Below are 115343 nucleotides of genomic sequence, written 5' to 3'. Positions count from 1 at the left end.
TATAGCGCCTCCAGTGCTGGGGTAAAAATCCGATTATTGGTACGTGGCATGTGCTCGTTAATCCCCAATATGCCGGGGATCAGCGATAATATTCAGGTCACCAGTATCGTTGACCGTTTCTTGGAACATGACCGGGTCTATGTGTTCGAGAATAAAGGCGACAAACTGGTGTATCTCTCTTCAGCTGACTGGATGACCCGTAATATCGATTACCGTATTGAAGTCGCGGTCTCATTGCTGGATCCGAAATTAAAACAACGGGTGCTAGATATTTTAGAGCTGTTATTCAACGACACGGTAAAAGCCCGTTATATTGATAAAGAACTGAGTAATCGTTATGTACCGCGTGGTAATAGGCGCAAAGTACGTGCACAGATTGCCATCTATGATTATTTAAAAGCGCTGGAACAACCAGACGCATCGAGCTAAAACTATGCCGCTATCCAACAGTTCATCGACCACCAAGCCGCAGGAAATTGCAGCTATCGATTTGGGTTCTAACAGTTTTCATATGGTCATTGCCCGGGTCGTCAACGGCGCGCTACAGGTTTTAGGTCGCCTAAAGCAGCGCGTACATCTGGCTGATGGTTTGGACCACAATAACATGCTTAGCGAAGAAGCCATCGAACGGGGTTTAGCCTGTTTGGCGCTGTTTGCAGAACGCTTGCAGGGTTTCTCACCTGATAATGTGTGTATTGTTGGCACTCATTCGCTGCGCCAAGCTGCTAACGCAGAGGCATTCCTCAAGCGGGCGGCGGCGGTTATTCCGTATCCGATCGAAATCATTTCCGGCCAAGAAGAGGCCCGTCTGATTTTTATGGGCGTCGAACACACTCAGCCGGAAAAAGGCCGCAAGCTGGTCATTGATATTGGTGGGGGTTCAACAGAGTTAGTTATTGGTGAAGATTTTGAGCCTCTGTTGGTAGAGAGCCGCCGTATGGGGTGCGTGAGTTTTGCCCAGCAGTTCTTCCCACACGGTGAGATAAGTAAGGCCAATTTCAAACGTGCTCGTCTTGCGGCAGCACAGAAACTGGAAAACCTGGCATGGCAATACCGCATTCAGGGTTGGCAATATGCGCTGGGGGCATCCGGCACCATTAAGGCCACCTATGAAGTGTTGGTGGAAATGGGCGAAAAAGACGGTTTGATAACACCAGAGCGCCTCGAAATGCTGGTTGAGCAAGTGTTACAATTCAAACACTTCTCAGCCCTGAGCCTGCCGGGATTATCAGAAGATCGCCAGTCGGTATTTGTACCAGGCTTGGCTATCTTGTGTGGGGTATTTGATGCGTTAGCAGTCAAAGAGTTACGCTTATCCGACGGCGCGCTGCGCGAAGGCGTGCTGTATGAGATGGAAGGCCGTTTCCGCCATCAGGATATTCGTCAACGCACGGCAAAAAGCCTGGCGGAACACTATAATATTGACCGCGAACAAGCCCGCCGAGTGCTGGAAACAACCGAACAACTTTATACTCAGTGGTTAGCGCAGAACACCAAGTTGGTGCAGCCGCAGCTTGAAGCATTGTTGAAATGGGCGGCAATGTTGCACGAAGTGGGTCTGAGTATTAATCACAGTGGGATGCACCGCCATTCTGCCTATATCCTGCAAAACACCAACTTACCGGGCTTTAATCAGGAGCAACAACTGCTGCTGGCAACGTTGGTACGAATGCATCGTAAAGGCATCAAGCTGGATGAATTACCGCGTTTAAATTTATTCAAGAAAAAGTATTATTTACCGTTAATTCAGTTATTACGTTTGAGTACGTTACTGAATAATCAGCGTCAGTCGACTACCACGCCAGAGAGTCTGCGTTTGATAACTGACGATAGCCATTGGACATTACGTTTCCCCGTCGGTTATCTGACACAAAATAATCTGGTACAACTGGATTTTGAGCGTGAGCAGGCATACTGGGATGATGTAGTAGGCTGGAAGCTGATCATTGAAGAAGAAGAACCAGAAGCAGCGGATGTGGTTACCGTCAAAGAGTAATCAGAATCAACCCCGATGAGCTGACTCTCGTCAGTGATTCGGGTGACAAATCTGCCGGGAGCAGATTTGAACGCTGCTTGCAGCGGCCTCAACGAGGCGAGGCCCATGGATGGGACGAGTAGTGAGAGCAGCTAACATTAATTGTGACAAACAACGCTGCAACGCCAAGAGCGAAGGGTAGGAAGGTAAATGATGAGAAGACGGCCAACAGCACAGCTAACAAAAATAATCCTACTGGTGAGCTTTCTCATTCTGTTTGGCCGTTTATTGTATGCGGCGGTCGCTTCTATTTCCCATCATCAGGAGCGCAGGCAGTCACAGCAACTTGAACTGACTGTAGAAGGCGAACCACCTGGCCCCCATGAGAGCGATCTCAGCCCCTAGATGTTTTGTCGTTAATGTTTTAGTGCCTATCCCTACGACTTCAGGGGCAAAGGGTCGTTTTCGAATTAAGGACACACTATGCCAGTGCCGATTATTCCTGTGCCAATTTCTGCCGTTATAAAGAATAAAACTAAAAATAATACGAAAAAACTGGCTGAAATACGCAACCGGATACTTTCTCTATTATTGAATAATAAGGCTTTGGTTGATGGCATTCTTGGCCGTCAGGAAGAGAAAGAAAAGCTCAGCGATGAACAACTGTCCGAGCAAACGTTAGAAATCAGAAGTCTACTTGATGATCTGCATGCTGCCGACCTTGCTGACTTACTGGAGGCGTTGCCTCATGACGAACGTTTGGCATTGTGGCGGTTGGTCAAAAATGAGAAACGCGGCCAAACGCTGGTTGAAGTCTCTGAAACAGTGTGGGATTCGCTGATTAAAGAGATGAGTGATAAAGACCTGTTGAGGGCCATGCGCACTTTGCATGTCGATGAACAGGCTTATTTGGCTGAATACCTGCCACGTAATTTGATGGGCCGCCTGCTCACCTCGTTGGACCCGGATCAGCGCGCCCGAGTGCGGGAAGTTATCCAATATGCCCGTGACACTGTCGGTCAGATGATGGATTTCGAGCTGGTGACGGTACGTGCCGATATTACGCTGGCAGCCGTGCAACGCTATTTGCGTTATCGGAAAAATATTCCCGATGCCACGGATAAAATCTTTGTGGTTGACCGCAAAAATACCTTGCTTGGCGAGTTACCATTGACCTCTATCCTGCTCAATGCGCCCGATGCTAAAGTATTTGAGGTGATGGATAGCAACCCGACCACGTTCCAACCCGAACAGAAAGCAGAGGATGCTGCCGGTGCTTTTGAACGTTATGACTTAATCAGTGCCGCGGTAATTGATGCCAAAGGCAAACTGATGGGTCGTTTGACCATCGAAGAGATTGTTGATGTGGTCAACGAAGAGAGCGACACCACCCTAAGACGCATGGGGGGCTTAAGCCCGGAAGAAGATGTGTTCTCCCCGGTAGGCCGCGCGGTTCGCACCCGCTGGTCATGGCTAGCAATCAACCTCTGTACGGCATTTGTTGCCTCACGCGTGATCGGCTTATTTGAGGACACCATCTCACAATTAGTGGCTCTGGCAGCATTAATGCCGATTGTGGCCGGTATTGGCGGCAATACCGGTAATCAAACCATTACCATGATTGTCCGAGCGTTGGCATTACACCATATTCAACAAGGTAACGTGACCTTCCTGATGTTCAGAGAATTGGGCGTAGCGTTGATTAATGGTCTGGTATGGGGCGGGATTATGGGGGTAGTAACCTATCTGCTCTATGGCGATCCGGCAATGGGGGGGGTGATGACATTAGCCATGATCCTTAACTTGCTGATGGCAGCACTCATGGGGGTTATTATCCCGATGACCATGGCTCGGATGGGGCGTGATCCGGCTATCGGATCGAGTGTTATGATCACCGCCATCACAGATACCGGTGGTTTTTTCATCTTTCTGGGACTGGCAACTATATTCTTGGTCTGACTATTATGCTAATAAACAAATCATTAATTAAGCACTGAGAAGAGGAATAACACTCTACAGTGTTTATCTATACTAAACTTTTGAATATGACCGTATTTTAACGGCGGTATATTCTTTATGTGATGGGTTTTTCCTATCATAATCTAAAGCTGTATGAGCAAAATAAGGCGTTATATGGATCTCAGTGCGTCCGAAAGACCGGCACCTGACAATAGAACCATTATCCACATTACTATCATCAGCATAGTCGTATTTTTGCTCGCACTCTTTTGTATCCAGCTTTCTGAACGGTCAGAAAACCTTGCCCCATTATGGTTCCCGACGGCAGTATTAATGGTGGCGCTGTTCCACCATCCTATGCGCTACTGGTTATGGCAATTATTGGCCGCAGGGATATGTATTGTTGCTGCTAATTTTATTTTATATGGCCTCAGTTGGTTCCCGTTACCCCTAACATTTATCAACCTGGCAGAGGCATCCGCCGGGGCCTGGTTACTGCGTAAATTCCTGCAAACCAAAGACCCGCTCAATAACCTGCTCAGTTGGCTTAAATTCTCGGTTTGCACTGTGATTGTGGTCCCTCTGGCCAGTGGGCTGGCAGCGGCTTGGTATTTATCCCCACAAAACGGGGGCTTTACCCAAGTGCTCACGGTGTGGTTTATGTCCGAAGCGGTAGGCATGTTAGCCTTAGGGCCGGTCGGGTTACTTTACCGTCGAGGTTACTTCAATATCGCGACCAAATCCAAAGCGCTGTTTGATATGATTTTTATGATGATAATATCACTATCAGCTTGTTATATCGGACTGATTTATCTGCCTTTCCCCTTCACTTTTGTCATCATGACGTTGATCTGGACCTCAATCCGCTTACCGCGTTTTGAGACATTTACCATCTGCTTTATGGCAACATTGCTGATTGCATTGATGCTTAATTTCAAGCTGTATACCATTAATTCCGATACTAACCTGTCAATTCAAGCGTTCTCCTTTATTCCTTTATTAATGGTGTTAATTCCGCCCCATGCCATGGCAATGGTAATGCACTCTTTTCGCATGGAGAAAGAGCATATTATTGAAAGCGAAAACCGCTTTCGTAACGCGATGGAATATTCAGCCATCGGTATGGCCTTGGTCTCACCGCAAGGCCAATGGATGCAGGTCAATCAGGCCTTATGCAAGTTATTAGGCTATTCCCAAGAGACATTACTGACCCTGACTTTCCAGCAAATTACTCATCCAGACGATCTCTCTGCGGACCTGAAATTACTCGACGACCTGTATCATGGCCGTATCCCCAGCTATTCGATGGAAAAGCGCTATATTCGCAGCGATGGTGAAATCGTGTGGGCACTACTGGTGGTCAGTGTGGTGCGGGATCACCAACAGCAACCGCTCTATTTCATCTCGCAGGCTGAAGATATCAATGAGCTGAAAAAAACCGAGATTATTAACCGCCGCCTAATGGAGCGTATTACGCTGGCTAACGAGGCTGGGGGGATCGGTATCTGGGAATTGGATATCAAAACGCAGGTTATCAGTTGGGATAAGCGGATGTATGAACTCTATCATATTCCTTTTAATACCCAGGTTGATGAGCGTGTTTGGCAGAAATACATTCATCATGAAGATATCAATCGGGTTAATCGCGAATATAGCGCCGCCCTCAAGCAGCGCCAGCCATACCGTCTGGAATTCCGGCTGTTATTACCGGATGGTGAAATTGTCCATCTGCGTAATCAAGCCAATATGATATGTGATAAAAATGGCAATATTCTGCGTCTGATTGGTACCACGCTGGATATGACGGAAATCAGAAATCTGACGGAAGCGCTGCACGAAGAGAAAGAGCGACTGCATATCACGCTGGACTCCATCGGTGAAGCTGTGGTCTGTACCGATCAGGAGATGAAGATTACCTTTATGAACCCGGTGGCCGAGAAAATGACTGGCTGGGCAAATACCATCGCATTGGGCCAACCGGTCAACCATATCATCAAGTTGACTAACGGCGTAGACGGCGCGGAGATTGATAACCCGATAGAGCATTGCCTTAATCATCGCCCCTACTCTTCGTTCAATGAGTCAATGGTATTACACCATCGTGATGGCCAGCATTATGATATTCAGGAGTCGGTCGCGCCGCTGAAAACGTTGGAAGGGGACATTGTCGGGGCGGTACTGGTGTTCCAGGATGTCGGCGAATCGCGCGCAATGATGCGCAAACTCAGCCACAGCGCCTCTCACGATAATCTCACAGGTCTGCCAAACCGCGCCAATTTTGAGAATAAATTGAAAGCGGCAATCCAAATTAGCGTCGAACTTAACCAACAACATGCATTGGCTTTCCTTGATTTAGACTATTTCAAAGCCATTAATGACACTGCCGGGCATCCCGCAGGAGATGCATTATTGAAAGAGTTGAGCCAGTTGATGCGCCAGCACTTACGTAACAGCGATTGTGTTGCACGCCTCGGCGGTGATGAGTTTGGCTTACTGATGCTCAACTGCACCCTACCCCATGCCAAAGCCATTACCCAAAGTCTGGTATCACTGATTAATGGCTATCATTTCTACTGGGAAGATAAGCTCTATCGTATTGGGGCCAGCGCCGGTGTGACGCAAATAAGTAGCAATAACAATCAGCGCAGTGAAATTATGGCACAGGCAGATATCGCCTGTTACACCGCTAAACACAGTGGACGCGGTCAGGTTTATCTCTATCAGCCACGGCAAAAGCAGCTATTAGCACGCCAACACGAGCTGTTGAGCAGGGAAGATGTTGAGAATATTCTCAATGATAACCAACTGGTATTGCAACTCACCCCAACCGCGCCCCCCAGAACGCCATTGTCTGTCTGTTTCTATCAAATCAGTTTCGAGGTTAATCGGCCACATGGCCTTAACGTCAGCCAGGCTGAGTTTCAGGAAGCCGCGCTGCTCTATAGCTTGCTGCCGCAGATTGATAATTGGGTCTGTGAGCAACTGTTAATGACACATGCCCAAGCTATCAAACATAAAGGGCTGGCGCTGGCTATCCCGCTGTCAGAGGCGGCGCTGCTCAAAGAAGAGTTTCGCCAATCATTGCTGACCTTGGTGCGGCAAACCGTACTGCCAACACAAAGTCTCTATTGGATGGTCGATGAATCCACCTTACTGCAATACCCCTTCGCGATTGGCAATTTTCTCGCCAAATTGCAACAACTGGGCTGTAAACTCATCGTTAAAGAGTTTGGTCATAACCTGAATGATTTCGAGTTACTGGCGGATCACACTATCGATTATCTTAAGTTTAACAGCGAGTTAATTTCCCATATCCATATTAACCAGATGGATGAAGTGCTGGTCTCTATCATTAATGGTACCGCTCAGCGAGCCAATATCGCCACTCTGGCTGGGCCAGCAGAACTCCCTCTAACGCTCAATAAACTGATAACCATCGGTGTCGATTTAGCTGACGGTGAAACCATCAGCCCGCCGCAACCGTTGTCTGATTTACTCGACAGTGGCTATTTTGCGATTAAATAACCGGCTCGTCATGTTGCATCCTCAACCATGATTAAAAAATCACTAACATGACGATTGCCCCGCTGCCCACTCTCGGGTAAAGTCGCACCCCTTTATTTGGCCTGGGGGGCAATTATGTTCATTGGTTTTGACTACGGCACAGCAAACTGCTCAGTTGCCGTGATGCGGGATGATGCTCCCAACTTACTGGCACTGGAAAATAATGACGTCTATCTGCCCTCCATGTTGTGTGCGCCAACACGGGAAGCGGTCAGTGAATGCCTGCACCGCCACTGGCAGGTACCCACTGGTAGCGACGAAAATCAGCAGCTATTACGCCGGGCCATGGCATTCAATCGCGAAGAGGATATTCCGGTTGCCGCCGACAGTCTGACATTTGGCCTGTCTGCCCTCGCCCACTATATCGAAGACCCTGAAGACGTATACTTTGTAAAATCACCTAAATCCTTCCTAGGTGCCAATGGGCTGAAACCTCAGCAATTGGCGCTGTTTGAGGATTTGGTCTGCGCCATGATGTTCCATATCAAACGTCAGGCAGAATCCGTACTGGCATCAGAAATTAGTCAGGCCGTAATTGGTCGTCCAGTCAACTTCCAAGGCTCTGGCGGTGAGGATGCTAATCGCCAGGCAGAAGGGATTTTACGGCGCGCCGCCCAACGCGCCGGTTTTCGCGATATTGCTTTCCAGTTTGAACCGGTCGCGGCAGGGCTAGATTTTGAAGCGACGCTGACAGAAGAAAAAACCGTACTAGTGGTGGATATCGGTGGTGGTACCACTGACTGTTCGGTGCTATTGATGGGGCCTAAATGGCAGGGGCTGGCAGACCGTCAACAAAGCCTGCTGGGTCACAGTGGTTGTCGCGTTGGTGGTAACGATCTGGATATTATGCTCGCCTTTAAACAACTGATGCCGCTGTTTGGCATGGGGGGCGAAACCGAAAAAGGGATTGCTCTGCCGTCACTGCCCTATTGGAATGCCGTTGCGACTAACGATGTTCCGGCACAGAGCGATTTCTACAGCACGGTTAACGGCCGCTTCCTGCGTGATTTGATTCGTGACGCGGCCAATCCACAGCAAGTAGAGCGCCTGCTGAAAGTGTATCAACAGCGCCTGAGTTATCGTTTAGTTCGGGCGGCGGAAGAGAGCAAAATCGCGCTATCCGAACAAGTACAAGTAGCGACTGCACTGAATTTTGTCGAGCCAGAGTTAGGCCAGACTATCAACCAGCAACAGCTTGCTGAAGCCATATCTCAGCCACTACAACGGATTCAGGAACAAGTCAGTTTGGCATTATCCACCAGCCAGATCACTCCAGATGTCATTTATCTGACAGGCGGCAGTGCTCGCTCCCCGTTATTGCGAACCGCCCTGCAACAGCAACTACCGGGTATCCCGTTGGTGGGTGGCAATGACTTCGGCTCAGTGACCGCCGGTTTGGCCCGTTGGGCGCAGACCCTGTATCGTTAATGCTATTTTGATTACCCACTGCGCAGTGGGTAATCAAGAAACAGATCACATCACTTAATCGAATATCAACCGCAGCCAAACCCTATCAGTTTTGAATCCTAAAATTATAAAAACCAAAATCCCACATACCCTGACACTACTTCCATATTTCCTCCATTTTTATCCGGTAAATCCCCGCTAAACTAGTAACATATCAATACCCAATTGATTGCATCTATGTGCGCATAACAAAATAAACAAAAAGGACTCCCGCCATCATGAAAGCTCAATCCAAACGCACTTCCAGAGTACTGATGTTACTCGGGGCGGTGGTGGCGATTACTGTTGCTATATTTGCCTGGCGCTATTTTAGCGCGGCCACCAACAACACCGCGCCAGGTGCGCAGCACACCGCTGGCGGGACGACAACAGCCCGCGCCGGTGGCCGACGTAATATGCCCATGTCGCCGGTACAGGCGGCCACCGCCACCGAACAAGCCGTACCCCGTTATCTTACCGGCCTAGGTACCGTGATTGCCGCCAATACCGTCACCGTGACCAGCCGGGTCGATGGCCAATTAATGGCAATCCACTTTACTGAAGGGCAACAGGTCAACGCCGGTGACTTACTGGTGGAGATCGACCCACGCCCTTATCAGGTACAACTGACCCAAGCACAGGGCCAACTGGCAAAAGATCAGGCCACGCTGGACAATGCCCGCCGTGATTTAGCCCGCTACCAAAAATTGGTGAAAACCGGGGTCATTTCACAACAAGAGCTCGATACTCAAGCCTCGTTAGTGCGCCAAAGTGAAGGCAGTGTTAAAGCCGATCAAGGCGCTATTGACAGTGCCAAACTGCAACTGACTTATAGTCGAATTACCGCCCCAATATCTGGCAAAGTGGGCCTAAAACAGGTCGATGTCGGTAATTACATTACCAGCGGTACCACAGCCCCCATAGTGGTGATCACTCAGACACATCCGGTTGATGTGGTCTTTACGCTGCCAGAAAGCGATATCCCCGCTATCATGCAAGCGCAGAAAAATGCGGCCAAAAATAACACTACCGTGCCAGTAGAAGCTTGGGATCGCACCAATAAACAGCGACTGGCGCAGGGCTATTTGCTCAGTATTGATAACCAAATTGATACCACCACCGGCACCATTAAGCTGAAAGCACGCTTTGCCAATAACGATGACATCCTGTTCCCCAACCAGTTTGTCAACGCCCGTATCAAAGTCGATTTATTGCAAAATGCTGTGGTGGTGCCAACCGCCGCCGTACAAATGGGTAACGAAGGGAGCTTTGTCTGGACCCTAAATGATGAAAATAAAGTCAGTAAGCATCTGGTCACTACCGGTATTCAAGACAGCAAACAAGTGGTTATTAGCGCCGGCCTGAATGCGGGTCAACGCGTGGTCACTGACGGTATTGATCGCCTGACCGAAGGCTTACAGGTCGAAGTGGTAACACCACGGGCCGCAGCAGCAAACCAAACGGGTGTCGCAGAGAAAGCAGCCACGGAGGATAAAGCCACACATCGGGGCAGAAGAGCGACGAGTAACACTGTTCCTGCGGAGAAATCCTGATGCAAGTGATGCCTCCAACACCTGGTGGCGGGCCGTCACGGCTGTTTATCCTGCGCCCGGTTGCCACCACATTATTTATGATTGCCATTCTGCTGGCCGGGATTCTCGGTTACCGCGCGCTGCCGGTTTCTGCCCTGCCGGAGGTTGATTACCCGACGATTCAGGTCGTGACACTCTATCCTGGGGCCAGCCCGGATGTGGTGACATCATCCATTACCGCGCCGCTGGAGCGCCAGTTTGGCCAAATGTCCGGCCTCAAGCAGATGGCATCACAAAGTTCGGGTGGTGCGTCAGTGATTACGCTGCAATTCCAGCTTACTTTGCCACTGGATGTAGCAGAGCAAGAGGTGCAGGCTGCCATTAACTCCGCCACCAATCTACTGCCCAATGATCTGCCTTACCCCCCGATTTACAGCAAAGTGAATCCGGCTGATCCGCCGATTATGACCTTAGCCGTGACCTCCACTGCCATCCCGATGACGCAAGTAGAAGATATGGTCGAAACCCGGATTGCGCAGAAAATATCGCAAGTCACCGGGGTCGGTCTGGTCACTATTTCCGGCGGACAGCGCCCCGCCGTGCGGGTGAAACTGAATGCCCCGGCGGTCGCCGCATTGGGGCTGGACAGCGAAACCATTCGTACTGCCATCAGCAATGCTAACGTCAATTCTGCCAAGGGTAGCCTCGATGGCCCCACCCGTTCGGTGACATTGTCGGCTAATGACCAAATGAAATCTGCCGAGGATTACCGTGATCTGATCATTGCATACCAAAATGGAGCGCCGATCCGCTTGCAGGATGTCGCTACCATTGAGCAGGGCGCGGAAAATAACAAACTGGCTGCGTGGGCCAATACCCAGCAGGCGATTGTGTTGAATATCCAGCGCCAGCCGGGGGTCAACGTCATTGCCACCGCGGACAGTATTCGCGAGATGCTGCCGGAGTTGATCAAAAGCTTGCCCAAGTCGGTTGATGTCAAGGTACTAACCGATCGCACTACCACCATCCGCGCCTCCGTCAGTGACGTGCAGTTTGAGTTATTGCTCGCCATTGTGCTGGTGGTGATGGTGATTTATCTGTTTCTGCGCAATGCCGCAGCCACCATTATCCCCAGTGTCGCAGTACCGCTGTCACTGATCGGGACCTTTGCGGCGATGTATTTTCTCGGGTTTTCAATCAATAACCTGACGTTAATGGCGCTGACCATTGCCACGGGCTTTGTGGTCGATGACGCCATCGTAGTGATAGAGAATATCTCCCGTTATATCGAAAAAGGCGAGAGACCGCTGGATGCGGCGCTGAAAGGGGCCGGAGAGATTGGCTTTACCATTATTTCACTCACCTTCTCATTAATTGCAGTGTTGATTCCGTTGCTATTTATGGGCGATATCGTGGGCCGGCTGTTCCGCGAATTTGCCGTAACACTGGCGGTGGCGATCCTGATTTCAGCGGTAGTTTCGCTGACTCTGACCCCAATGATGTGCGCGCGGATGCTCAGTTATGAGTCACTGCGTAAGCAAAACCGCCTGTCACGCGCCAGTGAGAAGTTCTTTAACTGGGTGATCGCCCATTATGCCGTGGCACTAAAAAAAGTGCTTAATCATCAATGGATAACCTTGGGTGTAGCGGTGAGCACACTGGTCCTGACGGTGCTGCTTTACTTGCTGATGCCGAAAGGTTTCTTCCCGTTGCAAGACAATGGTCTGATTCAAGGAACCCTGGAAGCACCGCAATCCGTTTCATTCAGTAATATGGCGGAACGCCAGCAACAAGTGGCCGCCATTATCCTTAAAGATCCAGCGGTAGAAAGCCTGACCTCATTTGTCGGCGTTGACGGTACCAATGCCACGCTGAACAATGGCCGGTTGCAGATTAACCTTAAACCACTCAACAGCCGTGACGATCGCATCCCACAGATCATTACCCGCTTACAGGAAAGCGTTACCGGCGTCCCAGGGATTAAACTTTACTTACAGCCGGTACAAGATCTGACCATTGATACGCAACTGAGCCGGACACAATATCAGTTCACCCTGCAAGCCACGACACTTGAGGAGTTGAGTACTTGGGTACCGAAGCTGGTTAGTCAGTTGCAGCAACAAGCTCCCTTCCAGGATGTCACCAGTGATTGGCAGGACCGAGGATTGGTGGCGTTTGTTAATGTCGATCGCGATAGCGCCAGCCGTTTAGGTATCACGATGGCAGCTATCGACAGCGCACTATATAACGCCTTTGGTCAACGCCTGATTTCCACCATTTATACCCAAGCCAACCAATACCGCGTGGTGCTAGAACATGACGTGCAGGCCACGCCGGGCTTGGCGGCGTTTAACGATATCCGCCTGACCGGCAGCGACGGTAAAGGGGTGCCGCTGAGCAGTATTGCCACCATTGAGGAGCGCTTCGGGCCATTATCGATTAACCATTTGAATCAATTCCCGTCAGCCACTATCTCCTTCAATCTGGCACCGGGATATTCCTTGGGTGAGGGGGTAAACGCGGTGACACAAGCTGAGCAGGCAATTCAGCTACCGGCGGATATCACCACCCGCTTCCAAGGCTCTACGCTGGCATTTCAGGCCGCACTCGGTAGCACGCTGTGGCTGATTATCGCCGCGATTGTGGCGATGTATATCGTGCTCGGCGTGTTATATGAAAGTTTTATTCATCCGGTCACTATCTTGTCAACTCTGCCCACCGCCGGTGTCGGTGCCTTGCTGGCGCTGATGCTGACCGGCAATGAGCTGGATGTGATTGCCATTATCGGCATTATTCTGCTGATCGGAATTGTAAAGAAGAATGCCATCATGATGATCGACTTTGCACTGGCCGCAGAGCGGGATCAGGGGATGACCCCGTATGATGCTATCTATCAGGCGTGCTTGTTACGTTTCCGACCGATTCTGATGACCACATTGGCCGCGCTGTTTGGTGCATTGCCATTAATGCTCAGTACCGGGGCCGGGGCCGAGCTACGCCAACCGCTGGGTGTGTGTATGGTCGGCGGGCTGATTGTCAGTCAGGTACTAACCCTGTTTACCACTCCGGTTATCTATCTGTTGTTCGATAAACTGGCACGCAACTCCCATGGCAAAAATCGCTATCGCCATCAGGATACTGACACACCTGAATTACCCCATGGACAGGAGCAGCCGTGAAATTCTTCGCTCTGTTCATCCATCGCCCGGTGGCTACCACCCTGCTGACACTGGCTATCACCCTCAGCGGAATTATCGGTTTTAGCTTATTGCCGGTATCACCGCTGCCGCAGGTGGATTATCCGGTGATTTCGGTGAGTGCATCGATGCCTGGGGCCGATCCTGAGACCATGGCGTCCTCAATTGCCACACCGCTGGAACGCGCACTGGGCAGAATTGCGGGCGTCAATGAAATGACCTCTACCAGTTCATTGGGCAGCACGCGGATCATTCTGCAATTCTCCCTCAATCGAGATATCAACGGTGCGGCCCGTGATGTGCAGGCAGCGCTTAATGCCGCGCAAAGCTTGCTACCCACCGGCATGCCAAACCGCCCGACCTATCGTAAGATGAACCCGTCGGATGCGCCCATCATGATAATGACGCTGACCTCGGATACCTTTACCCAAGGTCAGTTGTATGATTTTGCCTCTACCAAATTGGCGCAGAAAATTGCTCAAACCGAGGGGGTCAGTGATGTCTCGGTGGGAGGCAGTTCCCTGCCTGCGGTGCGGGTTGAATTGAATCCTGGGGCGCTGTTTAACCAAGGCGTTTCGCTGGATGCGGTGCGACAAGCAATCAGCGCCGCCAACGTTCGCCGCCCACAAGGTGCTATCGATTCCAGCCAACAGCACTGGCAGGTGCAGGCCAATGATGAGATCAAAACCGCAGAGGGTTATCGCCCACTGGTGATTCATTACAACAATGGTTCAGCGGTACGGCTACAGGATGTCGCCACGGTGGTGGACTCAGTGCAAGATGTGCGTAACGCCGGGATGTCCGATGGTAAACCGGCGGTACTGTTAGTAATCAGCCGCGAGCCGGGGGCAAATATTATCGCCACCGTCGACCGGATTCGAGCAGAACTTCCGGCCCTGCGTGCCTCGATCCCCGCCTCAATTCAGTTGACTATTGCACAAGATCGCTCGCCGACCATTCGTGCTTCGTTAGATGAAGTGGAGCGCTCATTGATGATAGCCGTAGCTTTGGTGATTCTGGTGGTATTCCTGTTTCTGCGCTCCGGCCGTGCCACGCTTATTCCCGCGGTTGCCGTGCCGGTTTCGTTGATCGGAACATTTACCGCTATGTATCTGTGCGGTTTTAGCCTGAATAACTTGTCATTGATGGCATTGACCATCGCCACCGGCTTCGTAGTTGATGATGCCATTGTGGTGCTGGAGAATATTTCCCGCCATCTGGAAGCGGGGGTAAAACCAATGGCCGCCGCCCTGCGCGGGGTGCGCGAAGTGGGCTTTACCGTGTTGTCGATGAGTATTTCGCTGGTGGCCGTATTTATTCCACTGCTGCTGATGGAAGGGTTACCGGGCCGTTTATTCCGCGAATTTGCCATAACACTGTCGGTGGCTATCGGCATCTCACTGGTCATTTCCCTCACCTTGACGCCAATGATGTGCGCCCATTTGCTACGATCACACCCGGTTGGTCAGCAACCCCGGATTCGCGGGTTTGGTAAAATGCTGCTGTCTATTCAGCAAGGTTATGGTCGCTCACTCAATTGGGTACTGGGTCATACACGTTGGGTGATGGTGGTGCTGCTTTCCACTATCGCGCTCAATGTTTGGCTCTATATCAGTATCCCGAAAACCTTTTTCCCCGAGCAGGATACTGGCCGGATGATGGGTTTTATTCAAGCTGATCAAAGTATTTCGTTTCAGTCGATGCAGCAGAAGCTGAAGGATTTCATGAAGATAGTCAACGATGATCCGGCGGTCGACAATGTCACCGGCTTCACCGGTGGCTCACGCACGAATAGCGGGTCGATGTTTATCTCGCTCAAACCCTTGAGTGAGCGCAGTGAGAGCGCTCAGCAAATTATCACTCGTCTGCGTGCCAAACTAGCCAAAGAACCGGGGGCGAGCCTGTTCCTTGCACCGGTGCAGGACATTCGCGTCGGTGGCCGTCAAGCCAACGCCAGTTATCAATTTACGCTGTTAGCAGACGATTTAGCCGCACTACGTGAATGGGAACCCAAAGTCCGCGCCGCGCTGGCTAAATTGCCGGAGCTGGCAGATGTTAACTCTGACCAGCAGGATAAAGGCTCGGAGATGGCACTGACTTACGATCGCGAGACCATGGCGCGCTTGGGGATTGATGTGTCCACAGCCAATGCCCTGTTAAACAACGCCTTTGGTCAACGGCAGATCTCCACCATTTATCAACCGTTGAACCAATACAAAGTGGTGATGGAAGTTGCCCCCCAATACACTCAGGATGTCAGTTCGCTCGATAAGATGTTTGTGATTAATAGCAGCGGTCAGTCAATTCCATTGTCTTATTTCGCCAAGTGGCAACCGGCCAATGCACCACTGTCGGTTAATCATCAAGGCTTATCCGCCGCCTCGACCATCTCATTTAACTTACCGGAAGGCGGAAGTTTATCTGAAGCAACCGCCGCCGTTGAGCGGGTAATGACGGAACTTGGGGTGCCTGCCACCGTGCGCGGCACCTTTACTGGTACCGCGCAGGTATTCCAGGAAACACTGAAATCGCAGTTGTGGCTGATTATGGCCGCTATCGCTACGGTGTATATCGTGCTCGGGATGTTGTATGAGAGCTATATTCATCCACTGACCATTCTGTCCACACTGCCCTCTGCTGGGGTGGGCGCGCTACTGGCGCTAGAACTGTTCGACGCCCCCTTTAGCCTGATCGCACTTATTGGCATTATGCTATTGATTGGTATCGTGAAAAAGAACGCCATTATGATGGTGGACTTTGCCCTCGACGCGCAACGTAATGGCAATCTCAGCGCCCGCGATGCTATTTTTCAGGCCAGTTTATTGCGCTTTCGGCCGATTCTAATGACCACATTGGCCGCCTTGTTCGGGGCGCTGCCACTGGTGCTAAGCAGTGGTGATGGGGCAGAGTTACGTCAACCACTGGGGATAACCATTGTCGGTGGGCTGGTAATGAGCCAACTGCTAACGCTGTATACCACACCGGTGGTTTACCTCTATTTTGACCGATTACGCAGCCGCTTTAGTAAGCAGCCGCTAATGAAGCTGGAATAGCCTATGGCGATATACCCAGGCGGCAAGCGAGAGAGTCCCGATGAGCTGACTTATATTTTAAGGTCAAAACCCGTAAGTGATTCGGGTAAGCGAATGCAGTCAACACAGCAGCAGGTTGAAAGATGACGGGTATACGCTGGCAACTGTGGATCGTTGCCTTCGGTTTCTTTATGCAGACGCTGGATACCACCATCGTCAATACCGCCCTGCCCTCGATTGCGGCCAGTTTGGGTGAAAACCCATTGCGTATGCAATCGGTCATTGTGTCGTATGTGTTGACGGTGGCTGTGATGCTGCCCGCTAGCGGGTGGTTGGCTGATCGTGTCGGGGTTAAGTGGGTATTTTTCTCAGCAATCATTCTGTTTACCCTTGGTTCACTGATGTGCGCGCAATCTGAAACCCTGAATGAGCTTATCGCCTCTCGCGTGATTCAAGGGGTCGGTGGCGCAATGATGGTACCCGTGGGCCGCCTGACGGTGATGAAGATCGTGCCACGCGAACAATATATGTCGGCGATGGCCTTTGTCACCCTACCCGGCCAGATTGGGCCATTGGTTGGCCCGGCGCTGGGGGGATTTCTGGTGGAATACGCCAGTTGGCACTGGATCTTCTTGATCAACCTGCCAGTGGGGGTGATTGGCGCGTTAGCTACTCTGATGCTGATGCCTAACTACACCATGCGTACCCGTCGCTTTGATATCAGCGGCTTTATCATGCTGGCTATCGGCATGGCAACCCTAACACTGGCGTTAGATGGCCATAAAGGGCTGGGTTTGTCACCGCTGGCAATTGCGGGTTTAGTCTTGTCTGGGATGTTGGCTCTGGCCGGATATTGGTGGCATGCCCGAGGTAATAACGCTGCGCTATTTTCACTGCGATTGTTCAAAAACAAATCCTATGCCCTTGGCCTGACTGCAAGTATGACTGCGCGCATTGGCAGTGGCATGCTGCCCTTTATGACCCCGGTTTTCCTGCAAATCGGGCTGGGATTCACGCCGTTCCATGCAGGTTTAATGATGATCCCGATGATTATCGGCAGTATGGGCATGAAGCGAATTATCGTGCAGGTGGTTAACCGCTTCGGCTACCGGCAAGTGTTGGTCAGCGCGACATTGCTGCTGGCGGTGGTTAGTCTGAGCTTCCCACTGGTGGCACTGATGGGCTGGCTATGGCTACTGCCGGTGGTGCTATTTTTCCAGGGAATGGTTAACGCACTGCGCTTCTCCACCATGAATACCTTAACCCTGAAAGATTTACCAAACCGCCTTGCCAGTAGCGGCAATAGCTTGCTGTCGATGGTGATGCAACTCTCCATGAGTCTGGGGGTCAGCACCGCCGGGATATTATTGGGCGTGTTTGCGCATAATCAGGTGGTAACCAATACCTCGGCCACCCACAGCGCGTTCTTGTACAGCTATATGTGCATGGCCATTATCATTGCTCTGCCCGCCCTGATATTTAATCGCGTGCCACCGGATACCGGCACCAATCGTAATCTGGCCCGCCAACCCATTAAACCAGCCAACCGATAGAACAGGTGAAAACACAATGAGAATCGGCATTACCGGAAAACTGTTTATGGCGATATTTGCTACCTGCATGCTGGTGTTGATCACGATGCACTGGGGGGTTAGAGCCAGCTTCGAGCGCGGTTTCATTGATTACATCAAACAGAGCAATGAACAACGTATCGCCATGTTGGGAGACGCGCTTGAGGTGCAATATCAGCGTTACGGTAACTGGGATTTCCTGCGTAATAATGATCAGGTGATTTATCAGATCATGCGCTCTTTCGAGCAGAGCAGTGATAACAGCCGCAATCTGCCGCCACGAGGCTGGCGCGCTCAGTTCTGGGTGGTCGATAATCACAATAATCTACTGGCCGGGCACACCGGTCAGGTGCCGAAAGAAGCTAGCCGTCGCGCCATCAAGGTGAATAAAAACGTGGTGGGCTGGGTGATGTCGACTCCCCCCGAAAAACTGACGCGTAATGCAGATATTAACTTTGACCAGCAACAGCGCCGCACCAGTTGGATTATTGTCGGCTTATCAACCCTGCTGGCGGCAGCGGTGACCTGGGTTTTATCGCGCGGGATGTTAGCACCGGTAAAACGGTTAGTGGAAGGCACTCACCGCTTAGCTGCCGGTGATTTCAGCACTCGAGTGGCGGTCAGTAGCCGTGACGAACTGGGCCGTTTGGCACAAGACTTTAACCAACTTGCCAGTTCGTTGGAGAAAAACGAGCAAATGCGGCGCGACTTTATGGCCGATGTCTCGCATGAATTACGCACGCCACTGGCGGTACTGCGCGGCGAGTTGGAGGCGCTACAGGATCGTGTGCGGCAACCAACACCTGAATCCTTGATCTCACTGCAAGCCGAGGTAGGAATTCTGACCAAACTGGTCAACGACCTGCATCAGTTATCGCTCTCAGATCGTGGTGCACTGGCCTACCGTAAAACCCAACTGGATGCCGTGCGTCTGTTACAAATCGCTATCGCCAGCTTCCATGGCCGTTTCCAAAGTAAAAATATCACCATTACTGCCCATCTGCCTGAACAGGCAATAATGTTCGGCGACCCCGACCGATTGAATCAGCTATTTCATAATTTACTGGAAAACAGTCTGCGTTATACCAATGAAGGCGGGCAGCTTGAGATTATCGCACTGCCAGAAGAAGAAACATTAACCCTACACTGGCAGGACAGTAAACCGGGCCTTAGTGATGAACAGCTGCAACGTATTTTTGAGCGTTTTTATCGCACCGAAAGCTCACGTAACCGCGCAAGCGGCGGCTCAGGACTAGGGCTGGCGATATGCCACAATATTGTCGAGGCCCACGGTGGCAAAATCAGCGCCGAACATTCACCTTTGGGTGGCCTGCGGATTACGGTAGTATTTCCGCTATTCCATTCCATAGGGTAATTCATTGTAATGCACGAGCCGCTTCAGTCTGCCAGCCAATCTGGCTCCGTATTGATTGTTGAAGATGAACCGAAGCTCGGCCAGTTATTGGTCGATTACCTACAGGCTGCGGGTTATCAGACCCAATGGCTCACCAGGGGTGACGAGGTAGTGGCGGCAGTCCGTCAGTCGCCACCGGCCATTATTTTGCTGGATTTAATGTTACCCGGTAGCGATGGCATTACCATTTGCCGAGAAATTCGCCGTTTCTCTGATGTGCCGATTATGATGGTGACGGCAAAAACCGAAGAGATTGATCGATTACTGGGGCTGGAGATCGGTGCTGACGACTATATCTGCAAACCCTATAGCCCGCGGGAAGTGGTGGCGCGGGTCAAAACCATTCTGCGCCGCTGCCGACCGCTACCGCAGCAGCCAAGTGATACGGTGCCACTGCTGATTGATGAATCCCGCTTTCAGGCCAGTTATCTGGGCCATCAGTTGGAATTGACCCCGGCAGAATTTCGTCTGCTGAAAATACTGGCAACTCAACCAGGCCATGTGTTTAGCCGTGAGCAACTGCTGAATAATCTGTATGACGATTACCGCGTAGTGACGGATCGCACTATCGATAGCCATATCAAAAATCTCCGGCGCAAGCTGGAATCACTCGATGGCAAGAAGCCATTTATCCGTGCAGTGTACGGTATGGGGTATCGCTGGGAAGCAGAGATCTGTCGTTTACTGTAATGCCGTCTTTGCCAAAGGTGCGTTATGTTGGTGGTGCATAGCGCATTGACCTGACATCCGGTCAACGTTGACTACACTCATTAGAGGTATCACAACCAACAGGAGAACCACTATGATCATGGGTCACTATGAGCTTAATAAGGCAAAGAATGGGCAGCACTATTTCAATCTAAAAGCCAGCAATGGCGAAACTATTCTCTCCAGTGAGATGTACGCCAGTAAGGCTTCGGCTGAAAACGGCATATCATCAGTGCAGAGTAACTCGCCACTGGAAAGCCAATATGAGCTGAAGCACAACGTCAAAAATGAACCTTATTTCGTTTTGAAAGCGAAAAACCATCAGGTTATTGGCGTCAGTGAATCCTACAGTTCTGACGCTGCTGCCAAAAAAGGCATTGCCTCCGTAATAAAAAATGGCCCGACCACCATAATTAAAGATCTGACGCTGTAATTTTTATTTATCTGATAGTGCTATTTTACCTACATTCGTTGCTTAAAGGTACCCGCGCGGGGCGAGTGACCGCGCATCTCATTTCAAACGCTCCTGATCTTCGGTTACCGCTGCAAACTCTTTCGCCAGCATTTTTTTCAATACTTGCTGGTTACGTGGCAATAAACCTATTTTCAAACCAAAAGGCCGAAAAACACGCCCAAGCACAGATAACGTCTGGCCCCCTTTATCAGTTTCAATATCAGACAGAGTACGTCGGCTGATATTAACCAAAGATGAAAACTCGTCCTGAGACATGGTTAGCATCTCTTTTCTAAGTTTGCGCAGTAATTCCCCTGTAGATATCTGTTCACTAAATAGCTGGCTTAGTAACATCAGTAACAAGTTCTCACGCTCTTGCGGTGAAAGTTTCACTTTCATAAATGTGCCCAGCGTTGTAATTTTTCATCCAAATAATCAAAAGCCATTCCCGGCATATTAAGAATGCTGTCCGGTACTCCTCGCATTTTAAGACGAACCTTCAAACCTATTAGATTTTCAGCCACTTGCTGGAATGCCAAAAAGACACTGTCAGGGTCAGCAAGATCAGATAACTCAGTAATAATACCCTTCCAGTCGAAATTCCCTCCCTCTTCATAAGGCGACCCCCATTGAGTCACTCTGGGAATACCTTCAGGATCTGCTTTCATCGGGGCAAAATCATAGATAGGCGAGAGCCAGATCCCCTCAGGCCGTTTAATTAATGCAGTATTGCGGCCATGATTGTCAGAATTACCAAAAGCGACGTTTAATAAATCTCGCTTAATCATTTCAATAACGAGAGCTTCAACATTTAAAGGCCGACCTAATTCATTAACTTGATACTGAGAAGTCAGTTTTTTTACTAAAGTTCGGATTACCTCAAAATGATTTAAATAGCTACCCGAAGCAACATCCATAACTGAATAAAGTGACTCCAGACCATATTGAACTCGCTTATTCTCAATTGAATCAATATCAAAGCGAGGTAACCATAAAGAAGGATAATTATCTCCCTCTATCAGCCTCATCTTTTCAGTCTTTATCGTATCGATACCAATGCTTGCCAGTTCCTGATAAAAGTGATACTCAGCACGTAAAATATCGCAATCAATAGTGCTACGCTTCCCTCTTGGGAATTTAATTAAATAATGAGTATCTTGGTTACTGATGCCATCCTGGAAAGTATCAATCCAGATTTCATCATTATCTGAACAACATAATAGTAGCTTCGGCGCTTCGCCACCGGCCCCTGTCGCCCCCCCTGCCGAGGCCCCTCTTTGCTGCGCATATTCCAAAAAAGATGAGTCACGCTCAACTACGTCCTGCAATGTAAAGCGGATATGGTTTAACTGGCTATCAGGATGTAACTCAGGTATTGCATCTTTTATTCGCATATTGCCAACAGGGGCGATAGTGCCCGTTTTCAGCAAAATATAATCCTGCTCGCTCGCTGACATTGATTGCAGACCAAGTTGGTTAACCCAATAGCGGCGGCTTGCGCCTGCGGGCATTATATCGTCAATAAAAGCAAACCAATGCTTAGACGAATAGGTGTGAGCTAATTCAACCGGTAAATTTATGCTACAACTGAATTCATCATCACGATACATCCACTCAATAGCATAATCGCCGTCATAGCCTAGCACTGCCGCGCCTTGCCTTCCACGAGCCGGCTCTGTAAAAGTCAGTTCAGCAGCATCATGCCAAAGGCCGTGATTGAAGATCTGTATCGTTAGTTTAGCCACAAACACCTCTTGAGCAAAAAACTGCTCATATAAAGAATAAATCAGTATTTATGTGCAAAATATTACTCAAAGAAAATCATTTAGTCAAAAAATGAGCAAAAAATCGCTCAATTAACGAATTTTTCCTTTATGCTCCAAGACATTAAAATCCGCTTAAACTGATCCAGATCATTTAAACCCTACAAAAATTGTGCGATGGCTGATTTTCCTGATTGGCAAGGTTACAATCCCCGGCTTTTAACCACCCCTTCGGGCGTGGTTCTGACTTGAACTCAGACTGAGAGCCACTTATATGTCTTCATCTATTCCTTTTACCCCGGAATTATTATCGCCTGCCGGTACCCTTAAAAACATGCGTTATGCCTTTGCTTATGGGGCAGATGCGGTTTACGCCGGCCAACCACGTTATAGCCTACGGGTGCGTAATAATGAATTTAATCACGAGAACCTGGCATTAGGTATTCAGGAAGCGCATGTCCTCGGTAAGCGCTTCTATGTGGTCGTAAATATTGCCCCCCACAACTCCAAACTGAAAACCTTTCTGCGTGATTTAAAACCGGTGATCGATATGGGGCCGGATGCACTGATTATGTCGGATCCCGGCTTGATCATGATGGTACGTGAGGCATTCCCGCAGATGGATATTCATCTGTCAGTACAAGCTAACGCCGTCAACTGGGCTACCGTCAAATTTTGGCAACAGATGGGGTTGACCCGCGTTATTCTCTCCCGCGAGTTATCACTGGAAGAAATTGCAGAAATACGCGCACAAGTTCCTGATATGGAACTGGAGATTTTTGTCCACGGCGCACTGTGCATGGCCTATTCCGGCCGTTGCCTACTATCTGGTTATATCAATAAACGCGACCCGAACCAGGGAACCTGCACCAATGCCTGCCGCTGGGAATATAATGTTCAGGAAGGCAAAGAAGATGAAATCGGCAACATCGTGCATATTCACCAACCGATTGCGGTAAAGAATATCGAGCCAACACTGGGTATCGGTGCACCAACCGATAAAGTGTTTATGATTGAGGAAGCACAGCGCCCTGGTGAGTACATGACCGCCACCGAAGATGAGCACGGCACTTACATCATGAACTCAAAAGACCTACGCGCTATTCAACATGTGGAACGCCTGACGCAATTAGGTGTGCATTCACTGAAAATTGAGGGTCGGACTAAATCCTTCTACTATTGCGCGCGTACCGCACAGGTTTACCGCCGTGCTATCGATGATGCCGTTGCGGGTAAACCTTTTGATCCAACCTTGTTGACCACACTGGAAGGCTTGGCTCACCGGGGTTATACCGAAGGCTTCCTGCGCCGTCATGTGCATGAAGAGCAACAAACTTACGATTACGGCTATTCAGTTTCTGAACGCCAGCAATTTGTCGGTGAGTTTACCGGAGTGCGTCGTGACGGCTTGGCTGAAGTGGTGGTCAAAAACAAATTCTCGGTTGGTGATAGTGTTGAGCTGATGACGCCAAACGGCAATATCCAGTTTATTCTCGACAGCATGCAAGATAAAAAAGGTCAGCCGGCAGATATTGCACCGGGTAATGGTCATATCATGTATTTGCCCATCCCCGCGGACATTAACGTGGAATATGGCTTACTGGTACGTAATCTAAATGGGACAAATAGCCGAAATCCCCATGAAAAAGCGTAACGTAAAGCGATAAAAAAATAATGCCATCGCCAAGATGGCATTTTTAGCAAATATTAGAAATGGATCACATCAATTATAATTACGCTGGGGTAGCATAGCTCGAGTACAATCAAGAACTAAAAAAGTTTTACAGCAAGACTAGGAACCACCTCCTTGGCTAGCCCAATCTCCCTTGGGCTGGCCTTTTCTTTTTTATGGCCCTATCCATCTGATTACTATTAATTTTTCCTAAATTTTATTATTAATGATTCTTGTTAAGCTATTAACTAATAATAAGAAAGCCTGTTTTATGAATAACCTCACCATCAAATAATAATTATCTCCGTTAAATAAATATCCCAACAAAAATAAAACCTCTTTTTATTAAACTTAAAGATAATTGATATTTGCAATATTGTCGGAATAATCTCATATAGCTAAAGAAGCCAAACCCACTACCAGCAAGTGATTCGAGCTGCATTTATGCTAGCCCCTCACTAATCCTGATGAGCTTACGCAGTCAGGTGATTCGGGTGACAAATCTGTCAGGAGCAGATTTGAACGCCGCTAACCCCGCTGCAAGTTCAAGTAAGAAGGGGATAGGTAAATTAAACAGCTATGGGTTACTGTTACTCCTATCGCAGAAACGATTGGAGCACGTTATGACCTCAATGCCACGTACCCTTCTCATCTTGAACGGTAAGGAATCGGGTAATCTTGAAGTTCGCAATGCCGTCAAGAACTTGCGTGATGAAGGCATTATGCTTCATGTTCGAGTCACTTGGGAACACGGGGATGCGAAGCGTTATGTTGGCGAAGCTGCCGGTCTGGGGGTCGATACGGTAATTGCAGGCGGGGGAGATGGCACTATTAATGAAGTCGCCAGTGCGCTGATGGCCCTGCCCTCCTACAATCGCCCCAATTTAGGTATTGTGCCCTTAGGTACAGCCAACGATTTTGCCACCAGTTGTAACATTCCCCTGCACATAGAAAATGCATTTCAATTGGCAGTCAAAGGCCGGGCGGTCACCATTGATATCGCGCGAGTAAATAGCGAGCACTACTTTATCAATATGGCGACCGGTGGCTTTGGCACTCGCATTACCACTGAGACACCGGAAAAACTCAAAGCCGTACTGGGTGGGGCTTCATACTTTATTCATGGCCTGATGCGCATGGATGCGATTAAAGCAGACAGTTGTGAAATACATGGGCCGGATTTCGAATGGGCGGGTGATGCACTGGTAATAGGTATCGGCAACGGTCGGCAAGCCGGTGGTGGACAGCCTCTCTGCCCCGATGCACTGATTAATGATGGCTTGCTGCAATTGCGGTTGCTGACCGCAGAAGAATTACTTCCTGCCCTACTGACCAGCGTGTTCAGTGGTGAGAAAAATAAAAATGTAGTGGAGGCTACCTTGCCTTGGCTGGAAATCACAGCCCCCCATGACATCACTTTTAATCTGGATGGCGAACCACTGGCAGGCAAGCATTTCCGTATCGAAATAATCCCCAATGCGATTGGCTGCCGTCTGCCGCCAAATTGTGAACTGCTGGGCTAAATATCAATCTGTGGGCTATCTTCGGTTAGCCCATGATTCTTCTAGATTTTATTACCCTTATCGCTCTGCCTAACTCAACGTTGACCTGGCTTTAGCTCGAGTTAACGCATTTTCTTACGCAAAAACCTTTCATTTCAAACCTATTTTCTTTTACATTTAATTTTCACTTTGAAAGGTTTTACTTTCAAAGTGTGATCCATATGCAATAAATAGATCTAAAAAATGATTATGGTAGTTCACATGGCGACAGACAAGATGCTGAAGTCCATTCTGGAACCTCAGTATTTTGAATACCGCTTTATCACGCGGTTCCTGAAGTTTCTTTTCAAAACAAAAGTTTATAAAAACAGCCATAACCTCGATTACAGGAGAAAAAAATGATTGAACTCATAACCCATGGAGCCGAGTGGTTTATCGGACTCTTCCAAAAAGGGGGCGAAGTTTTTGTTGGCATGGTCACCGGGATCTTACCTTTATTAATCAGTTTGTTAGTAATCATGAATGCACTGATCAAGTTTGTTGGTCAGGATAGGATTGAACGATTGGCTCAACGCTGTGCCGGTAACCCTGTTTCCCGTTACCTGTTGCTGCCGCTGATCGGTACCTTTGTATTTTGTAACCCGATGACCTTAAGTCTCGGGCGTTTTATGCCAGAAAAATATAAACCAAGTTATTACGCGGCCGCCTCTTACAGTTGCCACTCAATGAATGGTTTGTTCCCACACATTAACCCAGGTGAGTTGTTCGTGTTCTTAGGTATTGCCAGTGGTTTAACCACACTGGGCTTACCCCTCGGCCCGCTGGCTGTTAGCTACTTCCTGGTTGGGTTGTTCACCAACTTCTTCCGTGGCTGGGTTACCGATCTGACGACCTCCATCTTTGAACGCAAAATGGGCATCCGTCTGGACCGTAACGTACAACTTTAATATGTAAATTAAATACATACTGTGTGGAGCAGAGCATGAGTGAATTCATCAGGATTGAAAAAGGCGAAGGCGGCTGGGGTGGCCCATTAGTGTTGCCAATCGTACCGGGTAAGAAAATTGTCTATATCACCGCGGGTACCCGCCCGGCCATTATTGACCGTATCAGTGAACTGACTGGCTGGGAAGCGGTGGATGGGTTCAAAGAAGGTGAACCACCAGCCGAAGAGATCGCCGTGGCGATTATTGACTGTGGTGGCACCCTGCGCTGTGGCCTGTATCCGAAACGCCGTATTCCAACCGTTAATATCCATTCAACCGGTCAATCCGGGCCGATGGCGCAATACATACTGGAAGATATTTATGTTTCCGGTGTGCGTGAAAAAAATATCCATAAAGTCAGTGGAACCGATCACGCCACCGCAACGGCTGCACCAGCAGAACCGGCAACCGCAACCGCAACCGCAAGCAAAGCTGGCCGTGATTACGATACCAGCAAGAAAATTACCGAACAAAGTGACGGGTTACTGGCGAAAGTCGGGATGGGGATGGGGTCTGTTGTGGCGGTATTCTTCCAGTCAGGCCGCGACACCATCGATACCGTACTGAAAACTATCCTACCGTTTATGGCCTTCGTTTCGGCGTTAATCGGCATCATTATGGCATCCGGTTTGGGCGACTTTATCGCTCACGGCTTAACACCGCTGGCCAGCAGCCCGATAGGCTTAGTGCTCTTGGCACTGATCTGCTCCTTCCCGCTGTTGTCACCGTTCTTAGGCCCAGGGGCCGTTATCGCACAAGTTATCGGCGTATTGGTTGGGGTACAAATTGGTTTGGGGAATATTCCACCGCAATTAGCCCTGCCAGCGTTATTTGCAATTAATGCCCAAGCAGCATGTGACTTTATCCCAGTAGGTCTGTCTCTGGCCGAAGCGAAACAAGATACCGTTCGTGTCGGTGTCCCTTCGGTTCTGGTTGGCCGTTTCCTTACCGGAGCGCCAACAGTATTGATTGCCTGGGCAGCATCAGCCTTTATCTATCAGTAAGCACTAAATACAAAATTATCTGTAATACATTCAACGGTTAAGGATGTACGTATGAATACTATTTATCAGACAACTATTACCAATATCGGCGACAGCGCCCGCGAGGCGCTGCTTGATGACATGCTTATCACCTTCCGCGAAGGGGCACCCAAAGATATTGAAGAGTTCTGTTTTATCCATCAGCACAGCGACACCGATGGAGAGCTACAGGCTGGCAACATTATGGAACTGGCTGATCTGCGCTATGTCATCACCGCAGTTGGCGAGGTGGCAACTCAGAACCTGCGTGAATTGGGTCATGTCACCATTCGTTTTAATGGTGATAAGCAACCTGAGTTCCCCGGTTCTATCCATGTAATAGGGCCAACACCCGATGATATTCCTATCGGTAGCTCACTGAAATTTATTCGTTAATTTATTCATTTATACCCGATGTCATTAGCATCGCAGTTAACCCTGCGACAACTTCAAGTACTAAGGGTATTAGCCGAAGTAATTGGAATTGCAAAGGAAGTAGACGAACAAATCCCGATGAGCTGACTCTCGTCAGTGATTCGGGTGAGTGAGTTCGACTAACACCGCTGCAGTTTCAAGTACCAAGGATAATTTTGGAGGTAGTTATGTCACAAGTAGCAGTAGTTATTGGCGGTGGACAAACATTGGGCGCATTCTTGTGTCATGGTCTTGCCGAAGCAGGGTATAAAGTTGCAGTTGCTGATTTAAATTCAGATAACGCACAGTTAGTCGCTGATCAGATTAATGCCGAATACGGCGCAGATAGCGCCCGTGGTTTTCAGGTTGATGCCACCAATGAAAGCAGCGTGCAGATGCTGGCAAAAGCAGTAGATCAAAGTTTCCATCAAACTAACCTGCTCGTTTACAGCGCAGGCATTGCCAAGGCCGCACCGATTACTGATTTCCCACTGGATGATTTTGACCGCTCACTACAGGTCAATCTGGTCGGTTACTTCTTATGTGCTCGTGAATTCTCTCGCCTGATGATCCGTGATGGCGTTGCCGGGCGAATTATCCAGATCAACTCCAAATCAGGTAAAGTGGGCAGTAAACACAACTCGGGTTACAGTGCTGCCAAGTTTGGTGGCGTTGGTTTGACCCAATCATTGGCTCTGGACTTGGCTGACTACGGTATCACTGTGCATTCCTTGATGTTAGGCAATCTGTTGAAATCACCGATGTTCCAATCTCTTTTACCGCAGTACGCTGCAAAGTTGGGTATTCAACCGGAAGAAGTTGAAAAATACTACACCGATAAAGTGCCACTAAAACGGGGTTGTGATTATCAGGATGTGCTTAACATGCTGTTGTTCTACGCTAGCGATAAAGCCGCCTATTGCACCGGACAATCAATTAATATTACCGGTGGTCAGGTGATGTTTTAAGTTTGATGTTGTCTGAAAAAACAGTTTGTCATCCCAGCAAGCGAAGGGGACTGTTTCTAGCGGTCTCACAGAGGCGAGGCCCAAGGATGGGCCAAGCAACGAACGCAGCTAACACTGCTGCAACGTCAAGTAAGAAGGATAAAAATATGTCTCCAACATCAGCACTGATCACTATTGTTATCATCGCCTGGGTGCTGCAAATCATGCTTGGCTGGTGGCAAATCAATCGGTTTAACCGTGCTTTTGATCGCCTGTGTCAGCACAGTAAATCAGTTGGTGTTGGCCGATCTGGTGGGCGCTTTAAGCCCCGCGTGGTAATGGCGCTGGCTTTCGATGAGAATATGCGGGTCAGTGACAGCATGATCATGCGTGGCATTAGCGTTTTCGCCCGCCCACGCCCATTACCTCAGCTTCATGGCTTACATCAGCAGGATTTAATCCCGGATGTGATCTTCCCTACGGATAAAGCATGTCAAACTGCACTATTATTAGCGATTAAACCGAAATCATGATATTTTCACAATGAAAGCTATTCTTTTTCATGTGAAAGTTATGCCTGAAAAAGAGGCAATGGAAATACTTGAGCGGGGATCGTTATGAAGCCAAAGCAGCGACAGGTTGCAATACTGGAATATCTCCAACAACACGGAAAGACGGCCGTCGATCAACTCGCCGCACATTTTTCAACCACCGGTACCACAATTCGTAAGGATTTAACCAGTCTTGAAAATGAAGGGGCGGTTATCCGTACCTACGGTGGGGTTGTATTAAATCGTGATGATATAGAACAACCCATTGACCGTAAAACTCACATTAATACCGATAAGAAAAAGCAAATTGCTCAAGCTGCCAGCAAACTGATTAAAGACGGTGATAGCCTGGTTTTTGATGCCGGTAGTACCGTGTTGCAAATGGTTCCCCACCTGACAAAGTTCAACAATATCACGGTGATGACCAACAGCCTGCATATCGTCAATGAACTGGTTGAGCTGGATAACGATCAAACTATCTTGATGCCGGGTGGCACTTACCGTAAAGGTTCAGCCTCTTTTCATGGTAGTCTGGCAGAATCTGCATTTGATAATTTTAGTTTCGATCAACTGTTTATCGGTGCAGATGGTGTCGATCTGAAAGCAGGTGTCACCACGTTTAACGAAGTTTATCATGTTAGTACGGCGATGTGCCGTGCCGCTAGCCGCATTATTTTGCTGGTCGATTCCTCCAAATTTGGCCGTAAAAGCCCAAATGTAGTGTGCCCGTTAAGTGCCGTTGATATCCTGATTACAGATAAAGGTATTAGCCCAGAATATTTGCAAGCGCTACAGGACATGGGCATTAACATCATTCTGGTTGATAAAAATGACTAATCCATTGATTACCTATGCCCGTGAAACACTGGAAATTGAACTGACAGAAGCGCATAAGCTGCTGTCACGTTTAGATGATAATTTTATCCGCGCCTGTGAGTTATTATTAGCCTGCACCGGTAAGGCTGTAGTTTCAGGGATTGGCAAATCTGGCCATATTGGTAAAAAGATTGCCGCATCACTGGCCAGCACTGGCACCCCCTCCTTCTTTGTACATCCGGCGGAAGCATTGCACGGCGATTTGGGCATGATTGGCCCTCAGGATGTGGTGATTTTTATCTCCTACTCAGGGCGCGCCAAAGAACTGGACCTGATTCTGCCCTTGTTGGCGGATAGCCAGATCCCCGTGATTGCCATCACTGGCGGCAAAGAGTCCCCGCTGGCGCTGGGTGCTGCCTGTGTATTGGATATCAGTGTCGAACACGAAGCTTGCCCGATGGGATTGGCTCCTACCTCCAGCGCGGTTAATACCCTGATGATGGGGGACGCTCTGGCAATGGCATTAATGCGCCATCGCGGTTTCGGTGCAGAAGATTTTGCCCGCTCACATCCTGGCGGCAGCTTGGGCGCAAGGCTACTTAATCGAGTCCATCACTTAATGAGAACCGGTGATCGCCTGCCGATGGTGAATGAATCCGACAGTGTAATGGAAGCCATGTTAGAACTGAGCCGTACAGGACTAGGGCTGGTGGCTGTATGTGATCCGGAGCAACGGGTTGTGGGGGTATTCACTGACGGTGATTTACGCCGCTGGCTGGTAAAAGGTGGCACCTTACAGCAACCCTTAGAAAATGCCATCACACGGCCAGGCTACCGATTACCTGAGCAATGGCGCGCAGGAGAAGCGCTGGAGGCACTGCATCAGCACCATCTCAGTGCCGCACCGGTGGTAAATCTGGATGGAAAACTGGTCGGAGCCATTAATCTGCACGACCTGCATCAAGCTGGCGTTGGTTGATATCCCCGTCATCGTTCAAGTTGTAGCTGTGTTGGTTGCATTCACGATTCAGGCCTCGCTGCTGCGAGGCCGCTGCAACCAGCATTCAAATCCGCCAGTGACATCTTCATCAATATAATCAATTAATCTAGATAAATTTACTTATTAGCGGCCTGCCTCAATCAGTGCCAATTAGGATCTTGCTGTAACTGCTTTTTGAGCATGGCCTGGATACTGTCATTGGGACGACCGAGCCATTGATAGGTCGCGAACTCACTCGGTTTATCAAGTGCTTGTGGCTTGTCTGCCACGGAAATACGCATTCCCCATGCCTGCCATACTTGTTTTTTATCCTGACTAAACGCCACCCACATAAAGTTATTACTGCAATCATGAGGTTTACAAATTCGCCCCACCTTATATTGCTGCCCTTGCCAATTTATCACCTCATAAGGTGCTGACGTCCCCACCCCTTTGCGTGCCCAGGCTGGGAGATTCTTTTGGCTTTTCACCATTTTTTGCCAGCTATTTTTATACACCGGCTGTTGCAGCAGATCCGCAGTGGTCGGGCGGCTTTTGACAGGAGAAGTCTGGGCAACTGACGTGGCTGTGACAGTTGTGGTGGCTGGCTGCGCGAAAGCCCAGGCGCTGACACTGAGCATCACCGCAGCCACAAGACAATGGCGGGTTTTGTTACCTTTCATTATCGAAATCCTTATTATCTGATTAATCTACTCGCCGGACAGTGAGCCAGGCTCTATGCAACGGCTTAGCGGGCGTGGTATTAGCTTGCCTGTCTATGACCATCAACCGGCGAAAAAGTTGATCCATAGCACGAATTTTCATCCTAATTCCAGTTATATCACAATCTGTATGACAGCTTGAGTTAAGCTATGAACCAGATAGCTATCAGCCGAGCCCACCCGATAAAAGGCCATGCCATGTTAACCGTTGAGTTACCCGAAGAACCCGAGAAGCTGTATTACTCTGCCGGGGATGCCCACCCGCTGGCTAAGCTTGAAACGGATAAAATTATCCAGATGGTTATCGATCTGGATGTTGCCAATTCCGACAGCGAGCATTATGTCACTGGCTGGATGGGGCTAAATAGCGTGGTGGTGGTACGTAATTACCAAAATAAGCGCGGTACAGCCAATGGTTTTGTGGTGAATAAAGGCGATCGCTATCGTCTGAGCATTCAATCCATTGAATTTCGCATTCCGAAGGCCGTGTTGTGGATGAGCTTTCGCCGTAAACCCCGCACCATGGAGTTAATCACCTACGAAACATTGGGCGAACAACCCAGCGGTATGCAGCAGTACCGTAATATCCTCGATGAAGAGTTGCTACAGCAACTCGATGCCGATTGGCGCGAATTGAATGATTATCTTGGTGCAGCCTGCTGGCAACTTGAAAATGACACCCCGCTGTGGCAACAAACCCGACAACAGATAACGCCCGAGACTATCCGTCAGTTAGTCGATGCGCCTATTTTTCGCACCAAACATCTACAGGCTGATGGGGATTACGCCGGGTTCTGGGCCGGAGAGTACTTTTTTGCCGTTCGCCAACCTAGCGCAGGCAACCCATTACCTGCGGTACAAATCTCCTGGAGTGAAGATGAAAAAGATATCGGCAGTTATCAATTTGATCTGATTAACGATGAAACAGGCGAGCCAAAACTCTCACTGTGTATCCGCCCACGCAAAGGCGCGGACAGCTATCTGCTTAACCGTTTTGATGCCCATCACTTGCAACGTGCTATCGCGATGTTTGCGATGACTCAGCGCTATTTATTGGCATAAAAATCTCTGCCATTTCAATAAATAAGGCATGCACTTCGTCATTGGAGCTACAGGTAGGCGGCAAGTGAACACATCCCGATGAGCTGACTCAAGTCAGTGATTCGGGGGGGTGAGCGCAGCTAACACCCCTGCGACTTCAACGACGAAGGATCCCCAAAGTCATTGGAGTTGCAGGTAGGCGGCAAGTGAACACATCCCGATGAGCTGACTCAAGTCAGTGATTCGGGGGGGTGAGCGCAGCTAACACCTCGGCGACTTCAAGGACGAAGGGGATTACCACCACCGGTGAAAATGATGCACCGGCCCGACCCCCTGTCCGACTTCAAGGGTATCGGCTTGTTCTAATGCACCTTGCAGATAGTGTTTGGCGGCATTCACTGTATCTGCCCAATCGTGGAGCCGTGGCCGTAAGGCCGCCAATGCGGCCGATAAGGTGCAGCCGGTGCCGTGGGTATGGCGAGTATTTACTCTGCGGGTAACAAAACGCTGTTCGCCTTGTGCCGTAAACAGCCAATCGGGGCTATCTTCACCGCTCAAATGCCCTCCTTTCATCAATACTCCCTGACACCCCAGAGCCAACAGTGCTCGCCCCTGTTCACACATTTGTTGCTCATCGCGCGCAGGCTGGCAATTGAGTAGCGCGGCTGCTTCTGGCAGATTCGGGGTAATCAAAGCCACTCGCGGTAACAGCAGTTGACGTACTGCGTCTACGGCCTCTGGTGCCAATAATGGATCACCGCTTTTGGCGACCATAACGGTATCTAGCACCACAAATGGGATGGGATAACGTTGCAGTTGTGTGGCAACAATCTCGACAATGTCAGCATTAGCCAACATACCGATTTTCGCGCTATCGATGCGCACATCACTGAGAACAGAATCGAGTTGAGCTGCAACAAACGCCGGTTCGATGGGATAAACTGACTGCACACCACAGGTATTTTGTGCCACCAAGGCGGTGATCACACTGGTGCCGTAAGCTTGCAAAGCAGAGAAAGTTTTCAAATCAGCCTGAATACCGGCCCCACCGCTAGGGTCAGTTCCGGCAATCGTGAGTGCATTAATTCGCTTCATGAATATCTCTCCACACTCATATCAATGGGAGATCGAATGGCAGCAACAGCGAGAATAGCTAAAGAGAAAACGGCAGGTTGAACGAACATATTCCTCCTAACCGGCGGTCAAGAAGGCGGAACCCTAAGGTGCCGAGACTTCCCTACGCTGGCATAATCCAGATCAGGTAATACGGGTAATATCTCAGCCATGCCACTGTTTGTGGCAGGCACCCCGAGTCAGAATTGTTATTATCATGGGCAGATGGTAGAAGATCAATCATGTATTGGCTCAACCAATGATCAATTTCGCAAAAGCACCCTGTTTTGGAGGTATAACCATAGGATGAGTATCAAGATTCGTCAGTATCAGGAAAGTGACCGGCCATTCCTGCGCACCTTGTATCTGGCATCACGTAAAGCAGCCTTTACCTGGCTGGACGTTGAACACTTTAGGCTGGAAGATTTTGATCGCTCAACCATTGGTGAAACTGTGCTGGTCGCCGTTGATGGCGATCAACACTTAGGTTTTGCCTCAATTTTTATGGAAGAGAGTTTCCTGCATCATCTGTTTATTGCCCCTGAACTACAACAGTCCGGTACGGGAAAAGCCTTATTGCAGGCAGCACAACAGCTATTTACCAGCCACGGCTCACTCAAATGTCTGGCAAAAAACCAGCAGGCGCTGGCGTTTTATCAAAAACAGGGGTGGGTAGCTATTGCCACCGGCATCAGTAATGATGGCGAATATACATTAATGCATTGGCATAATGAGAAGGTTAAATAAGAACAATATTGATAATATTAGTTAAAAAATAAAATTTAATATCTAACTTACTATCAAACATCGCTGCATCGTTATATGGGTTATTTTCCCCTCACAGATAAATCAGAAATAAGCACAAGGGAACTGGGTTTCCTTGTGCTTATTTTCTATTCCCCGCGCAGCGCCTTCACATCATCGGCTTTTATATTCAGTGCCGGTTGTCCGAATTGCTGTAGCAGATAATGACTCAAACTAACAACCTGCTCATCGGTTAAGGTGTTAGCAAATCCGGGCATAAATACTTCACCGTCATTGGTTTTGCGTGACACACCGTGGAGAATCACATTAATCAGGTTATTGGGCTCGGATGCCCCGACCACCGAGTTTTTCATCAATGAAGGGTAATAACCGTCTTTCACGCCCTCACCGGTGAAACTGTGGCAACTGGCACAGTTCCCCAAATACAGGCGCGCGCCGTCAGTGTTGTTATCTGCCGTGAAAGGCATACCGCGTAAGGAATTAACACTACTTGCCGCTTGCCCCCAATCCGAACGACTCTTGGTTTCGTCATCTGGATTTAATGGCTCCAGGGTACGCAGATACACCGCCATGGCATTGAGATCACTCTCGCTCAGGTGGCGAGTACTGTTCTCAATAACTTCAGCCATCGGCCCGGCAGCTTGTGCTTTACCGTCAACATGGCCGGTGCGCAGATATTGCACCACCTGCTGCTGACTCCAGCCGCCAATACCGGCATGTGGATCAGAGGTAATATTAAACGCCGTCCAACCATTAATCTCTGCCCCCCCATAGGCTTTGCTCTCTTTCATCCCCATGGTGATATTACGCGGGGTATGGCACTCAGCGCAGTGCCCCAATGCTTCAACAAAGTAAGCACCCTGATTCCATTGTGCATCTTTAGTGTTGTCCGGCTGAAAGCGCTCCCCCTCGAAATTGACCAAATTCCAGAACCACAATCCCCAACGCTGGTTGAATGGGAAAGGCATGTCATTTTCGCGGTTAGCTTGATGCACTGCTGGCAGACTAAACAGATAGGCTTTAATGGCTTTGACGTCAGCATCCGTCAACAAGGTATATGAGGTGTAAGGGAATGCTGGGTAGAGATTCTCACCATTTTTCCCTTTCCCTTCATGTAATGCGCGCAAGAACTCTTCATCCGTCCAATTGCCAATTCCGGTCTCTTTATCGGGCGTGATGTTGGGCGAATATAGCGTGCCCATCGGCGTCTTGAAGGCAAGTCCACCGGCAAAAGGCTTACCGTCTTTGGTGGTATGGCAGGCCACACAGTCAGCGGCCTTAGTCAGGTACTCACCACGTGCAATTAGGTCAGCATCAGCACTGGCATACCCAGTTACGGCTAAACCTAATGCGATAAGCAGGAGATTCACTGAACAGCCCAAGGTTTGTTTTCTCATCTTACACCTCGGCCTTTAATGTTTCAGCGATACGCAGCGAGAGTGCGGCAATCGTCAAAGTACAATTAACTGAACCGACAGTTGGCATCACACTACTACTGGCGATAAACAGGTTTTTATGGTCATGGGTGCGACAATCGCTGTCCACTACCGAGTCTTTCGGGTCACTGCCCATAATGGTGGTACCCGTAATATGATTGTTATTGGCGAAGTTATTGTTGAATTTAACCTCGGTTCCCCCCATCAACTTTGCCGCCTCGGCATAGACCTGCTGAGTGTGTACCGCACTTTTTCGCACATAATCATCCATTGCATAGTAAAACTCGGGTTTCGCAATGCCGATGGCGTCTTTCTCGCTAGCGCTGGGGATAATGCGATTTTCGACATGAGGCAAAATCTCGTGGAAGCTGTCGAATTGTACAAAACGCGCGGCCCTGTCACGGATTTTGGCCTCAAGCTGTGGCCCGAGTTGCAAATCCCCCTGTTTGAGTAATTCAATCGTGACTTGATCGGTACGTGACAAATTGGATAAATGAATTTTTTTCGCTGCAAAATCAGCACGAAATGCACCATCACGGAAGCCGATCATCGACGTCATTTCCTGCGGCCCACGCCCTGGCCACAAGGGTTCACTGGCCATAAAAGTCACCCCGGTTCCGGGGTGATCCATTAGATTGCGCCCCACCATATCGGAACTATTACCCACTCCCCGTGGATTTTTCTCATCGGTGGACATCAGCATCAGTTTCGGAATTTCAATCCCATTAGCGGCCAGTACGAAGTATTTACCCTCAGCCCGATGCTCATTGCCTTGTTCATCTTTAAACAGTGCCGCAGTAATCTGTTGTTTATCATTAACTTCTAACTTATAAACCACAGCTTTGGGGCGCACGACTGCCCCCGCCTGCTCGGCTTTTTCGACATGAGTGATACCGTTATACATGGCGCCAATCGGGCAAATAGGCATGCAGTTGTTATTACCACAACAGGTTGGCCGGCCATCATAAGGTCGACTGTTACGGGCGACCGGTTCAGTGACCACATTGAAACTTCCGCCGTTAAAGCTGCCACCGTTAAAAACATGGCTATTTAACACCGTCTTGATGCGCTGTTCATTCCACGATAATGGCAATGGTGCCATCGGATAGGGTTCACTGCGGGGTGATCCTAGATCTTCATCACTTGGCCCCCAAACACCTAATTCCTGTTCAGCGCGCAGATACCACTTTTCCAACACGGCATACTCAATTGGCCAATCTCGCCCGACGCCATACACGGTTTTCAGTTTGAAATCGTTAGGCAAAAAGCGCCACGCAGAAGCCGCCCAGTGCCAGGTTGTGCCACCCACTGCGCGGATATATTGCACATCATACGGATGTTCACCCTTTTGAATCAGATAGTTATTATTTGGGTTAGATTCAGGATGAGGCGCATACGCGGTGGAAGGATATGGCGCCATGTTGTCTGATTTATCCGGCTGATTACGGAAGTTTTCTACAATTTCCCAGCGAGAGAGGCGCGGACCTGCCTCTAAAACCAGTACTGACTTGCCAGCCATGGCCAGTTGATGGGCAACCAGCCCTCCTGCAACACCCGAGCCAATAACGACGATATCCGCCTTTAGTGTGTCAGCCATAAATGTATTCTCCAAAATTATAAGGCGACATCAGGCTTTACAGCCCAGTATCCGGGTTTATTCGGGCAATAAGAGCGAATAACCAACACATCGGATACCGCATCGAACATCAACGCATTCTCATAGCTGATTACCGCCGCATCGGTTCCCTCACCGATCACGCCGATATACCAGCCTTGCAATATTTGCCGGGCGATTTGTTGTTGCAGGGGTAGCCATTGCTGAGGTTCACCCGAAGGCAACGGTTGTAACAAGGAGAGTTTTTGGTCAAAACCGCCTATTTTCCCGAGCAGAACCTGATAGATTCGTTGACCAATCTGCGCATTAAGCTGGCGCTTACCGGTCAATGCGCGTGATACCAACATGAATCTTTCTAAATTCTGCGGCGAGGTTTGGGTCGATGCCGCGAAAGCATCTAGTGAAAGGGGACTCATCAGGCTACTGACTAGCCCGACGCCGATATATCCCAGCAGACGGCGGCGTGAAATACCCCGCACCTGAGGTATCGGAGAGAGATTTACCGACATGTTTTTTCTCCACAAAACAGCACGCACGCAGTATTCATCCGTTGTATTTAGGAACATGCTGCTAATCGGCATGTGCTAACAGATGCGGGCTACTGCGAGCTAAACTACCCTGCGTTTTACACAGCGGCAGTGGCAATCTTGACTAATAATGAATGGACTTCTCGTCTTATTGACGATGTAAGTTATGAGATGCGGATGTTAAATATTTAGTTGAGTTGTAAAGATTCGTCAAGATTATACCTCATCAGTGAAGGGGTAAAGCAAAACGTGATTCATATCACATTTTGTAACTATAGAGCCGGATCATGCCTTCACCTCAATCATTACTTCAATACGATTAAGGACATATGCCACTTGATGCCAAACTTGCTGATATTCGGTTGAGTTATAGGTACGTAAAAACTCCACCAGCAGTGTTTTGGTTTGTTGCCATATTGCATCATCGACCGGATGCTCTTTATTTGTCTCAAAGAAGGTTTCCAGTGTTTCAACTTTTTGCAGGTAAGCATCCAACGCAGCAGTCCATTCACTTGTATGCAACTTGTGAGAAATTTGCGCCAGCAGCCAGGGCATATAGTCGCGACTGAGGCTAACATCCCAACTATCAGCATCTGTTACAGACCATGTGGCACTTAGATCACCACAATGTGTGCCTTGATCATCGGTAAATCCGTGCAATGCACAAATAGCCTTTTCTACATCAAGCACATAGCCTAAGGCCGGATTATTAATGAATACAGCATCATGAGGGGTTCGCTCATTAAAATTCACTACAGCACCTATATATTCACCTAATTTTGGCCCCGTCAGCACACCTTTGAAGTTAATATATGATGTTTTTTCATTCATATAAAAATGCAAAAGTTTATTTTTATATCCATTAACGAGATAATGATATTCCCAGTCAGCCATAAAGTACCATTTTTTGCTGTATATATTATAAGCTACTCCATTATCACAACGGTACTCTAAACTATTATCACTGTAGTTACTGCGATGGTAGGTAAAGCTAATCGCCGAAGGTTGGTCAGTGCCATCATTCAATAATGAAAGGCACGAGGACTCTATTAACGCTTTACCCTCACTTAATTTATTATAAGCCATCAGTAATTGAGTTTCTGCATTATAATAAATATGATTCCTACCTTTTTTACTCCCCAAATAAATATAGGTATCATCTGGTTGGTCCAAACGATGGGTTATTACCTCACGTTGGTCATTTACACCCCTTGATTCAAGCGTTTCCTTATATTGTAAAAAGGGTCTTACTGCCTTTTCCTGCCACGTTTCAATAGTAGACGCATCAAACCATAGAGTGTATTTATTCACGGTCCCCTGCTGAGAATGTTGTTCCCTGCCATGTAGAATATTAATCGGGCTAGTATGTAAGCTCACATAGAAACCGATTTGATCTAATGATAACGCGGTACCCGTCCCTTGATTGACTAATCTTATTTCATTTTCTACCACCTGAGGGAACCAATACTGGCCAGAATTATTAAAATCACAATAGGTAAATGCCACATCAGCATCAAGCTGGGAACTACGCCGAACCACCGGTGACAAACAGTAAAGGTTGCGATCAAACCCTTGCCCGATAAAGGCCGTCATTATCTGCCCTGCATGACTATAAAAGAAGTAAGAACTTTGTCCATCAGCACCAATAGGCTGACTTTGCTTGGTTAAAAAGATGCTATGACCATTGTTAACATAATAATCATAGCTGAAATATTTTTCAGCTAAAATGTCTGAATGGTAATTGAATGTCACCCTCTTATTCTCAGGATATAAACTCTTTGGTAATACACGATAAGAACTGATATCTGCTGTTAATCCATACTGAGCCAACTCAGCCGCATTGGTGTTTTTATAAAGCGAAGCAGACTTCCCCAAAAATGAATAATCACTAAAAACCTCAACCCGTAAATTTAGCGGAATTTTTATTGATGCAATATTATTATTCCATTGGCTAAATAGCCATTCATCCTCGGTATAATAAGGCACGCAAAATTTTGTGCCGTCCTCCTTTTCAGAGTAATTATCTTTTGAATAAAAACAGACATTATCTTCATTATTATGCTCTGCTATTGTGGATATTGATATAAAGATCCAAGGAACAATCAAAATACTAATTTTAGCATTCATATTTCACCTGTTAATTATAAAGAAACCAAATATAATCTTTCACATCAAATGGGAAGGTAAGCGTTACAATTTTTATATTCACATATAGTAATCTTACCTAAAAGCGATACTCACAAAAGCATCGTTCATTTTTTATTTATCCGTGAAGGTAAAATATAAATTTTTATTTCATCGCAGCCAAAATAAAAAGCCCCCGAAAGTTCGGAGGCTTAATTAATGTCAGAACACTATCTTATCGACGAGTGATAGTATTTATTCCCACTCAATGGTAGCTGGTGGCTTGCCACTGATATCGTAAACTACACGGGAAATACCATTCACTTCATTGATAATGCGGTTTGAAACGCGGCCCAAGAAGTCGTATGGAAGATGCGCCCAATGTGCGGTCATAAAATCAATGGTTTCTACTGCGCGCAGTGAAACCACCCAATCGTATTTACGCCCATCGCCCATCACACCAACAGAACGCACTGGCAGGAATACGGTAAAGGCTTGGCTCACTTTATTGTACAGATCAGCTTTATGCAGCTCTTCGATAAAGATGGCATCAGCGCGGCGCAGCAAGTCACAATACTCTTTTTTTACTTCGCCCAGAACACGTACACCCAAACCTGGACCTGGGAATGGATGGCGATATAGCATGTCGTACGGCAGACCTAATTCCAGACCAATTTTGCGTACTTCATCTTTAAACAGCTCTTTCAGTGGCTCAACCAGCCCCAGTTTCATCTCTTTCGGCAAACCGCCCACATTGTGGTGAGATTTAATTACGTGTGCTTTACCAGTAGCAGACGCTGCTGATTCAATCACATCAGGGTAGATGGTGCCTTGTGCCAACCACTTCACTTGATCTTGCTTACACGCTTCTTCATCAAACAGTTCGACAAACACGCGACCAATGATTTTACGCTTCGCTTCAGGTTCATCGACACCAGCCAGCGCTGCAAGGAAACGATTTTCGGCGGCAACATGAACAATATTCAGGCCGAATTTATCACCGAACATTTCCAGCACTTGGTCGGCTTCATTCAACCGTAGCAGCCCGTTATCGACAAACACACAAGTCAGGCGGTCACCAATAGCGCGATGCAGCAGCATTGCCGTCACAGAGGAGTCAACACCACCGGACAGGCCAAGAATCACATGGTCTTCACCAATTTGCTCACGCAGACGAACAATGGCGTCTTCGATAATGGTGGCCGGGGTCCATAAGGCTTCGCAGCCGCAGATATCCAACACAAAGCGCTCTAACAGGCGTTGGCCTTGTTTGGTATGTGTGACTTCTGGATGGAACTGCACGCCATAAAAACGCTTCTCTTCGTTGGCCATAATGGCAAACGGGCAGGTATCGGTGCTGGCAACCGTCACAAAATCAGCAGGGATGGCAGTGACTTTGTCACCATGGCTCATCCATACATCCAATATTGCTTCGTTGGCTGGATTGATAGCATCTTTGATATCGCGGATCAGTGCGCTGTCAGTTTTGATTTCCACCTGCGCATAACCGAACTCGCGCTGATTTGAACCTTCAACTTTGCCCCCCAGTTGCATCGCCATAGTCTGCATGCCGTAGCACACACCTAATACCGGGACACCCGCAGTGAACACGTAATCAGGCGCGCGTGGGCTGTCGTGCTCAGTAGTGCTTTCAGGACCGCCAGAAAGAATGATGCCGCTTGGATTAAATTCGCGGATCTGAGCTTCGGTTACGTCCCACGCCCATAGTTCACAATAGACACCGATTTCACGAACGCGTCGCGCCACCAGTTGGGTGTATTGCGAGCCGAAATCAAGAATAAGGATGCGATGCTTATGGATATTTTTTGTCATGTGCGGCGTATTCCACAGAGAAATAATAAAATTAAATAGTTACCATAATTATTTATGAATCATTCCAGTCGGCGAAGCCAAAAAGTTAGTTACCGCCCGCAGCACAGCATACGCAGTTGACACTAAGTCAATGAGCAATGCGAGCCGCGAACGATGACCAAATTCGCCGGTTTAAGCCCCTGGAATTAGCCCATGCGATAGTTAGGGGATTCTTTAGTGATAGTCACATCATGCACATGGCTTTCTTGAATCCCTGCACCACTGATGCGCACAAACTCAGCTTTGGTACGCAATTCATTGATAGTGGCACAACCGGTAAGCCCCATGCAGGAGCGCAAGCCCCCCATTTGCTGATGTACAATCTCTTTCAACAAACCTTTGTATGCGACACGACCTTCAATACCTTCCGGTACCAGTTTATCGGCAGCATTGTCAGTTTGGAAGTAACGGTCAGAAGAGCCTTTGGACATCGCGCCCAGTGAGCCCATACCACGGTAAGATTTGAATGAACGGCCCTGATAGAGTTCGATTTCGCCCGGAGACTCTTCAGTCCCTGCCAGCATAGACCCCACCATGACACAGGAAGCACCCGCGGCAATGGCTTTAGAAATATCGCCAGAGAAACGGATACCGCCATCGGCAATCACCGGAATACCGGTACCTTCCAGTGCTTCGACTGCATCAGCAATCGCCGTTATCTGTGGCACACCTACACCAGTCACAATACGGGTGGTGCAGATTGAACCTGGACCAATCCCTACTTTTACGGCACTTACACCGGCATCAGCCAAGGCTTTTGCACCCGCGCCCGTCGCAACGTTACCGCCAACGATTTGCAGGTTAGGATATTTGGCACGGGTTTCACGGATTCGTTGCAGAACACCTTCAGAGTGACCATGGGATGAGTCAATCAGTAAAACATCAACACCCGCGGTGACCAGCGCGTCGATACGCTCTTCATTGCCAGCACCGGCACCCACAGCAGCCCCAACACGCAGACGGCCATGCTCGTCCTTACAGGCGTTAGGCTTGCGCTCTGCCTTCTGGAAGTCTTTTACAGTAATCATGCCGCGCAGATGGAAGCTATCATCAACAACCAATGCTTTCTCGACACGTTTTTCATGCATTTTTTGCAAGACAATTTCACGAGCTTCGCCTTCCTTGACGGTAACCAGACGCTCTTTCGGTGTCATCACCGCCGTCACGGGTTGGTCTAAGTCAGTCACAAAACGCACATCACGGCCAGTGATAATGCCAACCAGCTCATAATCTTCGGTTACCACCGGGTAACCTGCAAAACCGTTACGGGCAGTCAATTCTTTCACTTGGCGCAGGGTGGTGGTTGGGGTAACAGTCTGCGGCTCGGTAACAACGCCACTTTCGTGTTTTTTCACGCGGCTGACTTCTTCAGCCTGGCGCTCAATGGACATATTTTTGTGAATGAAACCTAAACCGCCCTCTTGTGCCAGCGCAATGGCCAGACGAGCTTCGGTAACGGTATCCATGGCTGCGGACAGCATAGGGATATTTAGGCGGATAGTTGCGGTCAGTTGAGTGCCAAGTTCGGCCGTATTAGGCAAAACTGTGGAGTGGGCTGGAACCAGGAGAACGTCGTCAAATGTCAGAGCTTCTTTCTTGATACGTAGCATGGGCAATATCTCACCAAGGTGGATGTGAAAAGATAAAATATTGCCGTGGCATTATACAGAGCGTAATCGGTTGCCTCCAGCACTTTCTCATAATTTTTCTTGCCAACCGGTCTGAGGTAGGTAATATCGATCAATTAAGTGCTTGTTTTAAAATTTGATCCAGGTCACATGTCACAATCTTCCGCATCAACAATTTTTACTGTTAGCCGTCTTAATCAGACGGTGCGACAACTGCTGGAAATGGAAATGGGCCAGATTTGGCTCACGGCCGAGATATCCAATTTCTCCCAACCGTCATCCGGTCACTGGTATTTCACCCTAAAAGACGCCCAAGCGCAGGTGCGTTGCGCGATGTTTCGCAACACTAACCGCCGTACTACGTTTCGCCCACAAAATGGTCAACAAGTGTTGGTTAGGGCATCGATTACCCTGTACGAGCCGCGTGGCGATTATCAGTTAATTGCGGAAAGCATGCAGCCTGCCGGTGACGGATTGCTGCAACAACAGTTTGATCAACTCAAGCAACAACTGGCGACAGAAGGGCTATTTGATCAGCATCATAAACAACCGTTGCCAAGTCCTGCCAGGCAAGTTGGCGTCATCACCTCTGCCAGTGGTGCGGCGCTGCATGATGTTCTACAGGTTTTGCAACGCCGTGACCCATCATTGCCAGTAATTATTTACCCAACAGCAGTGCAAGGCGTTGATGCTCCATTGCAGATAGTCCGTGCCATTCAGTTAGCTAACCTACGTGCCGAGTGCGATATATTAATCGTCGGGCGCGGCGGCGGGTCGCTGGAAGACCTGTGGAGTTTTAACGACGAACGGGTCGCCCGCGCTATTTTCAATAGCCACATCCCAATAGTCAGTGCAGTCGGCCATGAAACCGACATCACTATTGCTGATTTTGTTGCTGACTTGCGGGCGCCAACACCGTCTGCTGCCGCAGAATTAGTGAGCCGTAACCAGATTGAGCTGGTCAGGCAAATTCAAGGACAGCAGCAGCGGATGGAAATGGCGATGGATTATTATCTGGCACAGCGCGGCCAGCAATTCACCCGCCTTGAACACCGTTTACAGCAACAACACCCACATTTGCGACTGGCACGTCAGCAGACCCTGTTATTAAAGCTGCAACGCCGTCTGGAAGAGAGCGCGCAAAACCAAATCCGCTGGTTAAGCCGGCGCACCGAAAGGCTCCAGCAGCGCCTCGCGCAAGTGCAACCGCAAGGGCAAATTCACCGTTACAGCCAACAAGTACAGCAGCAGGAATACCGTTTGCGCCAGGCATTAGAGCGCCAGCTTAATGGTTACCGGCAGCGTTTTGGTATCGCCTGCTCGCAGTTAGAGGCCGTCAGCCCATTAGCAACCTTGGCCCGTGGCTACAGTGTCACGCAGACTCCGGCTGGGGTAGTGCTGAAAACCACTAAGCAGGTGCAGGCTGGTGATAAGCTGACCACCCGATTGCAGGACGGTTGGGTAGAAAGTGAAATCACCCAAATCAATGTGGCGAAGAAGGCTCGTCAACGGAAAGCGGCAAAAGAGTAACGCCGCCTGGCTCAATTGCTGCCAGTCAAATCGTCGGCAAGTAACTAAAGTGAACGCGGCTTTTCGAAATGAGTCCGTGACCGTGCTGGCAGAAATAATCAATCGCGCCACACGCCTTCAGTACCTGCAACGGTTTGACGCAATCAGGGCACTCTGCCTGTTGCTGATAGTTGCCATGGCAATTAGAGCAATGAAAGTGGCCACTTACTTCGGTCATCAGTTTTTGGCAAACCGGGCATAATGCATCCATCGACTTCTCCTTAAAAACTACATCACCCCGAGCGATCGTAGGAAGTAAATCCCCAGCGCGGTGGTAAAGAATGAACCGACCGTGGTGATGGCAATGATATTCGCCGCCAGGGTGGCATTGCCTCCCATGGCGCGGGTCATAACATAACTGCCAGCCGCCGTTGGGGTGGCAGAGAACAGAAATATAATCCCTAATGTCGCCCCACGAAAGCCCATCAACAAGCCACCAACGGTCATCAATATTGGCACCACAAATAATTTAGCTGTTGAAGATAACGCTGCCACATTGGAAGAACGGAACATCGCGTGCCAGTCGAGGCTCGCTCCGGTGCACAACAGAGCCAATGGTAATGCCAAAGCAGAGATATAACTCCCCGTCTGGACAATCACCTGAGGAAGAGGTAATTGCGTTTGTGCGTAGAGTAAACCGCACAGTAGCCCAATTATCAGCGGATTAGTCACAATACTGCGTAACAGTGCCAATTTACTGATTTTGCCGCCCTGCCCAGCTTGCAGACTGCGAGTCAGGGTGATCACCGACAGCATATTAAATAAAATCACTGTCACCGTCAGATACATCGAGCCGAGTGCCACCCCTTCGGCACCATATGCCGTCATGGCAAAAGCCAACCCCACGATAGCGGTATTGGCTCTGAACCCTCCCTGCACGAATACACCACGCTCTTTTGGGTCTTTTACCAACCACTTGGCGGCGACTTCCAACAGCAAGAAGGTCACCAACGTACCAATAGCGCCATAAACAACCAAGGGTAGGTTATCCAATAAGCTGACATGATTGGTCGCGACACTAAAAAACAGCAGACAAGGGAGGGCGAGATTGAAGACCAGCTTGGTGGCACCATCGCAGAAACGATCATCCATCAAGCCAAAGCGCCGTAACAGCACACCGAGTAACATCATCAGCAAGTTAGGCATCGTAACACTAAATGCAAAACTCCAGGTTTCCCAAGACATGACTGACTTTCAACTCCCTTTGTTTACGGTTAAGCGGCCAAAGCTGCGTTTTACTGACGGCGGTCGTTAAATGTGCAAAAAGCGCGGAATGCCCGCGCTTTGCTGTTACTACTTACCTTTTTTCAGGTGCGACATCAAACGTTTACGTTTACGCATCTGATTTGGTGTTAATGGATTGCGCTTACCCGCGAATGGGTTCTCGCCCTCTTTAAACTGGATGCGAATTGGCGTACCCATTACTTTTAGTGAACGACGGAAGTAATTCATTAGGTAGCGTTTATACGAATCCGACAGGTCAGTAACCTGGTTGCCGTGGATTACGACAATCGGCGGGTTGTAACCCCCAGCATGGGCATACTTCAATTTGACGCGACGGCCACGCACCAAAGGAGGCTGATGGTCTTCTTCGGCCATCTGCATAATGCGGGTCAGTAAGGAAGTGCCCACACGTTTGGTTGAGCAGTCATAGGCTTCTTGAATAGATTCAAACAGATTACCCACGCCACTGCCATGTAAGGCTGAGATAAAGTGAATCCGCGCAAAATCGACAAAACCAAGACGCAGATCCAGCATATCTTTAACCTGCGCACGCGCTTCTTCTGTCATGCCATCCCATTTGTTCACCGCAATAACAAGTGAGCGCCCACTATTGAGAATAAAGCCCAACAGCGACAGGTCCTGATCCGAAATACCATCACGAGCATCAATAACCAACAGTACAACATTGGAATCTTCGATTGCCTGCAAGGTTTTAATTACTGAGAATTTTTCCACCGTTTCGGTGATTTTGCCGCGTTTACGCACACCCGCAGTATCAATCAGGATATATTCACGCTCATCGCGGGTCATAGGAATATAAATGCTGTCACGCGTGGTGCCCGGCATATCATAAACCACCACCCGATCTTCACCGAGAATGCGGTTGGTTAGTGTGGACTTACCTACATTAGGACGCCCGACAATTGCCAGTTTGATTGGCAGAGTCCGTGGGTCAAAATCATCTTCTGCGTCATCTTCAGGAACAGCGTCGTCCTCAGCTTCCTGTGCGGCCCAATAAGCCGCATTCGCTTCTTCATCGGTCAATTCAACTTCAGACTCTACAGCATCCATATAAGGTGCCATAACATCTTCAATCAACTGAGTCACACCACGACCATGGGACGCCGCGATAGCATGAACTTCACCTAAGCCCAATGAATAGAAATCTGCTGTAGCAGTATCTGGATCAATACCATCAGTTTTGTTGGCAACCAGGAAAGTCGCTTTTTCACGACTGCGCAGATGCTGGGCAATCCCCTGATCCGCAGGCATCAAGCCTGCACGGGCATCAACCATAAACAGGACAATATCGGCCTCTTCAATCGCCAATAACGATTGACCTGCCATCTTGGTTTCTACGCCATCTTCTGTGCCATCAATACCTCCGGTATCGATAACAATAAACTCATGCCCCTCGACCTCGGCACGACCATATTTACGGTCACGCGTTAGCCCGGGAAAGTCCGCAACTAACGCATCACGGGTGTGCGTTAAACGGTTAAATAGAGTGGATTTACCCACATTCGGGCGCCCGACCAGCGCGATGACAGGTATCATTGTTGAAGCCTCATTACTTAATTTTCAAATCATTACAGCGCTGTACCAAACCTGCAACAGCGCAGTTTTTAGAAGACAAACGGCCCCTGAATCTCAGGAGCCGCTTAAAACCCTGCGTTTTGAACGTTGCTGCGATATTAGCGGCATTCACTAACCCGAATAACTGACGGTATCAGTTCATTAGGGTTCATTCGTTTGCTGCCTTGCTGCAACACCAATAACTTTGGGTATTGACCTATTATTGGCCTGTTAAACAGGCACTAAATCAGGATTAACGGGTGAACGCGTATACCGTGCCGCCTCTCGCCTGAACCAGCAACTTATCGCTGGCAACCACTGGCGCACTCAGGAAGCCGGAGCTGTCTACGCTCTGTTGAGCTACAAAACGGCCATCATCGGTATTCACCCAGTGCAGATAACCTTCGGCATCACCTACAACCAGATACCCATTATACATCACAGGAGCTGTCAAGTTACGATGTAATAAATCGCTTTGACTCCAAAGGGTTATACCGCCATCTGTTTTCAGCGCAACAATTCGGTCATTTTGATCGACCAGATAAATGCGACCCGCGTCGACAATGATGTCATTCACTGATCCCATTTCACGCTTCCACAGGATCTGGCCGGAACGCAGATCTAATGCAGTCAAGTTACCATTGTATGCCAAAGCATAAACCACACCATCAACAACCACAGGCGTGGTATCAACGTCGTTCAGGCGGTCAATTTCAGTGGTACCTGTCACTTGGGAAATACGCTGTTGCCAGATCAACTGGCCCTGTTCCATCATTACCGCACTGACGCGGCCATTGTCACCACCGACAATCGCTGCACCGAATGCGACTGCTGGTGCAGATTCACCGCGCAGAGACAGCGCTGGTGTATCGAGGTTTAATGTCCACTTAATCGCACCGTCTGATTCATTCAGTGCTTGCAGCATGCCATTTGATGTATGGATCAGTACCACCCCATCGCTGACAACCGGACGAGATAATGCTTCACCCGCCACCACGGTCTGCCATGCAACCTGACCATCATCGGAATTAAGCGCATAAACTACCGCTTTCTCGCTGCCGACATACACATGGGCACCTGATGCAGTGACGCCACCAGATAACATTGCAGAACGGTTGCTGGAAAGGAAGTTGGTTTTTTCAGACAAATCGGTTTGCCAGATTTGCTTACCGCTGTCGGCGTCCATGGCTTTCACCAAGCCTTTACGGTCGGCGGCAAAGACAGTCGTCCCCTGCCAGGCTGGGCGCAAATGGGAGTAATAATCACCGACACCACCACCTACTGAGGTACTCCACACTTTAGTTGGTGTGAATTGATTCTCAATTTTTGGCAGTGGTGACATGGTAACCACATCTTCTTCACTGTTAAACAGTGAACAACCGCTCAATAGGGCAACAGATACCAGTCCTACTAAGAGTGTTTTACGCAATTGCATGGGAATACCCCTTAGCTGGACAAATTATTCAATTTCATGCGCAGCAAAGCTTGCAGCGCCTGAGAAGCATTTGATTCGACGCCTTTGCTGTAAGCAGCTCGCGCACCTGCGGTATCACCTTTACTCAATAGCGCATCGCCACGGACATCCTGAGCCATCGCAGTCCAACCATCACCCTGCACCGCATCCAGCGTTTTCAATGCGTCGTCTGGTTTCTTCAATTGCAATTGCAGACGTGCAAGACGCAAATTAATCAGTGACAACAGATTTTCATCTTTGGTCTGACCCAGCGCCTGAGTGAGTTGTTGCGCCGCTTTATCAAACTCATTTAGCTCAACAAAGTGATGAGCCAGCTCTAACCCGGCCAGTACGCCGTAGTTATTGCTATTGCCCTGAACAAATTTTTCAGCAAGAGCAACACCATCAGCACTGTTAGCTGACAAAGCATCACTGGCTTGCTGATAGGCAGAGGAGGCTTCCGTCAAGACAGTGTTCTGATGACTCTGCCAGTAACGCCAACCCACTAATGCACCAATCCCGAGCACCACACCCACGGCCAGCGCTTTACCATTCTCACTAAAGAAACGGCGCACTGCATCAACCTGGTCATTTTCAGTGGTATAGACTTCCACGGTGTCTCTCTCCTTAACCCAACATCAAAGCCAGACGCGCAGCAACATCCGCTTGCGCCAGCGTTTCTTGTTCACCATTTCGCAAATCTTTTACGACCACTTGCTGTGCTGCTACTTCGCTTTCGCCAAGCATTAATGCAACACGGGCACCCCACTTATCAGCGCGGGTAAATTGCTTTTTGACATTACCACCGCCGTAATTGGTCATTAATTTCAGCGTTGGCATGGCATCACGCAGGTTCTCAGCAAGTAGCATTGCAGCACTTTGCGTATCCTGACCAGACGAAATGACATAAACATCTACTGTCGCTGGTACCTGGAAGTCAGCATTTACGGCCTGCACTAACAGAACCAAACGCTCAAGGCCCATGGCAAAACCAACCGCAGGCGTTGCACGCCCACCGAGTTGTTCAACCAAACCGTCGTAACGCCCACCGGCACACACAGTGCCCTGGGCGCCCAAGCTATTGGTGACCCACTCAAATACCGTACGGTTATAATAATCTAAACCACGAACTAAACGCTCATTGACGGTATATGGGATGCTGGCCTGGTCTAAAAGTTCACACAGACCTGCAAAATGTTGTTTTGACTCTTCATCCAGATATTCAGATAGCTTAGGCGCATCATTTAGCAGCAATTGAACATCGGGATTTTTGGAGTCCAGCACTCTCAGCGGATTACTGTACATCCGGCGCTTACAATCTTCGTCCAGTACCTCAACGTGTTGCTCGAGGAAAGTCACCAGCGCTTCACGGTAATCAGCACGCGCATCCAATGATCCAATGGAGTTCAGTTCAAGTTGCACATGCTCTGAGATACCTAAAGCACGCCACCACCGGGCAGTCAGCAAAATTAATTCGGCATCAATATCCGGCCCTTGCAGACCGAAAACTTCCGCACCCAACTGATGGAATTGACGATAGCGGCCTTTCTGTGGGCGCTCATAGCGGAACATCGGACCGATGTACCACAGACGCTGTTCCTGATTGTACAGCAGACCATGTTCAATACCTGCACGTACACACCCTGCGGTTCCCTCAGGACGCAGTGTCAGACTTTCGCCATTGCGATCATCAAAGGTATACATCTCTTTTTCAACCACGTCGGTGACTTCACCGATCGCGCGCTTGAATAACGGGGTCTGCTCTACAATCGGCATGCGAATTTCGCTATAACCGTAGCCTGCAAGTACTTGCTTCAAGATACTTTCAATGCGCTGCCATACTGCCGTATCGGCTGGCAGGTAGTCGTTCATACCACGGATGGCTTGAATGTTCTTTGCCACGTCTGTTCTCTGTAGTTTTATACCCTATTTACTTGAAGCAGCAGCGCCGTTCGCAGCCACTCTAATTACTTTGGGCATGGTGCAAAAAATAAAGCCGATTATAGAGGCTTGCCACCCATATATTCAATGATGACAACTTGTTACCCCTACAGGCGCAATGTAAAGCGGGCTAAAACCCGCTTTTGTGCTGACCGACAACCCATGACCAACGATGTTTATTCATCATCCAATTGATTGATAACAATCCGATTATTAGCATCAAGCATTGATGCTTTAGCCCGAATTTTGGCTTCCAACTGGTCAATCATATTTTTGTTATCAAAGCGTTCTTTTTGACGAACACCATCTTCGTAGAAACCGCTTTTGTTATGAGCACCGGTCACACCGATAGTCGACACTAAAGCCTCACCCGGGCCATTGACCACACAACCGATGATAGAGACATCCATAGGTGTAATCAGATCTTCTAACCGCTGTTCTAAAGCATTCACAGTACCGATAACGTCAAACTCTTGGCGCGAGCATGTTGGGCAAGCGATAAAGTTAATCCCACGGGCACGGATACGCAAAGATTTAAGAATATCGAAACCGACTTTGACTTCTTCAACCGGATCAGCCGCCAGCGAGATACGCAACGTATCGCCAATACCTTCAGACAGCAACAAACCTAATCCAATGGCAGATTTAACTGAACCACTGCGCGCACCACCCGCTTCGGTAATACCCAAATGCAAAGGTTGGTCGATTTTTTTGGCTAACAAACGATAGGAGTTTACCGCCAGGAAAACATCTGAGGCTTTAACACTGACTTTAAACTGATCAAAATTGAGGCGGTCAAGAATGTCGACATGCCGCATCGCGGATTCAAGCAGGGCTTCCGGCGTAGGTTCACCGTATTTCTCCTGAATATCTTTCTCCAGCGATCCACCATTGATACCGATACGGATAGGGATGTTGTAGTGGCGAGCGCTAGCAACCACGTCTCGGATACGGGCTTCGTTGCCAATATTACCGGGGTTAATACGCAAGCAATCAACACCGTACTCAGCCACTTTCAGGGCGATACGGTAGTCAAAATGAATATCGGCAACCAGCGGCACAATGACGTCTTTATGCTGCTTGATTAATTTAAACGCCTCAGCCGCTTCCATGGTGGGTACTGAGACTCGCACGATATCCACACCAACACGTTGCAATGCTACGATTTGGGCAACAGTCGCAGCAACATCCGTGGTTTTAGTATTGGTCATCGATTGCACTGCAATCGGCGCACCATCACCAATTGGCACTTTACCGACGTAAATCCGGGTAGATTTACGTCGGATAATTGGGGGTTCGTTATGCATTACACACTCTCCTTTACAGTCGTGTAGTTTATACAACAAAGCAGTTTTTCAAAACTACAGTGGCGGTTTAGCTGAACCACAACATAGTTTGTCAAAACCACAATATTACTCTACACCGACAGTCAGGCGGGCTACGCGATTAGCCTTAATAAACTTACTCAAATCAACCGGATTACCCTGATATGTGATTGTCAGCGCACCAGGTGCACCGATAGTCAGTTTATAAGGGGATTTCCCCGATAGGTTGAGGGTCGCGCCTCCTTTTTGGATACCGCTAAACAATGTTTTTCCACTCGCATCAACAACCTGTAACCAGCAATCAGCTTTGAAGTTCATTACCAATGAACCCACAGATGATGCCGCACCATTTACCCCAGCGTCTGCTGTAGGTAGTGGTGATTGCGCGGTAGAAGCATCAGGCACAACTGCCTGACTCGGGGAAACGACCACAGACTCCGCCGGAGTCGCTCCCTGATTAGTTGCTGTCTCGACACGGTTATTTACCGTATCCACAGGTGCTGTACTGTTTGTTACCGGTGCAGTACCACTTGCCGTAGGTGTAGAGGCAGGCTGACTATTCGCAATCGGAGCCTGGGTATCGGTCGGCGCGTTAGGATCGCTATTCTCATCAGACAGCGGCACAGATTGCCCGCCATTTTGCAACAGCTGGGCAGAGGATTGATCAGCCATAGTGGCTATCTCTGCTTGCTGCGCCTGATGATTTTGCCACCACCATGCTCCTGTCAACCCCAGCACAACCAACACAATAAGCCAGGTGAAACTCATCAACCAGCCATCACGTTTTTTATGCTTTTTCCCCAATGAAAAACTTTGCATTGGGGCCACTTTTGTTGCCCTGATTGGTGCTTGTTTTTCCAACATGGGTAACAGTTCATCTTCAGGGAGGTGAACCAATTTGGCGTAAGAACGAATGTAACCACGGTGGAATGTTGAGGCGAGATTAGCTTGCGCTTTATCCTCCTCAAGATCACGGATTGTGGATACCTTCAGACACAGACGTTCTGCAACCGTCTGCTGAGTTAGCCCTAGAGCTTCGCGGGCTTGACGCAGGCGCACACCTGTCGTCTCTGGAACTGTTTGATCTTGGGAGGCTTCAGTATTCATTAGCTAGAAAATGCTGGTACTGTTTGGATTGTGGAAAACTTCGCGCAAGCTGCTTGCCATAGCGTTGAACACTATCTTGACGGCCTGCTAGCGCGGCGAAACGAATTTGTAACCATAAACTTTCAGCACTGGCCGGAAGTGTATGTTGGTAAACATCCAGTAATAGTTGCGCCTGAGCGCGATTCCCTTCTCCAAAATGCCTTTGAGCTTCTGCAAGCAGCGGCTCACCTTTATCAGGATCATACTTCAATGCCCGACTCAACAGTATCCGAGCCTGGTCATTTTGATTGGCCCGTAAAAAGCAATATCCAGCGTTTTCCAGACTATCTGCCACCTGACCGTAATCGGGCAGCAGCGCTGCTGCGCTAAACTGTTGTTGGGCCGGTACATACTGCCCTAAACCACACAGAAACGCACCGTAATTATTCAGTACCGTGCCATTTCCAGGTGCCAGTTTCATCGCTTGCTGATAACGCTGCTCTGCGGCACTGTTTTCACCGATACGTTGTTCGTAAAACGCCATACCCAATTGAGCGCGATAATCCTGTGGATCAGCCTCTACAGCCTTCTCAAGATTCTGCCGCGCGGCATTAAGATCACCCTGCGCCAAATACTCTAAACCCAGTTGTAAACGCGTCTGCCCGGCGGCGGGTTGGCTAACCTTTTCCGGCGATGAACCGGAACAACCAGCCAATACGGTCACAATCAGGCAAACTCTCCACAGTCTTGTCAGCTTCATGCTTTCTCAATTGTCCTTATATGTGAAGATACCCGTCATACCTCAAGCGTCATGCACGTTCGCAATACTCACGACTTGAATTATTTAGGGTATAGCTTTTTCAGTATTGAGCATCTAACAAATTATAAGTTAAATAACAATTAGTTATATAGAACAAATCAATACTTTCAATCAGACTGTCTTAATAGCGATAGGTTCACCGGCCATTTTCTTTTTCAAGGTACGCTTGGTGCGGTCAATCACCTCACCCGCTAACTGCCCACATGCAGCATCTATATCGTCACCACGCGTTTTACGAACAATGGTGGTAAAACCATATTCCATCAATACCTTAGAAAAACGATCCACCCGGCTGTTTGAACTACGGCCATAAGGTGCGCCAGGGAACGGGTTCCATGGGATCAAGTTAATCTTACATGGTGTGTCTTTCAGACATTCCGCCAGTTGATGAGCTTGTTCCACGCTGTCATTGATGTGATCCAGCATAACGTATTCGACGGTAACCCGCCCACCATTGGCTTTGGATTTATCCAAATAACGCCGTACCGCAGCCAGGAAGGTTTCAATATTGTATTTACGATTGATTGGCACGATTTCATCGCGGATATCATCGGTCGGCGCGTGCAATGAGATAGCCAACGCCACATCAATCATATCACCCAGCTTGTCCAACGCCGGAACCACGCCGGAAGTAGACAAGGTCACACGGCGTTTAGATAAGCCGAAACCAAAGTCATCCATCATGATATCCATGGCCGGCACCACGTTATTCAGATTGAGCAAAGGTTCACCCATCCCCATCATCACCACATTGGTGATTGGGCGGATACCGGTGGCTTTTACTGCGCCGATAATTTTGGCCGCACGCCATACCTGACCGATGATTTCCGATACCCGCAGGTTACGGTTAAAGCCCTGTTGTGCCGTGGAGCAGAATTTACACTCCAGTGCGCAGCCTACCTGAGATGACACACACAGCGTTGCGCGGTCGCCTTCTGGGATATAGACGGTTTCAACTTGCTGATCACCCACTTTGATGGCCCATTTAATGGTGCCATCCGTTGATCGCTGCTCTTCAGTCACTTCCGGTGCACGGATTTCTGCTACCCGCTGCAATTTGGCGCGTAGCACTTTATTAATGTCGGTCATTTGCTCGAAATCATCAAAGCAATAGTGATATATCCACTTCATGACCTGATCTGCACGGAAAGGCTTCTCGCCCATTTCAGCAAAGAATTGGCGCATTTGCTGGCGATTTAAGTCGAGCAAATTAATTTTGCCAGTGACGGGCGCGGCAATGGCGGGCGCGTTGTCTGGCGTAGGGACAGCATCAATTGGTGCTGATGAAGTTAATAATTGTTCAGACATGAGTTGTCGTGGCCTCGTTGTTACACTTTACGGCGCTGCGTGTTAAACCGGATAGGCTTTCGAAACGGCGATAAATAAATAATAGAGCGCCCCGGGAGAGATGTCTCCACCGGGGCGCGGCATTGTACGAATTTTAGAGCATGGATTCCATGATTGGAAAGGCGTCCGGGCAACTTTATTGTTTCAGTTGATTAAATCCTGGCCATTTCTACACAGAATCAACTCATTAGCGACGAGAAATAATCTCATCCGCAGCGAAGAAATAGGCAATTTCACGCTGAGCTGATTCAACCGCATCAGAACCGTGTACTGCGTTAGCGGTAAAACTGTCGGCAAAGTCAGCACGCAGAGTGCCTGCTAGTGCGTTAGCTGGATTAGTTGCCCCCATGATATCACGGTGGCGCTGAACGGCATTCTCACCTTCCAGAACTTGTACCATAATTGGGCCAGAGGTCATAAATTCAACCAAACCATCGAAGAACGGGCGGCCTTTATGTTCTGCGTAAAAACCTTCTGCTTGTTCTTTGGTCAGGCGCAGCATTTTTGCAGCAATGATTTCGAAACCAGCACTTTCAAAACGCGCATAAATAGCACCAATGTCGTTATTGATAACAGCATTGGGTTTGATGATGGAGAAAGTACGTTCTAAAGCCATGATAACCTCTATTGAATTTCTAATATTGACCGGACGTGGAACCCGCCCCGCTAACTACCCTAAATAAGGATATAAACTTGGCTGGCGAACGGTTCCTTTACTACAAAATTATGCCGACCCCTGTACAGTGGCCGCCGATTATAAGTGCGCGATTAACGCTTGCATACGGGAATCACAACATTTCATTAAAAAATATTTATCTTAATTACTCATTTTTGCGTACAACTCACACTTTGTATAAAAAACCGTTTGCCATACTCGCAGTGCTTTGCAGGTAAAACGTTATTAATATCAAAGTTCATTGATAAATTGAAAGCCCACCTTCTTTTTCACAATGGCTGAAGGTTGGCTGATCACATCCGATACCAGTGCGCGTTTCCCTTTTTTGGCTAAATAGTCGGCTAATGCTCTGATAGCCGCTGTACCTGCGCCTCTGATAACGCCTTCAGCCGTTGGATATAGCACATAAGCTGGATGAGTCAGCGAGCCGGCGACACCAACATCAAACTCATTAATATCAACGGCCAGCGTGATGCTAATAACCTCTCCTGATAGACGAACGATCACATAGATATAATCATCACGAGGTGTTATTAGCCAACTCAGCACCACGTCACTCACCAAATTCGAGGCAGAAATAACCACATCCATCCCCTCATACGGATTGAGATTGCCAATATTTTCAATATTCGTTGCGCTTTTTAAGGTCTGCGCGGCCTCACTGTAGCGCCGTTGCCATTCTTCGATATCTGCGAGGACATGTTGCCTGGCAGCCAGCGTGCCTTCGGTTGCGCCGCTAATGATTTCAATATCAAAGTGCATTTCAGGCTGTTCTAGCCATTGATTGTGTTGCCGTCTTCTGGGGATGGTTTCGACAAACTCGAAATTTTGCAGTGCCAACTCATAGCGCCCTTGAGGTAGTAGCTGTGCTACTTGTGGTGTTTCGACATTAAAATCCAGATTATTGTGATGTAAATAAACAGCATAGCTAAGTTGTGAAAAATCAAATGCTGTCTTTAACAGGGCGATATTATCAATATTCTCCGCGATATAGGTTCGGACACTTTCAATAAACCGCGCATCGGTCGCTGTATCTAATGCCGCATAGCCGGTATCACCTGAGCTGATAATCCGCGCAATAACCCGACCAAAATTTTCAGCGTTCCAACTATCAAGACTGTCACCAAAGAGCAGTGTAAAATCAGTCAAAATATTCAATGTCCAATCAATGCAGGGGGGAATAAGCTGGCGGCGAAAGCGTAAATGAGGGAGCACTTCATCTTTCATTGAAACTTTACAGGCCCGTGCACTGGCCGGTACTGTCAATGATTTACCGTTCATATCAGAATTAATTTGAGTCAATATACCGACCGGCTCAGTTGACAACTCCGTCAAAAAAACATCAGCAGACAACGCTTCATTCGTCATTAATTTAGGGAAGGGCTTCGAAGAACCGGATACTTGTAATATCTTATTGTTATCGCCATTGAAAAAATCATAAGCATTAGTGACAAACCGGTCTACCTGATTACACCGCCCTTGGATAACATAATTATAAATATTAAGCAGGGGAACTAACCAACAAGCGGTTTTTCCAACCAGACTTCGCCCTGCCCTACTTTTATTTTTTTCAGCCGTCAACACTATTTTATTTATAATTAATGGTTGAGTTTCATTTGCGTTATTAATAAAAAACTTAACACTCGTTTTATCCGCATCAAACAAATAGGTGATCAGTGGATAGTAATAGACTACCTGTTCACCAATAGACTCCATAAATTGAACTTCGAAATAGCCACCATTAAATGTCGATAACATTGACAATGTATCGCTTTCATTGCTCAATTTGAATATAGAACTATTATTTCTGCTTTCATGAATAAAAAAAACCTCACGATCTCTTATTTTAAATATACCACCGCCGATTATTTCTATAGAATAATCACCTTGATCATTCAAATCAAAACTGACCAAAGCTTGTTTTGGACCTATTCGTTCATCACCCCAATATCGACCAAAGGTGTATTGTATCGGGATAATAACTCTATCTTTTACAGCACAATATTGATCGCAAATAAAATATTCTTGCTGAGAAACATGAATACTGCTAATTCCATTATCCATGCCTATTTTTTTTAAGTCAAAAGTTAAGTAATCATCAGTCAGAGTAAAATAATCACCACTATAGTTATCATTTTTATAAACTGTTACTTGGGTATTTTGTGGTAGTTTTATCGAACTAATTTGATCATTAAGTGGGTTTAAAATATGTGATTGCTTCCTACGGCGATCAGTATTATTAAACAGATCAACGTACTCGTTACCAGAGAGGCAAATTGATTCACCTAAAAAGTTATCTTGCTCATAAAAACAGGCAGCGCTTCGAACTCTAAAGGAGCTAATCTCATTATTTAAATCAGCCCAACTGCGAGAGGAAAATAAATCAACATCATCTCTAAATGTCAATAATTTTCCTGAGAAATCATTATTTTCATAAACCGTGACAATCATACCTGAGGGAACAAAAATAGATGATATTTTGTCATTCCATTCATCCTTAAGATCACTTACTTCTTGCCCCTGCCCCGCGCAAATTGATTTTCCCGTATAGTTATTATTAGCAAAGAAACACACTTTTCCCTGTTGAGCAGAAACGTTTTCAGTTAATATTAGCGTGAAAAATATCATTAAGTAATTATGGTTCATCTAATAATCCCCAGCAATAAGTAGCAGTGCTAAAAACCATGATGTAATTACTTTATCTGGCTAATAAAAGCATTGATATCATTTTATTTATCACAGGGATGTTATTTTAATGATAAATACAAAAATTAATTAGCCATTGTTATTAATTAATTTTATCAGTATGACTATTCCATACGGAACATTATATTACCCACCTGGCCACTTTCATCCAATACATTAAGCTGATAGCCGCCCGGCACAGATAAGCTTTGTACCCATGACTGATTATTCTCGGTTACCGCCACCTGCTCCCCATTGAGGAACCACCAATGTTGACCTCTCCCGCCTTGCGCCACCAGGCGCAGATCAAGGCTATTATGACCAGGTAAGCGCTTAACTACAGCACCATCACGTATACCTAAAATCAGCAATGGTGCAGCACTGCCTTCCCCTTGCGGTGGACATTGCTGGCTTGCTGCGGGTAACCGTTGATTACGCCGTTCAGCCAGTGGCAACCATGGTTCCAGTGGCAGTGGCCACAAGGCCACTTGCGTTGGCTTGGCTCCTAAGCAATCCGCGGCAACCCGCTCGCCTTGCTGATTTAGCCAGATACTGAGTTGACTACCCTGCATATTTTCCTGGCCGGGTGCGGTCAGTGTGGGCGGTACCGTGCCATCGAGCACCCAGCTTTGACGCCGCTGTCGACAGTTGCTATCACCAACCGCTAGCGGTTGCCCACCCGGCCAACAAATCTCTTCCCGACTGACTGACGATGGCCTTGGATCTGACGGTAACCTGCGAATGCTTTGCTGTAACCCTGCCATCAACAGGTTATTGACCTGATTAAGTATCGGTATCGCAGTAGCATAACCAAACTGCCCGGCAACCGGAGTGCCATCTGGACGCCCCACCCACACGCCTATTGTATAACGCGCATTGATGCCAATAGCCCAAGCATCACGATAGCCGTAGCTGGTACCGGTTTTCCATGCCAGTGGCACGGTAGCTGGCAAAATGTCATCCGGTAATGGTCTGGCTTCACCGGCCATAATGCGCCGGGTAATCCATGCCGCTCCCGGTGAGAATAGTCGCCGTTCTTGTATTTGTTGCTGCGGTTCAAAACGCAATGTTGCTGCCATTCCGCCACGGGCGAAAGCGCTATACGCGGCAACCAATTGATCCAACCGTGAACCGGTTCCGCCTAAAATGACCGCCAGACTGGGTTCACTGTGAGAGGGGAAACGTAAGTTCAGACCACCATTGCGTAAATTGGCGGTAAAACGTTTTGGGCCGTAGGCTTCCAGTAATTGAACCGCCGGTAAATTCAGCGAACGCACCAGAGCTTCACTAGCACTGACCGGCCCATGGAATCCGGTATCAAAATTGCCAGGCCGGTAATCACCAAAGCGACGTGGCACGTCCTGAAGCAGAGATTCAGCATGGATCAGGCCGTCATCCAGTGCCATGGCATACAGGAAAGGTTTGAGTGTCGACCCCGGTGAGCGCCATGCACTGACCATATCCACATGACCAAAGCGGCTGTTGTCCTGAAAATCCACCGACCCAAGATAAGCACGCACCTTCATCGTGGTATGGTCAACCACCAGCAAGCCTAGCGAGGTTTTCTCAGGTAATTGATGACGCCAACTCGCCGCCATATCTTCCAATTGGCGCTGTAATCCGGTATCAAGTGTGGTGTGGATCACTTCGCGCTGATTACCACTGGTTAAACGGCGAGCCAGTAAAGGAGCCAATTGTGGCATCTGACGCGGTGCCAGCCAGACCTCTTCTTGTTTAATATCAGCCACATCCTTTGCTGTCCAAACCTGATAATCCGCCAGTCGGGTTAACACTTTGTCTCGAGCAGCCTTTGCCCGTAGAGGATAGCGATCGGGACGTAGCCGACTAGGGGCTTGCGGTAATGCTGCCAGCAATGCGGCTTCTGCCGCGGTTAATTGAGAGGGCGGCTTAGCTAAATAGGTCCAACTGGCAGCGCCAATCCCTTGTAGGGTGCCACCAAATGGAGCGCGATTAAGGTAGATTTCGAGAATTTGAACTTTGGAAAAATGCCATTCCAACTGAAAAGTACGCCAGACTTGACGCAATTTGCCAGCTAACGTGCGCGGATGTGGGTCGATCAAGCGGGCAACCTGCATAGATAGCGTGCTGCCACCTGAAAGTATCTTACCAGCGCGCAGATCCTGCCAGGCGGCACGCGCTAGCGCCAATGGGTTTACCCCGGGATGAGAGTAAAACCAGCGGTCTTCAAAAGTGAGCAGTGCTTGTAGATAATACGGCGAAACCTGACTCAACGTCACCGGATAACGCCATACGCCGTCAGCATCGGCAAAACGCCATAACGGTGTACCATCTTCACCAACCACTACCCGCGCGACCTGGACCTCGGCCAGAGGCAATGGCCAAAGTCTATCTGCCAGCCAAAGAGTGGCCGGAAACAACACCAAGATAAGCACCAACGCCCAGCCCATACGCCGATAGCGGGAATAGATATTTTTGCGCATGAATCGTATTACTTCCCCCGACAACTGTTTCGTCGCTCAGGGGAAGTGAGTATTCACTTAACGATTTCAAGCTGCGCTGGAGTACTCCCTAGCGCACGCCAATCGGGTACATACATCGATTCTACTTGTGGCGCAGGTACCTGGTAGAGGCCTGGCGTGACCGCCCGCGCCAGATAGAGCAACGTGGTGTGACGGTAACCATCGACATTGACGGCAGCGACATAACGGTCATCACGAAACTCCTGATGTTTGATATCCGATTGCTGCATATCCTGTAATAGCTCAGTCACGCTGCTGGCACTCTCTCCCAAACTGGCGCTGCTATCGCCCAGATTCTGGTTTTCCAGTTCCAGACCAGCAGGCAGCAAATCAACCACCAGCGCATCCGGTACCCGCCTATCGGCCCAAACATCCAGATGCACCAAGACTAACTCACCACTTTTCAGTTGTGATAACTGCAACGGATTGCCATCTAGCCCAATGTAACTCCGGGTGATATGCAAATTATTACTGAATCGTGCCGGGGTTTGCTGCGGATATCCCACCACTGCAACGCGGCTATACAATGGTGTATCACCCCGATTTTGCAGTTGCATCCCCGCAGCCAGTTGTGATGCCGACCAGTTTTGGTTTAACGCGGTACTTTGGGTCAGCGTCACGCTATCCGCAATTGGCTCAGCTTGTGGCCCGATAGCAACCTGCCACGGCGTTTCAGCGCCATTCATCAAGGTGCGCCCCGCAAGGAATATAGCATTGCTCTCCTGCGTTGACAGGTAGTTGCGGCTGGTCAAGGCATCAGACAGGGCCAACAGACGACTATCACGTGCTTGCGGCAGTAGATTGTTGTCGGTTAACAGTGCCAGAATAAGGGCATCATCGCGTATCGGGCTACCGTAATCCTCCAGCCAGTAATCCTTATCACTGCGTATGGTATTTAGCCCCTGAGTGATGGCTTCTTTGGCACGCGGCATGTCGCCCATCAATTTCAATGCCACACCCAACTGCACCAGTGGTAAGCCAGAACGCGCTTCACTGTTGCGGCTATATAACTGCCGTAATGCGCCGAGAGAAGCCTGCTGCTGCTGCGCCAATACCAGCCCCGCATAGGCTTGCACCGCAAAGCGGGTATGCTTGGTTTGCTCGCTGTAGCGAATTTCAACCTGATTAGGATCCTGTAAATAACGCTGTAATCGGGTATTCGCCGCCGTCAGTGCCGCCGCAGGCACGCTGTAGCCTTGTTGGCTGGCACGATACAGGAAGTCAGTGGCATAGGCGGTGAGCCAGAACTCTTCCGGGCTGTCGTTGCTCCACAAACCAAAGCCGCCGTTGTAGCGCTGCATACTGAGCAAATGCTCAATCCCGACATCAATCGTCTGTCGCCGTTTTTCATCGCTATCGGCCTTAATACCCAGCGCAGTCAACTGTGCATGGTTGCTGTACAGTGAGGGATACAGTCCACTGACTGTCTGCTCCAGACAGCCATAAGGATAGGCGTATAACTCGCTGATATAACGAGCCAAGTTGAGAGGTGGGCGGCTGGTTATCAGCAGTTGACCTTGCAATGTTTCAGCACTCAATCCCGCCGTAGCCTGCTCAGGCAGGCTCCAGCTTTCACCACTGCGCAGCACATTAGTGAAATGGCGCGTTTGGGCCGGATAGGCTGGCCGCACGCCAATTTTCCAATGATGCTGGTAATCTGGCAGTTCTTCATTTGGCAGTACCATGCCACTGATCGTCAGACCAAGATCACCCTGCCCAAACCCGTTCAGCGCCCGAACCGGGATCAGTACCGTTTTACGCTCACCGTTCGCCAGCGTAACGGACTGAGTTTGCGCGCCATTTAGCGCCAGTAAATCACTGGCGGCCAATTTCAGCGCTAAGGTTTGTGCCTGACCAGATAAATTACTTAAGTCCAGAGCCAGTTGGGTACTGTCGCCACCGGCCAGAAAACGTGGCGCTGCCAGTTGAGCAATCAATGGTGCTGCCACCACCACTTTCGACTCTGCTTTGCCAAAATCTTCATCACTCCAGGCTTGGGCCATTAAACGTAACTCACCGTTAAAATCTGGAATCGCCAGCTCAACGGTACCCTCACCCTGCGCGTTTAATGTCACCGGTTGGGCTTGCTGCGCTACAATAGTCACTTCGGTAATGGGTTTCTTGCCCCCACGGGACAGCGCATCTTCCTCATCACCATCACCACCAAAACGTAAGCTGGCTAAACGCCCTTGCCCTTCTATCAATTGCCCATAGACATCATAGCGATCGGCGCTGTAGCGCTTACGGCCAAAAAAGGCATCGTAAGGATCTGGCGTGGCGTAATCCGTAATATTCAAGATCCCGCTGTCAACGGCTGACAGTAAAACTTGCACTTTCTCCGGCAACGGCGCGCCACTGCGGCTGGCCTTCACTTTTACCGTTAAAGTTTGATTGGGCCGGATACGCTCGGGGGCATCCAATTGCAATGCCAACTTGCGGGTTTCATCCACCAACGGCAGATGCAATAAACCAATCGCTCGTTTTGGCGTCGCCTGTTGTGATTTATCACCGGGGCGAATCACTGTGGCACTGAGATACAGGTCATGCCGATTCCACTCTTTGTTAATCGGCACTTCGACCTCTGCACCACCCGCAGGAATAGTCACTTCCTGCCACCACAGCGGGCCGTCGCTGGATTCCACCAGCAGATAGCCATTACCCGCCGCTGGCGCTTCAATATGTAACTTCACTTTTTCGCCTGGGCGGTAAGCGGGTTTATCCAATGTTAATTTGACCTGATCAGGACGCACCGCACCACTGCCAGCGGTATTATCCTGCCAACTGTAACCGGCCCAGAAACGAGAACTGCTGATCAATTCATTATCTGGGTTACTCACCTCAATGCGGTATGCGCCCCACTCCACCGGGAAACTGACTTTAGCGCTCCCGTTGGCGGCGATATTCACGCTTTGCTCTGCCAGAGTCAGATCTTTTTTATCAAATAACGACTGCCAGCCATCACTTTCTGACCACTGCCAGTAGTAATCACGCCGCTCACGTACCAACTTCACTTTAATACCATTGGCGGCCAGTTTTTCGCCGCTGGCATTTGCATAGATAATTTCAAAATCAGCCTGCGTATCCTGATCCACCATCGCCTGTGATTTATAGCTGTCACTGCGGTAATCATAAACCTGCTGTTTATTGAACAGCGGGCGAATCCCCACCAACGCCTCAGCAGGCCACACTGCTTGCTCCGCACGGCGAGTGACTGGCCGGCCCCCCGACTCCAACAAGCTGGCCTGTAATATCAATTTCAGCGGCGATTGGGCATGCTGCCAACTGTTATCCACCGCAATATCTGTCTGCCCCTCGTTATCTAAGGTGGTATCAAACTCATCTAAGGTGCGGGAGAGGTTCTCTTCGATAATCGAACCAAATTCAAAACCGGGCAGTGTGGCAACAGCTTCACGAAGTGGGCGCAGGAATAATTGGCCTTGCAGACGGTTGCCCGAGGCCGGGGCACCGTATAAGTAACGGCCAGTGACGGCAAAGTTAGCCTCACTGTCAGTGGCGATCGGTTCTTTACTGGTGGCAATATCGAGCGCCATACGCTCTGGCAGAAAATCCTCTACCTTGAATTTGTACAATCGTGGCTGGTTATCACCCACATTCAAGCGTAGTGACCACTCGCCAGTTGGGCCACCTTCAGGTATGGCATATTGGTATTGATACAGGCCATCCTGTGGTTGCCAGGTAAAGCTGCGCACCACTTGATTATCCGGTTTGAGGATATCGACTTTAACTGGTTGGGTTGTTAGGGGTTTACCGTCAGCATCGCGCAGTAACCCATTAACAATTAAGGTTTCACCTGGCCGATACAGGTCACGGGGGCCAAAGACAAAGAACTGCTTCTGGAAACCCTCTGGACCGGCAATATCAAACTCGGCCAGATCTAAAGCGGGCGCATTAAGGTCGATCAGACTGGTCTGCCCATTTTGCGCGGCGAGTAGCAGTTTGGCGTTAGCGTTTTTTTCCAACTGCGCATGGCCCTTGCCGTCGGTTTCGGCCTGAGTCAACACCTGGCCTTTATCATCCAACAGTTGCAGTGACACGCCTTTCAATGCCGCACCACCGGCTAATGCCTGAGTGAACACATCCATCTGGTTATGGTAGCTATGTAGCGAAACACCGATATCACTCAGGGTAAATAGGGTAGCAGCATTGGTATAGCTGTAGTGACCGGCTTGCTGCATGACAGCCAGATAGACGCCAGATTCTTGTAACGGCTTGATATCGGCTAAGGGCAGCAACAGCTTTTCACGGGTATTAACCGCAGGATTGAGATCAAAACGGCCGGTATAGACTAAATCAGCCATTTTCAGCAGTTCGTCCGATTCCCAGTTAGAGAGCGCACTGCGGTTCTGCCAGTTAGCGAGGAAGTTAGCCAGGCTGCTTTGCTTAATGCGAAAGAAGTTAACATCGACGTTATCAACATTGAGCGCCATCACCGGCAAGCCCTGCGCCAGTTTGCCCGGCAGCAAAGAGCCTTTGCTGGCAAAGCCGACACTCGGTTTAATATCACGCGTGGTGATTTGTTGCTGTTGTTGTGCACCCAGTTGCGCGCCACCTACCCCTTGCAGCGTGCTGTCGACAGTCAACAGCAATTTACGCTCCGGTTTGAGATGGCGTAAACGCAGCTCCATTAGATTATCGGATAGCTCCCAGGCACCGTCGATGTTGCCACTGACAGTATCAACCAAATGCACCTGCGCGGCGAAGTCCTGATTTGGATTCAGTGGTTGCGAGAAGGTCAGTACCATGGCACTGGCCCCGTCAAGTTGCAGCTCAGAGGCATCCAGCAAGGTGAGCGGCTGACCAGCATGGCGTTTTGCCAGCTCCGCCAGTACCACCGTATCTGTGGGTTTACTCGCCGGTGTTTTTGCCGCCGAGGTACTGGCTTGAGCCGCAGGCGGTGTGACCACGCCCTTATTATTGCTGTCATCACAAGCGGCTAATAACAACGCCGCAGCGAGCAATATAGCCGCCCGCCCCCCCTTAATTCCTGACATTAACCGACGCAAACCATTGTGATTCATATCTTGCTCCCTGGCTGATAGCAAGATTATAGCATTGGTATGAAAGGGAATATAGGGAGGGAAGAGTCAAGTGATTATCTTCATAAAAAAATGCGCATTGGCTCGCATTTATATCGCCCTTTCTAAACAACGCACACCAAAAACCTATTTAATATTTTTTTAATAAAAATTAAATTATTCAATCCGCCAATGAAAGACAAGGCAGAACATAAAATAAAAACCAATAAAATCAACATAAAAACAAGGAAATCCTCACAAAAAAAATAAAATTAAAAATCAAATTAATATAAACCACCTGAATTAATATTTTAATAAATAGGAATGGGTAGCTTACTTCTTTATATTTCATCCAACATTTTGTCGTTATTACCCCTCTTGAGTATTTCGTCTTTTAAATTCATCTGTAAATAGGAATGTATAAAACCATGGGTCATCGCAACACATTAAACACACGTTTATTGCCGTTATCTATTTTGGTCTCATCATTGATATCTGGTGGGGCAATTGCTGCGTCAACATCTACGTTTATACCCGGTGCAACTCTCGGTATGGGCAATGCTGGCAGCTTTTCCATACCCGCTAACACCCCGGTGGTTAACACCAAAGCCCCTGAAGATATCTTGCTGGAAAGCATCTTTCCTGAAAGCCCAAAAATCACACCAAAGATGATTGCCGAGGCTGAGTCGCAAATTACAACAATGCGACAGGATCACCAGCAGCAGATTAAGGATATTGAAACCAACATTGCTGCATTAGCACCGGCACAAAAAGAACAAGCGAACAAAGAACTAGACTCATTTAAAGGTGTATTTGAAAAAAATATCACGCAGTTAGAAGCCGTTGTTGCTTATGCAAAAGACGATACCGAAGACAACAAGAACAAACTCAATGCAGCAGCAGCAGATGCTTTTACAGCCTCGCTCAATAGCAAAGCACCGGGCCAGTTCACCGCTGAAGAAGCCAACTCACTGTTTACTGCGTCATTAACCAACGATAACTCAGCTATTTCGCCAGAACTTAAGCAAAAAGCCACGGCAGTTACACAGCGGCAACAAGCAAGCCAAAATACTCTGACTAAGGTACAAAACTACCTGACTCAAGGTGTGATTAGCCAGGAACAAAAGGAAAAACTGGCGGCTTATTTTGCCGATAAACAAGTTAAGTTCAACGAGCTGGCTGTTGCTGAACAGGCAGAGGAAGAAGCCAAAAAAACAAATACCAAGGCAAAAGCTGATGCTGCAGTCCTGAATGTTAAATCCGTTCTTCTTAAGACAAGTGTTGAAAACGCTGAGAAAGAAAAAATTCAAGCTGAAGATAACTTAAAACAACTTGATACTGAAAAAACCACGGCAATTAAAGCTGTCAATGCAGCCTGGGATGATAAGACACCAGATCTCGTCAACGAGCTACAAAAACTGATTGATGATACAAGCACGCCTGTGGACAAAAAAACTGAGGCTGAAGCCGCGCAAAAGGCCATCAAAAATGCAGCGGCAGCACAGCAGGTAGCTGATGACGCAACCAAGAAACATCAGTCTGCCGACGCTGATTTTAATAACATTGAGCTTAAGGTTACTGCTGCCAATAAGATTAAAACTGACGCTGCGGATAAGCTCGCCACCAGCGCCACAGAAATGAACAATGCGGCAGCAGCATTAGCTAATTTAGAGACAGTAACGACTACGACTATTGATATACCTGCATTTGAGCAAAAAATTGCCAGCACTGAGCAGCAAACCGTCGCTACCGGAACCTTTGCAGTCGATACCCAAGTATCAGGCGGCACACAAAATGTGGAAAAAGACGGCGAAATCATTAACAGCGTGATTAGCGAAGATGGCACCGTAACGTTGGCGCTTGGCGCGTTGGCAAATAGTACTGTTATCACCAAAGGCATTATGGAAAATAACGGTGGTACGGATAAAAATACCAATATTGGTGCAGAAGGTCAGTTGAGCCTTAAAGGGATAAGTGAGACTGAACGAGCCAAATCAGAAGGGGCTATTGTTGCCAAAGGCGGCCAGGTTACAGCGGGAGATTATTCTTTTGTCAGTGATATGGTCAGTGAAGGTGACATTACTGCCAAAGATAAAGCTGTTATTTCTAAAGCCATCATCAACGGTGGGAACTTAACCCTGCAAAGCCAAGCTATCGCAGCAGATACCACGCTGAATGGCGGTGTTTTCACCGTTGAAGCTGGTGCGGGAGCGATACGTACGACTATCAATGATGGCGAATTCGCGGTTAATGACAAGGCGAGTGCTTATAAAACCACACTTGAGAACGGTACCTTCACTTTGGCGAGCGGTGCCACAGCAGAGTATACGACGGTTAATGGCGGCAAGTTCATTGTTAACGATGGTGCCACGGCCGAGCATACCGAACTGAATAACAGTCATTTCGAGCTTGCTGGTAGCGCAAGCGCCCATTATACCACGGTTAATAACGGTGCAGAATTCACCGTTATTGGCGATGCGAAAGCTGACAACACCACGGTAAACGGCGGTATCTTGAAGCTTAAGTCGCGCATGCAAGCCAATAAGATATTGGTTGAAGACGGTTATGCGCTGATCTACAGTTCGCTGAAAGACGCGGAGTTAAATGGCGGTACCACCATTTTCACCCAAACTGCCGCAGTCGAAGGGACTATTGATGCCAACCAAGGCAGCTTCCTGAGCGTCCATGACGGTGCAGTAACCCAGAATGCAGACCTGAATTTAGCCGGTAACATGGTGCTGGTGGCCGAAGATGCACCTTATGTCAGGCTACACCCAACTTCCCGTGCGGCCTTTAGCGCCATGAATGGCAAACCCGCTAAATTCGCCTTTAAAGATGTCACGCTAGCGGGCGGCTCTATCGATATGAGCCAAACAAAAGCGCAACTGACCATGAACTCATTGGCAGGTAACGGTAGCTTTAACTTAGGTTCAGCCCTGCACAGCCATACCACGGCACCACTGAATGTAACGGGTGATGCCAATGGTGATTTCAACGTTCAGATCGATGCCAGCGGTGTTGCTCCGGCTAACCTGAATGTCGTTGATGTACAGGGTACCAATAACGCGCGCTTTGCACTGGCTAATGGCCCGGTAGATCTGGGTAACTATAAGCACAACCTAGTCAGTAATGGTCAAGGCGGCTTCAAACTGGTAGCCGATAAAGCAGCTCTGACACCAAGCACCGCTGGTGTGCTGGCTGTCGCCAATACCATGCCGGTTATCTTTAATGCTGAGTTAAGTTCAATTCAGAATCGTTTGGATAAGCAAAGTTCGTCAGCTAACGAAAGCGGTGTGTGGCTCACTTACCTGAACGACAGCTATAACGTGAAAGGCACAGCAGCCAACTTCAACCAGAAGTTGAATGGCATGACTTTAGGTGGCGATAAAGCCATTGATTTAGGTAATGCCGTATTCAGTATCGGTAGCTTCGCCAGCTACAGCAGCTCAAATATCAAATCTGATTACCAGAGCAGCGGCAGTGTGGAAAGCAACTCATTGGGTGCTTACGCGCAATATTTGGCTAACAGCGGTTATTACATTAATGGTGTGCTGAAAACTAACCAGTTTAAACAGAACCTCAGTGTGACTGCTAAAGGCGGCAGCGCCACCGGCAATACTAACTTCTCCGGTCTGGGTCTGGCCATGAAGGTAGGTAAACATATCAATATCAATGAGATGTATATCTCTCCTTATGTCGCGCTGAACACCTTTAGCTCCGGCAAGAGCCAGTACCAACTGTCTAACGGCATGGAAGCACAGAGCCAAGGCGCACGTTCTACCACTAGTACTTTGGGGATGAACACCGGTTATCGCTTTGTGTTGAATGGTGGTACTGAAATTAAGCCTTACGCTATCTTCTCAGTGGATCATGACCTGATGGCCAGCAACAAGGTGATGGTTAACAACGAAATGTTTGATAACAGCCTGAAAGGGACCCGAGCTAACGCAGGTGTGGGGGTCAATGTAAACCTGACCTCTAACCTGTCAATCGGTTCTGAAGTGAAAGTCTCTAAAGGTAAAAACATTGCGACCCCAATGACCATTAATATGGGCGTTGCTTACACCTTCTAAATAACACGTTAAGTTCTTCATGTAGCAATGAGAATGGTGTGTCAAAAAAGGGAGCCTGTTACGGCTCCCTTTCCTATATCTAGCTAACCTGACCCGCCAACAGCGAGTTAATGGCTGGTCGAGGGAATCACATTTCTCAGCCAACTGCCCCAGCGGCGCTGATAAAACGCCTGCGTATGGGTCATCAGATAGTGGCTTACCCCACGCTCTTTCTCATTAACCAGACAGAAATCGACCGGGCGATCATCCGGTGCATGGTCACTGGCCACATTGCCCGCTTCCTGAATTAGCTGGTCTATCTCTTCGGGCGAACCATCCACTTCTAACCCAATCAGTAAGTTAGCTTGCTCATCCACACTTTTATCATGCATCAATGCTAGAAAAGCACGCCGCACCGGTTTGCGCTGGCTGAACAGTTGGATCAACGCATCAACCATCGCCGCCGGATACTCTTCCGGCTGGCCCAACAAGATTTGGCTCTCTTTATCCACCATCATTTCAGCCGGTTGGGCTAAACCGCCATTTTCCAATAGCATCGCCACTTCTTGCGGCCAAAACTCTTTGCCATGTTCTGATTTCGGGTTCAGGAACAGATGTGCACCCTGTGTCATTTCAAATAACACTCGTACTGGCATAGCAACAAAAGGCTGCTTTTCGAGGTCAGTTTGCTCATCCTCAGCCTGGCTCAGCGCCTGTTGCAATACTTCTGGCGAACTGAAGAAAGGAATAACTGATTCACCATCCTGCTTTTCCCAATGCAGAATATTGACCCCATTGCCCGCAGTGAAGGTCATCTCGCTATCCTCACCGCCCGGTTCTGAGCCGGCCACCAGCACTAACACCGTGGCGTCCAGTAACGTGCGGAAAAAAGCAGTGCGATAAATTGACTCAGTTGCCGCCAATTTTAGCAACGACTCCAGACTCTGGTCCTCATCATGGTGGTGATCATGGTTATCATCGGCAGGTGGTTGTAGCAAACTCATCTTGTACTCCGAAAAACGTCAAGCAGATCGAACAAAGGGACGTAAATGCGCCCCATTAGTAGCTTACAAAGCCAAACGAAGGGGAAGCGCGCCGTTCGGGTCGTAGCGGCATGAGCCGCCGGAGTGCCCGTGGGTGTGCTAGCCCCTTCATTCACCAAACTTACTGTTTTGCTTTCGCCAACAACAAATTAGCAATGGTACGAACACCTAAACCTGTAGCACCGGCAGACCATTGTTCAACCGCACTTTTACGGTAAGTGGCAGAGCAGTCAATATGGAGCCAACCTTGTTGGTAGTTTTTCACAAAATGCGACAGGAATGCGGCGGCAGTACTGGCACCCGCACTGTAGGCAGCGCCCGCCACATTATTCAATTCAGCAAAGTTAGATGGCAACTGGCTGCGATGGAATTCCGCCAGCGGTAAACGCCAGAAAGGTTCATGTTCACTTTGCGCGCTGTTCAGCAGCGCTTGTGCCAGTTCATCATCAAAGCTGAACAGAGCATGGTAGTCGTTACCCAATGCCGTTTTGGCCGCACCGGTTAAAGTGGCAGCATCTATAATCAGCGGTGCGTTTTGTTCAGCGGCATCAATCAGGCCATCAGCCAGTACCAGACGCCCTTCAGCATCGGTATTCATGATTTCTACAGTTTTACCATTGCGGTAACGGATAATATCACCCAGTTTAAAGGCATTACCGCTAACCATATTGTCGGCACAACACAGATACAACTTCACACGCTGTTTCAAGCCACGCGCCGCCGCCAGGGCCAAGGCTCCCGTCACGGTGGCTGCACCGCCCATATCGGATTTCATCGAGTCCATGAACGCACTCTGCTTCAGGCTGTAACCGCCGGAATCAAATGTAATTCCTTTACCTACCAGACAGGCCATTACCGGCGCATCAGGATTACCGGTTGGGTTATAATCCAAGGCCAGCAATACCGGTGCACGATCAGATCCACGACCCACGGTATAGATCCCAGCATAACCCTGCTCGCGTAGATCTTCGCCTTTGGTAATACGGTAACTGACCGCATCGCACGAGACGGCACACATCAAATCAATGGCATTTTTAGCCAATTGCTCTGGACCTAAGTCTTCCGCCGGTGCGTTGATCGTGTCGCGCACCCAATCGATAATTTTTATGCGTTGTTTCAGTTCAGTTTTTTCGTTCTCTGGCAGTTCTGCCCACTCCACGCTGCGCTGACCTTTTGGCCCACGGAACCCTTGCCAAAATGCCCAACTTTGCTCCAACCCCCAGCCCTCGCCAGCCAGTTTTATGTGCTTAATTCCCTGCCCATCTATTTTGCGCGCAGCACGTTGAATCGCACCTAATTGACCGTTGTCCGTCAGGTGGATAGTCATCCCTTCAGCATCGGTACTCAACAGCGCTTTCTCGCCCCAACGGGCATCTGCCGGATTATGCGACAGGGATACTTGCATCAATTCTGTTGTCATTATTACCTCGTTATTATTTTTTGCTGTTATTCAGCTAGTTATACGCAGCCCTGTGTTGACTGCGGCGGACCCAATAATATTTCTTTGTATAAGGTATCAGATCAGGTACAAAAAAGGCCGCTTTCGCGACCCTACGATACTCACTCAAACTCATCCAACCACACTAATAGAATGGCCTCTAGCACTTTTTCATTCGATTTCTGCGGATCGTCGTCAAAATCTTCCAGAGAGCAAATCCATTGATGCATATCGGTAAAACGCACAGTTTTCGGATCGGTATCCGGGAATCTGTCGTAGAGTGCTTCACCGATTTCCCGAGTATCTTGCCACGTTAAGCCCATATCAATGCTCCCGCGCATGGTTAATGGTATAACGCGGGATCTCAACTACCAAGTCTTCGTCGGTCACTCTGGCTTGGCAGCTCAGGCGACTCTCCGGCTCCAGACCCCAGGCTTTATCCAACATATCATCTTCCAACTCACTGCTTTCTGGTAAGGAATCGAACCCTTCACGCACCACGCAGTGGCAGGTGGTGCAGGCACAGGATTTCTCACAGGCATGCTCAATATCGATCCCATTGCGCAAGGCAACGTCGAGTATCGTCTCACCTTGGGTTGCTTCCAGTACTGCACCATCCGGGCAAAGGTCTTTATGGGGCAGAAATACTATTTTGGGCATGATTAAACCTCATCCACTGAATGACCAGCCAACGCACGGCGAATGGAAGCATCCATCCGGCGCGCAGCAAAATCTTGCGTTTGCGCATCTAACGCTTTGATCGCAGCTTCGATTGCGTGTGGGTCGTTACCCTGCATCTGCTGCTGTAATAAGGCCATCGCCTGAGCGATAGCGGTACTTTCTTGCTCACTGAGTAATGCTGCATCTTCTGCCAATGCGCCTTGTAAACTCTCCAGCACACGGGATGCTTCGACCTGTTGTTCCGCTAACTTACGCGCACTGACATCACTTTGCGCATTCGCCATCGAATCTTTAATCATATTGGCAATTTCATCATCAGATAGTCCATAGGATGGCTTAACCTGAATCGATGCCTCAACACCGGTGGACTTCTCCATCGCGGTAACACTCAATAAACCGTCAGCATCTACCTGGAAAGTAACACGAATATGCGCACCACCTGCAGGGAGTGGCGGTAGGCCACGCAAGGTAAAGCGGGCTAATGAACGACAATCTTGCACCAATTCACGCTCGCCTTGCAGCACATGGATGTTCATCCCACTCTGCCCATCTTTAAAGGTGGTGAACTCCTGCGCGCGGGCCACTGGAATAGTGGTATTGCGCGGAATAACTTTTTCCACCAGGCCGCCCATGGTTTCCAGCCCCAATGAGAGCGGGATAACGTCAAGCAGCAGCATGTCACTATCGGGCTTATTACCCACTAAAATATCGGCCTGGATGGCGGCACCGATTGCCACAACTTTATCGGGATCAATCGAGGTTAGCGGCGTGCGGCCAAAGAATTGCCCGACTTGCTCACGCACCAGCGGCACACGGGTTGAACCACCAACCATCACCACTTCCAGCACCTCATCAGGAGTCACTGCGGCATCTTTCAACGCACGGCGACAAGACATTAATGTCCGTTTGATTAACGCTGCAATCAGCGATTCAAACTGCCCACGGGTTATTTGCCCCTGCCAGCCAGCAACAGAGACATCTACAACCTCGGCGTCACTCAACGCGATTTTAGCCGCGATCGCTGCATCAAGTAATTGCCGCTGAATACCATGATCATCACGGGAGTCAATACCTGCTCGTTCACGCAGCCAATCGGCTAATAGATGGTCAAAGTCATCGCCCCCCAGGGCAGAATCACCACCGGTTGCCAACACTTCGAACACACCACGGCTCAAACGCAAAATAGAGATATCAAAGGTGCCACCGCCAAGATCATAAACGGCAATCACCCCTTCCTGACCTGAATCCAGGCCATAGGCAATTGCCGCTGCGGTCGGCTCATTAAGCAGACGTAATACATGTAGCCCCGCCAGACGTGCCGCATCTTTGGTACCCTGACGCTGAGCGTCATCAAAATACGCCGGCACAGTGATCACGACACCATCCAGATCACCACTCAGTGCCGCTTGGGCACGTGCAGACAATACTTTAAGAATATCAGCAGACACCTGGATCGGATTCACCAACCCGCTGGCAGTCTGGATCATCGGCAAGCCATTTTCGCTGGGCTGGAATTGGTAAGGCAGATTAGGATAGCGCTGTACGATATCTGCCAAAGAGCGACCTATCATACGTTTAATTGAACTGATGGTATTGACTGGGTCCAATGCCGCCAAATTGCGGGCATTCCAACCAACATCAATACTATTTGCTTGATAATGAACCACTGAGGGCAAAAGATCCCGCTGTTGCTCATCAACCAGCGTTTGTGCTTTACCGCTACGCACGGTGGCGACCAATGAATTGGTCGTACCTAAGTCTATGCCTGCGGCCAGCCGACGTTGATGCGGCTGCGCAGTTAAACCAGGCTCACTAATTTGTAATAAGGCCATGTTGAGCTTCCATCAATCTATACTCGTCATACTTCAAGCTGCATATTCGTTGGCTACGTTCGTTACTCGGCCCATCCATAGGCCTCGCCTCTACGAGGCCGCTGCGAGCAGCGTTCAAATCTGCTCCCGGCAGATTTGTCACCGGAATCATTGACACCCGTCAATTCATCGGGACTCATTCACTTGCCGCCTTCCTGCAACTCGAATTATTTAGAGCATATAAAAACGTTAGTGACGCGCCCTAATAAGAAGTAGCTGGGCATTGCAGTCATCAATAAATTGAATTTTATTTATTCTTATCAATTAGATACAATTTCATTACCTTATCAGGCACTCAGGAAAAGTCATCAAACAGGCGCTCTTCAAGTTGTTCAACCTGCTGTTGTAACTTATCCAAAAAACGCAATTTACGCACAGTATCAGCCGCCAGTTCCCACTGTTGCTTATCCAGTTGCTCCACCATTTGCTGACTGCGCGTTTGTGTCATCAATGCTAAGCGGCTACCGAATGCAGCAAGCTGCGTTTCAGCATCGGGTTTGCGTTCAATCTCATCAAGCTCTTCACGCAGTTCCAACTGCTCTATCAGAAACGCAGTATCACGCATGGTGTGCTGTTCATTGCCTAAATCAAAACCCTGCAAAGATAACATATACTCGGCACGTTTTAACGGATGCTTGAGGGTTTGGTAAGCGTCATTGATGGTTGCGGCTTGTTGCAACGAGGCTAAACGCTCGCGTTCAGGCTGGTTAGCAAAACGGTCAGGGTGGAATTGACGTTGTAATTCCTGATAGCGGGTAGTGAGTTGGTTGCCGTCAACCAGATAGCGGGGCGGCAGCCCGAACAATGTGAAGTAATCCATAGCATGCTCTGGAATATAGTGATGACTTAGCAAATATTATACAGCCCTCTTGTTATGCAAGAGAGCTGTATGAAGCACAAGTGCCTGAGGTAGAAACAAAAACAGGAGTCAGACGTTAAAGCTTTCACCACATCCGCACTCACTTGAGACATTCGGATTGTTAAACTTAAAGCCTTCGTTCAGCCCTTCCTTGACGAAATCTAATTCGGTGCCATCAAGATAGACCATGCTTTTGCCGTCGATGATCACTTTCACACCTTTGTCTTCAAAAATGACGTCATCGTCGTTCATTTCATCAACAAATTCGAGTACATATGCCATACCAGAGCAGCCCGATGTCCTTACGCCCAAGCGCAGACCCAAGCCTTTACCACGGTGATTTAAAAAGGCACTGACCCGTTGTGCAGCACTGTCGCTGATTGATATCGACATACACCTTCCTCAACTCTGCTAACAATTGATAACCTATGTTACAACTACTTGGCAGTATGTTTGCTTTTGTAGTCGGCGATAGCTGCTTTAATGGCATCTTCTGCCAGAATCGAGCAGTGAATTTTGACTGGCGGTAACTCCAGTTCTTCAGCGATTTGAGTATTTTTGATCGCTTCAGCCTGATCGAGAGATTTGCCCTTCATCCATTCAGTTACCAGAGAGCTGGAAGCAATGGCTGAACCGCAACCATAAGTCTTGAAACGAGCATCTTCAATAATACCGGCTTCGTTGACTTTGATCTGCAATTTCATGACATCACCACAAGCGGGTGCGCCAACCATGCCACTACCAATAGTAGGGTCTGCGTTGTCGAATGAACCGACGTTGCGTGGATTTTCGTAATGATCGATTACTTTTTCGCTGTAAGCCATGTGATTACTCCTGAGTCTTAAAGTCTGGAATTAATGGTGAGACCATTCAATGCTGCTGATATCCACGCCCTGTTTGAACATATCCCATAACGGGGACAAATCACGCAGACGGCCAATAGATTTACGCACCAGTGCAATGGCGTAGTCTACCTCTTCTTGAGTGGTGAAACGCCCCAGAGAGAAACGAATTGAACTGTGAGCCAGTTCGTCGTTCATCCCCAACGCACGCAACACATAAGAAGGTTCCAGACTTGCGGAGGTACAGGCTGAACCTGATGAAACAGCCAGATCTTTCAGTGCCATGATCAGCGACTCACCTTCAACATAGTTGAAGCTAATGTTCAGAATGCCAGGTGCGCCATTCTCTAAATCGCCATTCAGGTAAACTTCTTCGATATCTTTCAAACCATTCCACAAACGCAGGCGCAGTGAGCGCAGACGCGCAGCTTCGCTTTCCATCTCTTCTTTGGCGATACGGTAAGCTTCACCCATACCGGCTATCTGATGGACTGGCAAGGTGCCTGAGCGCATACCACGCTCATGACCACCACCGTGCTGTTGTGCTTCGATGCGAATGCGTGGTTTACGGCGAACAAACAGCGCGCCAATGCCCATCGGACCATAAACTTTATGGGCTGAGAAGGACATCAAATCAACTTTCAGTTTGCTCAGATCAATCGGTAATTTACCAACACTTTGCGTTGCATCGACGTGGAAAATGATCCCGCGACTGCGGCACATTTCGCCGATTTCAGCGATATCCTGCACCACACCGATTTCATTATTCACGTGCATGATAGAGACCAAAATGGTGTCTTCACGCATGGCCGCTTCAAGCTGTTTCAGGTCGATAATACCGTTTGACTGTGGTGCCAGATAAGTCACGTCGAAGCCTTCACGCTCCAGTTGACGACAGGTATCCAGCACCGCTTTATGTTCGGTTTTACAGGTGATGATGTGCTTGCCTTTCTTTTGATAGAAATTAGCCGCACCTTTTATTGCGAGGTTATCAGACTCAGTTGCACCGGAGGTGAAGACAATCTCACGAGGGTCAGCACCTACCAGAGCAGCAATATCATTACGTGCAATATCAACGGCTTCTTCTGCCTGCCAACCGAACTTATGAGAACGCGAGGCGGGGTTACCGAAAATACCGTCCAGAGTCAGATACTGCATCATTTTTTCAGCGACACGAGGGTCTACCGGGGTGGTTGCTGCATAATCCAGATAGATCGGTGTCTTTATTTTTGATTCGGTCATTGCTCTTATGCTCCGTACATCACTTCCAAAACGTAAAATTCCGCAGATTCTGCTTATGCGCGCAGATTGACGTTAATCGTCTCTTGCGGTCGGCCATTAGCCGTACGGCGCGTATCGTTATTCTGACGATCCGCAACCTCTAGGATATCTTGGTTATTCACCAGCTCTGCCAGCGTAATATTGTTGAGGAAGCTGCTGATGCGCTCACTCAGATCACGCCACAAGGTGTGAGTCAGGCAACGATCACCGCCCTGACAGCCTTCTTTACCCTGACAACGGGTAGCATCGACAGATTCGTCTACGGCGGTGATTACTGCACCTACCGCGATTGCTGATGCATCTTTGCCCAGCAGGTAACCGCCACCTGGACCACGAACGCTGGCAACTAAGCCATTTTTGCGTAACCGTGAAAACAGTTGTTCCAAATAGGATAATGAGATCCCTTGGCGTTCAGAAATATCTGCCAGAGGAACTGGCCCGTCCTGGGAATGTAATGCCACATCAAGCATGGCGGTCACGGCATAACGGCCTTTGGATGTCAGTCTCATAGCTAAAATTACCTGTTGGTGAAAACAAGCCAGAATTCTGACATTCTTGACTGTTTTAGTCAACTATTTAACCTAGTAATTTACTCAAGTATTATTAACCTATTCCATTTTGAATAATATGGCAGGATTTTAATAATAACCAATTGATATAAAACCTTATTTTTTGTTATCTAACGCACTTTCACCCGCATCATGCTGTGGGTATTTATCCTGTTTTTCAATGGATGTCAGCATACCGCGCAAGATATTTAGCTCTTGAGCCTCTGGGCGTGCACGGGTAAACAGACGGCGCAATTTACTCATAATCTGGCCTGGATGTGCCTGTCGGATAAAACCAGTATGGGATAACACCTGCTCCAAATGCAGATAAAAGCGCTCCAGATCATCTACCAAAGGATAAGGAGCTTCCTCTTCTTCTATTACCGGTGCCGCAGCCGGCTGGCGATCAAGGAATGCTACCCGCACTTCATAGGCTAAAATTTGTACCGCCATCGCCAAATTTAATGAACTGTATTCGGGGTTTGCCGGGATCGCCACATGATAATGGCATTTCTGTAGTTCATCATTCGTCAGCCCTACCCGCTCGCGGCCAAATACCAATGCAACCGGAGCATGTTCTGCTTCGTGGGCGCTGCGCACACCACATTCACGCGGCTCTAACATTGGCCAAGGCAAGGTGCGTGAACGGGCACTGGTACCGACAACCAGACTACACCCAGCCAATGCTTCATCTAAAGTATCGACAATAGTAGCATTACCAATGACATCACTGGCGCCGGCAGATAGCGCAATCGCCTGCGAATCGGGTTTGACTAAAGGGTTAACCAGATACAAGTTGGTTAATCCCATGGTTTTCATGGCTCTGGCTGTTGAACCCATATTGCCGGTGTGCGAGGTTTCGACCAAAACGATACGAATATTGTGTAGCATACAAACTCTGAAGATAACGGGGAATCGCCATATCTTAACACAGACATATACCCAAGCTACTTCGAGTTGCAGGCAGGCGGCAACCGAGTGAGTCCCTGGGAGCTTAGATAACTAAGTGACCAGGGCAAATAAGGGCAGCCAACACCTCTGCATCTTGAAGGGTGACGGGTATAGGCATTTATCAGAACCCCTGCTATACTGCGCCCCGTTTCTCGTTCTTTAACATCCTAGTGGAAGATACCCATGCATCCGATGCTGACTATCGCCATACGCGCTGCGCGTAAGGCCGGTAACCTGATTGCCAAAAATTATGAAACCCCGGACGCTGTCGAAGCGAGCCAGAAAGGGACTAACGACTTTGTTACTAATGTAGACCGTGATGCAGAGCGCCTGATTGTCGAGGTCATCCGTAAATCTTACCCAAAACACACCATTATTGGTGAAGAGTGCGGTGAGTTGGTTGGTGAAGACGATGATGTACAATGGGTTATTGATCCACTGGATGGCACTACCAACTTCATCAAACGCCTCCCTCATTTCGCTGTTTCTATCGCTGTACGCATCAAAGGCCGTACCGAAGTGGCAGTCGTTTATGACCCAATGCGTAACGAATTGTTTACAGCCACCCGTGGTCAGGGCGCGCAATTAAACGGTTATCGTCTGCGCGGCACCAATGCTAAAGATTTAGACGGCACTATTCTGGCGACCGGCTTCCCATTCAAAGTAAAACAACATGCGCCAGCTTATCTGCGCGTGGTGGGTAAACTGTTTGAACAGTGTGCAGATTTTCGTCGCACCGGTTCAGCGGCGCTGGATCTGGCTTATGTGGCCGCTGGCCGTGTTGACGGTTTCTTTGAGATTGGTCTGAAGCCATGGGATTTTGCTGGTGGCGAACTGTTGGTACGTGAGTCTGGCGGTATCGTGACTGACTTTGCTGGCGGTCATAACCATTTCAGTTCTGGCAATATCGTAGCCGGTAATCCACGTATTGTTAAATCTATCGTTCAAGCGATGAGCGATGAGATTAGTGATGCATTGAAACGTTAATATCATATACCCGTCATCTTTCAAATTGCAGGTGTGTTGGCTGCTCTCGTTCACCCGAATCACTTACTCGAGTAAGCTCATCGGGGTTCTCTTGTTTGCCGCCTTCCTACACCTTGAAATCTATAGGGTATATACGCATCCAGCCATATAAAAAAAGCCAGTCGGCTAATCCTGACTGGCTTTTTTCATTGTTAACTTTAGCGGCCAAAGGGCCGTATGCCGCCGATAAACTCCGGCTGACTAGAAAGATAGAGCAGCACACCGGCAAACAGCAGAATAATCCCGCCGGTTAATGCCAGAGTAGACCACGCAATAGCCCCCCAGGCTACCGGTGCACGATTACGGCTTAAGTACACCGCCAGACGCCGCGCATAATGGACAAACAGCGCCAGTAGCGAAATGGTCAGGGATGTTCCGATTGCCATCGCTATCGCTGACAAAATCCCCCACCCGTAGACGCCGATCACTTTGGCAAATAACAGCACCATAATCGCGCCGGAACAGGGCCGCATCCCCATCGCCAGAACAATCGCCAGACGAGTGCGCCAGTCATCACCAGCTTGTAGCTCTTGAGCACTAGGGAGATGGCGATGCCCACAACCACAATGGTCACTATGAACATGGTTGGCAGGCAACGGTTGTATACGTTGGATGCTGACTTTTTGCGGTTTGAGCAGTTTAATCTGCTGATAAAGACGCTTTAAGGCCCGTAAACACAGCAAAACCCCCAGTGCGATAACCAGCAGAAAACTGCCCTTCTCCAACCAGAAACTGCTTTGATGCAAATACCGTGATGAGAGTTGTAAAACACCCAGCAGTAACGTTACCAACAAGATAGCCACACCACCTTGCAATAGTGAGGCGGCAAAAGTTAGCTTCAGACTCTCTTTTAATTGTGCCGGATGGGTCGCCAAATAAGTGACAATCACCACTTTGCCATGCCCCGGCCCCATTGCATGCAATACGCCATAAATCAGGCTAAACATCATCAATGTAAAACCGGTCTGATGGGGATTAGCTTTAACTTGTTGCAGTAATTGGGCCATCTGCTGATGCATGCTTTTCTGCCAAACGACTGTTTTGAAAAGCATCTCAGGCCAATAAAGCCATGCCAGCTGGGCTGCACCGGCTAAGATCAGTAAAAACAGTATTAGCGGCCATAAATTTATCAGCCAGTGCCGGGGGCGTGAAACTGCCGTGATACCTACTGACATTGTACGGTAACCCGCTGTGCAAACTGTTTTCCTAGTTCCATGTCTTCTCCTGGCGAATCACTTTTATCCAACGATAATGCATACGCTTGTAACGAAGCATTGGGATCTGGGGTAAATAAGGTTAACTGGCAACTTTTCTCCATGTCAGTTGATAACCTTACCGCCTTGTTGCCCCCATAGGTCATGTCAACAAAATAGGTCGGGTCGTAAGTGGAGATGATGAAAGGCTTCCCCGCCAACGGTTGGGGTTCTGCCAGTGGCAAAATAAACTCTAAAACTGCCTGATGCCCCTTGCGGGATAAGTGATACTCTGTTGGTAAGTTTTTATATTTCACCGGTTTACCGTCACGATAAATATCGGTGAAATAATGCTGCCCCAGCACATTAGCCATCACTTCAGCCGCCAGTTTTTTCCAGATTTCAGAGTCACTTTTGGCATTTTCTGCATCATATAACAGATCGGCAGATGTGATTTCATCCATAGTCCATACCATTTTCATCCCCACCAGCATCTGTTTATCGCTAACGAAAGTGGCATCCATATCAATAAAACTGTGCGGATGGGCCTGCGCCAACTGGCTATAAACAAAAATCCCCCCCGCCAGCAGCAAAGCTATCAGTCGTTTAACCATCATATTGTTATAGTATAACATATCACACATTAATCAATCCTTAGATATTTTATGATGTGCCAAAAGTCATTGGTGTTACCGGCAGGCAGTCAGCTAACGACCCTATAGCTCAAGCACTGCGGGGAAAACTGTGATGTAAGTTATAAGTCGATGTAAAAGCCCAGAGCCCCACTAAACCGAATAGAATCTCTTTTGCTATGCTTAAGCCTGATAAACAACAACACATTCATCACGGAAGGTTATATGAGCTTGGACACTCCCTCTGTGCCCCAGTTATCCGATCAACCGCTATCCGGTCAACAACGACGCTGCCATATGGTGCTGATGCTATTCATGCCTGCACACAAAGTACAACTGGACACCATCAGCCAATTCAATGGCGTCGGGCTAGCGACTACCCGGCAAGATATAACCGAGGTTGCTAATGAAATCCAGCGTTTCTACCATTTGCAGCTTAGCGCCGATAGTGACGATAGTTGTCTGATTCACGGTAGCCATCTTGATAAAAGGCTGTGCCTAATTCATTGGCTACGGCGTGGGTTACGCTATTGCCCGCATTTCGTTGAGAACCAGTTTGCTCCCCACCTGTATCAGGCTTTGTCATGGGATAACACGGTGCTATCGCAGCATCTGCCACAGATAATCAGCCAATGTGAACCCCATCTCAGTCGACAGTTAAATGAAAAAGACCGTCAGTTTTTACAACTGTATTTGGCTTATTGTGCTTGGGAAAATCGACAGCAGGTGTTGCCGGAATTATCACCCACTCAGCAACAGTGGTTAGAATGCAAACCCGCACTGGCGGCGGCTGACAGCTTGTTTGATTCATTTAATCCGTTATTAGGTCATGCGCTGAATAGAGTTGAACGGGATATGCTGATTCTGATGCTAACGATGATTAAAGCACACAGCTATCACAGCACTCAATCAGCGGAAGATGCCCGTCTAATCAACGCCATTCACCAATTGATCACGCATTTTCAGCAACTTTCGGGGATGACACTCAGTAGCAATGAAGCACTTATCAGCCAACTTTTTGCCCATCTCGCTCCCGCAATTGAGCGCTGTTATTTCAATATCGGGATTGATAATTCTTTGTTGGAAGAAGTTATCCAAAAATACCCGCGGCTGTTACGAACCACGCGACAGGCGCTGGCTACTTTTGAACAGGAATATCAGATTCAATTTTCTGTCGACGAAGTCGGTCTGATTGCCATTAGCTTTGGTGCCTGGCTGATGCAGGAAAATGCATTACAGGAAAAGCAGATTTTACTGCTGACGCGGAATAACCCAGAATTGGAAGAGCAAGTGGAACAGCAGGTACGTGAGTTAACCTTACTGCCATTACATATTAAATATTTGCCCCACGACGTTTATCTGCAATCGGGTGCCCCGCCCGGTACTACTGTGGTGCTCACACCGTATGCCGTACGGCAACCTGAATCAACGCCCCCGCTGATTCAGGTACTACTACCGCTCACTGAGCAACAAAACAAGCAGTTACGCAGTGTGTTGGAGCTGCCTTAACTGGCAGACTCTGGCTGACTCGGCACTACCCGAGGGCGAATAAACAGTGCCGGGATCACAATCAATGCCATAACCCAGAACACCCCTCCCTGATAATGCTCAAACAGGAAACCGGAGATCACCGTCATGACCGCAATTCCACCGCCCATCGCCAGTGCAGAATAAACTGACTGTAAACGGATCACATCCGGCCCACGTCGCGCGGCAATAAAACGCATGGCTGCCAAGTGGCAGACAGTAAACGAGCCACAATGTAAAATCTGAATCAAGATCAACCACGGCAATTCGGTGGTTGATGCCATTAAGCTCCAGCGCACTATCCCGGTGATCGCCGAAAGCAGTAATAAGCTGCGGGCAGTCCAGCGGCGAAATAGTACATTGCTAAATGCGAACACCAGAATCTCAGCGACCACGCCCAACGACCATAAATAACCAATGGTGGCGGCGGAATAACCAGCATCTTTCCAGTAAATAGAGCTAAAACTGTAATAACCGGCATGCGCACCTTGTAATAGGGTCACGCAGAGTAAAAAACGCCAGACCTGTGGCTCAGACAGTAATACTTTCCAGTGGGTGGCGACAACATTACGATGTTTAATCTCACCCTGCGGCATAATACTGGGTTTGAGGAGCGCCCCGAGTAACATGGCGGCGATACCGAAAGTCAGGCTATAGAGAATAGCCGTGTGGCCCCAAACAGAGACCAGCTTACCGGTCAATGCCGAACCGATAACAAAAGCCAGTGACCCCCACAGCCGGACCTTGCCGTAATCCATGGTTATCTGTTTCTGCCAGGTGGCTGCCAACGCATCGGTCAGTGGCACTAGTGGGCCAAAAAACAGGTTAAAACCCGCAATAACCACCATCAACCAGGCCCAACCATTACCAAACCAAAAACCCACCGCAAAGGCCAATGTCAGTAGTGCCAAAATTCGGATTGCTGTCACCAGATGAGAAGGATCTTTGACGCTGGGGGCAATGATCAGACTGCCAAGGAAACGGGAGATTAAACCGGCACCCAGCAAGATACCAATGGTTTCCGGTGGAATGCCTTCCCCTTGTAACCAGATGCCCCAAAAAGGCAGGAAAATGCCATAAGAAAAAAAATAGGTGAAATAGCTGAGCGACAGCCAACGTGTTGATTGCAATACCATGAATCCCTCCAGGCTCAGCCCGATACTGTGACAGAGGCCTCTTCCGCTGGCAACGTTGTAATTATGCAAACATACAGTTTGAGATGAGCTTCACATTTAAATAGGGTAATTTACAAAGTAACAACAGATTGCGCGGCCGCTATCGCATCGTTACATTCACGCTACAGATATCAATATCAGATATAAAAAAACCCGCATTCGCGGGTTTTCATTACAGCTTAACGATATCCAGCAATATTATGCGTAAACCGGTAAGTGGGCGCAGATAGCCAGTACTTTCTGTTTCACGCGCTCAATGGTTGCTTCATCGTTGATGTTATCCAACACATCACACATCCAGCCAGCCAGTTCGCGAGATTCCGCTTCTTTGAAGCCACGGCGGGTAATCGCTGGGCTACCGATACGCACGCCTGAAGTCACAAACGGACTTCTTGGATCATTAGGTACGCTGTTTTTGTTCACGGTAATATTCGCACGGCCCAAAGCGGCATCGGCGTCTTTACCGGTGATCTCTTTATCCACCAGATCCAACAGGAACAGGTGGTTCTCAGTACCACCAGAAACCACTTTATAGCCGCGCTCCTGGAACACTGACACCATCGCTTTGGCATTGTTAACTACTTGTTGCTGGTAAATTTTGAACTCAGGCTCCATGGCTTCTTTCAATGCTACCGCTTTACCGGCAATAACATGCATCAATGGGCCACCCTGGTTACCAGGGAAAACAGAAGAGTTCAGTTTCTTGTACAGATCTTCATCACCGCCTTTCGCCAAGATCAAACCGCCACGTGGGCCAGCCAATGTTTTGTGCGTGGTCGTGGTAACGACATGTGCATGTGGAACTGGGTTAGGATAAACGCCAGCAGCAACCAGACCTGCTACGTGAGCCATATCGACAAAGAACCATGCGTCGATGCTATCAGCGATTTCACGCATTTTTGCCCAATCAACGATACCGGAATAAGCGGAGAAGCCACCGATAATCATTTTTGGTTTATGAATTTCGGCCTGACGCGCCAGATCTTCATAATCAATCTGACCAGATTCATCGATACCGTAAGGTACGATATTGTACAGTTTACCGGAGAAGTTAACCGGTGAGCCGTGGGTCAGGTGGCCGCCATGGGCCAGGTTCATCCCCAATACAGTATCACCGGGTTGCAGCAATGCAGAGTAAACAGAGACGTTTGCCTGAGAACCGGAATGTGGCTGAACGTTAGCGTAATCGGCACCGAACAACGCCTTAGCACGGTCAATGGCCAGTTGCTCAACAACGTCAACATACTCACAGCCACCGTAGTAACGTTTGCCTGGATAACCTTCAGCATATTTATTCGTCAACTGAGAACCTTGCGCCTGCATAACACGCGGGCTGGTGTAGTTCTCAGAGGCAATCAGCTCAATGTGCTCTTCCTGGCGCACCACTTCTTGCTCCATTGCACGCCATAAATCTGCATCATAATCGGCAATGTTCATTTCACGCTTTAACATCCGGCTCTCCTGACTTAGCTAACAAGTTATACCTAGTGGGCTACCCGTTTGGGTTCTAGCCCACAGTGTAAACTGTTTCCCCCCCGGTAAGATAGGTCTTGACAGAGGTTTTTACGCAAACGATTGGCTTCAGACTGCGTAAGGCTTTGACCTGTTCAGACTTCATCCAGTGCAACGGAATTATCCTCATATTCATCATGTGATTTTTTCACATTCTGTGAGCTGACACGTCAAGGTAATCCCTTATAAGTGGAATCTGCATTTACAAATTAGGGTGCAATCTATAAGATGCATTTAAAATACATGTATTGATTTACACACTATAATACCCAAAGTAATTAGCGTGACAGCGAGGCTCGTAGATGGGCCGAGTAACAAAACCGCTGTGACGCCGAGTACCACGGGAATAAGGAGCACACCATGCTAGATAACCAAACCATCGCTACCGTTCAGTCCACCATTCCGTTACTTGCAGCCACCGGCCCCAAACTCACTGCACATTTTTATGATCGCATGTTTGAGCACAACCCTGAGCTGAAGCACATTTTCAATATGAGTAATCAGTTTAATGGCGATCAGCGTGAAGCTCTGTTTAATGCGATTTGCGCCTATGCAGCCAATATCGATAATTTGGCTGCACTACTGCCCGCTGTTGAGCGTATTGCTCAGAAACATACCAGCCTGAATATTCAACCTGAGCACTATGCCATTGTCGGCCATCATCTGATCAGCACTCTGGATGAGATGTTCTCCCCCGGCCAAGAAGTGTTAGATGCCTGGGGTAAGGCCTATGGTGTGTTGGCAGATGTTTTTATTCAGCGAGAAAGTCAGATTTATCAGCAGGGAGAGGCCAGCACCGGTGGCTGGCGGACCTTACGCCGTTTTCGTATCATTAAAAAAGAGATGCAGAGCGAGGTGATTTGCAGCTTTGTGTTAGCGCCGGAAGACGGTGGCCGGGTATTGGATTTCAAACCGGGGCAATATCTGGGGATTTATATTGAAGATGAACAACTTGAATATCAGGAAATCCGCCAATACTCACTCACTGCGGCACCCAATGGCAAGACTTACCGTATTGCGGTGAAACGCGAAGAACAAGGCACAGTTTCTAACTATTTACACCAGCAACTGCACGAAGGAGATAGTGTACGTATCGCTCCCCCTCGTGGCGATTTCTTTCTCGATATCTCACCAGAAACGCCTGTTGCATTGATTTCTGCCGGTGTCGGCCAGACGCCAATGTTAAGTATGCTCAATACCCTTCATGATAACCAACATGCAGCGCCGATACATTGGCTACATGCCGCTGAAAATGGCCGGGTACACGCGTTTGCCGATGAAGTCGCGACCCTTGCACAGAATATGCCGAATCTTAGCCGCCACGTGTGGTACCGCGAACCCACCGCTCAGGACCGTGCCGGTGATGATTATCACAGCCAAGGGCTGATGGATCTCAGTTCACATCAGTGGCTGGCGGCCGATCCCAATAGACATTATTATTTCTGTGGCCCGCTGGCATTTATGCAATATGCTGGCAGCCAGTTATTGGCGCAAGGGGTAGCATCCGCGCATATACATTATGAATGTTTCGGCCCACATAAAGTCATCTAACTATTGAATTTATCATCGAGAGGCTGCTCAGCCTCTCCTCTATTTCTGTTCTAAAAAAACCATCTGGTTATTACGTTTAAATTTGGTAGAACGTGATACAGATCTCATATATCCTACCTTAATATTGCCACGATGAGACATTCGGATGAATGTCTAGCTATCCATACAACTAAAATTAATAGTGTGGCTACAATTATCCCCTTACTATTTATTACTCGGTAATAGATTTTATTGCTGAGTGAAATAAGGCTGAATTGACCTACCATGAGTAAGAAATTCATAAAAAAAGAAGGGTTGGCATTGGTATCCATGGCGCGCTATTTAATTGGTGAGCGCCCCGGTAATCGACTTAAAACCATCGATGAATTATCAGAAGATTTCGGTATCTCAGTCGGTGTAGTTCAGCACGCATTAAAAGTACTGGAAGCTGATGGGGCGATCATCGTTGAGCGTCGAGGCCGTAATGGTACCTTGCTTATTGACCTGAATATGCCGCAGTTACTGCAACAGGCTGATTTAGGCAATATGGTATGCGCCATGCCACTGCCCTATACCAAGCTTTATGAAGGCTTGGCCAGCGGCTTAAGGGAACAATTCACCCTACTTCCGCTCTATTTTGCCCATATGCGCGGGGCCGAAGTACGTATCGAATGCCTGATAGATGGTGTCTACGATATGGCCGTCGTGTCGCATCTGGCAGCGAAAAGTTATCTGAACGAAGGGAAAGTGTCACTGGCATTAAATCTGGGTAATGGCTCTTACGTGGACGGCCACCAGCTTATTTGCCGCCCTGGTGAGCAGCACAAAATTCGGCGGGTAGGATTGGACCCGCGCTCACCCGACCAATGTTTGCTGACTGACATTAAATTTGCTGGCCAACCCATTGAGCGGGTTGAATTACCTTATAGTGACTGTATCGCACATATTAACCGTGGTGATATTGATGCTGCTATCTGGAATCTGGCCGAAGATATTCCTCATGAACACTTGCAGGCGATCAAATTACAAGGTGATGAGCGATATATTCAGGCTTCGCAGGCGGTGATCCTCATCCGGCCAGATAACCATCCGATCAAATTATTACTGGAAAAAGGCATCAATGAGGCATTGTTGCTTAACCATCAGCGGGCAGTACAAAATGGCGAGATAGAGCCTCGCTATTAATATTATTTGCCTGGCTGCAAACTAAGCCATTTTCAGGAGGTCAACTCTTTGGAAATTTGTATTGATGCGCGTCTTAATATTCTGTGTCAATCAGGGGTTATCGATACCGACATTGGTCAAGGTTTAGACCAAGTTATCAACCGCTTAGAGAATTTTTGGCAACTACCGGTTAGGGGTGAGCAGGGCATGATGGCCATTACCCATATGGCGAATGCATTAATGCGCACCCGCCGGGGCGAAGAGATCCATGCCCTGGATCCGGCGATATTAGCGGAAATTACCCAAAGTGAAGAAATTTACTATATCCGTGAGATCAATCAGGATTTATTGGCCTATTTTTCACTAAAACCGACAGAAAACGAAATAGGATATTTACTCGCGAACCTTTACGGTCTATACCTTTCTAGTGACATACCTCCGCTGCGCTGAAATGAGCTTCGCGGATGTATCGTTAAACAAACAACATCAGGGTCTTTTTTCACTAAATATTCAAAATAATAATAATTTAGCAAAATAATTCTGCCTCGGGCGCCCTTAGGACATCAAATGTTTTTAAAAACCCTTTTAAAACAAAATACTAAATTAATCGATGCCGCTATCTCATATTGGCAACAGGGGGAAATTTATCCAGACAGCTATGTTATTGACGTCGAACAAACTGAGGCCAATGCCCGTCTACTGGTTGAAACCGCCAGTCGGTACCAGATAAAACTGTATCTGATGAGTAAACAATTTGGGCGTAACCCTGAACTATGCCGCCGTCTGCTGGCATGTGGTTTTCAGGGAATGGTCGCGGTTGATTTTAAGGAGGCGCGGCAACTATACCGCCATGCTATTCCTGTCGCTCATGTAGGTCATTTAGTACAGCCGCCCTCAGCAATGGTCGAGGAGATAGTGCGCCAGCGGCCAGAGGTCATTACTGTTTTCTCGTTGGAGAAGGCACTGGAGATCTCTCAAGCCGCGTACCGCCAACATACTATCCAACCGCTGATGCTGAAAGTATCTCAGCCCGGAGACGTACTGTATGCCGGGCAGGAAGCCGGTTTCGCCTTAGAAAATTTACCCGTAACTATTGCTGCCATCAATGAAATGCCAGCCGTGCGCCTGGTCGGGATAACACACTTCCCTTGCATGCTGTATGACCCCCACTCGCGCCAGACCTTGCCGACCGCTAATATGCATACCTTGCTGGCGGCCCGCGATATCCTGTTGGCACAAGGCGTTAACATTCAACAGATCAATGCTCCGTCAGCCACCAGTTGCACTACCCTGCCCCAATTGGCTCAATTAGGCGTGACACACAGTGAACCCGGGCATGCCCTCACCGGCACTATCCCCGCCAATCAGCATGCTGACCAACCAGAACAGATTTCTATGCTTTATCTGTCTGAAATCTCACACCATGTAGCTGATAGCAGCTATTTTTTTGGCGGCGGTTATTATCGCCGTGGCCATTTGCAAAACGCATTAATTTGGCATGACAATCAGTTCAGCCAACGCGCGGTATCTCCGATTGAAGATAGCAGTATCGATTACTGCCTGCGTTTGGCCGGTAAATTCCCAATTGGTAGCCCAATTATCATGAGTTTCCGCACTCAGATATTTGTTACCCGCAGTGACGTGGTATTGATGGATGGAATTCAGAGCGGAAAACCCCGGCTACTGGGCTGTTACGACAGTCAGGGTAATCAACTCAGGTAAAACAAGAAGCCAATGCTTTAGCCCTGGTAATAGGTTCTAATGATGGTCTTATTGAATGATATGGCCGATAAACAATATTGTTACTGTACTGATTGATAAAACTGCCGATATATTAGTTGTCGATATCGTAAGCACTACTAATGAAATTATGCATTCAGTAATAAAAAACTGCCGATATCTGGATGAAATTTCGCCCCTATACAAACCCTCTTCGGAGCCTACCCGATGATCAATCCTAACGGATACACCTACGCACACGAGCATCTCCACATTGATTTGTCTGGATTTAAAAATAATCTGGACTGTCGCCTCGATCAATATCAGCCGATTTGTGACGAAATGCGTGAACTGGTGAGTAAAGGGGTGCTGAACATCATCGAAGTGACCAACCGATACATGGGCCGTAACCCTCAGTTTTTATTGAATCTGATGCGTGACAGTGGCATAAATATCATCGCATCAACCGGTTACTACACTGACAGTTTTTACCCGCCGAGGGTGCGTGAAAGTAGCGCACAGCAATTGGCACAAACCATGATTGATGAGATCGAGACAGGTATTGATGGCACGGCACTAAAAGCGGGCGTCATTGCCGAGATAGGGACCAGCGAAGGGGTTATTACCCCTGATGAGGAGAAAGTGTTTCATGCTGCAGCACTGACTCATCATGCAACTGGCCTGCCCATCTCAACCCATACCAGTTTCAGTACCATGGGATTGCAGCAAATTGCACTACTCAAACAACATGGTGTAGCGCTCGATCGCGTCGTTATGGGCCATTGTGACCTGAAAGAGCAAACTGATCTTATTGTGCAAATGATCGAGATGGGCGTGTATGTCCAATTCGACACCATAGGTAAAAATAGTTATTTCCCGGACCAACGCAGGGTCGCGATGTTAGTGGCGTTGGCTGAACACGGGTTGCTGGACAGAGTCATGTTGTCGATGGATATCACCCGTCGCTCACATTTAAAAGCGAATGGCGGTAGCGGGTTTAGTTACTTAGTTGATTCGTTTGTTCCCATGTTACTGGCCGCAGGGATTTCCCACGCTCAGGTGGAAATGATGTTGCGCCACAATCCTAATAAATTTTTCGCCACGCAAGGAAAGTGATTATGAAGAAGATTGGCATTGCCGGGCTGCAACGAGAGTTAATACGCGAAATGATTGAGCAGACGGCACCTAATACCTTTGAGACATTTATTCTCTCGGACATGGATGCGGCTATCAAAGTGAAAGAAGGTCAATTGGACTATTATATCGGTGCCTGTAACACTGGTGCTGGAGCGGCATTATCAATGGCTATCGCGATTATTGGTTATAACAAAAGTGCCACTATCGCCAAGCCTGGAATCAAGGCGAAACCTGAGCAAATAGAGAAATTGGTGACTGAGGGCAAAGTGGCATTTGGCTTATCCGTCGAACATATTGAACATGCAATCCCACTACTGATTACACAGTTGCGCTAAAGGGGACACCACCGTGGATTATATTCATATTGTTGTGGTTGCTCTGCTGACAGGGATGACCGCGCTGCTTTCTCACCGTTCCGTTGCCGTGTTTCATGACGGTATCCGCCCTATTTTGCCACAGTTGGTTGAAGGGAATATGAGCCGCCGTGAAGCGGGGAGTATTGCTTTTGGTCTGAGTGTGGGTTTTATCGCCTCAGTCGGTATCTCATTTACCCTCTCGACCGGCTTACTTAACTCCTGGTTACTGTTTTTGCCAACTGACATCATTGGTGTGCTGGCAATCAATAGCTATCTGGCATTTGCTCTGGGTGCTGCGTGGGGTATTTTGGCCCTTACCAGCTTACCGGCAGTTAATACTGCGCTCACCTCATTACCAGTGAATTTTATCGGTTCTCTGGGGGAGTTGAGTAGCCCAGTGATATCCGCCTTTGCCCTATTCCCGTTGGTGGCTATTTTCTACCAATTTGGCTGGAAGACTGCGGTTATTTCCGCCTTTATCGTGCTGCTGACCCGTCTGCTGATTACCCGTTTCACCGGGCTATTCCCTGAATCAATTGAAATTTTTGTCGGTATGATTCTGCTTATCGGCATTGCCATTGCCCAAGACTTACGGGCAAAAACCCACCTGGGAGGTGGTGGCGGACACTCGGTATTTGAAGAGCGAACCCAGCGAATTATTAAGAACTTGCCGATGCTGGCGGTAGTGGGTGGATTAATTTCAGCCGTCGCCAGTATGAAGATTTTTGGTGGTAGCGAAGTATCAATTTATACACTGGCAAAAGCTTACGCGCCGGGTATCACGCCGGAAGAGTCATTGGCATTAATCCATCAGGCATCACTGGCTGAGTTTATGCGTGGCCTCGGATTTGTGCCGCTGATTGCTACTACGGCACTGGCGACCGGTGTTTATGCCGTTGCAGGTTTCACTTTCGTGTTTGTGGTCGGTTATCTGGTTCCAAACCCCTTACTGGCAGGGATAATCGGCGCGGTGGTGATATCACTGGAAGTGCTAATGCTGCGTTCCATCGGAAAATGGTTAGGCCGCTTCCCATCAGTACGTAATGCGTCTGATAATATCCGTAACGCCATGAACTTGCTGATGGAATACGCGCTGTTAATCGGGGCAATTTTTGCGTCGATCAAGATGGCCGGTTATACCGGTTTCACTATCACTACCGCCTTATATTTCCTGAATGAAGCTATTGGTCGCCCGGTGATGAAGATTGCCGCACCAGTGGTGGCGGTGATTCTTGCCGGTATCGTGTTGAACCTGTTCTACTGGCTGGGGTTATTTGTTCCAGCATAAATCCTTGGTACTTGAAGTTGCAGGAGTGTTCGCTTGCGGCCTACCTGCAACGCCAATTACTTCGAATTTAGGTGTAAAAAAAGCCCGCTTGTGGAAACGGGCTTATTATCACGTCAATAGATGGGAAAAAGTGCCGAATGGGTCGTAGCAGCGTGCCCATCGGTGCCGTCTCTCCACCAGTCGCCAAATTTAAATCGCTTCTTCGTCTTGCTCACCGGTGCGGATACGCACCACACGAGAGACATCGAATACAAAGATTTTGCCGTCGCCAATTTTACCTGTCTGGGCCGTTTGCATAATCGCTTCAACGCAGGTATCGACAATATCGTCAGCAACCACAATTTCTATTTTTACTTTTGGCAGGAAATCCACCATATACTCAGCGCCACGGTACAGTTCGGTATGCCCTTTCTGGCGACCAAAACCTTTTACTTCTGTCACTGTCATCCCGGTGATACCAACTTCAGCCAGTGCCTCACGGACATCATCCAGTTTGAATGGCTTAATAATCGCGTCAATTTTTTTCATGGTGAATCCCTGTTTTACCAATTCTTGCGGCCAAAGCCTGATGTAATCGGATAGCGTCTATCTTTACCAAAATTGCGGGCAGTAATACGTGGCCCGACAGCCGACTGACGCCGCTTATATTCATTGATATCTACCAGGCGAATGACCTTACGCACGATAGTTTCATCAAAACCGTCTGCGACCAAATCAGTCACCGACTTATCCTGCTCGACGTACCCTTCGAGAATAGCGTCCAAAATATCATAAGGTGGCAGACTGTCCTCATCTTTCTGATCAGGAGCCAGCTCAGCAGACGGTGGACGAGTAATCACCCGCTGTGGAATCACATAAGAGACGGTATTACGGTATTCCGACAGTTTAAACACCAAGGTCTTTGGCACATCTTTCAATACATCAAAACCACCGGCCATATCACCGTACAGCGTGGCATAGCCCACCGCCATTTCACTTTTGTTACCGGTAGTTAATACAATACTGCGACGCTTGTTAGACAAGGCCATCAATACGACACCGCGGCAGCGTGCCTGTAGATTCTCTTCCGTGGTATCGCGCCCTGTTCCGGCAAACATCGGTGCCAGTTGGCCCATAAAAGCATCAAACATCGGCTCGATGGACAGCACATCAAATTCAATACCGAGAATTTCAGCTTCTTCTTTAGCATCCGCAATACTGATATCGGCGGTGTAGCGGAACGGCATCATCAATGCCTGGACTTTATCTTTGCCCAGCGCATCAACTGCAATCGCCAGTGTCAGCGCCGAGTCAATCCCACCGGACAAGCCCAGTACCGCGCCATTAAACCCATTTTTGGTCACGTAATCACGCACCGCCAACACCAGCGCTTCATACACTTGCGCTAATGGCGGTAACTCTGCGACAGGGGCCGTCATAGGGACCACATTGCACTCATTCAATTGCAATAAGGTAGTCTGTTCCGCAAAAGCCGCCAAACGATGCGTCATATTACCCGCCGCATCGAATACCTTGGAGCAACCATCAAAAATCAGCTCATCCTGCCCACCAATCTGGTTGAGATAGACCAATGGCAACCCGGTACGCTGGCAATGTGCTGCCATCAGAGTTTTACGAATATACGGTTTTTCACGGTTATATGGCGAGGCATTGATCGACAATATCACCTCTGCACCGGCAGCTTTAGCGGCATCTACCGGGCCATCGAACCATAAATCTTCACAGATAAGCAGCCCCAACCGGTAGCCATTCAGTTCCACGACACAGCTTTCATGACCGGCAGAGAAATAACGTTTTTCGTCGAACACACCGTAGTTAGGCAATTGTTGTTTAAAATAGCGCCCTAGCAATTTACCATCAGCAAACAGGGACAATGTGTTATACAAGTTGCCCTCTTCGCGCCACGGATGCCCCACCAGTATCGCCGTATGCTGCGTTGCCGCCTGCAAACGATCCAGTTGCGCTTCACAACGTTGATAAAAATCATCACGATACAGCAGATCTTCTGGCGGGTAACCGGACAAAGCCAGCTCGGAGAACATAACCAGTGAGGCACCCGCCTTCTGCTGCTCATTTAAGGTTTGCAACATACGTTCAGTGTTGCCTTCAATATCGCCAACCAGCCAATTCAACTGGGCTAACGCAATGGAAAGTGATCTGCTCATTTGTATTTAAACTCTATTTCAGCTTTATCAGGGAATAACTATTGCCACGCATTCACAATAATTATTCTTTAAAATCATTGGCATCCAGCTCATGGCGCGACAATAACTTGTAAAACTCGGTACGGTTACGCCCCGCCATCCGGGCAGCCTGGGTCACATTACCGGTGGTGATTTGTAGCAGCTTACGCAAATAATTCAATTCGAACTGATTACGAGCTTCAACAAAGGTTGGTAATGCCGTGTTTTCCCCTTCCAGTGCCTGCTCAACCAATGCTTCACTAATGACCGGAGCTGAGGTGAGTGCCACACATTGTTCAATCACGTTGACCAATTGACGCACGTTACCTGGCCAACTGGCGGTCATTAACCGCTTCATAGCATCAGTTGAGAAACTGCGGACAAAGGGCTTATGCCGCTTAGCTGATTCACGTAATAGATGATTAGCCAGCAGCGGGATATCTTCTGAGCGCTCATGCAGTGCCGGGATCTTCAGATTCACCACATTCAAACGATAGTAGAGATCTTCGCGGAATTCATTTTTTGCCATGGCTTTAGGCAAATCACGGTGGGTGGCTGAAATGACCCGCACATCGATACTTAAATCACGGTTACTGCCCAGCGGACGCACTTTGCGTTCTTGCAGCACTCGCAGTAATTTAACCTGTAAAGACAGTGGCATATCGCCAATTTCGTCTAAAAACAGCGTGCCGCCTTCTGCGGCTTGAAATAGCCCTTCACGGCTACTGACCGCACCGGTAAACGCGCCTTTAGCATGACCAAACAGTTCTGACTCCAACAACTGTTCCGGCAATGCACCACAGTTAATGGCGATAAAGGCTTTTTTCGCCCGAGGGCTGGCAGCATGGATAGCTTGCGCCAGAACCTCTTTACCGGTTCCACTTTGCCCGATAATCAGCACACTGACGTCAGATTGCGCCACCATTTTGGCCTGCTCCAGCAGGCGCAACATAACCGGGCTGCGGGTCACTATCTCTTCACGCCAGGTATCATCACCGGCAGGAATAGAAAGCTCTAAAGCTGCATCAATGGCTTTATACAAAGCATCGCGATCAACCGGTTTGGTCAGAAAACTGAACACCCCTTGCTGGGTGGCAGCCACCGCATCAGGGATAGAGCCGTGGGCGGTCAGGATAATCACTGGCATACCTGGCTGATGTTTCTGAATTTCGACGAACAGCGCCATGCCATCCATTTCATCCATACGCAAATCACTGATAACCAAGTCTATCTTTTCACGCATTAACAAACGCAATGCTTCCTGGCCGCTTTCAGCCGTGGTGACATTAAACCCTTCGCTGGTTAAACGCATCCCCAGTAACTTAAGTAAGCTGGGGTCGTCATCAACCAGCAGTAGATTGGCCGGTTTGCGTGGCGTCATGAGATTCCTTATTGGTGGCAGGTGGTACATCCGTTGGTGGTACCACTGGCGGAGTATAAGTATCAGCCGGTTTTTCTACCGATTGTGGGGCCGCTTTAGTATCAGCTTGAGGCGCTGTCGGCTTGGTTTCTGCCGGTTTGGTTTCAACCGGTTTAGCTTCAGTCGGTTTGGCTTCAACCGGTTTAGCTTCGGTCGGTTTGGCTTCAACCGGTTTAGCTTCAGTCGGTTTAGCTTCAGTCGGTTTGGCTTCAACCGGTTTAGCTTCAGTCGGTTTGGCTTCAACCGGTTTAGCTGGCTCAACTTTGGGCTGTGGTTTAGCTTCTAGCGGTTTCGGCACGATGGCTGGTTTGCTATCCACATCCGTTTCTGGAATTTCATTCTGCAACTGCTTGCGTGATGAAAGCTGCCGTTCGATATCAGTCAGGTTTTCCAGCTTACGGGTAGTATCCAGTAAGTTATATTGCAACCGGACCTGGCTTTCTCGCAGGCGATCAATCTGGGTGTCCGATTCGTCCTGTAAGCGCTGGTAGCGAATGCGCTCTTCTGCCAGAGAGATGCGCAGCACCTGTTGCTCACGCCATAGCTGAATCAGTGGGCGCACAGCGCCAGGGACGCTTTGGCTATAACTGTTCAAACGCTCAACCACTTGACGACGTTCCGCCATTGAAGGCTCGGCACTGCTGACTAAAATGCCCTGCTTGAAGGCCGAAGGCCATGCCACTACCGGCAATGACTTCGCTAATGCTCGCGCTTGAGTAGACCCCATACGCTCTGCACAGTCCATTGCCCGTAGCCAGTACAGGGAGTTTTCCAGTGTCTCTTTATCATCAAGATCCCACAGCACATCGCAGGATAAGGTCCGATAATCAACGATTTTCGTTTCCGGTATGACCAACTGCACTGCTTGTGAAAAACGGCTACTGGCGGGATTATCAGTACATCCGGTAAGTAAGAGTGGGGCCAGCAACAATGCTCGCCAAAAAATACCCGTACCAGATTTGCCCGCGGGCATAGCTGCCGCAGTTGATGTCGGACATGATAAAAAGACGGTCTTTTTAATAATGCTGCTCATAGACCATTTGTACATTATTCATTCATTCTCGGCGGTTAATGGCAATTCAACACGAAAGCAAACCGCAGCGTAATCAACAGCCACCAGTTGCAAGTCGCCCTGCATACGTCTGATGCAGTCCTGAGCAATACTCAGCCCCAACCCACTACCTTTGACGGCCCCTTTTCGCTGATGGCTTCCCTGATAAAAAGGCTCAAATATCATGGTTTCTTCAGAACGCGGGATCGGCGCCCCGGTATTGGCAATATCAATTTGTACGCGGTTATCTACCCGACGGCTGCGAATCCAAATGGTACCGGATTCCTCGCCATAGTGCACCGCATTGGAGTAGAGATTATCCAATACCCGCATTAATAATGTCGGATCTGCCCAACAAATGTCCGCTTGCAGATCCGTCTCAGTATGTAGAGTCTTGGCCCGTGCGGGTAAACTATGGGCTGAGATAACATCCTCAACCATTTCCGCCAGTTCAACATTCTCATGTTCACCGGGGCCGTCTGCCAGTTTACGGTTATAGTCTAATAATTGCTCAATCAATAATTGCAAATGACGACTGCTGTTATCAAGGATTGCCACAACTTCTTTTTGATCTTGCGTCAATGGTCCGGCAACCTCATCCGCTAACAATTCGGTCCCTTCGCGCATACTGGCGAGTGGTGTTTTCAATTCATGAGAGATATGGCGCAAAAACTCGTGGCGCTGTGACTCTAACCACGCTAAGCGCTCGCTGAGCCAAATAATACGCTGTGCCAGTGAGCGTAACTCGCGTGGCCCTTTAAATAGCGCCGTATTACCTAATGGTCGCCCTTCACCTAAGCGATTAATCATCCGCTCAATGCCTTTAACCGGCCCGATTATCATCCGGGTGAATAACACCACTAACAGCACACTGACCAAAAACAGCAACAGGGATTGCCAACCAAAGAATTGCCCACGTTCGGCAATATCTTTTTGTAATTGCTGACCGCGGGAGAAAATCACATCGCGCGTTGCCTGTACCATTTCGGCATTGGAGCGGGAGAACTGCTCTAATAGCGTTGACGCATTTTGTTCCGGGCCACTATTTTTACATTTAATATCAGAAAGTTGTGTCAGTAAACTGCTCAGAGTCTGATAGTAACGGGCATCTGGCAGGATAGAGGCGTGCGCATCAAGCATTTGAGCGTACTGTTTACGTTGGTGCTGATATAACTTTGCCAGTGTTGCATCATCTAATACACAGTACTGGCGATAACTACGCTCCATTTCGAGCGCCACACTGGTCATCGCCTCACTGCGCCGCGCATCTGCCAGCGTAGTACGATTAATGTCGGCCGCCTGCGTGCTTAGATGGTCAAGGCTTTGATAAGCCTGATATGCCAGCACCAATAAAGGTAACAGCACCAACAGAAATGCCATGAGCACCAATTGACGTAAAGAACGGGGGAATAAACGCCATCTTTTCAACGAAATCATCTCATTACCTATCATTCTGTGGTGATGCTAACTGACTGCGTGAGGATTACAATGCTTGTGCCCCAATTACCCGTCATATTTTAAGTTGCAGGTGTGTTGATTGCACTCAATAACCCGAATCACTGACTGATGTCAGCTCATTGGGATTAATGAGCCTCATCCTTGAGGCTCACCCTGCGGGCTAGCAGAAATGCTGTTCAAATCGGTTCCCGACCGATTTGTATCTCGTTTGCCGCCTGCCCACAACTTGAAATCTATTGGGTATGTACCAGGAACAATGTCTCTTGATTGAGATAAAAAAAAAGCACCTGGCTTTGAGCTAAGTGCTTTTAATTAATGCGGCTTGTCCATTATCGTCAGAATCATCATCAGACCTGCTTTTATTGTTATTTGCAGTAAAAACGGCGAGCGTAGCTTATCTTTGACCATAATATACCCTAAATAATTCGAGTTGCGGGAAGGCGGCCAGCGCACATGCAGCTTGAAGTATGGCGGGTATAGATGTGACAACGGGGCAATAAATTGCCCCGTCGCAGAATATGTGGATGCCCTTAAGCATCGTCTCCAGTTTGATGAAGCCGAAGCAATCATCGGGAGGATGAGACGAATAGCATCCAAACATGTCCAAAATTGATGAACCATTCATCACAGCAGGACATAGGCGGTACCTCACTCAACGTGTCGTCCGATGTTTGATAAAGTGAATTCACACGATATCGGTTTGGTGGACGATAGGTACCAGTCTTAGGCATCATTCGATGGTTTATGAAGCGCATATTCCGCTTAACTGCGGGACTATCATAATAAGTTGAATGAGCAACTGTAAGTAATAATGCAGCTTGCGTGCCAAGTTTATTAAAAATAAATTAAGATTATGATTTAAAAGAAAAATAAACTTATTAAGCCGATTATTATCCACGTAATGCCCGCCAACTTGCATCAATTACTGCTGTTTTGTCGCCAATCCCCGACAGCAATCCCCTTATTAAATAAAAATGATATAAATCAAATATTTATATGTCTCCTATTTGAGACAGGTTGCAGGGCTATTTTCGCAATTTACCGACAAAACAATAAAGACATTTAAAATCAGTAAGTTAAAAAATATAGTGGCATTTAATTATCCGTGCATCTTTTGACCGCCCGTTACTCTTCCCTTTGGAGGCATGCTGTTTAAATCATTATTACTTTATAAATTATGAGGTTTGATAACTCACAAATATGAGTAACGTTGATTACTTGACTCAGGTACCGACAAGAAATTGCCAAAATGCAGCAAAAGAAAACACAGACAGCGACACTTATTGATAATCGCTCTAAAAATATGACCTTGTTTTTAGTGAACTTGCCACCTGGGAACTATCGATTAGTCGTTACAGGATTGGCAACCGACCACCAGATTTCTAGCAAAACCTTTCATATGACATTAGCGAATCAGACCACGGGGTATGACTCAATTTATTAAAGATAAATGAATATATCTTAAGCCCTTATCAGCATGCGTAAAAAAGGGGCATCAACTGATGCCCCTGTTATCACAATCAAAGCTGATTCACTTAACCTAATTGCTTACGCGCATTACGGAACATACGCATCCATGGGCTATCTTCGCCCCACTCTTCTGGATGCCATGAGTTACTGACAGTGCGGAAGACCCGCTCTGGGTGCGGCATCATTACTGTTGCTCGCCCATTGGCACTCGTCACCGCAGTAATCCCGTGAGCTGAGCCATTCGGGTTAGCCGGATAAACCTCGGTCACCTCACCCTGATTATTCACAAAGCGCAATGCCACCAGATTGTTCTGCTCAAGCAGCGCCAGATGGGCCGCATCACGCACTTCGACTCGCCCTTCACCGTGAGAAACAGCAATTGGCAGGCGAGATCCGGCCATCTCTTGCATAAACAGTGATGGACTATTGGCCACTTCAACCAAACTGAAGCGTGCTTCAAAGCGATCAGACAGGTTGCGGACAAAGCGTGGCCAATGTTCAGCCCCTGGAATAAGCTCACGCAGATTAGACATCATCTGACAACCGTTGCAGACCCCCAAGGCCAATGTTTCTGGGCGATGGAAGAAGGCTTCAAACTCATCACGAACCCGGTTGTTAAACAGTATCGATTTTGCCCAACCTTCACCCGCCCCCAGCACATCACCGTAAGAGAAACCACCACAGGCCACTAAGGTCTGGAATGATTGCAAATCAGTTCGGCCGGCCAGCAGGTCACTCATATGTACATCGATTGCATCAAACCCGGCACGATGGAAGGCGGCAGCCATTTCTACGTGGGAGTTAACCCCCTGCTCACGCAATACGGCCACTTTTGGCCGAACCTGCTTGATGATATAAGGTGCGGCAATATCTTCTGCGGGATCAAAGGTCAGTTGGACATTCAGGCCCGGATCAGTTTCAACCTGTTTAGCTTGATGCTCTTGATCAGCACAATCAGGGTTATCGCGCAGCCGCTGCATTTGCCAGGTAGTTTCTGCCCACCACAAGCGCAGAGTACTGCGTTTCTCGCGGTATACCACCTCAGTGCCACTGCGAATATCGAAGCTATCCCCCTCAACAGCACGGCCCAGATAGTGAACACAGTTTGCCAGACCGTGGTCTGCCAGAATTTTTTCCACCTCAGCACGCTGTTCAGCACGTACCTGAATCACTGCTCCCAGCTCTTCATTAAACAGCGCCGCCAGCGCGTCATCACCCAAGGTGTGAATATCAACCTGCACCCCACAGTGACCGGCAAAGGCCATTTCAGCCAGTGTCACCAGTAAGCCGCCGTCAGAGCGATCGTGATAGGCCAGTAATGCCTGAGAGGCCACTAAGCACTGCATCGCATTAAAGAAACCTGCCAGTTGCTGTACATCGCGCACATCAGCAGGTTTATCACCTAACTGACGGTAGACTTGCGTCAGGGCGGTTGCACCCAGGGCATTGTGGCCAGCACCTAAATCAATCAGTAACAGCGAGTTATCGCCTTTATCAGTGCGTAACTGTGGTGTCACCGTATGGCGAACATCTTCGATACGGGCGAAAGCAGTAATGACCAGAGAGAGCGGTGAGATCATTTCGCGCTGCTCATCACCTTCCTGCCAGCGGGTTTTCATCGACATGGAGTCTTTGCCCACCGGGATGGTAATCTCCAGCGCAGGACATAGCTCTTCGCCCACCGCACGCACCGCCTCGTACAAACCGGCATCTTCACCCGGATGACCGGCTGCTGACATCCAGTTAGCTGACAGTTTAATGCGCTTTAGCTCACCAATCTGAGTGGCCGCGATATTGGTCAGTGCTTCGCCTACCGCCAGACGGGCTGAGGCGGCAAAGTCTAGCAATGCCACTGGCGCACGTTCACCCAATGACATCGCTTCACCATAGTAGCTGTCCAGACTGGCACTGGTAACCGCACAGTCGGCCACCGGAATCTGCCACGGGCCAACCATTTGATCACGTGTCACCATGCCGGTCACACTACGGTCACCGATGGTAATCAAGAAGGTTTTCTCTGCCACTGCCGGTAAATGCATCACCCGTTTGACCGCATCAGCGATGCTTATCTCAGCACGTTGCAATGCATCACCCTGTGCCTGAAGGCGGGTGACATCACGCAGCATCTTCGGCGTTTTACCCAGCAAGACATCCAAAGGCATGTCAATTGGCTGATTATCGAAGTGGCGGTCATTCAGTGTCAGATGTTTTTCTTCAGTGGCTTCACCTATAACGGCATAGGGCGCACGTTCACGGCGACAAATTTCATCAAACTGAGCCATCTGCGCGGGGGCAACAGCCAGAACATAACGCTCCTGAGACTCGTTACACCACACTTCCAGCGGGCTCATGCCCGGCTCATCATTGAGGATGTCACGCAGCTCAAAACGGCCGCCACGACCACCATCACTGACCAGTTCTGGCATGGCATTAGACAGCCCACCCGCACCGACGTCATGAATAAATAGAATCGGGTTGTGGTCACCTAACTGCCAGCAACGGTCAATCACTTCCTGACAGCGGCGTTCCATTTCCGGGTTATCACGTTGTACCGAAGCAAAATCCAGATCCGCATCTGACTGACCCGATGCCATGGAAGAGGCCGCGCCGCCACCCAGACCGATATTCATCGACGGGCCGCCGAGCACCACCAGCTTGGCACCGACTGTTATCTCGCCTTTTTGTACATGGTCGGCCCGAATATTACCGATGCCACCGGCCAGCATGATCGGCTTGTGGTAGCCACGTAACTCAGTGCCGTTATGACTGTTGACGCGCTCTTCATAAGTACGGAAGTAGCCCAGCAGCGCCGGACGGCCAAATTCGTTGTTAAAGGCCGCGCCGCCCAGTGGACCTTCGGTCATGATATCCAGCGCAGTCACAATACGATCCGGCTTACCGAAATTCTCTTCCCACGGTTGTTCAAAACCGGGAATACGCAGGTTAGAAACAGAGAAACCCACCAAACCGGCTTTAGGTTTAGCACCACGCCCGGTAGCACCTTCATCACGGATTTCGCCACCAGACCCGGTAGCAGCACCCGGCCAGGGTGAAATTGCCGTCGGATGGTTATGAGTTTCTACTTTCATCAGGATATGCGCCGCTTCCTGATGGTAATCATAAACGCCATTATCAGGTGCAGCAAAGAAGCGCCCGACCTGAGAACCTTCCATCACCGCCGCATTGTCTTTATAGGCTGACAACACGTAATCCGGCGTGTGTTCAAAGGTATTTTTGATCATTTTAAACAGTGTCTTAGGCTGAGAAACACCGTCAATTATCCAATCTGCATTAAAGATTTTATGCCGACAATGCTCAGAGTTTGCCTGAGCAAACATATACAGCTCAATATCCGTCGGGTTACGCCCCAGACCGGTAAAGGCGGCCAGCAAATAGTCAATTTCATCTGGAGCAAGAGCCAGGCCCAGCTTAATATTAGCCAGTTCCAGTGCACTGCGGCCTTGCGCTAAGATATCCACCCGTTGTACTGGGGCGGGTTGATGATGAGAGAATAACTGCTCTGCTTGCTGCAAATCGGTGAATACCGTTTCCATCATGCGGTCATGCAGCAGCGCCGACAATTGCTGCCATTGGCTTTCATTCAGGTCTGGGCCTTGAATATAGAAAGCCAGGCCACGTTCCAGACGCAGAACCTGTGGCAACGCACAGTTGTGCGCAATATCCGTCGCTTTGGAAGACCACGGAGAAATGGTCCCCGGCCTTGGCGTAACCAGTAACAAACGCCCTTCTGGCGCATGTTCAGGGAGAGAGGGTCCATACTTAAGCAGCCGTTGGAGCCTGGCGTGTTCATCAGCACTTAACGGAGCGCTAACATCGGCAAAGTGAACATATTCGGCGTAGATATCACTCACCAAAAGGTGAGCATCCAGGCAACGGGACAGCAGTTTGGTAATACGAAAAGCCGACAAAGCGGGCGAACCACGCAGTATTTCCATAATCTAAGTTTCTCTCTCTTCGAAGCGACTGGAACAGCACTTCATTGGGCGCAGCATTTATTGGCGCAAAACAGGGGAAAACGCGGGCATTATAGTGAATCTACGCCTCCGACGAAACCGTTTGCGTAGCTATTATTAATAATTGAGTCAGAAATTGTCGTTATCTAGAGAACACCAATACTGAATAAATAAGCTCGCAATAAAGTTGCACACTGACGATTTGTTGCGCAAAATGCCACTCCACTGGGGTTTTAACCATGTCGATTCTTACTTCACAACACACACATAAAGAGCGCTGCCGAGAGATAACTATTTGACGCGCATAAAATTAAATTACTTTGTTATCGGTGTAGTTGCCTTACTTCTGGCCCTCGCGCTGTGGCCCAATATTCCCTGGCGCAGTAGTCAAGAAGGACAACTAGACCGTATAAAAGCCCGTGGCGAGCTACGTGTTAGCACGATTAGCTCACCACTTATCTACTTTACCGGAAAGGATGGCCCTTCCGGTCTTGACTATGAACTGGCCAACCGTTTTGCGGACTATCTGGGGGTTAAGCTCGTCATTACCCCTCATCATAATATTGATGACTTGTTTGATGCACTTGATAACGATGATGCAGACATGCTGGCTGCCGGGCTAATTTATAACCGTGAGCGTCTTAATCGGGCGCGTACCGGCCCTGCCTATTATTCAGTCTCGCAACAGTTAGTATACCGATTGGGTAAACCACGACCAAAATCATTCAGTGATCTAAAGGGTCAATTGATTGTCGCCTCTGGATCGGCCCATATGACCACCCTCAAACAACTTAAGCAGAGCAAATATCCCGATCTTAACTGGGGATCATCCGTTGATCGTTCTGGCAAAGAGTTACTGGAACAGGTCGCGGACGGCAAACTTGACTATACCCTGGGTGATTCGGTGACAATTGCCCTACTGCAACGCATCCATCCGCAATTAGCGGTTGCCTTTGATGTTACGGATGAAGAGCCAGTAACTTGGTATTTCCAGAAAGGGGACGATGATAGCCTGTATGCCGCCATGCTCGATTTCTACAGCCAGATGGTTGAAGACGGTAGTCTGGCGCGGCTGGAGGAAAAATATCTCGGCCATGTCGGTAGCTTTGATTATGTCGATACCAAAACCTTCCTGTCAGCCATCGACAGTGTGTTGCCCTCTTTCCAATCCTTGTTTGAAAAACATGCCGGGGAAATTGACTGGAAACTGCTGGCGGCGATTGCTTATCAGGAATCCCATTGGAACCCACAAGCCACCTCACCGACTGGCGTGCGGGGGTTAATGATGCTAACCCGCGCCACAGCAAATGGTTTAGGGGTTAAAGACCGGGTTGATCCTGAGGAAAGCATTAAAGGCGGTTCCATTTACTTGCAGCGGTTAATGCAAAAAGTGCCGGAGACCATTCCAGAAGATGAGCGTATCTGGTTTGCGCTGGCCGCCTATAATCTGGGTTATGGCCACATGCTGGATGCTCGCCGCCTGACTAAAAATCAGAATGGTAATCCAGACAGTTGGGTTGATGTAAAAATGCGCCTACCGATGTTGAGTCAAAAGCGCTACTACCCAAGTACCACTTATGGCTACGCCCGTGGCCATGAGGCTTATAACTATGTGGAAAACATCCGTCGTTATCAGGTCAGTCTGGTGGGATATTTGCAGGAAAGAGAGAAAAAAGCAGCCCAACATGCCGCTATCGAAGCTGAGCTGGGTAAAGCTTATCCGGTTGTCGGCCCAGGCTGGTCAATCAATAACTAACATGATGCGAAAACACGTAACTAACCAATAGATTTCAATATGCTGCCAGCAGTGGCCTCCTAGACGCAAGGCCCACGGATGGGCCGAATCATGGCTGCCGCGCGAGTTTCAACGCCTTTTGCTGCTCACGTCGTAGGCGGAAAAAAGCACTTAATTGGTGGGAACACGTCTCTGCCAGTACCCCGGCACTGACCTCTATTTGATGATTCATCCCCGGATGGCGCAAGATATCCACCAGCGAACCGGCAGCACCGGTTTTTAAATCATTGGCCCCATAGACCAAGCGACGGATCCGGCTGTGTATCATGGCTCCGGCACACATTACGCATGGCTCCAGCGTCACATATAGCGTGGCTTCCAGCAGACGATAGTTCTGCACCACCTGCCCGCCTTGCCGTAGCGCCATGATTTCTGCATGAGCGGTAGGGTCGTTATCGCGAATAGACTTATTCCACCCTTCGCCAATCACCTGGTTGCCCAGCACTAACACCGCGCCAACCGGGACTTCTCCCTCTTCTTGTGCCCGCAGAGCCAGCGTCAACGCCCGTAGCATCCAGTACTCATCACTGTATTCAACAGGTAAATCAAATTCAGAAAACAAACTTTTATCAGCAGACACATTAACCTCTCTGGTACTTTGGCGGCGTGCATTATACACAGCCAGCGACAACCGCTATACCCACTATCTCCAATATAAAGTAGCTCAGTCCATAATGATCGGTTAATGTTCCGGCAGGATATAAATCATTCCTGATATAAATTATCAGCATATGGAAGCCAGCTACATGAAGCTCAGCAAGAAAAATGCCGCGGTAGTACGTAAAACCCTGAATGGATGGGCCAGTGAAGGCGTTATCCCTGAGGAAGAGCATCAACGTTTGTTACAGAATATCGATGTTCAACCGTTTGACTGGCGCAGATTAGCCGGTTACGCCTTTCTTGCCGCACTGGCTTCGTTGGTTATCGCCATTGGCAGCCTGATGGCTGATACTTTCTTACTCAACTGGATAAGCCAGTTTTTCCGCTTTGATCCCCCGGTACGGGTGGTGGTCACGGCGATATTGGCCGCCGTATTTTACGGCTGGGGCTTTAACCGCCGCCGGCGAGATCCCAGTAAGATCTACAGTAATGAAGCCGTACTCTTTCTCGGCGTAATATTCACCGCAGCCGCCATCGGCCAACTCGGTGAGTGGTTGGATAATGGTAGTGGCCGCATCTCAGTATTACTGCTGTTGGGTACCGTCATCTATGGTGTGGTGGGCTGGTTTGGTCGTGCGCCATTAGTATGGCTATTTGCCTTGCTGTCACTGGGTAATGCGTTTGGGGCAGAAACTGGCTATTTGTCCGGTTGGGGTGCCTACTGGCTGGGAATGAGCTACCCGATACGCTTTATTGCTTTTGGCCTGCTACTTTGTGCAGCGGCACTGGTGTTGCAACCGCAGTTGGCACAACGTCGGCTAGATCGGGTGTCACAGGCGATGGGGCTGCTTTATCTGTTTATTGCCCTGTGGTTATTGTCTATTTTTGGCAATTACGGTGACCTGGACTATTGGTATCAAGTGCGCCAGATAGAGTTGCTGCATTGGAGTCTATTGTTTGCCATTGCCGCCAGCGTCGCTATTTGGCTGGGACTAAAACGAGATGATGCCATGTTGCGCGGCTTCGGCCTGACATTTTTGGCCATCAACTTGTATACCCGTTTCTTTGAGTTCTTCTGGGATGCGATGCCGAAAACTATCTTCTTCCTGCTGCTCGGCATTAGCTTGTGGTTACTGGGTCGGCATGCCGAACGAATATGGCGGCTCGGCCACCATGATAATGACGTCACACACTAGAGCCAAAACCACTTAAAATGGCGAATGACTGCAATGGGCGTTTATTCTAATTGCTGTAATTCGCCGCTTTTACTGACCCGCCAGCGATGCTCGCAAAAATACAATAGTGGGTTATCCTGCTTGCTGTCCGAGTATCCGCTATAAAGTTTCAGCGGCGATCCCAAACGCTGTTCCAGTTGCACCACTTTCTCTGGCCCCAAACAGCGCAGAGGTAGCACCCAGCCGCCATTACGCCGCGCCATGCGGCTACCGACCAACCGCAAACGGTGAATAAACGCCGAATCATGATAAACCTGCTCCACCAGCCGTTGCGGCGAGCCAGTTATCAACCATACCTGTGCGTCATGGCTCTCCAAATATTGGCGCAAACGCATCACGACCACGGGAAATTCGGTAACTTTTTGGCGAAAATCATTCACAAAACGTAATTCTAAATCTTTCAAATGCGCTTCGCGCCGACCGAAGGTTATCGCCCACAGTAACAGGCTCATTGGCCAACGAGCGCAACGACCGCCCTGCAGCAATCCCAACCCAATCACCGGCAGTAATGGGACCACCAGCAACAGATTTAGCGGCAAATGTCGCAACAAAAAACGCAAAAAACTGCCAAACATGTCCTGTTGATGTAACGTGCCATCCAGATCAAAGAAGACAATGCGTTTGGCGTTTTCTGATAATGCCTCGGCCGTCCCCTCGCGGTTACTGTCAGTTTGCTCAAAGGTCGATGTGGCCTGCTCTGCGCTCAAACGTTACTCCTCAGGATCATTGAATCCCATAAACCAGTTAAATATGAAACCTGCAAGTATGGTGACAATCATCGCGACTAAATACAACATCACTTTGCCTGCGGCATCGAGGCCAATTATCAACGAGTGCTAATCCCCTGAGTGTGAGTCTTACAATGCTGCACGCAAATAGCCATTATGTTGCTGTAGATCCTGGCGAGCCTGCTCGGCACTCACGCCTTTCAGAATCATCAAAATGGCTGGTTTTACGTCAAACTCGGTTTGTGATAAGGCATCTTCAGCCTCTGCACGGCTGGCCCCGGTGGCTTCAACCACAATACGACAAGCGCGATCAACCAACTTCACGTTGGTCGCTTTCACATCTACCATCAGATTTTGATAAACCTTACCCAGTTTCACCATCGCCCCAGTGGATAACATATTCAGCACCAACTTTTGTGCAGTACCCGACTTCATACGCGTAGAGCCAGTGAGGGCTTCCGGCCCTACTACCGGTGAAATCGCAACCTGAGCTTCTTGCGCGATAGGAGAGTCTGGGTTACAAGAAATAGCCGCCGTTGGGCACCCAAGTTGGCGGGCATAGCGTAGCGCACCGATGACATAAGGCGTGCGACCAGAAGCTGCCAGCCCGACCACCATATCAGTTGCCATCAGCTTTAAATCTTGCAGATCCCGCACACCGAGCGCGATATCATCCTCAGCACCTTCCACCGCTTTGAATAAAGCACCCGGGCCACCGGCAATTAGACCAATCACCCTGCCATGAGGCACACCAAAGGTCGGTGGGCATTCGGAAGCATCCAGCACGCCGAGCCGACCACTGGTACCGGCCCCCAGATAAATGAGCCGACCACCTTGCTTTAAGGACTCCGCGGCTAAATCTACCGCTTGAGCGATAGCCGGTAACACCAAACGAATGGCCTCCGGCACTTTGCGATCTTCATCATTAAAGCAGGTCAACATTTCGAGCGTAGAGAACTTATCCAGCTCCATAGTGGCCGGATTACGACTTTCTGAAATCAATGATCCTAGATTCATGACATATTCCTCTTTGAATATTTAATTCGTAAAATTAAATATATAATTGAATATTATATTCTATAAAGCGACTATTTTCTTGCGCCATTCATCGAATGATCAGCAAAAAAGGGTGCTATGCTCCATCACTTGCCCTTTATCTTGAGTCTTTCCGGGTATTATTAAGTTCTCCCGCATTCAGGAACTGATTTATGAGTAGTCTTCTTCGCATTCGTCAGCTTTATCCAACGCTGGCACAAAATGACCGTAAGTTAGCCGATTTTCTGCTAACCAATCCTGAGCAGGCACGTCATCTTAGTTCGCAAAAGTTGGCGCTGCAAACCGGGGTTAGCCAATCTGCAGTGGTTAAATTTGCCCAAAAATTAGGCTATAAAGGCTTCCCGGCGCTAAAACTAGCCCTGAGTGAAATTGTCGCGGCCCCTGCACAGGCAGTGACACTGCATAATCAGATCTTGAGCACTGACAGTTTAAAAATCGTTGGGGAAAAACTCCTGAGCGAGAAAGCCGCAGCACTACGGGCTACCTTGGATATCAATAGTGAAGAACGACTTACGCAAGCATTAGAGATGTTATTGTCGGCACGACGGATTATTCTAACCGGTATAGGTGCTTCGGGGCTGGTGGCAAAAGATCTGGCTTATAAGTTACTGAAAATAGGCATTATGGCGGTCTCCGAAACCGATATGCATGCACAACTGGCCGCCGTACAAGCATTGGATGCACGGGATTTACTGCTGGCTATCTCATTTAGCGGCGAACGCCGTGAGATAAATCTGGCGGCTGAAGAGGCACAGCGTTGTGGTGCCAAAGTGCTGGCATTGACCAGTTTTTCCCCCAACAGTTTGCAGCAACGTGCCGATCATTGCTTATATACCATTTCGGAAGAACCCGCGATTCGCAGTGCCGCGATCTCCTCTAGCACCGCGCAATATGCTCTGACTGATCTATTATTTATGGCGATGATCCAACAAGACTTGGAAAGAGCGCAGGCGAGTATTAAGCACAGTGCGGCACTGGTAAAAAAACTGGTCTAAGGATACCAGAGGGGTATAATCCCCCGCAGTTGAGAATACCCGACCTAAGGTAAGAGAAAGCATGGCCCTGTTGATCACTCGTAAATGTATTAATTGCGACATGTGCGAGCCGGAATGCCCTAATGAGGCAATTTCCATGGGTGCAGAGATCTATCAGATTGATCCGATGCGCTGTACGGAATGTGTCGGTCATTACGAAACACCAACCTGCCAGTTGGTCTGTCCTATCGATAATACGATTGCTATCGATCCTGCCTGGGTTGAGAGTAACGAACAATTGTGGGATAAGTTTGTCCAACTGCATCACGCCGAACGTTTGTAATCCCCGCAGCAAGACTCGTTTTTAATACCAACAATATATTCGCGCATAACAAAAAGGGCGGCATTCGCATGCACGCCCCTGCTCTCTTTCACCACTATTCGCGGCTAAAACGGGCCTAGCTTTCAATAATTACGGTTGCGCAGGCATAACGTCGTTCATCGGCCAACGTTACATGTAAGGATTTGACACCCAGCTCAGCGGCCAATTCTGCCGCGCGCTGATGTAAACGCAGCGTCGGCTTACCCAGTGCATCGTTAACAACTTCAAACTGATTAAATGCCAAGCCATTACGAATACCAGTACCAAATGCCTTGGCCGCGGCCTCTTTAACGGCAAAGCGTTTTGCCAGAAAACGAATTGGCTGCTGATGCTGCTGATAGTGCTGCCATTCCGATGGGCTAAGGATACGCCGCGCCAGTTTTTCGCCACTGCGCTCCACCACCGCTTCAATCCTTGAAATTTCAACAATATCAGTGCCTAACCCCAAAATCGCCATTAACGACGCGCTTCCCGCATTAATACTTTCATCTCAGTAACGGCAGCCGCAAGGCCCGTCATTACTGCCTGACCAATAATTGCATGGCCGATATTCAGCTCATGAATCTCTGGTAAGGCTGCGATCGGTTGCACATTGTGATAGGTCAGGCCATGACCGGCATTCACTTTCAACCCTTTGCCTGCGGCATAGGTCGCAGCTTTGGTGATACGCACTAATTCAGCTTGACGCACCAAATCGGTGGTGGCATCTGCGTACGCGCCGGTGTGGATTTCAATATAAGGGGCACCCACAGTAACGGCTGCATCAATCTGGCGCATATCGGGATCGATAAACAGTGACACCAGAATGCCGGCCTCAGATAATCGGCTCACCGCAATGGTCATTTTATCGAGTTGACCGGCAACATCTAGCCCGCCTTCGGTGGTAACTTCTTGGCGTTTTTCCGGCACCAGACAGCAAAAGTGCGGTTGTAACTCACAGGCAATATCAACCATTTCATCGGTAACCGCCATCTCCAGATTCATGCGGGTCTGGATAGTTTGGCGCAAGATGCGTACATCTCGATCAGTGATATGGCGGCGATCTTCACGTAAATGCACGGTAATACCGTCGGCACCCGCTTGCTCGGCAATAAACGCGGCCTGAACAGGGTCGGGGTAAATGGTCCCACGTGCATTTCGTAATGTCGCAATGTGATCGATATTGACGCCCAACAACAAATCAGCCATGACAGCCCTCCAGATATGGATGCATCTTTAATAGGTCAATGAGCACGCAAAAACCGGCCCTTAAACGCATAAGTGCCTTGCAGTTTACACCGACTAGACTGTCAGCGGATAGGTTACTGTACGGGAAAGTTGATGATGGGCAGTTTAAAAAATGAAGGTATTGCTACTACGGCACTGGATCCGCTGGTGGCTTAATCACAAACTGACGAAACAGTTCGCGACTTTTTAACGGTTTACCCCCCAAATAGGGTTTGAGGGCGATGCGGGTGAAGCGCTTGGCTGCACGTAAAGTATCGGCATCAGGAAATTCACGGTTAGCCAAAGCCGATAATTGGCGGCCAGTAAAGCTATAGTGATCAACCACCAAGCTGGCGATAAATCCTTTTTCTTCCCGATAGCGGTAGGTCATGGTCTCAGAC

General features: G+C 48.7%; 89 protein-coding genes, 2 pseudogenes and 1 riboswitch (2 of these 92 running past the window's edge). Of the genes and pseudogenes, 39 read left to right on the top strand and 52 right to left on the bottom strand.

Going from position 1 to position 115343, the window contains the following annotated elements:
• From ppk1 to V2A84_RS02355, 13 genes are all read left to right on the top strand, one after another.
• Nucleotides 1–429 carry the end of a polyphosphate kinase 1 gene (ppk1, locus tag V2A84_RS02415; RefSeq protein ID WP_083163271.1) on the top strand. The gene continues 1641 nt to the left of window position 1, outside the view, so only the last 429 of its 2070 coding nucleotides appear in the window; the start codon falls outside the window, past its left edge; the stop codon is at nucleotides 427–429.
• Nucleotides 430–433: 4 nt separating this feature from the next.
• On the top strand, nucleotides 434–1996 hold the full coding sequence (gene ppx, locus V2A84_RS02410; protein ID WP_083163269.1) for an exopolyphosphatase: 1563 nt from the start codon (nucleotides 434–436) through the stop codon (nucleotides 1994–1996).
• A 192-nt stretch (nucleotides 1997–2188) separates the two neighbouring features.
• On the top strand, nucleotides 2189–2380 hold the full coding sequence (locus tag V2A84_RS02405; protein WP_083164142.1) for a YfgG family protein: 192 nt from the start codon (nucleotides 2189–2191) through the stop codon (nucleotides 2378–2380).
• 78 nt (nucleotides 2381–2458) lie between these two features.
• A complete protein-coding gene (mgtE, locus tag V2A84_RS02400; protein ID WP_083163267.1) occupies nucleotides 2459–3934 on the top strand; it encodes a magnesium transporter in 1476 nt (491 codons plus the stop codon).
• Between the two features lie 174 nt (nucleotides 3935–4108).
• Complete coding sequence (locus V2A84_RS02395) at nucleotides 4109–7459, top strand: diguanylate cyclase (RefSeq protein WP_193784799.1); 3351 nt, start codon at nucleotides 4109–4111, stop codon at nucleotides 7457–7459.
• A gap of 114 nt (nucleotides 7460–7573) precedes the next feature.
• Nucleotides 7574–8926, top strand: a complete 1353-nt coding sequence (gene yegD, locus V2A84_RS02390) for a molecular chaperone (protein WP_420073061.1) — start codon at nucleotides 7574–7576, stop codon at nucleotides 8924–8926.
• Nucleotides 8927–9183: 257 nt separating this feature from the next.
• On the top strand, nucleotides 9184–10497 hold the full coding sequence (locus V2A84_RS02385) for an MdtA/MuxA family multidrug efflux RND transporter periplasmic adaptor subunit (RefSeq protein WP_420073062.1): 1314 nt from the start codon (nucleotides 9184–9186) through the stop codon (nucleotides 10495–10497).
• On the top strand, nucleotides 10497–13655 hold the full coding sequence (locus V2A84_RS02380) for an MdtB/MuxB family multidrug efflux RND transporter permease subunit (RefSeq protein WP_083163259.1): 3159 nt from the start codon (nucleotides 10497–10499) through the stop codon (nucleotides 13653–13655). The genes V2A84_RS02385 and V2A84_RS02380 overlap by 1 nt, the downstream gene beginning before the upstream one ends.
• Nucleotides 13652–16726 (top strand): multidrug efflux RND transporter permease subunit MdtC, encoded by a 3075-nt coding sequence (gene mdtC / locus V2A84_RS02375; protein WP_442848567.1) that lies wholly within the window; start codon nucleotides 13652–13654, stop codon nucleotides 16724–16726. The genes V2A84_RS02380 and mdtC overlap by 4 nt, the downstream gene beginning before the upstream one ends.
• 122 nt (nucleotides 16727–16848) lie before the next feature.
• Nucleotides 16849–18258: an MFS transporter gene (locus tag V2A84_RS02370; RefSeq protein ID WP_083163255.1), complete on the top strand. Its 1410-nt coding sequence runs from the start codon at nucleotides 16849–16851 to the stop codon at nucleotides 18256–18258.
• Nucleotides 18259–18274: 16 nt separating this feature from the next.
• Nucleotides 18275–19651, top strand: a complete 1377-nt coding sequence (gene baeS / locus V2A84_RS02365) for a two-component system sensor histidine kinase BaeS (RefSeq protein WP_442848566.1) — start codon at nucleotides 18275–18277, stop codon at nucleotides 19649–19651.
• Nucleotides 19652–19660: 9 nt separating this feature from the next.
• Nucleotides 19661–20380: a two-component system response regulator BaeR gene (gene baeR / locus V2A84_RS02360; RefSeq protein WP_083163251.1), complete on the top strand. Its 720-nt coding sequence runs from the start codon at nucleotides 19661–19663 to the stop codon at nucleotides 20378–20380.
• 112 nt (nucleotides 20381–20492) lie between these two features.
• Nucleotides 20493–20831 (top strand): YegP family protein, encoded by a 339-nt coding sequence (locus tag V2A84_RS02355; RefSeq protein ID WP_442847628.1) that lies wholly within the window; start codon nucleotides 20493–20495, stop codon nucleotides 20829–20831.
• A 78-nt stretch (nucleotides 20832–20909) separates the two neighbouring features.
• Here V2A84_RS02355 and V2A84_RS02350 read toward each other — a convergent pair whose 3' ends face one another.
• Complete coding sequence (locus tag V2A84_RS02350) at nucleotides 20910–21251, bottom strand: helix-turn-helix transcriptional regulator (protein WP_050084756.1); 342 nt, start codon at nucleotides 21249–21251, stop codon at nucleotides 20910–20912.
• A complete protein-coding gene (locus tag V2A84_RS02345) occupies nucleotides 21248–22597 on the bottom strand; it encodes a type II toxin-antitoxin system HipA family toxin (protein WP_372569457.1) in 1350 nt (449 codons plus the stop codon). Before V2A84_RS02345 ends, V2A84_RS02350 begins: the two co-directional genes overlap by 4 nt.
• A 292-nt stretch (nucleotides 22598–22889) precedes the next feature.
• On the opposite strand from V2A84_RS02345, the gene trhP reads away from it, so the two are divergent.
• The 9 genes from trhP to gutQ all read left to right on the top strand — a co-directional run bounded on the left by trhP (nucleotide 22890) and on the right by gutQ (nucleotide 31504).
• Nucleotides 22890–24269: a prephenate-dependent tRNA uridine(34) hydroxylase TrhP gene (trhP, locus tag V2A84_RS02340; RefSeq protein WP_083163244.1), complete on the top strand. Its 1380-nt coding sequence runs from the start codon at nucleotides 22890–22892 to the stop codon at nucleotides 24267–24269.
• A gap of 650 nt (nucleotides 24270–24919) precedes the next feature.
• Nucleotides 24920–25810 carry a lipid kinase YegS gene (gene yegS, locus V2A84_RS02335; RefSeq protein WP_083164140.1) on the top strand — a complete coding sequence of 297 codons (891 nt, stop codon included), beginning with the start codon at nucleotides 24920–24922 and terminating at the stop codon, nucleotides 25808–25810.
• Between the two features lie 377 nt (nucleotides 25811–26187).
• Nucleotides 26188–26736 carry a PTS glucitol/sorbitol transporter subunit IIC gene (gene srlA, locus V2A84_RS02330; RefSeq protein ID WP_004877312.1) on the top strand — a complete coding sequence of 183 codons (549 nt, stop codon included), beginning with the start codon at nucleotides 26188–26190 and terminating at the stop codon, nucleotides 26734–26736.
• Nucleotides 26737–26771: 35 nt separating this feature from the next.
• Nucleotides 26772–27779 carry a PTS glucitol/sorbitol transporter subunit IIB gene (gene srlE, locus V2A84_RS02325; RefSeq protein WP_442848565.1) on the top strand — a complete coding sequence of 336 codons (1008 nt, stop codon included), beginning with the start codon at nucleotides 26772–26774 and terminating at the stop codon, nucleotides 27777–27779.
• Nucleotides 27780–27830: 51 nt separating this feature from the next.
• Nucleotides 27831–28193: a PTS glucitol/sorbitol transporter subunit IIA gene (srlB, locus tag V2A84_RS02320; protein ID WP_083163238.1), complete on the top strand. Its 363-nt coding sequence runs from the start codon at nucleotides 27831–27833 to the stop codon at nucleotides 28191–28193.
• Between the two features lie 206 nt (nucleotides 28194–28399).
• Nucleotides 28400–29179 carry a sorbitol-6-phosphate dehydrogenase gene (srlD, locus tag V2A84_RS02315; protein WP_083163236.1) on the top strand — a complete coding sequence of 260 codons (780 nt, stop codon included), beginning with the start codon at nucleotides 28400–28402 and terminating at the stop codon, nucleotides 29177–29179.
• Between the two features lie 146 nt (nucleotides 29180–29325).
• Entirely contained in the window at nucleotides 29326–29691 is a 366-nt protein-coding gene (gutM, locus tag V2A84_RS02310) for a transcriptional regulator GutM (protein ID WP_083163234.1), read from the top strand.
• 84 nt (nucleotides 29692–29775) lie between these two features.
• Entirely contained in the window at nucleotides 29776–30546 is a 771-nt protein-coding gene (srlR, locus tag V2A84_RS02305; RefSeq protein WP_083163232.1) for a glucitol operon DNA-binding transcriptional repressor SrlR, read from the top strand.
• Nucleotides 30539–31504 carry an arabinose-5-phosphate isomerase GutQ gene (gene gutQ / locus V2A84_RS02300; protein WP_083163230.1) on the top strand — a complete coding sequence of 322 codons (966 nt, stop codon included), beginning with the start codon at nucleotides 30539–30541 and terminating at the stop codon, nucleotides 31502–31504. Before srlR ends, gutQ begins: the two co-directional genes overlap by 8 nt.
• A 161-nt stretch (nucleotides 31505–31665) precedes the next feature.
• Here gutQ and V2A84_RS02295 read toward each other — a convergent pair whose 3' ends face one another.
• Nucleotides 31666–32187: an inhibitor of vertebrate lysozyme family protein gene (locus V2A84_RS02295; protein WP_420073620.1), complete on the bottom strand. Its 522-nt coding sequence runs from the start codon at nucleotides 32185–32187 to the stop codon at nucleotides 31666–31668.
• A 237-nt stretch (nucleotides 32188–32424) separates the two neighbouring features.
• Here V2A84_RS02295 and V2A84_RS02290 point away from each other — a divergent pair, with 237 nt between their 5' ends.
• Nucleotides 32425–33288, top strand: a complete 864-nt coding sequence (locus tag V2A84_RS02290) for a hypothetical protein (protein WP_442849108.1) — start codon at nucleotides 32425–32427, stop codon at nucleotides 33286–33288.
• A gap of 273 nt (nucleotides 33289–33561) precedes the next feature.
• Here the strand turns inward: V2A84_RS02290 and thiD are convergent, their stop codons facing one another.
• Nucleotides 33562–34362: a bifunctional hydroxymethylpyrimidine kinase/phosphomethylpyrimidine kinase gene (gene thiD / locus V2A84_RS02285; RefSeq protein WP_083163226.1), complete on the bottom strand. Its 801-nt coding sequence runs from the start codon at nucleotides 34360–34362 to the stop codon at nucleotides 33562–33564.
• A gap of 122 nt (nucleotides 34363–34484) precedes the next feature.
• Nucleotides 34485–34588, bottom strand: a riboswitch (TPP riboswitch).
• Nucleotides 34589–34686: 98 nt separating this feature from the next.
• Between thiD and V2A84_RS02280 the strand changes: the two genes are divergently transcribed.
• Nucleotides 34687–35127 (top strand): GNAT family N-acetyltransferase, encoded by a 441-nt coding sequence (locus tag V2A84_RS02280; RefSeq protein WP_083163224.1) that lies wholly within the window; start codon nucleotides 34687–34689, stop codon nucleotides 35125–35127.
• A gap of 146 nt (nucleotides 35128–35273) precedes the next feature.
• Here V2A84_RS02280 and V2A84_RS02275 read toward each other — a convergent pair whose 3' ends face one another.
• The 6 genes from V2A84_RS02275 to guaB all read right to left on the bottom strand — a co-directional run bounded on the left by V2A84_RS02275 (nucleotide 35274) and on the right by guaB (nucleotide 44329).
• Nucleotides 35274–36542 (bottom strand): cytochrome c, encoded by a 1269-nt coding sequence (locus tag V2A84_RS02275; protein ID WP_102970544.1) that lies wholly within the window; start codon nucleotides 36540–36542, stop codon nucleotides 35274–35276.
• Between the two features lies 1 nt (nucleotide 36543).
• A complete protein-coding gene (locus tag V2A84_RS02270) occupies nucleotides 36544–38178 on the bottom strand; it encodes a GMC family oxidoreductase (protein WP_083163222.1) in 1635 nt (544 codons plus the stop codon).
• A 17-nt stretch (nucleotides 38179–38195) separates the two neighbouring features.
• Nucleotides 38196–38705: a sugar dehydrogenase complex small subunit gene (locus tag V2A84_RS02265; RefSeq protein WP_193784798.1), complete on the bottom strand. Its 510-nt coding sequence runs from the start codon at nucleotides 38703–38705 to the stop codon at nucleotides 38196–38198.
• Nucleotides 38706–39008: 303 nt separating this feature from the next.
• Entirely contained in the window at nucleotides 39009–40850 is a 1842-nt protein-coding gene (locus V2A84_RS02260; protein ID WP_083163220.1) for a hypothetical protein, read from the bottom strand.
• 252 nt (nucleotides 40851–41102) lie between these two features.
• Entirely contained in the window at nucleotides 41103–42680 is a 1578-nt protein-coding gene (guaA, locus tag V2A84_RS02255; protein ID WP_083163218.1) for a glutamine-hydrolyzing GMP synthase, read from the bottom strand.
• Between the two features lie 185 nt (nucleotides 42681–42865).
• Nucleotides 42866–44329, bottom strand: coding sequence for an IMP dehydrogenase (gene guaB / locus V2A84_RS02250; RefSeq protein ID WP_083163216.1), 1464 nt, complete (start codon nucleotides 44327–44329; stop codon nucleotides 42866–42868).
• A 168-nt stretch (nucleotides 44330–44497) separates the two neighbouring features.
• On the opposite strand from guaB, the gene xseA reads away from it, so the two are divergent.
• Nucleotides 44498–45877: an exodeoxyribonuclease VII large subunit gene (gene xseA, locus V2A84_RS02245; RefSeq protein ID WP_083163214.1), complete on the top strand. Its 1380-nt coding sequence runs from the start codon at nucleotides 44498–44500 to the stop codon at nucleotides 45875–45877.
• A gap of 25 nt (nucleotides 45878–45902) precedes the next feature.
• Here xseA and V2A84_RS02240 read toward each other — a convergent pair whose 3' ends face one another.
• From V2A84_RS02240 to V2A84_RS02175, 14 genes are all read right to left on the bottom strand, one after another.
• Complete coding sequence (locus tag V2A84_RS02240; RefSeq protein ID WP_083163211.1) at nucleotides 45903–46127, bottom strand: zinc ribbon domain-containing protein; 225 nt, start codon at nucleotides 46125–46127, stop codon at nucleotides 45903–45905.
• A gap of 17 nt (nucleotides 46128–46144) precedes the next feature.
• Nucleotides 46145–47101: an AEC family transporter gene (locus V2A84_RS02235; protein ID WP_083163209.1), complete on the bottom strand. Its 957-nt coding sequence runs from the start codon at nucleotides 47099–47101 to the stop codon at nucleotides 46145–46147.
• Between the two features lie 108 nt (nucleotides 47102–47209).
• Nucleotides 47210–48697, bottom strand: a complete 1488-nt coding sequence (gene der / locus V2A84_RS02230) for a ribosome biogenesis GTPase Der (RefSeq protein WP_083163207.1) — start codon at nucleotides 48695–48697, stop codon at nucleotides 47210–47212.
• Between the two features lie 271 nt (nucleotides 48698–48968).
• On the bottom strand, nucleotides 48969–50150 hold the full coding sequence (bamB, locus tag V2A84_RS02225; RefSeq protein ID WP_083163205.1) for an outer membrane protein assembly factor BamB: 1182 nt from the start codon (nucleotides 50148–50150) through the stop codon (nucleotides 48969–48971).
• A gap of 11 nt (nucleotides 50151–50161) precedes the next feature.
• Nucleotides 50162–50782 carry a YfgM family protein gene (locus tag V2A84_RS02220; RefSeq protein WP_083163203.1) on the bottom strand — a complete coding sequence of 207 codons (621 nt, stop codon included), beginning with the start codon at nucleotides 50780–50782 and terminating at the stop codon, nucleotides 50162–50164.
• 13 nt (nucleotides 50783–50795) lie between these two features.
• Nucleotides 50796–52070 carry a histidine--tRNA ligase gene (hisS, locus tag V2A84_RS02215; RefSeq protein ID WP_083163201.1) on the bottom strand — a complete coding sequence of 425 codons (1275 nt, stop codon included), beginning with the start codon at nucleotides 52068–52070 and terminating at the stop codon, nucleotides 50796–50798.
• A gap of 215 nt (nucleotides 52071–52285) precedes the next feature.
• Nucleotides 52286–53416 (bottom strand): flavodoxin-dependent (E)-4-hydroxy-3-methylbut-2-enyl-diphosphate synthase, encoded by a 1131-nt coding sequence (ispG, locus tag V2A84_RS02210; RefSeq protein ID WP_083163199.1) that lies wholly within the window; start codon nucleotides 53414–53416, stop codon nucleotides 52286–52288.
• A gap of 105 nt (nucleotides 53417–53521) precedes the next feature.
• Nucleotides 53522–54541 (bottom strand): cytoskeleton protein RodZ, encoded by a 1020-nt coding sequence (gene rodZ / locus V2A84_RS02205; protein ID WP_083163197.1) that lies wholly within the window; start codon nucleotides 54539–54541, stop codon nucleotides 53522–53524.
• Nucleotides 54531–55280 carry a type IV pilus biogenesis/stability protein PilW gene (gene pilW, locus V2A84_RS02200; RefSeq protein WP_083163195.1) on the bottom strand — a complete coding sequence of 250 codons (750 nt, stop codon included), beginning with the start codon at nucleotides 55278–55280 and terminating at the stop codon, nucleotides 54531–54533. The genes rodZ and pilW overlap by 11 nt, the downstream gene beginning before the upstream one ends.
• A 171-nt stretch (nucleotides 55281–55451) precedes the next feature.
• A complete protein-coding gene (locus V2A84_RS02195; RefSeq protein ID WP_083163193.1) occupies nucleotides 55452–56648 on the bottom strand; it encodes a bifunctional tRNA (adenosine(37)-C2)-methyltransferase TrmG/ribosomal RNA large subunit methyltransferase RlmN in 1197 nt (398 codons plus the stop codon).
• Between the two features lie 226 nt (nucleotides 56649–56874).
• Entirely contained in the window at nucleotides 56875–57303 is a 429-nt protein-coding gene (gene ndk / locus V2A84_RS02190) for a nucleoside-diphosphate kinase (RefSeq protein WP_083163189.1), read from the bottom strand.
• Between the two features lie 291 nt (nucleotides 57304–57594).
• The gene (locus tag V2A84_RS02185; RefSeq protein ID WP_442848564.1) at nucleotides 57595–60009 is read right to left on the bottom strand and encodes a peptidase inhibitor family I36 protein; all 2415 of its coding nucleotides are present in this window, start codon (nucleotides 60007–60009) and stop codon (nucleotides 57595–57597) included.
• 164 nt (nucleotides 60010–60173) lie between these two features.
• Nucleotides 60174–62510: a peptidoglycan glycosyltransferase PbpC gene (gene pbpC, locus V2A84_RS02180; RefSeq protein WP_083163187.1), complete on the bottom strand. Its 2337-nt coding sequence runs from the start codon at nucleotides 62508–62510 to the stop codon at nucleotides 60174–60176.
• 53 nt (nucleotides 62511–62563) lie between these two features.
• Nucleotides 62564–67588: an alpha-2-macroglobulin family protein gene (locus V2A84_RS02175; protein WP_442848563.1), complete on the bottom strand. Its 5025-nt coding sequence runs from the start codon at nucleotides 67586–67588 to the stop codon at nucleotides 62564–62566.
• Nucleotides 67589–68013: 425 nt separating this feature from the next.
• Between V2A84_RS02175 and V2A84_RS02170 the strand changes: the two genes are divergently transcribed.
• Nucleotides 68014–71658 (top strand): autotransporter outer membrane beta-barrel domain-containing protein, encoded by a 3645-nt coding sequence (locus V2A84_RS02170; RefSeq protein WP_083163183.1) that lies wholly within the window; start codon nucleotides 68014–68016, stop codon nucleotides 71656–71658.
• A 107-nt stretch (nucleotides 71659–71765) separates the two neighbouring features.
• Here V2A84_RS02170 and sseB read toward each other — a convergent pair whose 3' ends face one another.
• The 11 genes from sseB to trmJ all read right to left on the bottom strand — a co-directional run bounded on the left by sseB (nucleotide 71766) and on the right by trmJ (nucleotide 81091).
• Entirely contained in the window at nucleotides 71766–72641 is an 876-nt protein-coding gene (gene sseB, locus V2A84_RS02165; protein WP_083163181.1) for an enhanced serine sensitivity protein SseB, read from the bottom strand.
• Between the two features lie 160 nt (nucleotides 72642–72801).
• Nucleotides 72802–74100, bottom strand: a complete 1299-nt coding sequence (pepB, locus tag V2A84_RS02160) for an aminopeptidase PepB (protein ID WP_102970543.1) — start codon at nucleotides 74098–74100, stop codon at nucleotides 72802–72804.
• A 140-nt stretch (nucleotides 74101–74240) separates the two neighbouring features.
• Nucleotides 74241–74441: a Fe-S cluster assembly protein IscX gene (gene iscX, locus V2A84_RS02155; protein WP_083163179.1), complete on the bottom strand. Its 201-nt coding sequence runs from the start codon at nucleotides 74439–74441 to the stop codon at nucleotides 74241–74243.
• 1 nt (nucleotide 74442) lies between these two features.
• Complete coding sequence (gene fdx, locus V2A84_RS02150; protein ID WP_004713939.1) at nucleotides 74443–74778, bottom strand: ISC system 2Fe-2S type ferredoxin; 336 nt, start codon at nucleotides 74776–74778, stop codon at nucleotides 74443–74445.
• Between the two features lie 2 nt (nucleotides 74779–74780).
• Nucleotides 74781–76631 (bottom strand): Fe-S protein assembly chaperone HscA, encoded by a 1851-nt coding sequence (hscA, locus tag V2A84_RS02145; protein ID WP_083163177.1) that lies wholly within the window; start codon nucleotides 76629–76631, stop codon nucleotides 74781–74783.
• A gap of 334 nt (nucleotides 76632–76965) precedes the next feature.
• Nucleotides 76966–77490 (bottom strand): co-chaperone HscB, encoded by a 525-nt coding sequence (gene hscB / locus V2A84_RS02140; RefSeq protein ID WP_083163175.1) that lies wholly within the window; start codon nucleotides 77488–77490, stop codon nucleotides 76966–76968.
• A 108-nt stretch (nucleotides 77491–77598) separates the two neighbouring features.
• On the bottom strand, nucleotides 77599–77922 hold the full coding sequence (iscA, locus tag V2A84_RS02135) for an iron-sulfur cluster assembly protein IscA (RefSeq protein WP_005192709.1): 324 nt from the start codon (nucleotides 77920–77922) through the stop codon (nucleotides 77599–77601).
• Between the two features lie 44 nt (nucleotides 77923–77966).
• The gene (gene iscU / locus V2A84_RS02130; RefSeq protein ID WP_005159510.1) at nucleotides 77967–78353 is read right to left on the bottom strand and encodes a Fe-S cluster assembly scaffold IscU; all 387 of its coding nucleotides are present in this window, start codon (nucleotides 78351–78353) and stop codon (nucleotides 77967–77969) included.
• Between the two features lie 30 nt (nucleotides 78354–78383).
• On the bottom strand, nucleotides 78384–79598 hold the full coding sequence (locus tag V2A84_RS02125) for an IscS subfamily cysteine desulfurase (RefSeq protein WP_083164132.1): 1215 nt from the start codon (nucleotides 79596–79598) through the stop codon (nucleotides 78384–78386).
• A 68-nt stretch (nucleotides 79599–79666) separates the two neighbouring features.
• Complete coding sequence (iscR, locus tag V2A84_RS02120) at nucleotides 79667–80161, bottom strand: Fe-S cluster assembly transcriptional regulator IscR (RefSeq protein WP_004707916.1); 495 nt, start codon at nucleotides 80159–80161, stop codon at nucleotides 79667–79669.
• Between the two features lie 156 nt (nucleotides 80162–80317).
• On the bottom strand, nucleotides 80318–81091 hold the full coding sequence (trmJ, locus tag V2A84_RS02115; RefSeq protein WP_083163173.1) for a tRNA (cytosine(32)/uridine(32)-2'-O)-methyltransferase TrmJ: 774 nt from the start codon (nucleotides 81089–81091) through the stop codon (nucleotides 80318–80320).
• Between the two features lie 243 nt (nucleotides 81092–81334).
• Between trmJ and suhB the strand changes: the two genes are divergently transcribed.
• Entirely contained in the window at nucleotides 81335–82138 is an 804-nt protein-coding gene (gene suhB, locus V2A84_RS02110; protein ID WP_005192722.1) for an inositol-1-monophosphatase, read from the top strand.
• Nucleotides 82139–82335: 197 nt separating this feature from the next.
• On the opposite strand, the gene V2A84_RS02105 is transcribed toward suhB, so the two are convergent.
• Nucleotides 82336–83352 (bottom strand): nickel/cobalt transporter, encoded by a 1017-nt coding sequence (locus V2A84_RS02105; RefSeq protein ID WP_083163171.1) that lies wholly within the window; start codon nucleotides 83350–83352, stop codon nucleotides 82336–82338.
• Nucleotides 83343–84005 carry a DUF1007 family protein gene (locus V2A84_RS02100; RefSeq protein WP_442849107.1) on the bottom strand — a complete coding sequence of 221 codons (663 nt, stop codon included), beginning with the start codon at nucleotides 84003–84005 and terminating at the stop codon, nucleotides 83343–83345. Before V2A84_RS02100 ends, V2A84_RS02105 begins: the two co-directional genes overlap by 10 nt.
• 222 nt (nucleotides 84006–84227) lie before the next feature.
• On the opposite strand from V2A84_RS02100, the gene csiE reads away from it, so the two are divergent.
• The gene (gene csiE, locus V2A84_RS02095) at nucleotides 84228–85511 is read left to right on the top strand and encodes a stationary phase inducible protein CsiE (RefSeq protein WP_083163167.1); all 1284 of its coding nucleotides are present in this window, start codon (nucleotides 84228–84230) and stop codon (nucleotides 85509–85511) included.
• On the opposite strand, the gene V2A84_RS02090 is transcribed toward csiE, so the two are convergent.
• The gene (locus V2A84_RS02090; protein ID WP_083163165.1) at nucleotides 85508–86665 is read right to left on the bottom strand and encodes a 3-phenylpropionate MFS transporter; all 1158 of its coding nucleotides are present in this window, start codon (nucleotides 86663–86665) and stop codon (nucleotides 85508–85510) included. The two genes, csiE and V2A84_RS02090, sit on opposite strands and share 4 nt — an antisense overlap.
• Nucleotides 86666–86902: 237 nt before the next feature.
• On the bottom strand, nucleotides 86903–88156 hold the full coding sequence (gene glyA / locus V2A84_RS02085) for a serine hydroxymethyltransferase (RefSeq protein WP_442848562.1): 1254 nt from the start codon (nucleotides 88154–88156) through the stop codon (nucleotides 86903–86905).
• Between the two features lie 411 nt (nucleotides 88157–88567).
• Between glyA and hmpA the strand changes: the two are divergent.
• The 7 genes and pseudogenes from hmpA to V2A84_RS02050 form a co-directional block, all read left to right on the top strand.
• Nucleotides 88568–89767 (top strand): annotated as a pseudogene (gene hmpA, locus V2A84_RS02080) (NO-inducible flavohemoprotein); the annotation flags it as partial.
• A gap of 264 nt (nucleotides 89768–90031) precedes the next feature.
• Entirely contained in the window at nucleotides 90032–90931 is a 900-nt protein-coding gene (gene yhfZ, locus V2A84_RS02075; protein ID WP_083163159.1) for a GntR family transcriptional regulator YhfZ, read from the top strand.
• Nucleotides 90932–90979: 48 nt separating this feature from the next.
• Nucleotides 90980–91360 (top strand): PRD domain-containing protein, encoded by a 381-nt coding sequence (locus tag V2A84_RS02070; protein WP_083163157.1) that lies wholly within the window; start codon nucleotides 90980–90982, stop codon nucleotides 91358–91360.
• Nucleotides 91361–91477: 117 nt separating this feature from the next.
• Nucleotides 91478–92632 (top strand): YhfX family PLP-dependent enzyme, encoded by a 1155-nt coding sequence (locus V2A84_RS02065; RefSeq protein ID WP_083163156.1) that lies wholly within the window; start codon nucleotides 91478–91480, stop codon nucleotides 92630–92632.
• Nucleotides 92633–92857: 225 nt separating this feature from the next.
• Nucleotides 92858–93745, top strand: a complete 888-nt coding sequence (locus V2A84_RS02060; RefSeq protein WP_442848561.1) for a phosphotriesterase-related protein — start codon at nucleotides 92858–92860, stop codon at nucleotides 93743–93745.
• A 2-nt stretch (nucleotides 93746–93747) separates the two neighbouring features.
• The gene (locus V2A84_RS02055; RefSeq protein WP_372559686.1) at nucleotides 93748–94101 is read left to right on the top strand and encodes a DUF2620 domain-containing protein; all 354 of its coding nucleotides are present in this window, start codon (nucleotides 93748–93750) and stop codon (nucleotides 94099–94101) included.
• Between the two features lie 13 nt (nucleotides 94102–94114).
• Nucleotides 94115–95410, top strand: coding sequence for a YhfT family protein (locus V2A84_RS02050; RefSeq protein WP_083163153.1), 1296 nt, complete (start codon nucleotides 94115–94117; stop codon nucleotides 95408–95410).
• Between the two features lie 189 nt (nucleotides 95411–95599).
• Here the strand turns inward: V2A84_RS02050 and glnB are convergent, their stop codons facing one another.
• The 6 genes from glnB to purL all read right to left on the bottom strand — a co-directional run bounded on the left by glnB (nucleotide 95600) and on the right by purL (nucleotide 106948).
• Nucleotides 95600–95938: a nitrogen regulatory protein P-II gene (gene glnB / locus V2A84_RS02045; protein ID WP_002231018.1), complete on the bottom strand. Its 339-nt coding sequence runs from the start codon at nucleotides 95936–95938 to the stop codon at nucleotides 95600–95602.
• A 14-nt stretch (nucleotides 95939–95952) separates the two neighbouring features.
• A complete protein-coding gene (locus tag V2A84_RS02040) occupies nucleotides 95953–97575 on the bottom strand; it encodes an NAD+ synthase (RefSeq protein ID WP_442848560.1) in 1623 nt (540 codons plus the stop codon).
• A 61-nt stretch (nucleotides 97576–97636) separates the two neighbouring features.
• The gene (gene glrR / locus V2A84_RS02035) at nucleotides 97637–98974 is read right to left on the bottom strand and encodes a two-component system response regulator GlrR (RefSeq protein WP_032907964.1); all 1338 of its coding nucleotides are present in this window, start codon (nucleotides 98972–98974) and stop codon (nucleotides 97637–97639) included.
• A complete protein-coding gene (gene qseG, locus V2A84_RS02030) occupies nucleotides 98937–99986 on the bottom strand; it encodes a two-component system QseEF-associated lipoprotein QseG (RefSeq protein WP_442849106.1) in 1050 nt (349 codons plus the stop codon). Before qseG ends, glrR begins: the two co-directional genes overlap by 38 nt.
• A gap of 78 nt (nucleotides 99987–100064) precedes the next feature.
• Complete coding sequence (locus V2A84_RS02025) at nucleotides 100065–101501, bottom strand: sensor histidine kinase (RefSeq protein WP_193784797.1); 1437 nt, start codon at nucleotides 101499–101501, stop codon at nucleotides 100065–100067.
• A 1556-nt stretch (nucleotides 101502–103057) separates the two neighbouring features.
• Nucleotides 103058–106948, bottom strand: a complete 3891-nt coding sequence (purL, locus tag V2A84_RS02020; RefSeq protein WP_442848559.1) for a phosphoribosylformylglycinamidine synthase — start codon at nucleotides 106946–106948, stop codon at nucleotides 103058–103060.
• Nucleotides 106949–107261: 313 nt separating this feature from the next.
• Between purL and mltF the strand changes: the two genes are divergently transcribed.
• Nucleotides 107262–108722 (top strand): membrane-bound lytic murein transglycosylase MltF, encoded by a 1461-nt coding sequence (gene mltF, locus V2A84_RS02015; protein ID WP_083163148.1) that lies wholly within the window; start codon nucleotides 107262–107264, stop codon nucleotides 108720–108722.
• 88 nt (nucleotides 108723–108810) lie between these two features.
• Here mltF and tadA read toward each other — a convergent pair whose 3' ends face one another.
• A complete protein-coding gene (tadA, locus tag V2A84_RS02010; protein WP_102970581.1) occupies nucleotides 108811–109380 on the bottom strand; it encodes a tRNA adenosine(34) deaminase TadA in 570 nt (189 codons plus the stop codon).
• A gap of 127 nt (nucleotides 109381–109507) precedes the next feature.
• Here tadA and V2A84_RS02005 point away from each other — a divergent pair, with 127 nt between their 5' ends.
• Nucleotides 109508–110557, top strand: a complete 1050-nt coding sequence (locus V2A84_RS02005) for a DUF2157 domain-containing protein (protein ID WP_083164126.1) — start codon at nucleotides 109508–109510, stop codon at nucleotides 110555–110557.
• A gap of 41 nt (nucleotides 110558–110598) precedes the next feature.
• Here the strand turns inward: V2A84_RS02005 and yfhb are convergent, their stop codons facing one another.
• The 3 genes and pseudogenes from yfhb to murQ all read right to left on the bottom strand — a co-directional run bounded on the left by yfhb (nucleotide 110599) and on the right by murQ (nucleotide 112341).
• Nucleotides 110599–111303, bottom strand: a complete 705-nt coding sequence (gene yfhb / locus V2A84_RS02000; protein ID WP_193784796.1) for a phosphatidylglycerophosphatase C — start codon at nucleotides 111301–111303, stop codon at nucleotides 110599–110601.
• Nucleotides 111304–111306: 3 nt separating this feature from the next.
• Nucleotides 111307–111402: pseudogene (locus tag V2A84_RS01995) on the bottom strand (PTS transporter subunit EIIC); the annotation flags it as partial.
• Between the two features lie 51 nt (nucleotides 111403–111453).
• Nucleotides 111454–112341 carry an N-acetylmuramic acid 6-phosphate etherase gene (murQ, locus tag V2A84_RS01990; RefSeq protein ID WP_442848558.1) on the bottom strand — a complete coding sequence of 296 codons (888 nt, stop codon included), beginning with the start codon at nucleotides 112339–112341 and terminating at the stop codon, nucleotides 111454–111456.
• A 191-nt stretch (nucleotides 112342–112532) separates the two neighbouring features.
• On the opposite strand from murQ, the gene V2A84_RS01985 reads away from it, so the two are divergent.
• Both V2A84_RS01985 and V2A84_RS01980 read left to right on the top strand, forming a co-directional pair.
• On the top strand, nucleotides 112533–113375 hold the full coding sequence (locus V2A84_RS01985) for a MurR/RpiR family transcriptional regulator (protein ID WP_083163145.1): 843 nt from the start codon (nucleotides 112533–112535) through the stop codon (nucleotides 113373–113375).
• Nucleotides 113376–113436: 61 nt separating this feature from the next.
• Nucleotides 113437–113697, top strand: a complete 261-nt coding sequence (locus tag V2A84_RS01980; protein ID WP_032906988.1) for a YfhL family 4Fe-4S dicluster ferredoxin — start codon at nucleotides 113437–113439, stop codon at nucleotides 113695–113697.
• Nucleotides 113698–113812: 115 nt separating this feature from the next.
• Here V2A84_RS01980 and acpS read toward each other — a convergent pair whose 3' ends face one another.
• The 3 genes from acpS to recO all read right to left on the bottom strand — a co-directional run.
• The gene (gene acpS, locus V2A84_RS01975) at nucleotides 113813–114193 is read right to left on the bottom strand and encodes a holo-ACP synthase (protein WP_083163143.1); all 381 of its coding nucleotides are present in this window, start codon (nucleotides 114191–114193) and stop codon (nucleotides 113813–113815) included.
• Nucleotides 114193–114924, bottom strand: coding sequence for a pyridoxine 5'-phosphate synthase (gene pdxJ, locus V2A84_RS01970; protein ID WP_083163141.1), 732 nt, complete (start codon nucleotides 114922–114924; stop codon nucleotides 114193–114195). The genes acpS and pdxJ overlap by 1 nt, the downstream gene beginning before the upstream one ends.
• A gap of 166 nt (nucleotides 114925–115090) precedes the next feature.
• Nucleotides 115091–115343, bottom strand: the end of a protein-coding gene (recO, locus tag V2A84_RS01965) for a DNA repair protein RecO (protein WP_083163139.1). The gene runs 473 nt beyond the window's last position; the window shows 253 of its 726 coding nt (coding positions 474–726); the start codon falls outside the window, past its right edge; it ends in the stop codon at nucleotides 115091–115093.

The organism is Yersinia sp. 2553 StPb PI, from assembly GCF_052217105.1.
GTDB lineage: Bacteria > Pseudomonadota > Gammaproteobacteria > Enterobacterales > Enterobacteriaceae > Yersinia > Yersinia enterocolitica_E.
This window is presented reverse-complemented; position numbering and strand designations above follow the sequence as displayed.

Bases quoted from the DNA above. Each gene is read 5' to 3' on its own strand.
- pdxJ (WP_083163141.1), bottom strand. From the start codon at position 114,924: ATGGCTGATTTGTTGTTGGGCGTCAATATCGATCACATTGCGACATTA.
- V2A84_RS02385 (WP_420073062.1), top strand. From the start codon at position 9,184: ATGAAAGCTCAATCCAAACGCACTTCCAGAGTACTGATGTTACTCGGG.
- V2A84_RS02090 (WP_083163165.1), bottom strand. From the start codon at position 86,665: ATGGTATTGCAATCAACACGTTGGCTGTCGCTCAGCTATTTCACCTAT.
- V2A84_RS01985 (WP_083163145.1), top strand. From the start codon at position 112,533: ATGAGTAGTCTTCTTCGCATTCGTCAGCTTTATCCAACGCTGGCACAA.
- V2A84_RS02065 (WP_083163156.1), top strand. From the start codon at position 91,478: ATGTTTTTAAAAACCCTTTTAAAACAAAATACTAAATTAATCGATGCC.
- V2A84_RS02395 (WP_193784799.1), top strand. From the start codon at position 4,109: ATGGATCTCAGTGCGTCCGAAAGACCGGCACCTGACAATAGAACCATT.
- V2A84_RS02100 (WP_442849107.1), bottom strand. From the start codon at position 84,005: ATGTTATACTATAACAATATGATGGTTAAACGACTGATAGCTTTGCTG.
- murQ (WP_442848558.1), bottom strand. From the start codon at position 112,341: ATGAATCTAGGATCATTGATTTCAGAAAGTCGTAATCCGGCCACTATG.
- xseA (WP_083163214.1), top strand. From the start codon at position 44,498: ATGTCACAATCTTCCGCATCAACAATTTTTACTGTTAGCCGTCTTAAT.
- yhfZ (WP_083163159.1), top strand. From the start codon at position 90,032: ATGAGTAAGAAATTCATAAAAAAAGAAGGGTTGGCATTGGTATCCATG.
- hscA (WP_083163177.1), bottom strand. From the start codon at position 76,631: ATGGCCTTATTACAAATTAGTGAGCCTGGTTTAACTGCGCAGCCGCAT.
- pbpC (WP_083163187.1), bottom strand. From the start codon at position 62,510: ATGCGCAAAAATATCTATTCCCGCTATCGGCGTATGGGCTGGGCGTTG.
- V2A84_RS02105 (WP_083163171.1), bottom strand. From the start codon at position 83,352: ATGTCAGTAGGTATCACGGCAGTTTCACGCCCCCGGCACTGGCTGATA.
- baeR (WP_083163251.1), top strand. From the start codon at position 19,661: ATGCACGAGCCGCTTCAGTCTGCCAGCCAATCTGGCTCCGTATTGATT.
- pepB (WP_102970543.1), bottom strand. From the start codon at position 74,100: ATGACAACAGAATTGATGCAAGTATCCCTGTCGCATAATCCGGCAGAT.
- guaA (WP_083163218.1), bottom strand. From the start codon at position 42,680: ATGACAAAAAATATCCATAAGCATCGCATCCTTATTCTTGATTTCGGC.
- suhB (WP_005192722.1), top strand. From the start codon at position 81,335: ATGCATCCGATGCTGACTATCGCCATACGCGCTGCGCGTAAGGCCGGT.
- V2A84_RS02270 (WP_083163222.1), bottom strand. From the start codon at position 38,178: ATGGCTGACACACTAAAGGCGGATATCGTCGTTATTGGCTCGGGTGTT.
- srlB (WP_083163238.1), top strand. From the start codon at position 27,831: ATGAATACTATTTATCAGACAACTATTACCAATATCGGCGACAGCGCC.
- V2A84_RS02005 (WP_083164126.1), top strand. From the start codon at position 109,508: ATGAAGCTCAGCAAGAAAAATGCCGCGGTAGTACGTAAAACCCTGAAT.
- iscX (WP_083163179.1), bottom strand. From the start codon at position 74,441: ATGGGCTTAACGTGGCAAGATACTCGGGAAATCGGTGAAGCACTCTAC.
- iscU (WP_005159510.1), bottom strand. From the start codon at position 78,353: ATGGCTTACAGCGAAAAAGTAATCGATCATTACGAAAATCCACGCAAC.
- qseG (WP_442849106.1), bottom strand. From the start codon at position 99,986: ATGCCCGCGGGCAAATCTGGTACGGGTATTTTTTGGCGAGCATTGTTG.
- V2A84_RS02175 (WP_442848563.1), bottom strand. From the start codon at position 67,588: ATGAATCACAATGGTTTGCGTCGGTTAATGTCAGGAATTAAGGGGGGG.
- yegS (WP_083164140.1), top strand. From the start codon at position 24,920: ATGCCACGTACCCTTCTCATCTTGAACGGTAAGGAATCGGGTAATCTT.
- V2A84_RS02025 (WP_193784797.1), bottom strand. From the start codon at position 101,501: ATGATTTCGTTGAAAAGATGGCGTTTATTCCCCCGTTCTTTACGTCAA.
- V2A84_RS02370 (WP_083163255.1), top strand. From the start codon at position 16,849: ATGACGGGTATACGCTGGCAACTGTGGATCGTTGCCTTCGGTTTCTTT.
- glyA (WP_442848562.1), bottom strand. From the start codon at position 88,156: ATGTTAAAGCGTGAAATGAACATTGCCGATTATGATGCAGATTTATGG.
- V2A84_RS02235 (WP_083163209.1), bottom strand. From the start codon at position 47,101: ATGTCTTGGGAAACCTGGAGTTTTGCATTTAGTGTTACGATGCCTAAC.
- iscR (WP_004707916.1), bottom strand. From the start codon at position 80,161: ATGAGACTGACATCCAAAGGCCGTTATGCCGTGACCGCCATGCTTGAT.
- V2A84_RS02290 (WP_442849108.1), top strand. From the start codon at position 32,425: ATGTTAACCGTTGAGTTACCCGAAGAACCCGAGAAGCTGTATTACTCT.
- glnB (WP_002231018.1), bottom strand. From the start codon at position 95,938: ATGAAAAAAATTGACGCGATTATTAAGCCATTCAAACTGGATGATGTC.
- srlA (WP_004877312.1), top strand. From the start codon at position 26,188: ATGATTGAACTCATAACCCATGGAGCCGAGTGGTTTATCGGACTCTTC.
- gutQ (WP_083163230.1), top strand. From the start codon at position 30,539: ATGACTAATCCATTGATTACCTATGCCCGTGAAACACTGGAAATTGAA.
- purL (WP_442848559.1), bottom strand. From the start codon at position 106,948: ATGGAAATACTGCGTGGTTCGCCCGCTTTGTCGGCTTTTCGTATTACC.
- V2A84_RS02055 (WP_372559686.1), top strand. From the start codon at position 93,748: ATGAAGAAGATTGGCATTGCCGGGCTGCAACGAGAGTTAATACGCGAA.
- bamB (WP_083163205.1), bottom strand. From the start codon at position 50,150: ATGCAATTGCGTAAAACACTCTTAGTAGGACTGGTATCTGTTGCCCTA.
- iscA (WP_005192709.1), bottom strand. From the start codon at position 77,922: ATGTCGATATCAATCAGCGACAGTGCTGCACAACGGGTCAGTGCCTTT.
- V2A84_RS02240 (WP_083163211.1), bottom strand. From the start codon at position 46,127: ATGGATGCATTATGCCCGGTTTGCCAAAAACTGATGACCGAAGTAAGT.
- V2A84_RS02380 (WP_083163259.1), top strand. From the start codon at position 10,497: ATGCAAGTGATGCCTCCAACACCTGGTGGCGGGCCGTCACGGCTGTTT.
- rodZ (WP_083163197.1), bottom strand. From the start codon at position 54,541: ATGAATACTGAAGCCTCCCAAGATCAAACAGTTCCAGAGACGACAGGT.
- V2A84_RS02280 (WP_083163224.1), top strand. From the start codon at position 34,687: ATGAGTATCAAGATTCGTCAGTATCAGGAAAGTGACCGGCCATTCCTG.
- V2A84_RS02040 (WP_442848560.1), bottom strand. From the start codon at position 97,575: ATGAGCAGATCACTTTCCATTGCGTTAGCCCAGTTGAATTGGCTGGTT.
- V2A84_RS01980 (WP_032906988.1), top strand. From the start codon at position 113,437: ATGGCCCTGTTGATCACTCGTAAATGTATTAATTGCGACATGTGCGAG.
- trhP (WP_083163244.1), top strand. From the start codon at position 22,890: ATGTCTTCATCTATTCCTTTTACCCCGGAATTATTATCGCCTGCCGGT.
- srlD (WP_083163236.1), top strand. From the start codon at position 28,400: ATGTCACAAGTAGCAGTAGTTATTGGCGGTGGACAAACATTGGGCGCA.
- V2A84_RS02060 (WP_442848561.1), top strand. From the start codon at position 92,858: ATGATCAATCCTAACGGATACACCTACGCACACGAGCATCTCCACATT.
- hscB (WP_083163175.1), bottom strand. From the start codon at position 77,490: ATGGATTACTTCACATTGTTCGGGCTGCCGCCCCGCTATCTGGTTGAC.
- gutM (WP_083163234.1), top strand. From the start codon at position 29,326: ATGTCTCCAACATCAGCACTGATCACTATTGTTATCATCGCCTGGGTG.
- ispG (WP_083163199.1), bottom strand. From the start codon at position 53,416: ATGCATAACGAACCCCCAATTATCCGACGTAAATCTACCCGGATTTAC.
- V2A84_RS02170 (WP_083163183.1), top strand. From the start codon at position 68,014: ATGGGTCATCGCAACACATTAAACACACGTTTATTGCCGTTATCTATT.
- V2A84_RS02295 (WP_420073620.1), bottom strand. From the start codon at position 32,187: ATGAAAGGTAACAAAACCCGCCATTGTCTTGTGGCTGCGGTGATGCTC.
- guaB (WP_083163216.1), bottom strand. From the start codon at position 44,329: ATGCTACGTATCAAGAAAGAAGCTCTGACATTTGACGACGTTCTCCTG.
- baeS (WP_442848566.1), top strand. From the start codon at position 18,275: ATGAGAATCGGCATTACCGGAAAACTGTTTATGGCGATATTTGCTACC.
- acpS (WP_083163143.1), bottom strand. From the start codon at position 114,193: ATGGCGATTTTGGGGTTAGGCACTGATATTGTTGAAATTTCAAGGATT.
- ppx (WP_083163269.1), top strand. From the start codon at position 434: ATGCCGCTATCCAACAGTTCATCGACCACCAAGCCGCAGGAAATTGCA.
- V2A84_RS02405 (WP_083164142.1), top strand. From the start codon at position 2,189: ATGAGAAGACGGCCAACAGCACAGCTAACAAAAATAATCCTACTGGTG.
- pilW (WP_083163195.1), bottom strand. From the start codon at position 55,280: ATGAAGCTGACAAGACTGTGGAGAGTTTGCCTGATTGTGACCGTATTG.
- V2A84_RS02260 (WP_083163220.1), bottom strand. From the start codon at position 40,850: ATGAATGCTAAAATTAGTATTTTGATTGTTCCTTGGATCTTTATATCA.
- glrR (WP_032907964.1), bottom strand. From the start codon at position 98,974: ATGACGCCACGCAAACCGGCCAATCTACTGCTGGTTGATGACGACCCC.
- trmJ (WP_083163173.1), bottom strand. From the start codon at position 81,091: ATGCTACACAATATTCGTATCGTTTTGGTCGAAACCTCGCACACCGGC.
- yegD (WP_420073061.1), top strand. From the start codon at position 7,574: ATGTTCATTGGTTTTGACTACGGCACAGCAAACTGCTCAGTTGCCGTG.
- der (WP_083163207.1), bottom strand. From the start codon at position 48,697: ATGATACCTGTCATCGCGCTGGTCGGGCGCCCGAATGTGGGTAAATCC.
- V2A84_RS02275 (WP_102970544.1), bottom strand. From the start codon at position 36,542: ATGAGAAAACAAACCTTGGGCTGTTCAGTGAATCTCCTGCTTATCGCA.
- V2A84_RS02355 (WP_442847628.1), top strand. From the start codon at position 20,493: ATGATCATGGGTCACTATGAGCTTAATAAGGCAAAGAATGGGCAGCAC.
- csiE (WP_083163167.1), top strand. From the start codon at position 84,228: ATGAGCTTGGACACTCCCTCTGTGCCCCAGTTATCCGATCAACCGCTA.
- V2A84_RS02195 (WP_083163193.1), bottom strand. From the start codon at position 56,648: ATGTCTGAACAATTATTAACTTCATCAGCACCAATTGATGCTGTCCCT.
- ndk (WP_083163189.1), bottom strand. From the start codon at position 57,303: ATGGCTTTAGAACGTACTTTCTCCATCATCAAACCCAATGCTGTTATC.
- V2A84_RS02185 (WP_442848564.1), bottom strand. From the start codon at position 60,009: ATGAACCATAATTACTTAATGATATTTTTCACGCTAATATTAACTGAA.
- srlR (WP_083163232.1), top strand. From the start codon at position 29,776: ATGAAGCCAAAGCAGCGACAGGTTGCAATACTGGAATATCTCCAACAA.
- thiD (WP_083163226.1), bottom strand. From the start codon at position 34,362: ATGAAGCGAATTAATGCACTCACGATTGCCGGAACTGACCCTAGCGGT.
- V2A84_RS02350 (WP_050084756.1), bottom strand. From the start codon at position 21,251: ATGAAAGTGAAACTTTCACCGCAAGAGCGTGAGAACTTGTTACTGATG.
- srlE (WP_442848565.1), top strand. From the start codon at position 26,772: ATGAGTGAATTCATCAGGATTGAAAAAGGCGAAGGCGGCTGGGGTGGC.
- V2A84_RS02265 (WP_193784798.1), bottom strand. From the start codon at position 38,705: ATGTCGGTAAATCTCTCTCCGATACCTCAGGTGCGGGGTATTTCACGC.
- fdx (WP_004713939.1), bottom strand. From the start codon at position 74,778: ATGCCCAAAATAGTATTTCTGCCCCATAAAGACCTTTGCCCGGATGGT.
- sseB (WP_083163181.1), bottom strand. From the start codon at position 72,641: ATGAGTTTGCTACAACCACCTGCCGATGATAACCATGATCACCACCAT.
- mgtE (WP_083163267.1), top strand. From the start codon at position 2,459: ATGCCAGTGCCGATTATTCCTGTGCCAATTTCTGCCGTTATAAAGAAT.